General features: G+C 60.3%; 86 protein-coding genes and 19 pseudogenes (1 of these 105 running past the window's edge). 59 read left to right on the top strand and 46 right to left on the bottom strand.

The genetic code is table 11. From position 1 onward, the window contains the following. On the bottom strand, positions 1-365 hold the start of the coding sequence (locus ACFOJ9_RS00525; RefSeq protein ID WP_378924343.1) for a MurR/RpiR family transcriptional regulator. It extends 496 nt beyond the left edge of the window; the window shows 365 of its 861 coding nt (coding positions 1-365); the start codon lies at positions 363-365; its stop codon lies off the left edge, out of view. 670 nt (positions 366-1,035) lie between these two features. On the opposite strand from ACFOJ9_RS00525, the gene ACFOJ9_RS00520 reads away from it, so the two are divergent. The 4 genes from ACFOJ9_RS00520 (at position 1,036) to ACFOJ9_RS00505 (ending at position 6,012) form a co-directional block, all read left to right on the top strand. Further along, on the top strand, positions 1,036-1,536 hold the full coding sequence (locus ACFOJ9_RS00520) for a hypothetical protein (RefSeq protein ID WP_378918460.1): 501 nt from the start codon (positions 1,036-1,038) through the stop codon (positions 1,534-1,536). A 200-nt stretch (positions 1,537-1,736) separates the two neighbouring features. After that, entirely contained in the window at positions 1,737-2,060 is a 324-nt protein-coding gene (locus ACFOJ9_RS00515; protein ID WP_206073717.1) for a hypothetical protein, read from the top strand. A gap of 1,266 nt (positions 2,061-3,326) precedes the next feature. After that, positions 3,327-4,607, top strand: coding sequence for a M16 family metallopeptidase (locus ACFOJ9_RS00510; RefSeq protein ID WP_378976399.1), 1,281 nt, complete (start codon positions 3,327-3,329; stop codon positions 4,605-4,607). Between the two features lie 4 nt (positions 4,608-4,611). Next, positions 4,612-6,012: a M16 family metallopeptidase gene (locus tag ACFOJ9_RS00505; protein ID WP_378976397.1), complete on the top strand. Its 1,401-nt coding sequence runs from the start codon at positions 4,612-4,614 to the stop codon at positions 6,010-6,012. Positions 6,013-6,891: 879 nt separating this feature from the next. Here ACFOJ9_RS00505 and ACFOJ9_RS00500 read toward each other — a convergent pair. Both ACFOJ9_RS00500 and ACFOJ9_RS00495 read right to left on the bottom strand, forming a co-directional pair. Next, complete coding sequence (locus ACFOJ9_RS00500; RefSeq protein WP_378976395.1) at positions 6,892-8,160, bottom strand: CaiB/BaiF CoA transferase family protein; 1,269 nt, start codon at positions 8,158-8,160, stop codon at positions 6,892-6,894. A gap of 260 nt (positions 8,161-8,420) precedes the next feature. Then, on the bottom strand, positions 8,421-9,551 hold the full coding sequence (locus tag ACFOJ9_RS00495) for a CaiB/BaiF CoA transferase family protein (RefSeq protein WP_378976393.1): 1,131 nt from the start codon (positions 9,549-9,551) through the stop codon (positions 8,421-8,423). Positions 9,552-9,944: 393 nt separating this feature from the next. On the opposite strand from ACFOJ9_RS00495, the gene ACFOJ9_RS00490 reads away from it, so the two are divergent. From ACFOJ9_RS00490 to ACFOJ9_RS00480, 3 genes are all read left to right on the top strand, one after another. Beyond that, complete coding sequence (locus tag ACFOJ9_RS00490; protein ID WP_378918467.1) at positions 9,945-10,586, top strand: DUF4143 domain-containing protein; 642 nt, start codon at positions 9,945-9,947, stop codon at positions 10,584-10,586. Between the two features lie 569 nt (positions 10,587-11,155). Beyond that, positions 11,156-11,470, top strand: a complete 315-nt coding sequence (locus ACFOJ9_RS00485; protein ID WP_378918469.1) for a helix-turn-helix domain-containing protein — start codon at positions 11,156-11,158, stop codon at positions 11,468-11,470. A 1-nt stretch (position 11,471) separates the two neighbouring features. After that, on the top strand, positions 11,472-12,743 hold the full coding sequence (locus tag ACFOJ9_RS00480) for a type II toxin-antitoxin system HipA family toxin (RefSeq protein WP_378918471.1): 1,272 nt from the start codon (positions 11,472-11,474) through the stop codon (positions 12,741-12,743). A 657-nt stretch (positions 12,744-13,400) separates the two neighbouring features. Here ACFOJ9_RS00480 and tnpC (ACFOJ9_RS00475) read toward each other — a convergent pair. The 5 genes and pseudogenes from tnpC (ACFOJ9_RS00475) to ACFOJ9_RS00455 form a co-directional block, all read right to left on the bottom strand. Next, positions 13,401-15,037, bottom strand: a pseudogene (gene tnpC / locus ACFOJ9_RS00475) (IS66 family transposase). 75 nt (positions 15,038-15,112) lie between these two features. Then, positions 15,113-15,457 (bottom strand): IS66 family insertion sequence element accessory protein TnpB, encoded by a 345-nt coding sequence (gene tnpB / locus ACFOJ9_RS00470; protein WP_378976391.1) that lies wholly within the window; start codon positions 15,455-15,457, stop codon positions 15,113-15,115. Then, positions 15,454-15,837, bottom strand: a complete 384-nt coding sequence (locus ACFOJ9_RS00465; protein WP_378976389.1) for a transposase — start codon at positions 15,835-15,837, stop codon at positions 15,454-15,456. Before ACFOJ9_RS00465 ends, tnpB begins: the two co-directional genes overlap by 4 nt. Positions 15,838-16,140: 303 nt before the next feature. Next, positions 16,141-16,277: pseudogene (locus ACFOJ9_RS00460) on the bottom strand (IS630 family transposase); the annotation flags it as partial. 302 nt (positions 16,278-16,579) lie between these two features. Further along, the gene (locus tag ACFOJ9_RS00455; RefSeq protein ID WP_378987478.1) at positions 16,580-17,926 is read right to left on the bottom strand and encodes a lysine N(6)-hydroxylase/L-ornithine N(5)-oxygenase family protein; all 1,347 of its coding nucleotides are present in this window, start codon (positions 17,924-17,926) and stop codon (positions 16,580-16,582) included. A gap of 1,649 nt (positions 17,927-19,575) precedes the next feature. On the opposite strand from ACFOJ9_RS00455, the gene ACFOJ9_RS00450 reads away from it, so the two are divergent. Together ACFOJ9_RS00450 and ACFOJ9_RS00445 are read left to right on the top strand one after the other, a co-directional pair. Further along, a complete protein-coding gene (locus ACFOJ9_RS00450) occupies positions 19,576-21,660 on the top strand; it encodes a prolyl oligopeptidase family serine peptidase (RefSeq protein ID WP_378976387.1) in 2,085 nt (694 codons plus the stop codon). 180 nt (positions 21,661-21,840) lie between these two features. After that, positions 21,841-22,536 (top strand): OmpW/AlkL family protein, encoded by a 696-nt coding sequence (locus ACFOJ9_RS00445; protein ID WP_095085157.1) that lies wholly within the window; start codon positions 21,841-21,843, stop codon positions 22,534-22,536. 811 nt (positions 22,537-23,347) lie between these two features. Here ACFOJ9_RS00445 and ACFOJ9_RS00440 read toward each other — a convergent pair. Beyond that, a complete protein-coding gene (locus ACFOJ9_RS00440) occupies positions 23,348-23,575 on the bottom strand; it encodes a hypothetical protein (protein WP_378976385.1) in 228 nt (75 codons plus the stop codon). Positions 23,576-24,442: 867 nt separating this feature from the next. Here ACFOJ9_RS00440 and ACFOJ9_RS00435 point away from each other — a divergent pair. Continuing rightward, positions 24,443-24,661: a hypothetical protein gene (locus ACFOJ9_RS00435; protein ID WP_378976383.1), complete on the top strand. Its 219-nt coding sequence runs from the start codon at positions 24,443-24,445 to the stop codon at positions 24,659-24,661. 281 nt (positions 24,662-24,942) lie between these two features. Here ACFOJ9_RS00435 and ACFOJ9_RS00430 read toward each other — a convergent pair whose 3' ends face one another. Then, a complete protein-coding gene (locus tag ACFOJ9_RS00430; RefSeq protein ID WP_378976381.1) occupies positions 24,943-25,113 on the bottom strand; it encodes a hypothetical protein in 171 nt (56 codons plus the stop codon). Positions 25,114-25,308: 195 nt separating this feature from the next. Between ACFOJ9_RS00430 and ACFOJ9_RS00425 the strand changes: the two are divergent. Beyond that, positions 25,309-25,446 (top strand): annotated as a pseudogene (locus tag ACFOJ9_RS00425) (IS21 family transposase); the annotation flags it as partial. A 204-nt stretch (positions 25,447-25,650) separates the two neighbouring features. Further along, positions 25,651-25,881 carry a hypothetical protein gene (locus ACFOJ9_RS00420; protein WP_378976379.1) on the top strand — a complete coding sequence of 77 codons (231 nt, stop codon included), beginning with the start codon at positions 25,651-25,653 and terminating at the stop codon, positions 25,879-25,881. A 367-nt stretch (positions 25,882-26,248) separates the two neighbouring features. Here the strand turns inward: ACFOJ9_RS00420 and ACFOJ9_RS00415 are convergent. Together ACFOJ9_RS00415 and ACFOJ9_RS00410 are read right to left on the bottom strand one after the other, a co-directional pair. Further along, positions 26,249-27,261 (bottom strand): annotated as a pseudogene (locus ACFOJ9_RS00415) (IS110 family transposase). Positions 27,262-27,848: 587 nt separating this feature from the next. Continuing rightward, the gene (locus ACFOJ9_RS00410) at positions 27,849-28,679 is read right to left on the bottom strand and encodes an Effector protein NopP (RefSeq protein ID WP_095082018.1); all 831 of its coding nucleotides are present in this window, start codon (positions 28,677-28,679) and stop codon (positions 27,849-27,851) included. An 873-nt stretch (positions 28,680-29,552) separates the two neighbouring features. Here ACFOJ9_RS00410 and ACFOJ9_RS00405 point away from each other — a divergent pair. Together ACFOJ9_RS00405 and ACFOJ9_RS00400 are read left to right on the top strand one after the other, a co-directional pair. Next, complete coding sequence (locus tag ACFOJ9_RS00405) at positions 29,553-29,891, top strand: hypothetical protein (RefSeq protein ID WP_378976377.1); 339 nt, start codon at positions 29,553-29,555, stop codon at positions 29,889-29,891. A gap of 346 nt (positions 29,892-30,237) precedes the next feature. Next, a pseudogene (locus ACFOJ9_RS00400) lies at positions 30,238-30,420 on the top strand (IS66 family transposase); the annotation flags it as partial. A gap of 274 nt (positions 30,421-30,694) precedes the next feature. On the opposite strand, the pseudogene ACFOJ9_RS00395 reads toward ACFOJ9_RS00400, so the two are convergent. Then, positions 30,695-31,718: pseudogene (locus ACFOJ9_RS00395) on the bottom strand (IS110 family transposase). Between the two features lie 74 nt (positions 31,719-31,792). On the opposite strand from ACFOJ9_RS00395, the pseudogene tnpC (ACFOJ9_RS00390) reads away from it, so the two are divergent. Continuing rightward, positions 31,793-32,353, top strand: a pseudogene (tnpC, locus tag ACFOJ9_RS00390) (IS66 family transposase); the annotation flags it as partial. A gap of 287 nt (positions 32,354-32,640) precedes the next feature. On the opposite strand, the gene ACFOJ9_RS00385 reads toward tnpC (ACFOJ9_RS00390), so the two are convergent. Beyond that, positions 32,641-33,756 carry an IS110 family transposase gene (locus ACFOJ9_RS00385; RefSeq protein WP_449288640.1) on the bottom strand — a complete coding sequence of 372 codons (1,116 nt, stop codon included), beginning with the start codon at positions 33,754-33,756 and terminating at the stop codon, positions 32,641-32,643. Positions 33,757-34,316: 560 nt separating this feature from the next. Between ACFOJ9_RS00385 and ACFOJ9_RS00380 the strand changes: the two genes are divergently transcribed. The 9 genes and pseudogenes from ACFOJ9_RS00380 to ACFOJ9_RS00340 form a co-directional block, all read left to right on the top strand. Then, on the top strand, positions 34,317-35,480 hold the full coding sequence (locus ACFOJ9_RS00380; protein ID WP_378976373.1) for an efflux RND transporter periplasmic adaptor subunit: 1,164 nt from the start codon (positions 34,317-34,319) through the stop codon (positions 35,478-35,480). A gap of 3 nt (positions 35,481-35,483) precedes the next feature. Then, positions 35,484-36,302: an ABC transporter ATP-binding protein gene (locus tag ACFOJ9_RS00375; RefSeq protein ID WP_378976371.1), complete on the top strand. Its 819-nt coding sequence runs from the start codon at positions 35,484-35,486 to the stop codon at positions 36,300-36,302. Between the two features lie 34 nt (positions 36,303-36,336). Then, entirely contained in the window at positions 36,337-37,413 is a 1,077-nt protein-coding gene (locus tag ACFOJ9_RS00370) for an ABC transporter permease (protein WP_378976369.1), read from the top strand. A gap of 70 nt (positions 37,414-37,483) precedes the next feature. Then, a pseudogene (locus ACFOJ9_RS00365) lies at positions 37,484-37,632 on the top strand (IS3 family transposase); the annotation flags it as partial. A 654-nt stretch (positions 37,633-38,286) separates the two neighbouring features. Beyond that, positions 38,287-39,870 (top strand): TIGR02677 family protein, encoded by a 1,584-nt coding sequence (locus ACFOJ9_RS00360; protein ID WP_378976367.1) that lies wholly within the window; start codon positions 38,287-38,289, stop codon positions 39,868-39,870. Next, positions 39,867-41,150 (top strand): TIGR02678 family protein, encoded by a 1,284-nt coding sequence (locus tag ACFOJ9_RS00355; RefSeq protein ID WP_378976365.1) that lies wholly within the window; start codon positions 39,867-39,869, stop codon positions 41,148-41,150. Before ACFOJ9_RS00360 ends, ACFOJ9_RS00355 begins: the two co-directional genes overlap by 4 nt. Then, positions 41,147-45,313 carry a TIGR02680 family protein gene (locus ACFOJ9_RS00350; protein ID WP_378976363.1) on the top strand — a complete coding sequence of 1,389 codons (4,167 nt, stop codon included), beginning with the start codon at positions 41,147-41,149 and terminating at the stop codon, positions 45,311-45,313. The genes ACFOJ9_RS00355 and ACFOJ9_RS00350 overlap by 4 nt, the downstream gene beginning before the upstream one ends. Further along, complete coding sequence (locus ACFOJ9_RS00345; RefSeq protein ID WP_378976361.1) at positions 45,310-46,611, top strand: TIGR02679 family protein; 1,302 nt, start codon at positions 45,310-45,312, stop codon at positions 46,609-46,611. The genes ACFOJ9_RS00350 and ACFOJ9_RS00345 overlap by 4 nt, the downstream gene beginning before the upstream one ends. A 151-nt stretch (positions 46,612-46,762) precedes the next feature. After that, a pseudogene (locus ACFOJ9_RS00340) lies at positions 46,763-47,130 on the top strand (IS481 family transposase); the annotation flags it as partial. Between the two features lie 52 nt (positions 47,131-47,182). On the opposite strand, the gene ACFOJ9_RS00335 reads toward ACFOJ9_RS00340, so the two are convergent. The 7 genes from ACFOJ9_RS00335 to ACFOJ9_RS00305 form a co-directional block, all read right to left on the bottom strand. Next, entirely contained in the window at positions 47,183-49,336 is a 2,154-nt protein-coding gene (locus ACFOJ9_RS00335) for a xanthine dehydrogenase family protein molybdopterin-binding subunit (protein WP_378976359.1), read from the bottom strand. 12 nt (positions 49,337-49,348) lie between these two features. Beyond that, positions 49,349-49,801, bottom strand: a complete 453-nt coding sequence (locus tag ACFOJ9_RS00330) for a (2Fe-2S)-binding protein (protein ID WP_095082034.1) — start codon at positions 49,799-49,801, stop codon at positions 49,349-49,351. A gap of 301 nt (positions 49,802-50,102) precedes the next feature. Then, positions 50,103-51,185 carry an LLM class flavin-dependent oxidoreductase gene (locus ACFOJ9_RS00325; protein ID WP_095082036.1) on the bottom strand — a complete coding sequence of 361 codons (1,083 nt, stop codon included), beginning with the start codon at positions 51,183-51,185 and terminating at the stop codon, positions 50,103-50,105. A 301-nt stretch (positions 51,186-51,486) separates the two neighbouring features. Then, the gene (locus ACFOJ9_RS00320; RefSeq protein ID WP_378987474.1) at positions 51,487-53,088 is read right to left on the bottom strand and encodes an SDR family oxidoreductase; all 1,602 of its coding nucleotides are present in this window, start codon (positions 53,086-53,088) and stop codon (positions 51,487-51,489) included. A gap of 211 nt (positions 53,089-53,299) precedes the next feature. After that, a complete protein-coding gene (locus tag ACFOJ9_RS00315; RefSeq protein WP_095082042.1) occupies positions 53,300-53,839 on the bottom strand; it encodes a nuclear transport factor 2 family protein in 540 nt (179 codons plus the stop codon). A 171-nt stretch (positions 53,840-54,010) separates the two neighbouring features. Beyond that, positions 54,011-54,256, bottom strand: coding sequence for a ferredoxin (locus tag ACFOJ9_RS00310; RefSeq protein ID WP_378921966.1), 246 nt, complete (start codon positions 54,254-54,256; stop codon positions 54,011-54,013). Positions 54,257-54,300: 44 nt separating this feature from the next. After that, a complete protein-coding gene (locus tag ACFOJ9_RS00305) occupies positions 54,301-55,518 on the bottom strand; it encodes a cytochrome P450 (protein ID WP_378921968.1) in 1,218 nt (405 codons plus the stop codon). A gap of 1,239 nt (positions 55,519-56,757) precedes the next feature. On the opposite strand from ACFOJ9_RS00305, the gene ACFOJ9_RS00300 reads away from it, so the two are divergent. Together ACFOJ9_RS00300 and rpoN are read left to right on the top strand one after the other, a co-directional pair. Continuing rightward, on the top strand, positions 56,758-57,291 hold the full coding sequence (locus ACFOJ9_RS00300) for a peroxiredoxin (protein ID WP_095082048.1): 534 nt from the start codon (positions 56,758-56,760) through the stop codon (positions 57,289-57,291). Between the two features lie 149 nt (positions 57,292-57,440). After that, positions 57,441-58,928, top strand: a complete 1,488-nt coding sequence (gene rpoN, locus ACFOJ9_RS00295; RefSeq protein WP_095082050.1) for an RNA polymerase factor sigma-54 — start codon at positions 57,441-57,443, stop codon at positions 58,926-58,928. A 20-nt stretch (positions 58,929-58,948) separates the two neighbouring features. On the opposite strand, the gene ACFOJ9_RS00290 is transcribed toward rpoN, so the two are convergent. From ACFOJ9_RS00290 to ACFOJ9_RS00275, 4 genes are all read right to left on the bottom strand, one after another. Beyond that, entirely contained in the window at positions 58,949-59,539 is a 591-nt protein-coding gene (locus tag ACFOJ9_RS00290; protein WP_378921972.1) for a nitrogen fixation protein NifQ, read from the bottom strand. A 30-nt stretch (positions 59,540-59,569) separates the two neighbouring features. Further along, positions 59,570-59,884 carry a ferredoxin III, nif-specific gene (gene fdxB / locus ACFOJ9_RS00285; protein WP_095082054.1) on the bottom strand — a complete coding sequence of 105 codons (315 nt, stop codon included), beginning with the start codon at positions 59,882-59,884 and terminating at the stop codon, positions 59,570-59,572. Between the two features lie 421 nt (positions 59,885-60,305). Next, positions 60,306-60,761, bottom strand: coding sequence for a hypothetical protein (locus tag ACFOJ9_RS00280; protein WP_143748678.1), 456 nt, complete (start codon positions 60,759-60,761; stop codon positions 60,306-60,308). Between the two features lie 5 nt (positions 60,762-60,766). Continuing rightward, entirely contained in the window at positions 60,767-61,831 is a 1,065-nt protein-coding gene (locus tag ACFOJ9_RS00275) for a hemin-degrading factor (RefSeq protein ID WP_095082058.1), read from the bottom strand. A 709-nt stretch (positions 61,832-62,540) separates the two neighbouring features. On the opposite strand from ACFOJ9_RS00275, the gene ACFOJ9_RS00270 reads away from it, so the two are divergent. From ACFOJ9_RS00270 to ACFOJ9_RS00180, 19 genes and pseudogenes are all read left to right on the top strand, one after another. Further along, positions 62,541-62,861 (top strand): iron-sulfur cluster assembly accessory protein, encoded by a 321-nt coding sequence (locus tag ACFOJ9_RS00270; protein WP_095082060.1) that lies wholly within the window; start codon positions 62,541-62,543, stop codon positions 62,859-62,861. Between the two features lie 24 nt (positions 62,862-62,885). Further along, complete coding sequence (locus ACFOJ9_RS00265; RefSeq protein WP_378976356.1) at positions 62,886-63,107, top strand: hypothetical protein; 222 nt, start codon at positions 62,886-62,888, stop codon at positions 63,105-63,107. Next, positions 63,104-64,303: a cysteine desulfurase NifS gene (nifS, locus tag ACFOJ9_RS00260; protein ID WP_095082066.1), complete on the top strand. Its 1,200-nt coding sequence runs from the start codon at positions 63,104-63,106 to the stop codon at positions 64,301-64,303. The genes ACFOJ9_RS00265 and nifS overlap by 4 nt, the downstream gene beginning before the upstream one ends. Continuing rightward, positions 64,300-65,451, top strand: a pseudogene (locus ACFOJ9_RS00255) (homocitrate synthase/isopropylmalate synthase family protein). The gene nifS and the pseudogene ACFOJ9_RS00255 overlap by 4 nt, the downstream one beginning before the upstream one ends. 112 nt (positions 65,452-65,563) lie before the next feature. Then, positions 65,564-65,944 (top strand): nitrogenase stabilizing/protective protein NifW, encoded by a 381-nt coding sequence (nifW, locus tag ACFOJ9_RS00250; protein WP_095082068.1) that lies wholly within the window; start codon positions 65,564-65,566, stop codon positions 65,942-65,944. A gap of 183 nt (positions 65,945-66,127) precedes the next feature. Then, positions 66,128-66,979, top strand: coding sequence for an electron transfer flavoprotein subunit beta/FixA family protein (locus ACFOJ9_RS00245; protein WP_095082070.1), 852 nt, complete (start codon positions 66,128-66,130; stop codon positions 66,977-66,979). 16 nt (positions 66,980-66,995) lie between these two features. Beyond that, positions 66,996-68,105 carry an electron transfer flavoprotein subunit alpha/FixB family protein gene (locus tag ACFOJ9_RS00240; RefSeq protein WP_095082072.1) on the top strand — a complete coding sequence of 370 codons (1,110 nt, stop codon included), beginning with the start codon at positions 66,996-66,998 and terminating at the stop codon, positions 68,103-68,105. 11 nt (positions 68,106-68,116) lie between these two features. Beyond that, positions 68,117-69,424 (top strand): FAD-binding protein, encoded by a 1,308-nt coding sequence (locus ACFOJ9_RS00235; protein WP_095084245.1) that lies wholly within the window; start codon positions 68,117-68,119, stop codon positions 69,422-69,424. A 7-nt stretch (positions 69,425-69,431) separates the two neighbouring features. After that, a complete protein-coding gene (locus ACFOJ9_RS00230) occupies positions 69,432-69,731 on the top strand; it encodes a ferredoxin family protein (protein WP_095082074.1) in 300 nt (99 codons plus the stop codon). 324 nt (positions 69,732-70,055) lie between these two features. Further along, positions 70,056-70,456, top strand: a pseudogene (locus ACFOJ9_RS00225) (helix-turn-helix domain-containing protein); the annotation flags it as partial. A gap of 238 nt (positions 70,457-70,694) precedes the next feature. Beyond that, positions 70,695-72,176 (top strand): nitrogenase cofactor biosynthesis protein NifB, encoded by a 1,482-nt coding sequence (gene nifB / locus ACFOJ9_RS00220; RefSeq protein WP_095082076.1) that lies wholly within the window; start codon positions 70,695-70,697, stop codon positions 72,174-72,176. Between the two features lie 33 nt (positions 72,177-72,209). Beyond that, positions 72,210-72,404 carry a 4Fe-4S dicluster domain-containing protein gene (locus tag ACFOJ9_RS00215; RefSeq protein WP_095082078.1) on the top strand — a complete coding sequence of 65 codons (195 nt, stop codon included), beginning with the start codon at positions 72,210-72,212 and terminating at the stop codon, positions 72,402-72,404. A 61-nt stretch (positions 72,405-72,465) separates the two neighbouring features. After that, the gene (locus ACFOJ9_RS00210) at positions 72,466-72,786 is read left to right on the top strand and encodes a nitrogen fixation protein NifZ (RefSeq protein WP_378976354.1); all 321 of its coding nucleotides are present in this window, start codon (positions 72,466-72,468) and stop codon (positions 72,784-72,786) included. Next, entirely contained in the window at positions 72,783-72,995 is a 213-nt protein-coding gene (gene nifT / locus ACFOJ9_RS00205) for a putative nitrogen fixation protein NifT (RefSeq protein ID WP_378976352.1), read from the top strand. Before ACFOJ9_RS00210 ends, nifT begins: the two co-directional genes overlap by 4 nt. 40 nt (positions 72,996-73,035) lie before the next feature. Beyond that, positions 73,036-73,956 carry an SIR2 family NAD-dependent protein deacylase gene (locus ACFOJ9_RS00200; protein ID WP_378976350.1) on the top strand — a complete coding sequence of 307 codons (921 nt, stop codon included), beginning with the start codon at positions 73,036-73,038 and terminating at the stop codon, positions 73,954-73,956. 69 nt (positions 73,957-74,025) lie between these two features. Beyond that, positions 74,026-75,879, top strand: a complete 1,854-nt coding sequence (locus ACFOJ9_RS00195) for an ABC transporter ATP-binding protein (RefSeq protein WP_245331070.1) — start codon at positions 74,026-74,028, stop codon at positions 75,877-75,879. Then, complete coding sequence (locus tag ACFOJ9_RS00190; protein WP_378976348.1) at positions 75,879-77,780, top strand: ABC transporter ATP-binding protein; 1,902 nt, start codon at positions 75,879-75,881, stop codon at positions 77,778-77,780. The genes ACFOJ9_RS00195 and ACFOJ9_RS00190 overlap by 1 nt, the downstream gene beginning before the upstream one ends. Positions 77,781-78,278: 498 nt before the next feature. Further along, entirely contained in the window at positions 78,279-78,455 is a 177-nt protein-coding gene (locus ACFOJ9_RS00185; protein ID WP_245331018.1) for a DUF2087 domain-containing protein, read from the top strand. A gap of 74 nt (positions 78,456-78,529) precedes the next feature. Next, positions 78,530-78,760, top strand: a complete 231-nt coding sequence (locus ACFOJ9_RS00180) for a helix-turn-helix domain-containing protein (RefSeq protein ID WP_378976346.1) — start codon at positions 78,530-78,532, stop codon at positions 78,758-78,760. Positions 78,761-78,909: 149 nt separating this feature from the next. On the opposite strand, the gene ACFOJ9_RS00175 is transcribed toward ACFOJ9_RS00180, so the two are convergent. The 5 genes from ACFOJ9_RS00175 to nifA form a co-directional block, all read right to left on the bottom strand. Next, positions 78,910-79,119: a hypothetical protein gene (locus tag ACFOJ9_RS00175; protein WP_206073676.1), complete on the bottom strand. Its 210-nt coding sequence runs from the start codon at positions 79,117-79,119 to the stop codon at positions 78,910-78,912. Between the two features lie 18 nt (positions 79,120-79,137). Then, the gene (locus ACFOJ9_RS00170; RefSeq protein WP_206073677.1) at positions 79,138-80,013 is read right to left on the bottom strand and encodes a tyrosine-type recombinase/integrase; all 876 of its coding nucleotides are present in this window, start codon (positions 80,011-80,013) and stop codon (positions 79,138-79,140) included. Beyond that, a complete protein-coding gene (locus ACFOJ9_RS00165) occupies positions 80,003-81,091 on the bottom strand; it encodes a hypothetical protein (protein ID WP_245331019.1) in 1,089 nt (362 codons plus the stop codon). Before ACFOJ9_RS00165 ends, ACFOJ9_RS00170 begins: the two co-directional genes overlap by 11 nt. Positions 81,092-81,206: 115 nt before the next feature. Continuing rightward, positions 81,207-81,368, bottom strand: coding sequence for a hypothetical protein (locus ACFOJ9_RS00160; protein ID WP_378987471.1), 162 nt, complete (start codon positions 81,366-81,368; stop codon positions 81,207-81,209). Between the two features lie 159 nt (positions 81,369-81,527). Continuing rightward, a complete protein-coding gene (gene nifA / locus ACFOJ9_RS00155) occupies positions 81,528-83,303 on the bottom strand; it encodes a nif-specific transcriptional activator NifA (RefSeq protein ID WP_095084246.1) in 1,776 nt (591 codons plus the stop codon). A gap of 241 nt (positions 83,304-83,544) precedes the next feature. Here nifA and ACFOJ9_RS00150 point away from each other — a divergent pair, with 241 nt between their 5' ends. Continuing rightward, on the top strand, positions 83,545-84,366 hold the full coding sequence (locus ACFOJ9_RS00150; protein WP_378976343.1) for an IS5 family transposase: 822 nt from the start codon (positions 83,545-83,547) through the stop codon (positions 84,364-84,366). 441 nt (positions 84,367-84,807) lie between these two features. On the opposite strand, the gene ACFOJ9_RS00145 is transcribed toward ACFOJ9_RS00150, so the two are convergent. Together ACFOJ9_RS00145 and ACFOJ9_RS00140 are read right to left on the bottom strand one after the other, a co-directional pair. Then, positions 84,808-85,887, bottom strand: a complete 1,080-nt coding sequence (locus tag ACFOJ9_RS00145; RefSeq protein WP_378976341.1) for an IS5 family transposase — start codon at positions 85,885-85,887, stop codon at positions 84,808-84,810. A gap of 380 nt (positions 85,888-86,267) precedes the next feature. Then, positions 86,268-87,185: a LysR family transcriptional regulator gene (locus ACFOJ9_RS00140; protein ID WP_095082092.1), complete on the bottom strand. Its 918-nt coding sequence runs from the start codon at positions 87,183-87,185 to the stop codon at positions 86,268-86,270. Between the two features lie 252 nt (positions 87,186-87,437). Here ACFOJ9_RS00140 and ACFOJ9_RS00135 point away from each other — a divergent pair, with 252 nt between their 5' ends. From ACFOJ9_RS00135 to ACFOJ9_RS00105, 7 genes are all read left to right on the top strand, one after another. Further along, positions 87,438-88,028 (top strand): NodA family N-acyltransferase, encoded by a 591-nt coding sequence (locus ACFOJ9_RS00135; protein WP_378976339.1) that lies wholly within the window; start codon positions 87,438-87,440, stop codon positions 88,026-88,028. Beyond that, a complete protein-coding gene (gene nodB / locus ACFOJ9_RS00130; protein WP_378976337.1) occupies positions 88,025-88,681 on the top strand; it encodes a chitooligosaccharide deacetylase NodB in 657 nt (218 codons plus the stop codon). Before ACFOJ9_RS00135 ends, nodB begins: the two co-directional genes overlap by 4 nt. A gap of 13 nt (positions 88,682-88,694) precedes the next feature. Further along, positions 88,695-90,050: a chitooligosaccharide synthase NodC gene (gene nodC, locus ACFOJ9_RS00125; RefSeq protein WP_378976335.1), complete on the top strand. Its 1,356-nt coding sequence runs from the start codon at positions 88,695-88,697 to the stop codon at positions 90,048-90,050. 92 nt (positions 90,051-90,142) lie between these two features. Then, on the top strand, positions 90,143-91,057 hold the full coding sequence (nodI, locus tag ACFOJ9_RS00120; RefSeq protein WP_378976333.1) for a nodulation factor ABC transporter ATP-binding protein NodI: 915 nt from the start codon (positions 90,143-90,145) through the stop codon (positions 91,055-91,057). 3 nt (positions 91,058-91,060) lie between these two features. Further along, on the top strand, positions 91,061-91,849 hold the full coding sequence (locus ACFOJ9_RS00115; RefSeq protein ID WP_378987468.1) for an ABC transporter permease: 789 nt from the start codon (positions 91,061-91,063) through the stop codon (positions 91,847-91,849). 286 nt (positions 91,850-92,135) lie between these two features. After that, entirely contained in the window at positions 92,136-92,882 is a 747-nt protein-coding gene (locus tag ACFOJ9_RS00110) for a sulfotransferase (RefSeq protein WP_095082100.1), read from the top strand. 236 nt (positions 92,883-93,118) lie between these two features. Continuing rightward, positions 93,119-93,250 carry a hypothetical protein gene (locus tag ACFOJ9_RS00105; RefSeq protein WP_378921994.1) on the top strand — a complete coding sequence of 44 codons (132 nt, stop codon included), beginning with the start codon at positions 93,119-93,121 and terminating at the stop codon, positions 93,248-93,250. 70 nt (positions 93,251-93,320) lie between these two features. On the opposite strand, the gene hemN (ACFOJ9_RS00100) is transcribed toward ACFOJ9_RS00105, so the two are convergent. From hemN (ACFOJ9_RS00100) to ACFOJ9_RS00090, 3 genes and pseudogenes are all read right to left on the bottom strand, one after another. Then, a complete protein-coding gene (gene hemN / locus ACFOJ9_RS00100; RefSeq protein ID WP_095082102.1) occupies positions 93,321-94,655 on the bottom strand; it encodes an oxygen-independent coproporphyrinogen III oxidase in 1,335 nt (444 codons plus the stop codon). Between the two features lie 179 nt (positions 94,656-94,834). Continuing rightward, positions 94,835-95,168: pseudogene (locus tag ACFOJ9_RS00095) on the bottom strand (LLM class flavin-dependent oxidoreductase); the annotation flags it as partial. Between the two features lie 16 nt (positions 95,169-95,184). Then, positions 95,185-95,591, bottom strand: a pseudogene (locus ACFOJ9_RS00090) (histidinol-phosphate aminotransferase); the annotation flags it as partial. A 1,091-nt stretch (positions 95,592-96,682) separates the two neighbouring features. On the opposite strand from ACFOJ9_RS00090, the gene ACFOJ9_RS00085 reads away from it, so the two are divergent. The 3 genes and pseudogenes from ACFOJ9_RS00085 to ACFOJ9_RS00075 form a co-directional block, all read left to right on the top strand. Continuing rightward, complete coding sequence (locus tag ACFOJ9_RS00085; protein ID WP_245331020.1) at positions 96,683-98,050, top strand: dicarboxylate/amino acid:cation symporter; 1,368 nt, start codon at positions 96,683-96,685, stop codon at positions 98,048-98,050. A gap of 246 nt (positions 98,051-98,296) precedes the next feature. Then, positions 98,297-99,328 (top strand): LacI family DNA-binding transcriptional regulator, encoded by a 1,032-nt coding sequence (locus ACFOJ9_RS00080; protein WP_095084249.1) that lies wholly within the window; start codon positions 98,297-98,299, stop codon positions 99,326-99,328. A gap of 486 nt (positions 99,329-99,814) precedes the next feature. Continuing rightward, positions 99,815-100,556: pseudogene (locus tag ACFOJ9_RS00075) on the top strand (carbonic anhydrase); the annotation flags it as partial. Positions 100,557-100,807: 251 nt separating this feature from the next. Here ACFOJ9_RS00075 and ccoS read toward each other — a convergent pair. From ccoS to ACFOJ9_RS00025, 10 genes and pseudogenes are all read right to left on the bottom strand, one after another. After that, positions 100,808-100,963, bottom strand: a complete 156-nt coding sequence (gene ccoS, locus ACFOJ9_RS00070; protein ID WP_095082106.1) for a cbb3-type cytochrome oxidase assembly protein CcoS — start codon at positions 100,961-100,963, stop codon at positions 100,808-100,810. After that, positions 100,960-103,252, bottom strand: a pseudogene (locus ACFOJ9_RS00065) (cation-translocating P-type ATPase). The gene ccoS and the pseudogene ACFOJ9_RS00065 overlap by 4 nt, the downstream one beginning before the upstream one ends. Then, positions 103,249-103,746 carry a FixH family protein gene (locus ACFOJ9_RS00060; RefSeq protein WP_378976331.1) on the bottom strand — a complete coding sequence of 166 codons (498 nt, stop codon included), beginning with the start codon at positions 103,744-103,746 and terminating at the stop codon, positions 103,249-103,251. Before ACFOJ9_RS00060 ends, ACFOJ9_RS00065 begins: the two are co-directional and overlap by 4 nt. Then, complete coding sequence (gene ccoG, locus ACFOJ9_RS00055; protein ID WP_378976329.1) at positions 103,743-105,308, bottom strand: cytochrome c oxidase accessory protein CcoG; 1,566 nt, start codon at positions 105,306-105,308, stop codon at positions 103,743-103,745. The genes ACFOJ9_RS00060 and ccoG overlap by 4 nt, the downstream gene beginning before the upstream one ends. A gap of 205 nt (positions 105,309-105,513) precedes the next feature. Then, positions 105,514-106,377, bottom strand: a complete 864-nt coding sequence (ccoP, locus tag ACFOJ9_RS00050; RefSeq protein ID WP_095082114.1) for a cytochrome-c oxidase, cbb3-type subunit III — start codon at positions 106,375-106,377, stop codon at positions 105,514-105,516. A gap of 2 nt (positions 106,378-106,379) precedes the next feature. After that, the gene (locus ACFOJ9_RS00045) at positions 106,380-106,529 is read right to left on the bottom strand and encodes a cbb3-type cytochrome c oxidase subunit 3 (protein WP_095082116.1); all 150 of its coding nucleotides are present in this window, start codon (positions 106,527-106,529) and stop codon (positions 106,380-106,382) included. An 11-nt stretch (positions 106,530-106,540) separates the two neighbouring features. Then, the gene (ccoO, locus tag ACFOJ9_RS00040; protein WP_095082120.1) at positions 106,541-107,272 is read right to left on the bottom strand and encodes a cytochrome-c oxidase, cbb3-type subunit II; all 732 of its coding nucleotides are present in this window, start codon (positions 107,270-107,272) and stop codon (positions 106,541-106,543) included. A 10-nt stretch (positions 107,273-107,282) separates the two neighbouring features. After that, a pseudogene (gene ccoN, locus ACFOJ9_RS00035) lies at positions 107,283-108,897 on the bottom strand (cytochrome-c oxidase, cbb3-type subunit I). 312 nt (positions 108,898-109,209) lie between these two features. Continuing rightward, positions 109,210-109,452: a hypothetical protein gene (locus tag ACFOJ9_RS00030; RefSeq protein ID WP_378976327.1), complete on the bottom strand. Its 243-nt coding sequence runs from the start codon at positions 109,450-109,452 to the stop codon at positions 109,210-109,212. A 131-nt stretch (positions 109,453-109,583) separates the two neighbouring features. Then, positions 109,584-110,316 (bottom strand): annotated as a pseudogene (locus ACFOJ9_RS00025) (Crp/Fnr family transcriptional regulator). Positions 110,317-110,472: 156 nt separating this feature from the next. On the opposite strand from ACFOJ9_RS00025, the gene hemN (ACFOJ9_RS00020) reads away from it, so the two are divergent. Next, on the top strand, positions 110,473-111,822 hold the full coding sequence (gene hemN / locus ACFOJ9_RS00020) for an oxygen-independent coproporphyrinogen III oxidase (protein ID WP_095084250.1): 1,350 nt from the start codon (positions 110,473-110,475) through the stop codon (positions 111,820-111,822). Positions 111,823-112,115: 293 nt separating this feature from the next. Here hemN (ACFOJ9_RS00020) and ACFOJ9_RS00015 read toward each other — a convergent pair. Continuing rightward, a pseudogene (locus tag ACFOJ9_RS00015) lies at positions 112,116-113,422 on the bottom strand (IS5 family transposase); the annotation flags it as partial. Positions 113,423-113,887: 465 nt separating this feature from the next. On the opposite strand from ACFOJ9_RS00015, the gene ACFOJ9_RS00010 reads away from it, so the two are divergent. Both ACFOJ9_RS00010 and ACFOJ9_RS00005 read left to right on the top strand, forming a co-directional pair. Next, entirely contained in the window at positions 113,888-114,274 is a 387-nt protein-coding gene (locus ACFOJ9_RS00010; protein WP_378976325.1) for a calcium-binding protein, read from the top strand. Positions 114,275-114,487: 213 nt separating this feature from the next. After that, positions 114,488-115,343, top strand: a pseudogene (locus ACFOJ9_RS00005) (IS701 family transposase); the annotation flags it as partial.

Genomic DNA, 115,343 nt, shown 5'->3' with positions numbered 1-115,343 from the left:
GCGGCGATGAACTGCATGGCATTGCCGTATTCACCGAGGCTTGAAATCTGGGCCGCGAGCGTGTCGGCAATGACCCCGACAGTCGAACATCCCAGAGCGCCATCGTTTTCGACGCCCTGTCGCGCCGGCTGACCGGCGATTGTCTCACGCAGCGCCCGCGCGTAAAGGCTGCGCATATCCTCGTAGCCGTCAAGGCCAAGCCATCGCGCCAGCCGCATCATGGTGATATGCGAAACGCCGGCCTGGTTCGCCTGCTCGCGCATCGACATCAGCGCGACATCCTTAGGATGGTCGAGCACGAAACGCGCAGCGACCCGCAGCTGCGGCGGCATATTCTCGAACTGTTCGACCAACAGCTCGGCCAAAGGACCCTTTTCCAATCTGAAATACCTCATTCGCCCAATTGCATATCTCTAGAAACAATTGGAACTTGTAGTGCCCTTAAGTATCGCAGCGTTCCGGCACTTTGCCGACGCAGGGGTCGATTCCGCTAATGCGCACGGTAATACCTTGCTGACAGCCGCGCACCGAACTCGAGAGCACGATCCCGGCTGCGAACGCAATCTGCGGCGTTGCCGCTACGCCGGCCTCGCCATGACCGGAATGTCGCCCGTCCACATATCGCCCTAGCACGGCTGGCGCGAGATTTGGATCGAATGGATCGAGCTTGCGAACTCGTGATTACCCCTTCAAATAGCGGTAGGTTGGTTAGCTAGCGGTAGGTTGGCTAGCCTTTCGCGTTCGCATGCTATTCGGCTCAGCTTTCGAGAAGCTGACGAGTCCTCTTGAGGAATTCCAAAAGCAAATTGCCTCGCCATATGTCTTCAACAGCGCGTTGCGGCACGTTTTGGCGCTCTATAACTGGACCATCCGAATGCAGCTGGTCGACATGCGCAACTCCTGCAGTCCAATCCGCGCGCGGAAGATGGGTGCGCCGCCGCCGGGATTACTCCACGGAGCAGATCCGGCAAATTGCGGCCCACATCTTCTATCCCGTGTTTGAGGCGCCGCCTGAAATAGATCACCTAGAGGCGCTTGCAAGCCGAACATGGCTCCAGTCAAGAGGCAGGTGTTAACCGCCAACGACCAGATGCAGGAGCTCTGCAATTTCATGGGCATCCGGTTTCTGACCATGCCCGCCCCAGCGATCTGGCCAAGGCGGAATTCGGCCATTTCGATCTGGAGAAGCTTGTCTGGCCCAAGCACAACGTCAAAGGCATCAAGCTGCCCGTTCGCTCTACGAGTACACCTACCGTGCGGTGCCGATCCATCTCAGGGTTGCTGGGATGGTGCAGGCCCAACGTCTGCGCTGGCCTAAAATCAAAATCCTGTTCCCGCGTCCCCGACCACCAGCTCTACGACCTCAAGCGGATCGCGATCTCTCTGATGTTGACGGGCCAGGGAGTATCGCATGAGGCCATATCGCACTACGTCGACCACAAGGGGGATCTCGAAACGACGATGATCTACGATCTTGGCTTGATCGACCCCTTGCTTCCGGCCACCGAAAGGCTCGGCGCCCTTTTCGGCATTTAGGCTCTGATCACAGTAGGAAGCTCGAACAGCATTCTTACCTCGGGCCGCCGTCTCCTGATCGGAGAGGCAGCACGAGAGCGCTGAGGGCTTGGATTGCGACCAAATCAACTTTGATCTGGATCACAATCGAACGATCCGTCAGATTCGGGTCAGGCTCGTACACTACGAGTGCGATGATTGCACACTAGGAGTACGTTGATATGGGCTACCAGAAGAAATCAGAAAAGCGAGTTGGCCGCTCACATTTGCAGTTGGCCACCATCGACGGCGCATTCCTGCCTACTCTACAATTGTCCCTCTACCAGCGGGAGGGTCCTACGCCGACGAAGAAGTCCTTTTTCCAACAATTGCTCCTGGATTTTGCTTTCGCTTGCGAACTATATTATCCGGTTCAGCAATATGAACGTTTCGCAATGGAGGAGGAAGATAGCCGCGATGCACAGCCTCAATTCGAATCAATCCACGCACCCAATTCCCGCACGTCCCGCCTCACCCCGAAGATTCAGGAACCTCGGAATCCGTGAGCTATGATGATGCCTTCCACAATGCCAATGCTCGCCAGTCCCGCAGCCAGTACCTTTGCACAGAGGATTTGACGGTTTCGGCGGGTTGTAACCTGGGTAGGCTGTCGGGTTCGACGAGAGGTTTGACCTGCTGCCAGTTCAATACCGCGCGAGGCCAGGGTGGATCAATCGAGCGCGCTCGAGGGTGAGCCACCATCTGATGGACAGAGGGCGCGGTGACGCGGCAGAAGAGCTGCGTGTCGCGTTCGGCCGGCGAGCGACCGTTGAGCGCTGTAGGTCCAGATGAACGCGAGATACTGGCCTTGCTTTCGGTTAAGCAGGGTAGCGGCTGTCTGCCAAGGAATTGATTCATTTTCTGATTCTTCCAGAACCTCCGCAATTGAGAAGGAGGCCATTCCGATGAATGCACTCTATCGCGTCGATCTCGACCAACCCGGACCTGTCGACCCACACGCCCGCGCCTTATCAGGCTCTGCCGCCATTGGAGGCGGGAAGCATCCTGCGACGGCTGGAATACAATTACACGCCCACGCATGCCAGCAGGCTTAACAGGTCGAGATCGAGATCGGCGTCCTGCGCAGTCAATGCCCCGACCGCCGTATCGAAAGTTGTGACAGCCCATTGCCAATCGTCGCCGCTAGGGAAAACCAGCGAAATAACAGCGGCGCCGGCGTCAATTGGATATTCTAAAGCGAACAGGCCCGCCTCAAAATGGCCAAAGCCTATCCAATGGCCACCGGCAAAGTGTCATAATCCCTGTGCAGAGCCACGAGTGGCCGCACGCTCAATGCCCTTCCGCGCCAGCAAAGTATCGTCCCAAACCGCAAGCGCTCGCATCCAGCGCCGTCCGATATCCGACAATGTGGGATACGCGACATTCGCGTATCCATTGCTCAGAAACGGTTCTCATTTGGCACGGGACGTGCGTGCAACCAAACCGCGTGCCCGCCAAGGAGAAGCTGTCGCATGGTCACATCACCGAAAAAATCCGCCGCCGGTCTCCCGGCTCGGGAGAAGGACGCACGAGTAAGCCCTTGCAACATGGATCCGATTGCTCACCCGAGTGGGCGCTGCCCGCTGCTCCACCTTCTCCCACAAGGAAAGACGGACACCGAGCACCTTCAACATGAGGAACAAATCACCTTACCTGGAACCTTGCCGATCATCTCACCGCCACAATCGGAGCCGTGGACCAAAGTTCCGTTTCACCGGCTGCGCAGGGCATTTATTGCGACCGCGTTGATTCTCGCGACGACCGCTCCGGTTTTGGCTGCCAACGACGACGGCAGGGTGACGTTCCTGCTCTACAACGGAATGGAGGTGGTCGTCATCCCCGATCATCATGCGCCGATCGTCACTCATATGGTGTGGTACAAGATCGGCAGCGCCGACGAGTCGCCCGGCAAGTCCGGCATCGCGCATTTCTTCGAGCATCTGATGTTCAAGGCTACGGCCAATCACGCCGCTGGCGAGTTGACCCGCGCCGTAGCCGAGATCGGCGGATCAATTAACGCCTTCACCAATCGCGATTTTACCGCCTTCTTCGAGACAGTAACACCGTCGGCATTGGAGCAGATGATGGGCTTCGAGGCCGACCGTATGCGCAACCTCATCCTCACCGACGACGTCGTCAAGATCGAGCGCGACGTGGTCCTGGAGGAACGCCGTTGGCGCATCGAGACCAATCCGGGGGCTATACTTGACGAGGCGGTCGATGCCACACTTTGGCAGAACCAGCCCTACCGCATCCCGGTCATCGGCTGGATGCATGAGATTGCGCAGCTTAACCGAACCGACGCCGTCGCCTTCTACAACAAATATTATAGCCCCAACAACGCCGTGCTGGTGGTAGCCGGCGACGTCGAGCCGGAAACGGTGAAGGTGCTGGCCGAGAAGACCTATGGCAAGGTCCCGCGTGGACCGGAGCTGCTGCCGCGAGTCCGGCCGGTCGAGCCTCAGCAGAACACGAAGCGCACAGTGACGCTGACCGACGCGCGCGTTTCGGTGCCTCGCTTCTCAACACATTGGGTGGTTCCGTCCTATCGCACGGCCGAGCCCGGCGAGGCTGAGGCGCTCGATCTGCTGGCCGAGATCCTCGGCGGCGGCAGCCGCAGCCGGCTCTATCAAGCGCTTGTGGTGAAAGAGGGCGTCGCCAACGGGGCCAGCGCCCGATTCCAGGGGGCCTCGCTTGATGCCACGAAGTTCGCGATCTCCGTCTCGCCGCGCGGCGATGCAAAGCTCGCCGATCTGGAAGCCGCGGCGGGTGCCGAAGTCGCCCGGATCGCCAAGGATGGCGTTGGCAATGACGAGTTGGACATGGCTAAAGACCGCTTAAACCGCTCGGAGATCTTCGCCCAGGATCAGCAGTCCTACATCGCCAACATATATGGATCCACGCTTGCCACCGGCGGCACTCTGAAAGATGTCGAGGAATGGCCGGACCGCATCCGCAAGGTCACCGCCGATCAGGTCAAAGCCGTTGCAGCCCGCTATCTCGTGCCTGGCCATTCGACCACCGGCTATCTCGTTCCCAAGACGGAGAATTGATGTGATGACGAACCACCAACACCGCGGCACCTTTGCATCTGCCTCCCCTGCTCTCCTTGTGGGAGATGGGAGGACCGCACGCCACGCCACCCTGCTGGCCATCCTGCTCCTCGCCGTCGTCTTCCTCATCCTGCCAGGGCTCACCGCCCAAGCGGCTGCGATGAACCTCCAGGTGGTGAAATCTCAAAAAGGCATCAACGCCTGGCTGGTAGAGGACCATACGGCACCCATCATCACCATCGGCTTTGTCTTCGATGGCGGCACCGCGCAGGACCCGGTGGGCAAGCTAGGGCTTGCCAATCTAATGGCCGGCCTCTTCGACGAAGGCTCGGGCGAACTCGACAGCAATGCCTTCCAACTGAAGCTCGATGGCGCCGGCGCCGAGATGGGCTTCAACGCATGGCGCGACGGCATCTATGGCTCGATGCGCATGCTTTCCGAACGGAAGGATGCGGCCTTCGACCTGCTCAGGATCGCGATCAACAGGCCCCGCTTCGATCAGGAGCCGGTCGACCGCGTCCGCGCCCAGATTCTTTCCAGCATCATCGCCAAGGAGCGCGAACCTCATGCGATCGCTGAGCTTGTATGGCGCCGCAGAATCTACGGCACGCATCCTTATTCGAGGCCGAGTAAGGGCACCAAGGAAAGCCTCGCCGGTATAACGCCGGCGGATCTAAGCGCCTTCCACACGGCCATGTTCGCCCGTGACGGGCTACACGTTGCGGTCGTCGGCGACATTGATGCCAAGGCCCTGAGTGAAAAGCTCGACCAATTGTTCGCCAATTTGCCTCAGAAGCAGGCGCTCGCCCCGGTCCCCGACATCGCCCCGAAGCTCGGCCAGTGGACGTTGGTCGCATACGACCTGCCGCAGACTTCGCTTCAGCTGGCTTTTCCCGGCATCGGACCCAACGACCCGGAATTCTATGCTGCGCAGCTGATAAACGATATACTCGGAGGCTTGCCATTTACCTCACGTCTGTTCCAGGAGGTGCGCGAAAAGCGCGGCCTTGCCTACGATATCGGGTCCAACCTGGAAGGCTACCAGCATTCCGACGCGCTTGTCGTGACCACGTCGACGCGCGCCGACAGGGCCGCCGAGACGCTAGGCGCAATACGTCAAGTTATCAAGGAGTTGGCGGAAAAAGGGCCGACAGAGACCGAGCTCGAGGCGAGCAAGAAATATTCCATCGGCGCCTATGCTATCAATAATCTGGATTCCTCCAGCTCGATTGCAGCCACGCTCATCGGTTTGCAGCTCGACAAGCACGGCATCGACTACATCCAGCGCCGTCCCGCGCTAATCGAGCAAGTGAATCTCGACCAGGTCAAGGCGACGGCGAAGAAGCTGCTTTCGGCCGAGCCCGCCATCATGGGCGTTGGCCCGCGGCTGGACATCAAAGGATAAAGCCTGGATTCCAATTTCGCCGTCCTTCTCCCGCTGAGAGGCTTTCGGCAGAAGCGCAGTCCGGCCCCGTGGCTAACGGGATCTCATAAGATCGGCGAAAGGCAATTTCGCGGACCAAATGAGCCCTTACCAGCCAAGTCGCCAGATTGCGGCAAGCTCCTGCCCATACGAGCCTCTCTTCGCGCGGACTGGCCAATGAAAGTCGGCGCGGGGTCGCCAGCATCCACCGTCTGCCGCTGGCGAAAACATGTCGCATTGCTCAATTTTTTCAGCGACGAAACCCGAGCCGTCGACTAGCGACTTCAAACGTACTTCCTTCCCACTCGGGGACGGTAGTCTACCCGCTGTTTCGTCAAGGCCCTATTCGGACCTGGAAGTCGCGGAATACACACTGCCCATAATCGCTGCGTTAGGAAGGTGACCGGTATTGCCCCTGTGCCTTGCCATGATCCGCCACCTGAAATCGCCCGACCTGTTTGGCGCGATCGACCGTGTGCCTGCGCTTGGTATCCTCTTCCGACCAACGCTCATGTCGTCTGAGCAGAGCGCTGGGGTGCCCCCTGCGACCCGCCCTTTGGACGAGCAAAGGGACGCAAGATCGCACCCGAGCACGCGAGTAAAAGAAGCGCCCAAGGACCTCTTGGCCGCGGATCTTAATAATGTCGTGGTTCGTGTCTTAGCGGAAACGGCGGATCGCGATCGCAGGAATTGGAGCATGATGCCGCGACGTTCGACAGCGCGAACACATTTGTATCGGCGTAGCAGGCTTCGGCAGTGGTATGCCGACGGGCAATCCTGTGGCTTTCGTGATGGCGTCTTCGCTGGCATTCAAGATCAGCAGCGACGCAAATGTCCTATATTGCGTCTCGGTTCGAGTCGCTATGTCCGATTCTCCGGGCTGCCGGGCACACGAACTGCGCCGCTAGCAATCATCGCATCGATGCGGTCTTGATTGATCCCCGTCTCGCGCAGAACCTCCACTGAATGCTCGCCGAGATCGGGGGCAGGACGATTGAAAACGAGTGCAGAGCCTGAAAGCTTCAGCGGCTCCAGCGCGACGCGATAGCGGCCGCCGTAGCTGTGTTCGACGTCGCGGACCAGTTCGCTGGCCACATCAGGATCGGCCAGCGCCTGATCGATACTGCGTACAGGGGCCAGCAGGATACCCGTGGGTGCAAGGCGCGTAAGCGCATCATAGCTGGTCAGCTGACGCAGACGACCTGACAGGATACCGGCGATCTGGTCCCGGTTTGTCCAAGGGCCCTTCCCCGCCAGCAGCGGTATGATCTGCTTGCTGAGGCCCAACGCGGCGGCAAGATCGGGGAGGGATGCGGAGTAAGCCACCAGAGCAATCGCCCCGTCCAAGGTGGAATAGATGCCGTAAGGCGCTGGCTGGTGACTGTGGCTAATGCCATTTCGCCCTCGACTTGCCGGCTCCTGTGCGTTCAGCGCATAGCAAGACTCCGACGCCAGCAAGTGAAGCGCGCACGACATCATATCCACACGCACCCACTGACCAAGCCCTGTCTGATCGCGCTGGCGCAATGCCGCCTGAACGCCGATGACTGCTTGTGATGCTGTGTAGGTATCAACAACGTAGGCACCGGCAGGAACGGGCGGACCATCGGCTGCCCCACCCAGGCTGGCGATGCCCGACAGGGCTTGGATAATCAGATCCAGCGCCGGCTTGTTTCGGCTTGGGCCTGCAGGACCATAAGCAGCTATCGAGCAATAGATTATTCCAGGGTGCTCCGCGAGAACGGCGGAACTGCCTATACCCATCCGCTCCAAGACTCCGGGTCGGAAATTTTCCAGAATGACATCCGCCTGGGAGATCATCTCGCGAATGACCGCTTGTGCCTCAGGCGTTTTCAGATCAATGGACAGTGAACGCTGGTTGCGATTCATGCCCAAGAAATAGGGGCTGGGTGCGTCTGGGTCCGCCGTCGGCTCCTTGATCCATTTACGCTGATAATCGCCGGCCGGCGCCTCGATCTTGACGACTTCCGCCCCAAGCGAACCAAGATACTGCGCTGCGATTGGTCCTGCCGCGTAGTGCGTGAATGCCAAGACGCGAATACCCTTCAGTGGGGGCACGTGATCCTCCTCCTGCGGGCGGGCTTTCGTTCCTATAGAAGTATTTTGCATTTGAGTGCCTCCATTGGTCCCGGTTTCTTTGCCGATTCATAGCTGCGGTTGTTCGTCGAGATGTGCTCCCAGAACCCACCCACTCGCGCTCGTCCCCTGCTCACACGGCAAACGCGGCGCACGCGTCAAGCGCCGGCGCGGCGCCCCCATGATCGCCGCGATATGGACGACCGTGAATCAAATGCCTGTGGCCGAACTATCAGGAATTGCTCAAGTTGCGGGCACTCCCAGGGATAGTGAGAGAAGTGTCCCGCGACTGATCAATTCGGGTGGTCGCGTCCGGTCCTGCTGGATTCGCAGCGGGACAAAATTTCCTGAGTGTGCTCGCCGAGCTTTGGCGCGGGAAGCCGAATTCCGGTTTTGTAGCAGTCGAATTGTAGCGGTTGGTTCAGGTGCCATTCGTCGCCGTCCTCCGAGCTAAGCCGGACAAATAGGTCTCGTGTGCACAATTGCGGATCTCTCGCGACTTCATTCAGGTGAAGCACATCCCCCCAAGGAATCTCGATCGTATTAAAAAGATCTGCCCACGCCTTTCGCGTTTCCTTGGCGATCGCGGTAGCAAGTTGAGCGCGATAGTCAGAAGCGTATTGTAGGCGGTCCTGACGGCTTGCCGAGGCCAGTTGCGCCAGACCAGTCGCCCGGCACAAAGCCTGCCAGTAGTGATCTTCATGCACGATGCTGAGCGTAATGAGCTTGTTATCTGCGCAAGCGAACGTCCCATTGGCGGGTTCGTCCGTGTACACCTCTGCCATTGGTCTTCCGTTTAGGCTCGCGTAGAGATACGGCGTCATCCATGACACCAGACTATCGGTCATAGCCAGATCGATGTAGCAGCCGAGTCCGGTTCGCTCCCGCGCCAGTAGAGCCGAAACCACACCCAGTGCTGCCAGGGTGCCCGAGGCGAGATCGGCAAGGGGCAATTGAAACTGTGCTTGCGGGTGACCGGTTCGACCCTGCTGAATTAGAACCCCGGCCAACCCTTGGCAGGTGAGGTCGTGGGCTGGGCGCCTGCGGTAAGGGCCATTCTGACCGAAGCCAGTCAATGAGAGATATATCAAACGGCGATTTACAGAACTGAGTTCCTCGTAACTCAATCCGAGTTTTTTCATTACGTCCGGCCTATAGCCTTCGATAATAACGCCTGCAGTTTTACTCAACTCGAGTAAGGATTCCTGACCGGCTGCTGACTTAAGATCAAGGACGACACTTCGCTTGTTGCGGCTCAACGAGGAAAAAAGGCTTTTGTGCTTTCGGGCCGGATCACCTCCGTCGGGCCTTTCGATCAGAATGACATCTGCGCCTAGATCTGCAAGCAGCAAGGTAGCATACGGACCAGGATACTGTTCCGCCAGGCTGAGTATTTTCACTCCTTCGAGTGGTGATTCGGACACGAGAACCTCCACACAATCTTTTCCAAGTGTTGAGCGCGGCGCTTGTGGCGCCCCGTAAATTATGATGAGGGGAGCTTACCCAATTCAATGTTGCAATAGTGATAAGAGTTCGCGAATCATCGTAACTCACGGCCATTCCCGTATCGACGGTTGATGGGGCTTAATCGACCGCGGCCGCCGCGTTGGACGAAAAGCCGGCCGCTTCTTGCTCTTGGGATCGGCATGGATCGATCTCCTGAAGCAGTCGGGCGAAAGCCTCGCCGGCCGCATCGCCTATCTCGAGATGCGCCCGATCGACGGTCTGGAAGTCAGCGCCGCCGCTCTTGGGCCGCTATGGGTGCGCGGCGGCTTTCCAGACAGCTTTCTGGCCACTAACGACCGCACCAGTCAACGATGGCGGCAGGATTTCCTCCGCACCTATCTGGAGCGCGACATCCCCCTCCTCGGTCCGCGCATTCCGGCCGAGACGCTGCGCCGCTTCTGGACAATGCTGGCCACCACCAGGCCGGCCTACTCTACGCAGCCGAGTTCGCCCGCGCGCTCGGCGTCGACGGTAAGACCGTCGCGTCCTATCTTGATCTGCTCGTCGATCTCCTGCTGGTGCGCCGGTTGGAGCCGTGGCACGCCAATGTCGGCAAGCGTCTGGTCAAATCCCCCCGCGTTTATGTCCGCGACAGCGGCATCACCCATACGCTGCTCGGTCTCGCAACTCAGGAAGACGTGCGCGGACATCCAGTGGCCGGCGCCTCCTGGGAAGAGTTTGTAATCGAAGGCCTCACTGCCGCCGGCACCCTAAGCAACTTCTACCGAACAGCTGCGGGTGCGGAGATTGACTTGCTACTAACGCCGCCGGGCCAGCGCCTCTGGGGCATCGAAATCAAGGCGCAGCCTGACGCCAAGGGTGGAAAAAGGGCCTGCGAGGACCTTATTCCGGAGCAGCGCTTCGTTGTCTTTCCGGGATCGGAGCATTTTCCGCTCCAGCATGGCGTCGAAGCAGTGCCCTTGCAGGATCTGGGCCGGGCCGTACTTGACTAAGCATGATGCAGAAAAGTTCTGGCATTTCGGTCAGGGCGAAGCTCAAGCTCCCTCCACCCCACGATTGCGGCGGCTAGCCTTATTTGTGATCGGCCTCATCGGCCTTACGTTCGGCTTCACCAGCCTAACGGGGGATCCTCGCCTCAAGGCGGTCCATCGATGACACGAAAGAGAGGTGGATCGCACTTAATAACGTTTGAGGAGAGTGATTTCCAAAGCACGGTCCCAGGCCTTCGGGAATAATCAAACTTTTTTGTGGTGACGGGCGTATGCTTTCGATCGGTATAATATTTCTTTGGGCAGTTTTGAGTGTCTGTCACTTAGTGATTTACATTATTTCGGAATTAGGTAGCAAGTGCCACCAACCATCACCTCAACATTACTGGGTTCGTCTTCCAATCCGTGATGCTCAGGACGGGATCAACATGGCTTACAAGCCGCGTTGATGAATGCATGAGGCTGCGTCAGAATCTTTTCACATTCGTGGAGGTAGGTAGCCACCCCTTGAATTCGGCTTTGAAAAGAACATATATGTTCTTATACGACGGAGTATGAGGAACCTTACGTTTATGTCAAAGAGCTCCACATCGCTTGAAATCCTCACCGATGCAACGGTGGTTGCGCTGGAAACACTTGGCTCTCATCTGCGCATCGCCCGCGAGCGTAGAGGAGACAGCCTGAAGACCATGGCCGCGAGGATGGGCACTTCGATCCCTACGCTGCGCAGGATGGAGGCGGGCGATGCAAAGGTGTCAATAGGTGTTTATGCCGCGGCGCTTTGGATTTTTGGGAAGTCCGAAAAGCTTGCTGAGGTTCTCAAGCCTAGCGAGGACGAGTACGCCACGATGCTCGATGTGAACCGGGCGAGCCGAAAGAGAGGATAGTATGAACGACTTCCGAGAAAACTTTCTTGCGGTCTGGTATCTCGAAAATCCGATCGGGCCGCGCCTCGTCGGCCGGGTGAAGCTCGAGGCGGGCAATCGGAGATGCCTTCTTGAACTGGATGAGGAGTGGAAGCGTTCGGGATTCCCTCTCTCTCCGGATCTCACCCATGACAAGAAGGTGCATGCTCCCTTGAGGGACATGGTGACTCCTGGCGCAATCGAAGACGCTATGCCGGATCGCTGGGGGGAGCGTATGATCAGGGTCGTCTCTCGCCCCTCGCGCATGAGCCCACTCGACAAGCTCTGGTATGCGGGCGACCGCCGTTTCGGTGCGCTTGGGATGTCTTCCAGCTTCGATGAATATCGTCCCGTCGACGAACAGCCGCTCATGAGTGTGGATTCCCTTCAGGAAGCGGAGGCGCTGATTGCACGCGTCCTCGAGCGTGAACCTCTCAGCGAGCGAGAAAGACAGCTCATCGCCAGCGCCGGCAGCATGGGCGGCGCCCACCCCAAGATGCTGATCGAAGCTGATGGAGAAGAGTGGATCGCCAAGTTTCCTCGCGGCAGCAACGTGGATCAACTCCTTGTCGAGCATGCCTGCATGGAACTGGCGCGCAGAGCCGGATTACACGTCGCATCGTCACAGGTTATCCCCGGCGGTATCGATCATATTCTGACGGTCCGTCGTTTTGACCGTGTTGGAGGTCTCCGCGTCCACGCTGTTTCAGCACGCACGATGCTGGCCTCGGAGGCCGACGACAGCTATGCCACCATCGCGGCGATCATCCGGCGCCATGGAGTCGCCGACTGCATCCAATCGATGCAACGAGAACTATTCCGCAGAATGGCGTTCAACATCATGATAGACAACACTGACGATCACACGAAGAACCACGCCTTTCTCCATACCGAGGACGGATGGCTGCTGTCGCCGGCTTTCGACATTCCGACGCAAATGAACGGTCTCGGACAACAGGCGATCCAGATCTCTCCGAACCCCAGGTTTCTGAACGACTTCAGTATCACACACGCCATGGCGGCGGCGCCTCACTTCGGCATGTCAAAAGAGGATGCTCAGCACGAATGGAACCAAGTGGCCGGATGGATCGGAAGATGGCAGGACATTTTTTCAGAATTCGGCGTCGCCGGGGTCGACATCGACTACCTTGGAGACATCTTGGATTCGCCGGCGATGCTCGAGCATCGTCGAGAGGCCATAGAACCGTCTAATATCGGTTCACCTGATGCGCCGAACGACAGATGTCGCCCCTAGACTGGCACGTTTCGCGGGGGCTGAACTTGGTGCCAGTTGCTACCTAATTCTGCATTATTTCGTAATAATTTCTGGTATTATCCAGATTGTGTTTCTGATCAGATCACGTTTTTCATCAAAACCAGAAGAGTAGGCGCTCCCAAAATGGCGGCGTGACCCTCGCCTGGGTCTCTTCTTGATAAGGGATGAGCCGCTGATAGGCGCGCAAGGCCTTGCTCTTCCACTCCGCCGTCTTGTCCTCGCCGGCATCGAGGTCACCCGCGGGACGTGATCTCGGTGGTGAGTGGTCTCCTTTCCGGCGCTCTAACGCCGGATGATTCCAGGTTTGACATCCCCGGAGACTACGCCGACTCCCAATTCCAACCACTTCCAGACAGTACCATCGGATGCCCGGCAGGAGACTGAGCTCACTGCCGGGCCGGGTACGCCTTGGGAGGTGGCGTAAGTCAGCGGTTTTCGTGGCCGTGGGACGACTTCCTCAGCCCGAACGCGGTTTGCCTGTAGCCGTGCATGTACTGTGCCAAAGCAAAAAGGCGTTCAAATACATCCGATAGATCAGAGCCTGCTGCGTTGCGTATCCGACATTGTCAGGTATCGGACGACACTGAACGTGTCTGAACGTTTGAATGGCGGATGAACCAGCTTCTCCGTAAGCGGTTAGCTGACGGCGTCTGGTTTGAAGTTCCAGGGCATGAGCATTTCGATTTTGGCTGCGGGCCAGCGCTGAGCGATGCGGGTCAAGGTCTGGGAGAGCCAGGCGAGTGGGTCGACGCCATTCATTTTACAGGTTTGCAGAAGTGTCGCGACGGTGGCCCAGGTGCGTCCACCGCCCTCGCTTCCAGCGAAGAGACTATTTTTTCTCGTAATTGTCTGGGGCCTGATTGCACGCTCGACGATATTGGAGTCGATCTCGATACGACCGTCCATCAGAAAGCGTTCCAGCGCCTCCCGCCGGGTGAGCGCGTAGCGGATCGCCTCGGCAGTCTTGGATTTTCCGGAGACCTTGTGCAGTTCTTTTTCCCACAGGTCGAAGAGGCTCGCGACAATGGCCGCGGACTTTTCCTGACGCAGCGCGGCGCGGCTCCCAGCATCCTTGCCGCGAACCTCGTCCTCGACCTTCCACAATTCGGTCATGGCGGTGATCGTTGCCGTCGCGGCCGGTGAGATCCCGCTGATGTGCAGATCGTAAAACTTGCGCCGCAGATGCGCCCAGCACCCTGCGAGCCGGATTGTTTCATTGCCGCCGGCTTTGGCCCGTGCCTTGACCAGGTTAGTATAGGCCGAGTAGCCATCCACTTGCAGGATGCCCCCGAATCCAGCGAGGTGACGCGCCACGCAATCGGCGCCCCTGCTATCTTCAAAGCGATAAGCAACCATCGGTGGGCTGGTCCCGCCGAACGGTCGATCATCACGCGCGTAGGCCCACAACCAGGCTTTCGTGGTTTTCCCGGACCCAGGGGCAAGGGTGGGCAAGGTCGTCTCGTCGGCGAAGACCCTTTCGCCCTCCTTCACACGCTCCAGGATATAATCGGCGAGCATCTGCAATTCAAAGCCCAGATGTCCCATCCACTGCGCCATCAGCGACCGGCTGATCTCGACACCGTCGCGCAGATAGATCGCCTCCTGCCGGTAAAGCGGGAGGCCATCGGCGTATTTCGAGACAGCGATATAGGCGAGCAACCGCTCCGTCGGCAGGCCGCTTTCAACGATGTGCGCCGGCGCCAGAGCCTGGACCACGCCGTCACGGCCCCGGAAAGCGTATTTGGGACGGCGCGTCACGATGACTCGGAACTTCGGCGGCACGACGTCCAGCCGCTCGGATCGATCCTCGCCGATCATAACCTTTTCCAACCCCTCGCAGTCGGCCGGGATTTCCGGCTCGATAACTCGATGCGTTCGAGGTGGGCGGCAAAACCCTTGCGCGGGCGCGGGGCACGCTTCGGCTTTTCCCCGGCCGCGTGAGCAAGTTCGCTCCGGATCGCCGAAAGGCCGGTCTCGACCTCCTCGAAGACAAAGGAGGCCTGCTCGTCGTCGATGGCCAGGCGTAGCCGCTCGGAACGCGTGCCATGTTGCGTGCGCTGCAAAACTTTCAGGATCGACGTGAGGTTGGCAATACGCTCGTTGGCGCTTTTCTCGACGGCTTTCAGCCGGGTGACCTCCGTCTCAGATGCTGCGATCCGAGCTTCGGCGACTGCGATCCGGGCCTCGCTCGCAGCCTGCTCGCGAGCCATGGAAAGGATCATCGCCTTCAGCGCATCAACGTCGTCGGGAAGGGCAAGATCCGGTAGAACCATGGCAAGCAGCAGAGCACAAAAACAGCCGCTTTCCCAACCGTTACAGCCCCATGATTCATCTTGCCGCAGCCGGTTTCAGCCCGTCGATAACGGCCGCCTGACCCTGGCCGGACGGATCTTTTTCCAGTCTAGCCCGGCCAGAAGCGCCATCAACTGGGCGTGGTCGAGACGCATGCGCGCGGCCGATATCGCAGACCAGCAGAAGCTGTGCTCTTCCAACGTTTTCGAATAAAGGCAAACCCCGCTGCCGTCCCACCACACGATGCGAACCCGGTCCGCACGCTTCGAACGGAATACGTGAAGCGCCCCCGAGAACGGGTCCAGGCCGCCGTCCCTGACCAGCGCCATCAAAGATGCCGCGCCCTTGCGGAAGTCGACCGGCTGGCACGACACGTAAACAACCACACCGGAAGCGATCATGCCTTGCGAACCGCGCGGATGATCCTCGCCAGGCGATCGGGATCAACATCGCCGCCGGCGCGCACCACTGCATCGCCAATGACGATTTCCACCGTGTCGCTGCCCACCGCTTCAAAGCGCGTGAACTTCGCCGGCTTGCTCGCTGCCTCCGTCAGTGGCGCAACCATGCCCGAAAGCGCCTTGCGGCGCCACGCATAGAGCTGCGAGGGATCCAGCCCCTCGGAACGCGCAACCGCCGACACACTGCCCCCTGGCGAGAACGCTTCGGCGACAAGCCGTGCCTTCTCTTCGTCCGACCGATGGCGCGGCTTGCGTCGGGACGGCACAGGCTCCGCCGTCAAAATCTCGAATGTTCGATGATGGCTCATACTGTCGCTCACAGGATTCTCCGCATGATTCATGCTGAAAATGAGCGATCAACCGCCTGCACGCTACGTGGGGATGCCTACGCGCTTACGCTTCTCCGGGGAAATCTGTCCATAATTCCGGAGACGGCGCTGAGCAAGCGGTACCTGCTGCAGGCCCGGCACGCCATTATCGATCGATTGCGACGGCTCTCTCCTGCCCATTGACCCACAGGAAGGCGGCCATCCGCCGCGATCGCGGCCACGACCACCGATGGCTTCCTGCCGGCGGTGTTGAGGCGATGATTGCGACCGCAGAGCTACTAGAGCACGTCCTGTTTAATCTTGGTCATATCCGGCGGCCTGGAAGTAGTTGGCGTGAACTAATCAAGGAGCGAGCCGACCGCGTCCCACAGAGCCGTGATGGTTCTCTCGGCCTTGGCGCGCAGGAGTGCCTTGAGTTTTGAGAACGCGTCCAAGGGTTCTGTAAACAGGGCCGGATCAATCGCCTTATCTGGTCCGGAAGCGACACTCATCGCCAAAGGGCGGTACCATCCTTTGATGTCCGACCCAGCTTGGCCGCCAACGCCACTGTGATCTTTCGAGTGAGCGACCGAGTCCGGTCTTGACAACCGTAGGAAAATGCACGCCCCCAGAATATGCGATGCGCCGATGGATCCGAAGGCTTGTTCGGTCACGATGACAAGGCTCCGGCTTTGGCCGCAGGGGAGGCGGACACCATCCTTGTATGCCACCGCCGATGATCAAAGGCGAAGCTTCATATTTTTTGGCCCCGCTCTGGAGCCAGGGGACCAGGCCACCGCTCGATCGAGGTGGAACTGATAAAGTCAGGGGGCTCGGGTTTCGCACGTGGCGCGCGCCCCAGAAGGCTGTCGAGGATGCGACGCGCACGCCAAGCAAGCAGGCTTAGGCTCGGATCGACCAGCCCGCGCTGCCCGAGGCTCGCGTTCTGGACGAAGATGCGTCTGTCGCGCGGTCCGTCCCAGCGCACCGAAAAATCCTCGCAAATAGCCAACTCATTGTCGATCTGCTCCAACCGGTCCGCGATCGGTTCCAAGAAGTCTGGCAACGCGTTCTGGTAACCAGTAGCCAGGATAACGATGTCGGCCGTAACCTCTCCGACATCTTCCATGCCGCGCTGCAGGATCAGCCTGTGGCCCGCACCGACGTTGACGCAGCGTGAAACTTTGCAACCCGGCTGCAGTGTGATCTCACATTCGTTTGGCTCGAGAAATGTGTGGCGGTACAGCGCCTGATAGGTCGCGCGTAGCGTGCTTTCTGAAATGCCGTCCGAGGCAAGCACGAAACGACGCAGGAACAGCTTGCGCTGCGACTCGCTCATCCCCGCCAAACGATCCGAAAAGCAGGACATGAACAGCTCATTTGTGAATGGGCTGTTGTCGAGAGGCACGTAGATTTGGCACTGCGAGACCCAAGTGATCAATCGAGGCCGTAGTTCTTTCGGCAGGCCGACGAGGTGCAACAGCACCTCGGCCCCCGACTGGCCTCCGCCAACGACGGAGACATGCTTTTTCCCCACCTCAGGATGGATGTCTAGCAAAGCGGATGAGTGGAACAGGTTGCGTCCAGTCCAACCCTGAAACTGAGGCGGAATCTGCGCCTGCTTGCCAATGCCAACCACGACGTCTCTGGCGCCGAGAACCGCGTTATCCGTGCGCACCCGAAATTCGCCGTCATAGTAGATTTCGCGCACGGTCTCGCCGCCGCGGACAAGCGGGTTTCTGTGGAACGCCCATCTCAGGTATTGCTCGAACTCAGCTCTGAGCACGGCGTTGAATTGTGCGTTCAGAAAATGGTACAGACGGCCGTGCTCGTGCAAGTAGTTTACGAAAGTGTAGGCTGATCGCGGATTCACCAGCGTAACCAGATCCTCGAAGTGGCTGACTTGGAGTTGCGAGGACTCGAATGTGATGGCTGGATGCCAGCGCAAGTCGACCTGCCGATCCAAGAACTGCGCCTCTAGTCCTGTTTGCTCGTCGTGTATCTGACACGCAAGACTCAAATTCAACGGCCCAGCTCCGACCCCAATGCAAGAGAGCTCCACTTGCCTTGCTCCTACAGGTGTTTCCCGGCCAGGCGGCATGTTCGCGGCAAATATCGGCTTGCGCCCCTCGCGGGCGTTATCGAGCTCCGGTCCTGACCGGATTTGCGACAATTGTCCTGCGCGTTCGGGCTATCGAACATAGACGCCGAGCATTCCAACCGGTGGCAATCGACGGGTCATGGTGGCGACATGGGTTGGGGGGCATCAACGCATGTCCTTGCCGCCGGCCTCCACGACCACGTCGCCATCACTCGACACGGTTGCCAGGCCCATCACGTATTTGAAGCCGGCGCATGATGCGCCGGCCTTTCGGCGGCTTGGTGGCAGGCAAGGGCGCGGTTTTCACCGCGGCGTCGGGCATTTTCGGTGCGCATGAAATCATGGACGACGTTTCTCGCTGATACGTTCGCAGAATCCCGTGCATAGGCCGTGCCAAAGAAGGAAATCAGATCAAAGCAATTGGTTGGCGGATTTTCAAACCTGTCGGAAATCCGACATTGAGGGGTGCGCCTCACGGCGGCGCCCGATTCGCACGTCGATGTCGCCCTTTTTCGAAGAGCCAATCCGTCACCTTTTGAACCAGAAGATTCGGAACAAGGACGGTGTCTTTATCATCGGACGGTGCAGGCCCTTGTATCTCCAGCTGGACAGACCGCGACATGCCTTGTCATCAAAGTCGGCAGTCGCAAGAGCAACCAGATTCTTCACCAATCATGCCGTTGCACTGGGTCGATCACGACATCCTCGAAGGCAGCGATGATGGCGGGTGACGCCATCTCATTCCCGCCGCGAGGCCTCTCTCATGGGAAAGCAATTCGCTCGGACGATGCTCTTGGTCAGATGGTTGCGGATGGGCGCATGCCCAGACCTAAGCGCATCAACTATCGCACTAGCTGGGAACCTCACCAACTGCATTGTCGACCGTATAGAGATAGCCGGAAGAGCTTTGCGCTATAATCACATTGCCAACCACGCATCCAAGAGAACAAGCGCCATTTGGTCCCTGCGACCCAATCTAGGCGCGGAGGGATGAGGCCGCCAAGCAACCTTTTGCGCGCCCACAGGTAGGCCAGGATCACGGGCGCCGCGATGCGCTCGGCATTATCGAAGTGAATTGCGTTCTCCGTCGCCGCGAAATGAGAAAATTGCAGCAATGCCCTTGATGTCGCCGCGAACGATCCGGTGCCCTCAAATCCGACAACGCTGCTCGCCAAGAGCTCCATGTTGCCACGGTCGGCGCCATCAATGCGAAAACACCCCTGAAAAAGCTCGACCTACGGTTTGGCGATCTGCCTCAGAAGCAACCGATTGCCCCGTGGCCGAAGTCGATCCGAAGCTCGGTCAGTTCGCGTAGAGCTTCACTGCTCGAGTTTTCCGCGGTGCCCACGGAACCCGCACAGGAGACCGATCATGCGTCTACGGCTGCACGCGTTGTCGGGTCTTCGACAAAGTCGGACATGAGACACAGCGCCATCAGAGCCATCTCATTGTTGTGAAACGATTTTCTCATTTGGCACGACACGTGCTGCACTATCCACATACGCACTTCGGCGCGGATAGAGGAGAAATCATTCCATGATCACGCTGGCCGAACATGTGGTCGCCCCCGCGAAAGCCGAGCTTTCCCGAGCCGACGGAGAATCTTGCGCTTGTTTTCCAGTCCACATCATTCTTCAGGTTATCCGGACATGACGGCATTCGATTTGCGCCCAACGCTGAATGCTCCCGACGATGATCCCTATCTTTGGCTTGAAGATGTAGAAGGCGAACGGGCACTTGACTGGGCGGCCAGCCAGTCGGCCAGGACCTTGGAGCACTTCGATGGAACACAGTTCGAGCGCGATCACGATGCCCTGACAGCGATTTTCGACCGTCTCGACAACATTCCCCTTATCACTCGCCGCGGACAGCACCTCTACAATCTCTGGCGAGATGCCCGAAACCCGCGCGGACTGTGGCGGCGAACCACCCTTGCCGCCTATATGACGGCCGATCCCCAGTGGGAGCCCCTGCTCGATCTCGACGCGCTCGCCGCCCGCGACAGCGAGGACTGGATCTGGGGCGGCGCGTCGGTCGAGCCTGACAAACGGGAACGAGCCGTTCTGCGCCTGTCGCGTGGCGGCAGCGCCGCGGTCGCGCATCGCGAATTCGATCTGGGCACTCTGAGCTTAGTCGCCGACGGTTTCAATCTCCCGGAGGCGAAGGGCGGCATCAATTGGCTCGACCCCGACACGCTTCTGCTGTCCAGTGCCTTTGGTGATGGCATGGCCACCCGCTGCGGCTACGCGCGCACCGTGCGGCTGTGGAAGCGTGGCGCGGATCCGCTCACCGCGCCGGTAATCTTCGAAACCGGTTCCGAATCCCTCGGCGTGTCTGGCCATCTGGATCGCACCGCCGAGAGCGAGCGCCTTTGGTTCATCGAGAGGCCGGCCTTCTTCGAGAAGATAATCCGAATCGGCGACAGAAGCGGGCCGAAGATGCAGATCGACCTTCCTCGGGACGCCTGGTGGAATGGCTTCGGCGACTGGCTGGCGGTAAAGCCGCGCAAGCCCTGGACCGTGGGAGGGACGACCCATGCCGCCGACACGCTGATAGGCATCTCGCTCTCTTCCTTCATCGCCGGAAAGCGTGATTTTAGCACCCTCTTTGAACCAGGCGACAGGCGCTCCCTGCAGTCCTTCTTCTGGAATGACTGCAAGCTCATCATCTCCTATCTCGTCAATCTCGTTCCGCGTTTCGAGATGTTCACCCCCGGCCGTCAGGAATGGACACGCCTAGCGCTGGAGACAGTGCCTACCGAAGGAACTGTTTCTCTCTGGCCGCTCGATGCGGAACGGCACGTTTCCAATGGAGAGGTCCTCGTTTCGGCTCAGGACCCGATCACGCCGCCGCAGCTTTTCCTCTTCGACCTCAATGCCACGCCTCTCGGCGCTCCAGTGATCCTGAAGCGCCACCCGGAGAATTTCGACGCATCCGGTCTAGTGGTCACGCGACACGAGGCAGTCGCGACCGATGGTGAAATGATCCCCTATACGCAGGTCGGCCCGGCGAACAGCGACGGGGATGCTCCGCTTCACCTCACCGCCTATGGCGGGTTCGGCATATCGTGCCTACCCTCCTACAACTCCCCGCTCGGCAAGCTATGGCTCGAACGCGGCGGCACTTGTGTGGTGGCGAATATCCGAGGGGGCGGCGAGTTCGGCACCCGTTGGCACGAGGCGGGTCGTAGGGAGGGCAAGCGTCTTGCGCATGACGATTTCGCCGCCGTTGCCACCGATCTCGTGCGAAGGGGCATCACGCGGTCGAGGCGGATTGCCGCCGAGGGCTGCTCAAATGGCGGTCTGCTGATTGCCAATATGCTGACCCGCTATCCCGAGCTTTTCGGTGCGCTGTTCTGCGCAGTTCCGCTTATCGACATGCGCCGCTACACCAAGCTTTTTGGCGCAGGCGGGATTGGCGAATATGGCGATCCCGACAAGCCGGAGGATTGGACTTTCCTCCGGGAAATCTCCGCCTATCACGCCGCAACGCCGGGACAGCCCTATCCGCCGATCCTGCTTGCCACCACGAAGCGGGACGACCGCGTCCACCCGGGCCACGCGCGCAAGACGGCCGCAAAGTTGCAGGCTCTTGGCTATCCGGCTTACTTCTACGAGGCCAGCGCGGGCGGGCACGGCTACGGCAAGAACAATCGGGAGCGGGCCGCATTCGTCGCCCTGGGCCACAATTTCCTTCGCAGTGCGATCGGCTGGCGCGCCGATAGCGGTCGATAGGTGGCCGGGATCAACAAGAGCAACATTTCAACAAGTAGCACAGGTCGATTTTTGTGAGCACACGCAGAACGGGTGCTCGGTCTCACCAACATGAGCAGGAGGCTCATCCGGTCTCAGCAAGTTCGAGCAGGATCTTTCATAGTGCAGTGCGTCATCTCTGAAGAGCAAGGAAAGAACATCATGGCGAAAAAGCGAATGGGCGTGGCGCGGGAGGTAGCAGCGGCCCTCGTCCTCATTGTGGTGGGACAGCAGGCCGTCGCGGCGGACCTGGTGCAAGCCGCGAGCGTCCCGCAGGCAGGAGCCTCGGTCACGGAATGGCCAAGCCCTTGGCAGGTCCGCCTGCGCGCGTTGGGGGTCATCACTGAGGATTCAGGCCACGTCAACGCGGTGCCCGGCTCCGGTCTTTCCTATTCGGACTCCCTGACACCGGAACTCGATATCTCCTATTTCTTCACCGACAACATCGCCGCCGAACTCATACTCGGCACGACCTACGCCAACATCGACGGCCAAGGAACGATCGGTGGGCTGGGCAAGGTCGGCAAGGTTTGGCTGCTGCCGCCAACGCTCACACTGCAGTACCATTTTACCGATTTCGGCGCCTTCAAGCCCTATGTCGGTGCCGGCGTGAACTACACGATCTTCTATAACCAGGATGCCGGCAGCGCCGATGCTCTCAAGGTTAAGAACACGTTCGGCACCGCGCTACAGGTCGGATTCGACTACATGGTGGATCAGCACTGGGGTGTCAACTTCGACGTGAAGAAGCTTTTCCTGAAGCCAGACTTCGACGTCACGGTAGGCGGCGCGAAGCTGACAGGCAAGGCCGCGCTCGATCCCTGGTTGATAGGCGCAGGTGTCACCTACCGTTTCTGATACCCGCAGCGAAGGTCGGTTGCGACAGCCGATCTGAAAGGAGGGGCGCCTCGTGCGCCCTTTTGCCGTCCGCCCTGCATCTCGACGGGCAGCAGCCAATTGCGAGACTACACTTGAAGAAGCCGTTGTCGAAAGGGGGCCTCCCCGCTCCCACAGAACAAAGAAGGGTACGCTTGGTCAACGCGACCTGGACTAACGCCTGAAATGGAAGTGTTTAGACGCACCAGGGAGCAGGATGGCTTTGCCGTGTTGATGCGATGCTGCGGCCACACTCCTCGCCGACATAGTCTCCCGGAAGCATGTCTGAGCTCTATGCAGCACGATCGGCTATCCGACGATCATCCGGTTGGATCAGGGAGCGAGTTCGCCTTTCACGACTTCGACTATGCCTGCACCAAGGCGTCATCCTATGCCCGCCGGATCATCGGCTGGCGGGTGAAAAGAGCCCCCGGCTTGTGGTGGTGAAGGGCGTGCCCCTGAGCGCCCGTTCAGGCGGAGCCTGGTCGGGATTGCACAGCCGGAACGGGCGCGGCAGGTTGGCTTTTCGGCTTTAGTCTAGCTTTGAAAGCGGCTCTGAAGCACCAGGATTCGTTTCCACTTTCGACGATCTCGCAACGATGCGTAAGGCGTTCGAGCAGCGCGGTCATTTTTGGAAATTTGTCCCCGCCCGAGACGCGCTTGGTAGGCAAAACGCGGGTTTTGCAGCCTTTCGCTCTACAACTTGTGATTGCGAATAGGCGACGCGTCGGCCCCCAATCGAGGCCGACGCAGCTTTTACTTTCATCCTGTTTGTCGTGCGGCTATCGCTTGTTCAGTTTCGGCGGTAGAACACAATGATGTCGTTTTGCCTGCCTGATGGCCCCAACGCCGCTGTGTAGGGCACGCCACCGATGGTGAAATTTGTCTGCGGCTGCGACGGGCTCGGCAGCACGCCCATGTAGTGCATTCCGCGCATGAGGTCCTCAGGCGCGCGCTGATCGCCGTGTTGCCAGCCGGGGACGTAGATTGCTAGATCCGGCGCCGGAAGCGCGTTGGGCACGTGTGCTGCCCCAAAAATCCATGCCCCGGCGCCTTGATCCGATGGGCCTGGCTGGTTAACGGTGGGCGCTGGCGAAGGCGCATTCATTCCCTGCCAAATGGGCGGCGGAGAAGCGCCGCCCGGCGCCGCCTGGGCCGCATCATAATCGCCCCAAAGCTGGTCTTGATTGTAACTTGACACTCGCGACGGGGATGACTGCGGAGAAGCGCCACCCGGCGCCGCCTGGACCGCATCATAATCGCCCCAAAGCTGGTCTTGATTGTAACTTGACACTCGCGACGGGGATGACTCATGCTCTGGTGATGGCTGTTGCACTGGCTGGCGAGAGCTGCCCTCCGCAGCATGCGAGGTACCCTCTCCAAGGGTTTCCCGATACTTCCTCAGCATGGCCACCCCACTCTGGACCCTGGGGTCGTCCGCACACAGCTCCCTAGCATAAGCCTTCAGCGATTCGTCACTAAGTCCATTAAGAGACAAATTGTAATGCTGCTGGAGCCTTCCAGACAATCTGCGGAGACTCGTGCTACTGTTAGTTATAGACCGCGCCTCAAGCCTCCCGCGAGCCGCACTACCCGCATTATGGATTAACGCCGCATCTTCAGGAACGACAGTATACCGCCTTCCCTGTCCCTGACGCGAGGTACCCGCTCCAGAGGTACCCGCCCCAGAGGTACCCTCTCCATAGGTACCCTCGCGGTACGCCCTAAGCATGCCCAACCCCGTAATGACCCGGGCTTCACCCGGAAACAGTTGCTTAGCATAATCCTTCAGCGACTCGTCACTAAGTCCATTGAGAGACAAATTGTAACGCTGCTGTAGTGCTTCAGATAACTTGCGGAGACCCGAACTGTTCACGACTGCGGAGCGATGCGCAATCTTCTGGCAAGCCGCATTACTCGCATTCCGGATGAGGGCCGCGTCATCAGGGGCGATGCCGTACCGCCTCCCATGATCGGGAGCGTCCTGCTGGCCCGCCTCTTCCAGGTGCTCCTCAAAGTCGCGCTGCGCGGCCTCCTCCGGCTGACCCCCCTGTCCTGCCTGCTGCTGGGCCAGCATCGCGTAGTACGAGTTTTGCCAATCTGGTGAGAAGGGATTGAAGTTCTTCGGATCCATAATTCACCTCCGTGGTTTGAGAGATCCATCTAGCGAGGAACGATCCTACCCGCATCCGCTGACGAGAAGCTGACGAGGCCCGCAGTTCAAAGACTGACAGCGCAGGCCTGCCGTTAGAAGCAGCGCTGAAAGGAAAAAGGGTCAGGCGGTTTCAGGTGCATGGGAAGGATTATTCACAAGATGTGCGAACGGCCATTGCGTCCGCACTCGAAGGCGTCAGCGGAGCGTCAGCTAACGTGACATCCTCTCGGCTCTTACCGGTGCAAGAACAATGCAGGATCGATTTTTTTGTATTTACTGACGCTGGCGCCGAACAGCTCAATGCACGAGTATGTGATGGCGTGCAAAATTTTGCTCCGATTTTTATCTGTTGCCACCGTCGGCACTGCTGCTTGCGCATTGGCTCGGCCTTCCAGCTCCCACATCAGCCATCAATTCGAATTGAACGGTCGTCAGGTCTTCTGCTGCGCCACAATCGCACGCGTTCGAATGTCGGACCGACGACCAAGTTTCCGATCTTGATCGGCTCTGGGCCTCCTTCACGCTATGTGTCGTGCAGGTCTACAATACTGTTCAAAAGCTGGCGGCAGGGCACATAACCGCGCGGGACACAAAAGTTCGACAACCCGAAGGCGCTGGTCGAACATCACGGTGCGGCGACACGGGAGGTGCGGTTCAACGTGTGGCTGCCCGCCGTTGCCCGCTACTGGGGATTTACGCCACGGGCTTCGGCTACGTCAAGCGCTGCTATTGCCGGCGGCGGCTCGTGACCGGGGCGGCGGATTCTCTTCGAGGGCGTGGATGTAAGTCAGAACTTGCGGACTGTGGCACTTGTGCTTGCCCCCCGGCGCCAAGGTATTGATGGCGGCGAACTTCACTTGCAGCCAGGTCGTCTCGTCCTGATCGACCGTAATGCGATGACGTCCCGACCAAGGCGCCGCCGCAAGTTGGGCAGAGACGCGATGAGCTGGATCGTGTGGGGCAGAACCGGCAGGCCGCTCGGCCAGCCTGTTCGTCCGCACCCGCACGAGGAAGCTGGTATCAAGGGCCTGCGCGGTGCAATAGAGCTCGTAGAGGTCGCTCTCCTGGTCAGCCACATGCACGCAGCGCTCGGGCGTGCCAACGAGCGCGATGGACTGGCGCAGGTTCTCCAGCCATACGGGGCAATCGGCCCGCCGATGTGGGTCGTTTAAATCGCAGCTCCGTCAAGGCTAAATTCGATCTTTCTCCGACCTACGGTTGTTTGGTTGTTCCGTCGTAAGCTTGGCTGGTTTTAAAGCGCCTTCAACTTCTGCGTTCTGCGGTGCGGGTGATGCCGTTTGCCGGGTACAGGGTCGTTTACGCGGTCGAGACAGCCCGCCGCAGGATAGGTCTTCGTGGGACGGATCTTCCAATGTAATTGACGCACTTTGCTACCAGAATAGTGGCAAGTGCAGCCCACATCGCGGAATGATCCTGTCCGCGTCCCGACAGGGACGGATCGGCGCGTCCACAGCGTAGGCGCAAACGATAGAAAAGTCAGTTCAGAAGAGCGCTGCCTCTGGCGTCTTGTTGCGCATGTCAGGCTTCAGCAGCGATGCAGCGCTCGAAGAGTTCGCCCGTTCGGAGCATGGCATGCATGATCACGGCAAGCTTGCGCGCGACCGCGACGGCGGCTCGCTTGAACCCGATTTTCTCCTTGAAGCCCATATACGCAGCGCGCTATCGGCCTTGGTGCGCGTGAGGATCACGGTCGCCGCTTCATACAACAGTCCGCGTAGATGGTTGTCGCCCCGCCGGGATATATGACCGTCGTAATCGACTTCGCCCGATTGGTAACGTCTGGTGGTTAGGCCGATCCAGGCGCCGACCGAGCGCGACTTTCTGAAGTTTTCCGGATCCTCGATGGCCGCAACGAAGGAGGAAGCCGTCACCGCGCCGACGCCCGGGATCGACGCAAGCAGCTGGCATTGCTCACTCGAGCGGGCCGAAGCGACAAGCTGCTTGCTCAATTCGGCAGCGCGGGCGCGCACTCCAGGCATCGAGCAACGGCATGATAATCTGCTTGTAGCCCAGCATTGTTCGCTAGCAGGCTGCGCACATGGTCCTCGAACACGCGTCCCGCACCCTTGGGACGACCAGGCCGAACGTCTTCATCAGACCGCGGATCTGGTTGGACAGCTGGGTTGTCATCTTGAGCAGCTGATTGCGCGCTGCGACGAGCGTGCGAACCAGCATGCTGTCAAAGCTCTTCACTCGCACCTCGCGGTAAAAGCCGACCTCGGCAAGATGCGCGAGCCCGTCCGCGTCATTTGCATCGGTCTTGTTCGGCGCCATATCCAGCGCCGCCTTGGCATGGCGGGCATCAATGCAGATCGCCGGCAAGCCTTCCAGCGTCAGCGCATGATAGAACCAAACCGCCAGGGGTCCCGATTCGAACACGACACGTTCGGCGTTCGGAGCACGCTTGCGGATGACCTGTGCTATCAGTTTCGGATCGGACGGGCATTTTCCGCGCCAGATCCGCTTGCCTCCTTCGCGCACGAGACGAATGTATCTTTCAATGACACGTCGGGGCCGATAAACTGCTTCATGGTTGTCTCCCGTTTGATGCTGGGCTCGGCTATGTGGTCGTGAGCCCGTATTTCATCCTATAGGGGGCAACCATCCTTCCAACGCATCGCAACCGCGCCAGTGTTCCCAACCCCGCGATTACCCTATGTAATCGGAAGCCGGCGTGGGCCGCGGCAGACGTCGTTTTCAGCTGCTGGACTGCTTGCATGGCGATATATGCGCCTAGACAGAGGGTCGCCGATCGGGCTGTTGGGGTAGCCGGTGATGATCCTGGCGAACACGTCGGCCAGGTAGCCGAGCGGCTCGACGTCGTTTCAGCTTGGCGCGTTTCGATTGACTCGATCTGGGACTATGGCGTCGGAGAAGACGGCGCCAAGTCGTTCGCTGATGCCGTCATCACAAACCGTTCGGATCTACGAAGTTCATAAAGAAAACCTGTGGTGCGCAGGCGGTAATGGCTCCGCTAGCGAACCCACGCCAAATGGATACCGCTCGCTGCGCGCACTGCCATTGCCGACGAGCGGCTTCGCTTATGCGCATGACATGGGACAGCATATATAGTCAGATGCGGCGCCCGCCATCGCGACTAAATCCAACAAGAGTCCGGTCACATAAAGTCATCCTCGTACGAGCATCTGGGTGAACCTGATGCGCTCTCGGTATCACTGCTTTCGCTGTCCTCAGTTTTGCAGAGATAGAGCGGCGGTTTGTCTGCACGCTGCCATTCACCGGCACTGTTCATCGTCCACTTTTCGGGATGCTGGGTAGGGTCAAGGACCATGTCGCAATCATCTACTTCAACAAACCCCATCGTCGCTGCGCGGGCTTGTGCTTCTGGATTAGCCGCACGCCAATTCAGCAACGGTCGTTCGCCGTCCATCCGAAGTTGATGCTCCAGCAGAATATCGCCTGCATTCTCGGCCAGCGGATGAGCGACCTGTAGATCCACTATGGAGGTGACCTCGGTTCGGCCAGGAAATTGTTGCCGCCAACTGTCGGATTCGAAATCAGTCATTCTGAATCCGCCTTCCGTTCTCAGCAGTCCGGCACTCTGGTTTCCCAATTGGTAGCTGAAATATCGCGCGTGCTCCGTGTCTCGGCGAATGCCGTATTGCCTAGCAACGTCCGCAGCGCGTCTGGCTCGGGAGGATACGAATTCCGAATACTCTTGTGGATTGTCGGCGATGTGCATGATCTCATCGCCATGAAATTGCCTCACCTCCCTCGTGAAAGAAGACCTGTCGATCTCCACCACCGGAGGTCTGGGATGGAGGGAGTACGGTTGCGTAGCCGCCGACGATGAGTCGCCGCTGGAATCGGATCCGGCTAAGTGCATCCGGGCAAACATGTCCCCGAGCTCTTGATTTTCTGCATCTGCTTGCCCGCTGGCATTACGCGTGTAGCGGACGTCGGACGAGCCACCAATTCGACCATACATGACGATTCGCACTCCTATCCTTCGAAATTGAGTTCAGGCCGGTTAACCGCGCAGGTCTAGATAGACCGTTTAGTTGACGACTAGCTGACGAATGAGTTCTCCCGGATGCAGAAACGAAACTCCGAACTGTTTTAATTGTTAGCGATACTGAAAAGGCTGCGGCCTACCGCAGGTCAGGCCATCCGCACTTTCGGATCTTGCTTGCTGTTAATCCAAAGGGGAGCAGTCCAGCCTCGTCGTCGGCATGAGAGAGAGCGAGAACGTGGGCAAACCACGTTGCGGTCGAGCCGTTGAAGCTGGGAGTTCGTCCTTGCCTGCTCGATGACGCCCCGCGCAACACCTTCTGGCAGGTGTTGCCGGCGAAAAGAAACAGAGCGCCGTCGCCTTGCTCTTGCTTGAGGCGGCTATCGCCTGCTCGGCAGCTTAGGTTACAAGTCGAAAGACCCAGCAAGGTAGGCCGCAACCTTGGTTAAAGCCATCCGCGCCAAACCGCCAAGACCAACGTAAGTGGGCAGCTGAGGCCGTTCAGCGCTGGGTATGCGGGGGGCAGGATCGAAAGGCTTGGAGCTCAGGCAGGATTCCTTGGTGAGGAATAGACTTCCATCTCGTTTGTAACCGGTATGAGATTCTTGGTGCCGATGTCCGGCTACGCTTTTCTGATGCGCGGCGTATGGTGCGACCATCCGGGACGGAGGCACCGGGAGCACGAAGGTGGGGGCAGGCCGATGCACACGATGAGCTGCGAGCTCGTGTTAGTAGCTGGCCGCCTCCGCGACTCGCCCGGTTGAGCCGTGAGCGCGAATCCGGGCCAAGCGTGGCCCTCAGATTGCTGCCGTCGACGTGGCACGAAAATTGGCGGTTCTTTGCCGGCATATGCTGACGCAGCAAGAGGACTACCTCTGGGCGCGATCCAGTCTGGTCGCCCACAAGATGCGCAACATGGAGCTGCAGGCCGTCAAGCCGCATAAGAAAGGCAACCGCCGCGGTCCGACCTATGCTTACAATGTCAAGGAACTTTGGAATCAAGAGATGCGTGTCGCCGAGCGGGCCCAGGAGGGTTACGAACACTTCGTCGAGGCTTGGCGCCCGCGCCCGCCAAAGGAAAGGGCGCGGGCGCCTCAGTCCGGCAAGGCTCGAATAAGGCGGCCCGGCGGCGCTTTCAGCCGGTGCACCACGCTTCGCCACGAGGTCGCCCGCGCTGGACGACAATAGCTGACTGCGGCGGGTATTTCCAGTTGCGCCAGCCCTCGGGGCTTTGCACCCCCGATCCGATCGAGCATGCCGCCGTGCTCGGGCCGATCAAGGCCAAGCCTTGCGGTGGCCGCGTAAAACGCGGCCACCCTCGACTGCTCCTGCGCCCGGCGGCTGTGAAATGGGGCGATCGGGACGGAAGAACACCAGCGACGCGGTCGAACCAAAGAACATACTCGGGGAGGTTCCAGGGCTCGTCACAAAATAACGCTTGTCGATCTCATCCGTCGTGGGCAATCACTTGTTCAGTTTCGGTAGACCAGAATGATGTCGTTTTGCCTGCCTGATGGCCCCAACGCCGCTGTGTAGGGCATGGGACGGAGCCGATCCGCCCGGCGTCGCCTATGTCTACGCGCCCGACCGCAAGGCGGAGCGGCCGATCGCCCATCTCGCAGGCTTCACCGGCATCCTGCAGGTTGATGGCTATGGCGGCTATCGCGTGCTCGCCGACAAGAGCGGGGTAACGCTCGCATTCTGCTGGGCACATCTATGGACGCCCCCGACTTTGCAAGGACTTTATGCGCGGCTTCGGCAATGCCTGCGGCTGCAGTCATCTATTCGGCCTCTACGATGTGGAGCACCCTGCGCCACGGGCCTTGATGGAATATCCGCGAACCGGCCCCCAATCACGTTGCGCGAGCTCGAGGCTCGATGCGCCCAACGGGTTCACCCGGTCCCGGTACGCCCGGTCTTGCCATCACCTGCTTACTTACCCTCGCAACCGCATCAGCCCGAAGCCGGGCCGATTAGAATGGCGGCGAAGATCATGCCGCTTCACGCGCCAGTGCGCCGTAGGTTCCACCGTATCGCAGCAATGCCCACACAACTCGTGCCGTCTTGTTTGCGATCGCCACGACCGCAACATTGGCAGGCCGCCGGTCCCTCAATTTAGCGAGCCAAATCCAGGTGCGTCCTCGCCAGCGCATGATCGAACGGCTACCGTGAATCAGCAGCTTGCGCAGATAGCCGTTCCCTCGTTTGCTGATCGAGCCGAGATGCTCCTTGCCGCCCGTGGAATGGCTGCTTGGGCACCAGCCCGAGCCACGCGGAAAAATGACGGCCGGATTTGAAGTCGGCCGGATCCCGCATCGACGAGACCAGGGCACTCGCGGTGACAACGCCGACCCCGGGTATCGTCATCAATCGTCGGCAGGCGCTGGAACCTCTCGCGACGGCAACCAGGTCGCTGTCGATCCGGGCGAGTTTGGTCTTCACCTCTCTTAGCTGTTCGACGAGATAACGTAGCGCATGCCGCGCCACAGGCGGAATACGCGCTTCCGATTCATCTTCGATCAGAACGGTCAGAAGGCCGATGTTGTGTGCCCGGTTCGGACCGATCACGCCGAATTCCGCCAGGTGACCGCGGATCGCGTTGATCAACTGGGTCCGCTGACGAACCAACATCTCTCGAACTCGGTGGATGACCAGGATCTCCTGCTGCATCTCTTCCTTGATGGGAACGAAACGCATCGTCGGTCGCGTGACTGCTTCGCAGATCGCCTCCGCATCGGCGGCATCATTCTTATTGGTCTTTACGTAGGGCCGAACGTATTGCGCCGGGATCAAGCGGACCTCGTGCCCCATACTGCGCAGCAGCCGACCCCAGAAATGTGCACCCGGGCAAGCTTCCAGCCCAACCAAGCAGCTCGGAAGGACGCGAAAGAACTGCTCCACGTCATCGCGCCTGAGCTTCCGTCGGACAATTGCTCTCCCATGCTCGTCAGCCCCGTGAACCTGAAAGACTGATTTGGCTATGTCGAGACCGACCACGTGAACTTCATCTGGCATGGCAATATCCTTTGTTTGACCACGCCCCATACTCCTCGCCACAGGGCGGAAGCGGAAGGGGGCGTCCATGCCATCACGTGCGCCGCCGCTTCTATGAACTGGCCGCTGCCGGCCCCGCGCCGATCGCCAGCGAGGCGCTCAAACGGATCGCCGAACTCTACAAGATCGAGGACGGCATCCGCGGCCGACCAGCCGATGAACGTCGTGTCGTGCGCCAGGAAAAGACCGTTGCGATCATCGCCGATCTTGAACCTTGGTTGCGCGAAAAACTCGGCCTGATCAGTCAGAAAACGAAGCTCGCTGAAGCCATCCGCTATACACTCTCGCGCTGGGAAGGGCTCACCCGCTTCCTGAATGACGGCCGCATCGAGATAGACAGCAACACGGTCGAGCGTTCCATCCGTCCGATCGCGCTCAATCGCAAGAATGCGCTCTTCGCCGGCTCCGATGGCGGCGCCGAGCACTGGGCTGTCGTCGCCTCACTGATCGAAACCTGCAAGCTCAACGGCGTCGAGCCGCTCGGCTATCTCGCCGACGTCCTCACCAGGATCGTCAACGGACACCCCAACGGCCAAATCGACGAGTTGCTGCCCTGGGCCTACATCACCGCGCACGAACTCAAGGCCGTGGCCTGAGAACACCGCTCTGATGTCCGCTGTCAAGGTGTGGAACACAGGAGGTCGCCCGATCCGAGGACCGGCTGCTCATTCTGATGATCGCGCATGGGTGGAGGCGGAACTGAAGGACGTCGGTGATCAAGCTCTGATGCGCGGGTTGGCTACCGCATTCCCGATTGTGCGTCCGGGGCTGTTCCTATCTTACTGCGGGCGTCGGCTATGTTGCCGGCCACAAAGCGTCTGACGGGCATTTCCCCTGCCGGGTCCCGCCTCCGCCTATGCGCGAGATGAAAGCCGTCCCAGGTCTATGACCTGATCGCCTGGGCCTCCTTTGCAACGGCCCACATGAAGCCGGCCAGTTCACGGGCGATCGCTGTGCACACCACTGTTGTCCTCTTGCCTCGTCCGCTCAACATTCGATAGCGGGCGGTCAGCCGTGTTTGGGCCTTCCATGCGATCTCGCGCACCCTCGGTGGAGCTTGCTCCAGCCGGTACAGCTTCATCTTGCCTACCTTGGGAGGATGCCTGTACGTCCATGCGCTCTCGACCAGCATATGGCGAACCCGGCCGTTCCCCGCCTTGGTGATGCCGCCCCGTCTGACTGTCTCACCGGTCGATCGTTCGCCGGGAACGAGGCCAAGATAACCCATGAGCTGGCGCGGGCTTTCGAACCGCTGTACGTCGCCAACCTCGGTGGCGAATGTCGCGGCAACGATCAGGTCGACGCCCCTCAGGGTCTGCAGCGCCCGCACGATCGGCGCCAGGGACCAGGTCGGAATGAACTCCTCGATCACACCCTCAAGTCGCTCGACCCGCTCTTTCGAGACTCGAACTGCTTCGACCATTTCCTGAAGCGCAATCTGATGCGCCGGGTGATCGAACGGTTGCTCCTGCAGCCAGCGCAGATAGCGCATCGACCAGCCCTTCCTGCGAGGGTAGATCCGTCCGTGCTTGAGCATGAAGGCGCTCACATGCTGCCGGTGGACGCGAAGCGTCTCGACTGCGGCCGCCCGGGCGCGGACGAGATCCCGCATGGCTTCGTGACCTTCATCGGGGACCCACACTGCCGTCAGTTCGCCGGCGCGCAGCAGTCGAGCCAACGCAAGAGCATCCCGGCGGTTCGTCTTTACTCGATCGCCGGGCTTCCTTGGGATCAGCGACGGGGCGACTACCATGCATTCATGGCCGAGCGATCGGATCAGCCGATAGAGACCATAGCCGGTCGGGCCGGCCTCGTAGCAGAAATATACCCGATCAAACTTGGCGGTGATCCGCCGGACAACTCGGCGCATGCTCTCATCCGATGCGTCAACCTCGCCGAAGAAGCGAACCTCTCCCTCCCGGCCAGCGTCCGCAATCGCGATGGCGTTCCTCAGCTTTGCGACATCGATTCCGACAAAAACTTCCCTATAGTCTGCCACGGCTCGTCCTCCTGTGATGAGGATCGGCTCGGCCCGCCCGAGCAACCCTCGGACGCGCAGTGTAGGGCGAGCCACCTCACCGACAGAGGCGGACATACGGTCTTACCGAAGATCCCAGATTGTGGCGTTGCAGACATAGAAGGTTGGCACGCGCATTGCAGGACAGTCATGAAGGGCTAGTGATGGTGACAAGCATTGAAACCTTTGAGGTGCTTCGAAGAGATCCGTTTTCGAAAGGTGCCGGCCGATGCGTCCTTTTGAGCAGCGCAAGCTATCGGCGGAGCACTCCATAAGCGCATCACAGTTCCGCAATGTCCTAACTAGATCTTCTGCTAACTTGTTTGATTTTGACCAATTAATAATCTTCCTGGATTCTCATCACACGGCCATACATGCCATATACATCAGCTACAATTCATGTTTATAGTTATGTATATAGGCTATATTTTTGTTCATATTAATATCTGAACAAACTTTCCGATAAACCAGTCGCTTAATAGAAACCTCTAGGAATTTATCTGCTCTGTACGCATGTAAATAGCGAGTGTCATGGATCTCATATGGGAAAAAAATCGATATATGTCCTAGTGGCGGTCGCGGCTATAATTTTATGTGCAGCGTATCTGTCTTTTTTTTCGATGAACTCCGCGGAAAGCTCGCGAGGCGACGAAATGACGGGGATTGTTACGCGAGGTTCAGTTGAAGAAGTCGTATTAGCCCTGGGCACTCTCGAGCCGACTTCGATGGTCCGGGTTGGCACCCAGGTAACGGGCCAGATTAAGGCAATCCATGTTCGCGTCGGCCAGACCGTCATGCCTGGAGACCTTCTGGCAGAGGTCGACGCCGTGACAGAGCAAAACACCCTTAGAACTGCGAGGGCCAAGGTAGAGGACATGAAGGCCCAGAGGGACTTGAAGCAAATAGAAATACGGTTCGCGGAATTCGACTACCGCAGACAGCGTAGCCTCAGCAAGCATAATGCAGTCACTACCAAGGAGTTGGAAGAGGCTGAAAAAACATACCAGACGCTATTGGCCGATCTGGTCTCGCAGGAAGCCAAGATTCGGCAAAGCGAGGTCGAGGTTGAGTCCGCGCAAGCCGCTCTTGCACATACGCGGATCACAGCGCCCATGAACGGCAAGATCTTGGCGATCCCGATCGAGCCGGGACAGACGCTCAATTCTGCGCAGACTTCGCCAACGGTCGCCGTGCTCGCGAACCTTGACGAGATGACGGTAAAGATCCGGATTTCCGAGGTCGACGTCTGGCGTACAAGGCCTGGTCAAAACGCGTGGTTCACGATCATCGGAGATCCACAGACTCGCTACCAGACCACGCTTGAGGCGGTTGAATATGCACCGCCGTCCATCGCCGACGAGCCGGCGAACTATCGCTCCGCGGAGAAAGCGGAAGACAGCGCAATCTATTACCACGGCGTGCTTAGGGTGAAGAATCCTGAAGAAAAGCTGCGACCCAAGATGACCGCTCAAGTGCACATTTCTATGGGACGTGCGGATGATGTCTTACTTGTGCCGTGGGCCGCTCTTTCGCTGCGACAGGCGGACGGATCATACCTAGTCAACGTGAAGGACACAGGCGGCAAGGTAGCAGAGCGACCTGTTCGGATTGGCTATACGGACAGGATCCACGCTCAGGTGCTTGAAGGCCTTCGTCAAGGAGAGACCGTATTGCTCGGCGTATCCGAGCCAAACACAACGAGCTGAATGATGAACCATCTGATAGAGCTCCGCGATCTTGGCCGGTCGTTCAGCCTGGGCAGAGAAACCGTCGAGGCACTCGAAAGAATCAATCTCAATGTACAGCGCGGCGAATTCGTGGCGCTTGTGGGCGCGAGCGGGTCCGGCAAATCGACGCTCATGAATATCCTGGGGTGCTTGGATGCCCCGACAGCCGGCACTTACCGTTTGGCCGGGCAGGATGTCTCGGCCCTTGGTCAGGACGGGCTCGCAGAACTCAGGCGCAGGCATTTCGGCTTTGTGTTTCAGCGGTATCACCTCCTGAACTCGCTGAGCGCAATATCGAACGTCGAGGTGCCGGCTATCTATAGCGGCGTGTCGAAGCCGACGCGCCAAGCCCGAGCCAGGCGATTGCTGACCCAACTCGGTCTGGGAGATCGGCTCCATCATCGCCCAATGGAAATGTCGGGGGGGCAGCAGCAGCGCGTATCGATCGCCCGAGCATTGATGAACGGTGGAGAAATCATTCTTGCAGATGAGCCGACAGGGGCGCTCGATTCAAAGAACGGGGAGCTTGTTCTGGACCTCCTGAAGACCCTTCATGCGGAGGGACACACCATCATCATAGTTACACACGACATGTGCGTCGCTCGACACGCCGATCGGATCGTCGAGATCAATGACGGACAGATCGTCTCTGATCGACGCAGCGCCGCGAGTGGAGCGCCTCCCTTGCGCGACCTGGTTGATGTTGCGGAAAATGTCGGTTTCCTGACGAGCTTCCTCAGAAGAACGTCCGAGGCTGCCAGTATCGCATTGCGATCAGTTTGCCGCACATCGGCTGCGTAGCGCTCTTACACTGCTCGGAATCGTCGCCGGCATCATGTCGGTGATTGCCGTCGTTGGTCTCGGTGAGGGTGGCCAGACGATCGTTCTCGACCAGATCAACAGCCTTGGCGCAAACTCGATCCGCATCTTCCCTGGCACCGGCTGGGATGACCGAAACCGCCGACATGCCGACAGCCTCACTCGCGACGACGCGGCCGCCCTGACAGAGCAATCCTACGTAAATAGTGTCAGTCCGGTGACCATGGATTCAGGGCAGCTCATGTTCGAGAGCAGGACCGCTGACGGAGAAATCATGGGCGTGAGCAACGCCTATTTCGACGTCGCGCACCGTCCCATAACGCAAGGCAACCGATTCACCGACGGTGGGAATGCCACTCTGCCGGAGGCGATCATCGATAGCAACACCCGACGAACGTTCTTCGGCAATTCAAGGACCCCGATTGGTGAGATCCTGGTCATCAAGGGTGTGCCCTTCGTGATTGTCGGTGCCGTTGGAGAGCAGGATGGGCAGCCGCAAGTGTTCATTCCACACCTCAGCGTGTTTTCCCGCATTTCGGGCTCGCAACGGCTGCGCGAGATAGACGTCCGAATCAATGGGAGCGTTGATACAAACGTTGCCGAGAAAGCCATGATAGCGTTCTTGGAGAAGCGTCACGGAACGCGGGATTTCTTCACATACAATAGCGATCAGCTACGGCGGTTGCTCCAGAAGACGACGCGAACTTTCTCGATGCTCTTGGTTTCCATCGGAGCTGTCGCTCTGTTGGTCGGAGGTATCGGCGTGATGAATATTATGCTGGTTTCGATCACCGAACGCACCAACGAAATCGGCTTGCGGATGGCTGTAGGAGCCCGGGCGAGCGATATTATGTTGCAGTTTCTGATCGAGTCCCTTGCCATCACTATCATGGGGAGTTGCGCGGGCGTCGCCCTCGCCTTCGGCCTTGGCGCGCTCGCCGGCTCCATCGAAACAACCATTCCGATGGTGATCTCATTGCACGCAGTCAGCGTCGCTTGCGTCATGGCTGTTATGATCGGTGCGATCTTTGGCTTTTTCCCTGCGAAAAAGGCGGCGCATTTGAAGCCCGTCGAGGCGTTATCTCGCGATTGATTGATGCTGACCACACAGGGACGTTGCGAACAGAGCAACGGTGCTAACATTTATCGTCATGGGCTGATAGCGCTCATCCGAGGCCGTCGAGTTCGCGGCGTTGGAATGGTGGACTGGTTCAACAATCGCCAGTTGCTGGAGCCCATCGGCAACATCCCGCCGGCCGAAGCCGAGGAGCGCTATCATGCCATGCTGGAAGAACCAGCCATGGCCGCGTGACTCAAACGAAACGGCCTCCGGCAAACCCGGGGCGGCTCATAGGGTCTAGTCAGTTCGGCATCGGTGAACCGATTCGGGAAGAGCCTCTCGCGATAGTCCAGTGGTAAGGCTATACGGACAGTGGCTTTTTGGGCGTTTGGGACTTTAGGAGCCCTTGTCTAACCAGGGCGGACATCGTGTTCCGTGCCGTTCTTTCCGATGTCTTGAGCACAAGGTGAACATCACCGCGCTCGAGTGATTCGTGCTTGAGGACCGCCGCTAAGAGAGCGGGCGCGCGTTTGTCGTCGCTGATGTCCTTGACCAGGAAGCGGTACCGATCCTCCAGGCGATCAAGGTCGAAAATCGCTGTGGAGAAGCGTATTTGATCGAGTGCCCCGGTAAGGAACCACTCGCAGAACTCCTTGAGGGCTGCTTCCGAGAGATCGCCTCGGCCATTGAGGTCCCCGCGACGAGGGCTGTCTGCATGGTCCATCATCCGTTTGTATTCGCCTCGATCCTCAAGGCTGCGGGCAAGGCCTCTGGAGATCGACCATAAGCCAAGTCCCCGATGCCTGCTTTCAGCGCCATCGCATGCGACAGTGGTGACACACGGCCATTGCCGTCCGGGAATGGGTGGATGTGTGGGCGGAAGCGATGGCAATGATACGAGTGGTCTTGACTGAACGTGAGAACAAAGCAAAAACATTCAAAGTGGATTTGGGGAGGCAGCGATTGCCTGTGCACATTGCAAATGACCCGGCGGACCTATTTCGTCACGTTAGCGCCGAGAAGGCCGCATTCTACCGCTGCATCATGGACGTCTTCGCAGCGGCGAAGCGGCAATATCGTTTGCAGTTGCGGCCCGACGAAGTGCTTGCCGAAGCCCGATGGCCGGACGGGCCGCCGCGCATTGAGGACGTGAATACGGCGCTCACTCAGCTTACGGAATGGGGCAATCTTGAATCGCATCCCGACACCGCGCGGGTTGCCAGCCTTAGCGACTTCTACCGTGCACGCTTTCTCTATCGCCTTTCGCAGGGCGGCGAGGCCGTGGAATCCGCCTTGGCAGTGTTCGTACAGACCTTGCAGCGCCGCGCTGAGCTGCAAACGGTGGCGCTCGAGGATATAGCGAGCCGACTGCAGGCACTTCAGGCGCTGGCCGAAGCAACCGAACCTGACGCGGCCAAGATCCACGAAACGCTACGGGATCTCGTGCGTGTCTTCGAAAGTCTGGCCGAGAACGCCCAGGCGTTCATGGCCGGCGTCGCGCGCAGCATCGAGCTGCAGCAAGCCGAAGCAGGGGTGGTCGCAAACTACAAGAAGCGGCTGATCGACTATCTGGAGCGCTTCATGGGTGATCTGGTGCGCCGTTCCGACACCATCGCACGCCTCATCCTGGCTTTGGAGCCGGGCATCGATGCCCTGCTTGGACAGGTGGCCGAGCGCGAATCGCGTGACGCGGCTCCCGGCGGCGCACGGGATCAGGTCGAGGCGCGGAAAGATTACCTGCAAGCCTGGCGAGAACGCTGGAAGGGTCTGCGCGGTTGGTTTCTCAGCACCGGCCACGAGCCCCCGCAAGCCGAGCTGTTGCGGGCGCGGGCACGATCGGCCATCCCCCAGCTTCTGGCTGCTATCGCCGCGCTGAATGAGCGGCGCAGCGGCCGCAGCGATCGCTCTGCCGACTTCCGCATGCTCGCCGGCTGGTTTGCCGCCTGCGCAGACAACGGCGAGGCGCACCGCCTTGCGCGGGCCGCCTTCGCCCTCAATCCGGCGCGGCATTTCTCGCTCAACGCCAACGCGGACGCCGAGCTGCCGGCCAGCACCTCCTGGGCCGACGCCGCGCCGCTCAAGATTCACCCGCGTTTGCGCGAATACGGCGAAGCGGCCCCGCGCGGACCGCTGCCGCGCGTGCGAGACCGCGCCGAAGAGCGAGCGTTCCTGGCACTTCAGCTCGCGGAGGAATCGCTGCAGGTCGAAGCGGCGCGCAAGCGCCTCGCCACCAGCCGCCCGGCGCGGCTTTCGGATCTGGGGGAACTCGACATACATGCCTTTGGTCTGTTTCTGGGCCTGCTCGGGGAGGCGCTAAGCGAACAAGCCGGACCGGACACGCCGGTGGAACGCCAGACGGGCGATGGCTTACTGCACATCCACTTGAAGCCGCTTGCCCCCGACAGCCGCGCCACGATAAACACGCCGCATGGCGTCTTTGCAGGGCGCGACCATCTGATCACCATCACGCCCTTGCAGGACAGTCGATGACAGCGACGAACGGCTCCAACGACAGTCGCGGAATTGGCCTGCTGCAGCAGCGCTTCCGGCGCGAGGAGTTCCGCGCCTGCGTGCGCGCCCTGCTGATGACGCCGTTGATAGGCCCGGCACATGAGGATTTCGCCGTCATACGCCGCCAGGCCGAATCATTGCGCGAATGGTTTTCTCGCGAGACGGGCTGGATATTACAAGTCGAGCGCGAGGGCGCGCGCCTCTACAAGCGGCCAGGAGACGTGACCGACGCCATGCGCGGCCTCCCCGGCTACGATCGCCGGCGCTACGTGCTGCTTAGCCTCGCCTGCGCGGTGCTCGAACGTGCCGACCCGCAGATCACTTTGCGCCTGCTAGGAGAGAGGCTGCTGGAGCTCGCCGCCGAGCCGATGCTCGACTTCACCTTCGTTCTCGAGGCGCAACACGAGCGGCGCGAACTGGTTTCGGTGTGCCGCACCTTGCTGAGCCTCGGGGTGTTGCACCGCGTGGCCGGCGACGAAGAAACGTTCGTGCAGGCCGGAGGCGATCAGGCGGATGCGCTCTACGACGTGCAACGCCGCATGCTCGCCGGCATGCTGGCGGCTGTGCGTGGCCCGTCCACTTGGTCACCGGAAGAAGCGCCCAAAACGCTCGAAGAGCGGCTACGCGCCCTTGTCGGCGAACATGTAGCGGACAGCGAGGAAGGTCGGCGCACGGCGCTGCGCCACCAACTCGCGCGCCGGCTTCTCGATGATCCGGTGGTCTATGTCGAGACGCTGGACACGGAAGCCCGAGCCTACTTCTTCAATCAGCGCGGCGCAATGGCGGCTCGCCTGTGCGAGGCCGCCGGCCTGGTGGCCGAGCAGCGCGCCGAAGGGCTGGCGCTGGTCGATGAAGCCGGTGTGCTGACCGACGTCGCCATGCCGGCCGAGGGCACCGACGCCCACGTAACGCTGCTGGTTGCCGAACACCTAGCCACCGGCCAAAGGCAGCGCCGGGCGGATGGGGCCGGCACGGCACCGGCCACCGGCATGCGGGAGCACGACATTGCCGACTTCCTGCATGAGGCCAAGGGCCGGTATGGCCGCTACTGGCGCAAATCGGCGCGCGAGCCCGGCGCCGAGCGCGAGCTCGCCACCATTGCGATCGATCGATTGGAAAAGCTGCGACTTGCCGTGCGGATGGCGGGCTTCATACAGCCCCTGCCGGCGCTCGCGCGCTTCGCGCTGGGCGAGGCTGAGATTCGCGAAAGCCGCGGCGCCTCGACCAGGGCAGCCGGCCTTCGATTGGAATCGACATGAACCTGTTCGCCTTGCCTCCGGAAAAACCCGCCTTGCCGATGCCGACGCGGCAGCGCTGGCAGCCTCTGCGCCTGGGTCTGGTGGAGCTCTTCCACTACGACAGCGAGGAATTCTGGTTCCGCGACGGCCACCTGCTGCTGCGGGGCAACAACGGCACCGGCAAGTCCAAGGTGCTGTCGCTGACGCTGCCACTGCTGCTCGACGCGCAGCTCAAGTCTTCGCGCATCGAGCCCGACGGGGACGGCAGCAAGAAGATGGCCTGGAACCTGCTGATGAACAGCTATGACCGGCGCATCGGCTATACGTGGATCGAGTTTGGCCGCGTCGCGGAAGACGGCACGCCACGTTTTCTCTCGCTCGGCGCCGGCCTTTCGGCAACGGCGGCCCGTCCGCAGGTCGATAGCTGGTTCTTCCTGTTGGAAGACACCGACGGCGCGCCGCGCATCAACCAGGATCTGTGGTTGACGAGCGCGCAGCGTGTCGTACTGACCAAGGAGCGCCTGCGCGACGCGCTCGATGGTCGTGGCCAGGTGTTCGACACTGCAGCCGGCTACCGCCGCGCCGTCGACGAGCGCCTGTTCCATTTGGGCGCCAAGCGCTACGACGCGTTGATGGACACGCTGATCCAGCTTCGCCAGCCGCAGCTTTCCAGAAAGCCGGACGAGACCGCGCTTTCGAATGCCCTGACCGAGGCCCTGCCGCCGCTGGCGCCCGAATTACTCGGCGACGTTGCCGAAGCGCTTGGACAGTTGGAGGAAGACCGTCGTCAGCTCGACGAGTATCAGGCCCTGGTCAAGGCCGTCGGCCGTTTCGAAGAGCGTTATCGCATCTACGCCGGCACACAGACCCGCCGGCAGGCACGCTTGTTGCGCCAGGCCCAGACCGAGTTTGACAACGCCAGCCGGACACGAGGCGAAGCCCAGGTCCGGTTTGACGAAGCCCAAGCGCAAGAAACGCTGGCACGAACGACCCACGATGATGCGGAGATCGTGCTGACGCGAGGGCGCGCGCGTCTCGACACTTTGCGTTCCGACCCGACGATGCAGGACGCCAACCGCCTCGAAACCGCCGAAAGAGACAGGGCTGCACGACTGCAGGCGATGCAGAAGGCCACGGCGGCCGTCGAAGAGGCGGGCCGACGGCTGGGACTCAGCACGCAAGAAGCCGGACGCGCAATCCAGCGCGCGGACCAGGCCGAACGCGCATTGGCCCATCTGCGCCTGGAAAGTGCGACGCACGCCGATGCGGCGGGCATCGCTGGCCAGCATGCTGGAAATCCCCTCGCCACATCGCAAGCTTCCGCGCTGATCGAGCTGACGCAGCATGCTTTCGACGGGGCCTGCGGCGAGCTCCGCAACCTCGTTGTCGGCCGGCGTGAGCAGATTGCCCAGTTGCGTCGCCGCCACGACGAAGTCGCGCGGGCCGAGGCCGCCTATGCGCGGCGCTGCGAAGTCCAAGATGAAAGGCGCATCGCAGCTGAAGAGGCTGCCGAAAGTCGGACCCAAGCCGACACTAAGTTCGAACAGCAAGGCCGTGCTCTGGTGGAGAGCTGGGACCGCTATTTTATCGGCCTAAAACAATTGCTGGTCGATCCCGACGGCAGATCCGCGGCATTGACGGCCCTGGCGGAATGGACAATAACGCTCCAAGGTGACAACCCCACCCTCCGGCTTCTGCAAGCGGCATATCAAGGGGCCAGCCTTTCGCTGACTCAGCGTCGCGTAGCGCTCGACGGCCAAAGGCAGGCGCTGGAGATGGAATACGACACCCTGAAAGACGAACGCGGACGCCTGGAAGCCGGCGACGAAATGGCGCCGCCCCTGCCCTATACGCGCGATGCCTCTGTCCGCGATGCACGTCAGGGCGCGCCGCTCTGGCAAGTGGTCGATTTTCGCGGCACGGTGGCTGCCCCGCAACGCGGCGGCCTTGAAGCCGCGCTCGAAGCCGCCGGGTTGCTGGACGCCTGGATAGCGCCTGACGGACGCCTCCAAGCCGGCGATGGCGGCACCCTACCTTACGATACGCAGGCTGTGGAACGACAAAAGCACTCTCCATCGCTCGTTGACTGGCTGGAAGCCACCGTCTCGGCCGGCTGCGTCGTGCCAGCCAACATCATCGAGCGCGTGCTGTCGGGCATCGCCTGCGCGGACGACGATCCGATCGACAGCGAGGCCTGGATCGCCCCCGACGGCCGCTTCCGCCTCGGCGCATTGTCCGGTGCGTGGGGCAAGCCAGAGGCAGTCTACATCGGCCACGCGGCCCGCGCCGCAGCCCGCGGGCGGCGGTTGGCCGAGATTGCTGGCCGCCTCGCCCAACTCTCCGTTGAGTTGACGGATGTGCGAGCCAAGGTGGAGCAGCTCGCGCTGTATCGGGAACAGGCCGACGAAGAGTGGCGGCTTGCGCCCGCCGACGAGGCGTTGCGGGTCGCTCATTTGACCGCCACCGCTAGCGCCCAAGCCGCGCGTCTCGCCAGCGAAAAGCTGGCCGAAGCAGACACACGGTGTCGCGAGGCCGAACAGGCGCTCACGGCAGTGCGCGAGCAGCTTGCCGCGGATGCCGTTGACCAGCGCCTGCCCGAAATACCCGAAGCGCTGCCTGCCATCCAAGCAGCGCTCGATCATTATCGCGATGCGCACGTCCGGCTCGAACAAGTGGCCCATGAGGTCCGTCTGGCACTGCCGGAGCGGCAACGTCAGCGTGCCCGCGAGAGTGAGGCACGCCACGATGTGCGGCAGCGCGAAGAGGAACTCGCGACAGCCCGTGTTGAAGCGGAAGACGCCTCTGCTCGGCTCGACGTGCTGCGCGAAACGGTCGGCGCCAAGGTCGAGGAATTGCAGCGGCAACTGACCGATGCGCGCCGTGTGGTCGAAGCCGGTGAAGCCGCCCTGAAGCTCGCCGGCGAAGCCTGGCGCAAGGCAAGTGAGGCGCGTGCGGTTGCCGGCCAGCAGGCTGAGACGGCGAACCTCGTTCTTCAGCAGCGCGGCGAGGCCCGCGCCAAGGCGATCTCCACATTGCAGCAATTCTCGGGCACGGGCCTGCTGTCGGCCGCCCTGCCGCATGTTGAAATGCCCGACATGAGCGTTCAGTGGACGATCGACCCGGCGTTGACGCTGGCCCGCCGCGCCGAACAGGATCTGTCGAACCTCAAGGACGACGACGAGGCGTGGGCGCGCGTCCAGCGGCAGACAGCTGAAGAACTGACCGAGCTGCAGCGCGCGCTTGGCGCGCTCGGCCACCAGGCCCAGGCCGACCCCAGCGATTGGGGTTTCAGGGTGGATATCGTCTATCAGAACCGGCGCGAACGGCCCGACCGCCTTGCCACGCGCCTCGCCGAAGAGATCGCCCAGCGCAGCGAACTGCTCACCGCCAACGAACGGGCTGTTCTGGAGAACCATCTGCAGGCTGAAATCGCCGCGGAAATCCAGCGCCTGTTGCAGGGCGCCGAACGTCAAGTCGACGCCATCAACGGCGAGTTGCACAAACGCCCTACCTCCACCGGCGTACGCTATCGCCTGTTGTGGCAGCCACTGCTAGAAGAGGAAGGAGCGCCGGTGGGCCTCGACGTGGCGCGCAAGCGCCTGCTCAACACCAGCGCGGACCTTTGGTCGTCAGGCGACCGGAGCGTCGTCGGTGCGATGCTGCAACAGCGCATCTCCGCCGAGCGGGAGCGCGCTGATTCCAGCGGTGGAAAAGACAGCGGCGGGACCTTGCTCGACCAGCTGGCCCGCGCCCTGGATTATCGCCACTGGCACCGCTTCCGCGTCGAACGCTGGCAGGAGGGACATTGGCGCAAGCTTTCCGGACCCGCCTCGAGCGGCGAGCGGGCGCTCGGTCTGACGGTGCCGCTGTTTGCTGCGGTCGCCAGCTTCTACAGCCAGGGCAGCCACGTCCTAGCCCCGCGGTTGATGCTGCTCGACGAAGCCTTCGCCGGCATCGATGACACAGCACGCGCGCATTGCATGGGTCTGATCCGCGAGTTCGATCTGGACTTCGTCATCACCAGCGAGCGCGAGTGGGCGTGTTATGCTGAACTGCCGGGCGTCGCCATCTGCCAGTTGCAGCGGCGCGAAGGTATCGACGCCGTGTTCGTGTCGCGATGGAGCTGGGACGGCCGGGAAAAGACGTCCGAGGCCGATCCCGATCGCCGATTTGCGCCAGCATGAACGACCAGGCCGACCCGCGACTTCAACGCCTGCTCGGCGGTGAGCACCTCGCCTTGCTGCGCAAGCGGCTGCGCCAACGCTTCGAGCGCGCTCCGCTCGGCGGCACTGTCGATCCTATTCGCGTCGCCGGGCTTAGCGCCGAAGAACACGCAACACTGGCCTCGCTGCTCGGTCGCCCGCAGCGCCGCTCCAAGTCCCTACAAATCAACGTCCGCCAGGTCGATGCCGACCTGTTGCACTCCGGCATCGCCACGTCCCTGCGCGATGCGTTGGAAAAGCTCGACGGCCCCATCGTTCATCTCGCCGGGATGCGCCTCCATCTGCAAACAGTGTGGTCCGGTGTAATCGAGGGTTGCAGGCATTCCGGCTTGGCCAGCTTGCTGCTGACACCGGAGGGCATCGGCCTGCTCAAGCGGATCGCTCGGCGGGATGCGATCGCTGCAGCGGAGCTTTGCCGACGCGCCGAAGAGGTGCTGCGGTACCTGCCGGCGAAAGGCATCACGCGTTCGCAATTGGCTGCGGACGTTCTGGGCGATGCCCATGCGCTTGACAACGGCCGCGGGGTCGCGACACTCGTGTTGGCAGTCTGGCGCCAGACCGCCACGCCCGCTGATGACCCGGCCGCACCCGTTGCCAACGAAGATGGCAAGACGATACGGAAATCGAGCGAGGACATCGATCTGATCCCGGCCGGCGGTGCGGAGCGAGTCCGCGAGACGTGGGCCAGAGCAGGGGTTCTGGTCAATGAGCTGGCACGCCCTGCCCTGTCCCTGAACCTGCCGACAAGCGGGACAGAAAGCGATCGTTGGCGCTTGGGAGAGCCAGCCTATGCATCGCTGCGATCGCTGCTGCGCTCGCCGCCCCGATGGGATGCAACGGGCCGTAACGTCTACGTGTGCGAAAATCCCAACCTGCTCGCCATCGCCGCTGACCGATGGGGAGCTGGCTGCGCCCCGCTGGTCTGCACCGATGGTATGCCAGCGGCTGCCCAACGATGCCTTCTGGCCCAACTCGCGCAGGCGGGCGCGCGCCTCTACTATCACGGCGATTTTGACTGGCCCGGATTGCGCATCGGCAACCACATCATGCGCGAACATGGTGCCGAGCCATGGCGCTTTGGCGCCGTCGACTATATAGCCGCCGTGCGAACAGCTCCGTGCCTGGCCCACCCGCTTGGAGGAAAGGCGGTCGAAGCAGCATGGGACGGAGCGCTGACGCTGGCCATGCTTCAGCATCGCGTGGCCATCGCCGAGGAGGCCCTGGCTGCCTCGTTATTGCAGGATCTTGATGATCGATAAACCTGATTTCTATATCCTCATAGCCCATCGCAAAGGGCAAAAGTTTAGACTTAATCTGGCAGACGGTGTCATAAAGCTGAACCGAGAGCCGAGGCCGGGCGCGGAGTGGTCAGGGTTCGCAGCGCCCGGCCTCGGCGTGAAAGATTCCGAAATGACCAAGGACCAAAAGATCATCCGCGCCAAGGTGGGGCTGTTGTAGCTCGCCAAACAGCCCGGCAATGTCAGCCAAACCTGCAAGATGATGGGTTATTCGTACGACAGCGTAGGAGACGGGCGGGAGCTGACTCTGCAGGAGATGACGCGCAAGAAAGCCGCTGCTGCCCACCGACGCTCCGGAGGTGGAGACGATCATTCTCGAATTGTCGCTGGAGCTGCTGGCCTTAGGTCAGATCCGCATGCCATAAGGCTGGCGAGGAAACGCGGCCACTCGGTCTCGCCTCCGGGGTGCGCGGGGTGTGGCAGCGGCACAATCTCGAGACGATGAAGAAGCGGCAGAAGGCGCTGGAGGCCAAGGTTGCCTGGGATCTCGACCCGCAGAGCTTCTCCAATTAACCCTATACCCTGAAAGCGGTCAGATAGATTTGAGGACTTTGGTGTCTACGGGCAGCGTGCGGATGCGCTTGCCCGTCGCCGCGAAGATCGCATTCGTTAGGGCTGGAAATACCGCCGCGGTTCCAGCCTCGCCCATCCCCCCAGGCGCTTCGGCACTGTTGACGAAGTGTGTCTCCACTACGGGCACTTCATCCATTCGCATCGGAAGATAAGTGTCGAAATTGCCCTGCTCCACCCGCCCGTCCTTCAGCGTGATGGCGCCGTGCGAGGCAGCCGTCAGGCCGAAGATGCAACCGCCTTCCATTTGAGCCGCAATCGTGTCGGGATTGACCTGCAGCCCGCAATCGACCGCACAGACGAGCCGATGAACCTTGACCGTGCCGTCGGTGCCCACCTCGACCTCCGCCACGGTCGCCATGTATGTGCCGAAGGCGAATTGCACCGAAACGCCCCGACCCTGCCTCTGGGGCATCGGTGCTCCCCAACCCGCCTTCTGCGTGGCCAGCGTCAGCACGCCAAGCGCACGCGGATTGTGGCTGAGCAAGGCCTTGCGAAACTCGACAGGATCAGCCTTCGCCGCCGCTGCCAGCTCATCGATGAAGCTTTCGACCACGAAGATATTATGGGTCGCACCAACGCCACGCCACCAGGCGGTGGGAACGGCCGGCGGCTCGACCCTCTTGAATTCAACATGAATGGCAGGAAATGCATAAGGCGGTTGATCCGCTCCCTCGACGCCGTCCGGATCGACACCATTCTGCATGCCAGCAGGAAAATAACGCGCCGTCACCGACGATCCGCAAACGCGGTGAGTCCAGGCAACCAGCTTGCCAGATGCGTCAAGCCCGGCCGACAGCCGGTCATAATAGTAAGGCCGATACATGTCGTGCTGGATGTCTTCCTCGCGGCTCCAGATAACTTTGACTGGCCCGTCCACCTGCTGCGCCACCTTAACGGCATGCTCAATGCCGTCCACCTCCAACCGACGGCCGAAGCCGCCGCCGATCAGATGATTGTGGATGGTGACGGCTTCGACAGGCAAGCCGGTGAGCTGCGCTGCGGTCGTCTGCGCCATGGTGGGCACTTGCGTACCGACCCAGACGTCGCAAGCATCCTTCTTCACATGCACGGTGCAATTCATCGGCTCCATGGTCGCGTGCGCGAGGAACGGCAACTGATAGACAGCTTCCAAGCGCCGGGTCGCACCAGCCAGCGCTTTCTCGACGTCACCTTCACTGCGCGCTACAGCTCCGGGTGTCTTCGAAGCCTCCTTGAGCTGGCGGATGATGTCGGCACTGTTGACAGTGGCGTTCGGCCCCTCGTCCCACTGGATCGCAGCCGCATCGAGGCCTTTCTTGGCAGCGCCCATATGGTCGGCGACAACCGCCACAGCCTGATCGGTCAGGACGACCTGATGGACACCTCTGACAGCCAGAGCCGCTTTTTCGTCGACCGATTTCGGTTTGCCGCCAAATACCGGCGAGATGGCGATTGCGGCGATCTTCATCCCGGGAATTTTAGTGTCGATCCCGAAGACAGTTGTTCCATTGACCTTCCCGGGTGTGTCGAGCCGCCTGTGAGGCTTGCCGATGATTTTGAAGTCCTTCCGATCCTTGAGGGCTACGCTTTCGGGTGCGGGTGCCGGCAGGGTGCCTGCGGCATCGACAAGCTGGCCATAGGCGAGATGGCGGGATCCAGATGTTTCGAAAACCGAGCCGCTCTCGGCGCGACAGGTCTTGGGATCGACGCCCCATTTTTGAGCCGCGGCTTCTAGCAAGAGAGTGCGGGCAACCGCGCCTGCCTGGCGCAGCGGCATCCAGAAAGCGCGGATCGAAGTCGACCCGCCGGTGCTCTGAGGCCCAAACAGAGGATTGCCGTATAGCGCGTCGCTCGCGGGCGACAGTTCGAGGCGAACCTGATCAAGGCCGACGTCAAGCTCCTCTGCGAGCAGCATGGCGTGCGCGGTGTGGATCCCCTGCCCCATCTCGGCCATGGGCATCACCATCGTGACGATGCCCTGGCGATCGATACGAATGAAGGCATTCGGCGCGAAGCCTGGTGATGCTTGAGCCGCAGCCCTTCGAGGCGACGACGGCAGAGAAAGCGCGACTACGAGACCTCCCCCGGCTGCGAGAAAGTTGCGGCGGTTTAGACGGAGCGACCTGTCGAACATTAGCCTCTATCCTCAAGCGGTCGCACGATGGATGGCAGCACGAATGCGCTGATAGGTGCCGCAGCGGCAGACATTGCCGGACATCGCAGCGTCGATATCAGCGTCGGTGGGCTTCGGTGTGGCTGCAAGGAGAGCGGCAGCCGACATGATCTGGCCGGACTGGCAATAGCCGCATTGCGGCACGTCGAGATCGATCCAGGACTGCTGGAGCGCTTTACCCTGCGGCGTCTCGCCTATGGCCTCGATTGTTGTGATGGAACTCTCCCCGACGCTGTCGATCGGGGTCTGACAGGCGCGCACAGCCTGTCCGTCGAGATGCACCGTGCAAGCACCGCATAAACCGGCACCGCATCCGAACTTGGTACCGGTCATGCCGAGGACATCGCGCAAGACCCACAGCAATGGGGTATCACCATCGGCATCGACCGTGTGAACAGTACCGTTGATCTTGATGTTGGTCGTCATACGGGCCTCGTGTGGAGAGTAGGGTTTGAATTTTCAGTAAGCTGACGGGACAGCGGTGACCGCTCGATCGTGGTTGTCTTCTAATTGGTTTTGGAGCCTTGCAGCACGCTCTCGCTGCTGAATCGCACATGCGGATGGGTGTCCGCCAATTTGGGTTGTGGTGCATGATGGCTGTGAGGCGTTCCGATGGACCTTCGACGGTGCTGAAGATGCTCGTAATGTGCAAATGCATGGCGGCCAGCGGTGTCCGCCGTTGGGCAGTGCTGCCCGATGCCGGCCAGGGCAAGCCAATGGCAGCAATTCAATTCAAGTCGTTGCGAACTTGCAAGCTGCCAGCCTCCGAGGGGCCGAGCGACTTGTTGACCGCCGGGATGATCTTGTCTCCCCAGAGCTCGATCTGGCGTAGCATCGTCTTTTGATCGAAATCCCCCAACTGAGTCTGAATTGCGATCTGGTCCGGTTTCAAGACCTCCATCTCCTCCAACAGCCGATCAATCACGCGATTGACGCTGCCGATCGGCAGGTTCTCGCGCATGGTCTTGAACGACAGATCCTGCTGCGTCGGCGTTTCCTCCAGCAGATAGCCGTCCTGGCTCTGCTGGCGGCGCTGATGCAGTGCTTCAGACAAACGGCGCTGGAAGCGGGCATTGTCGAGGTAACAGTCGATCTCCGCTTCGTCGTCGCTGGCGTAGCAGCAGCGCAGCAACGATATCTTGGCGTCCGTGACATTCTTGCCCTCGGAAGCCGCCGCCTTCTCGATCGAATCGCGCAGAGTGCTCAAAGTCTCCAAGCCGTTGTGGAATGCTGTGACAAAAAAATTATGTCCCTCACGATAGGCCCGGGCCATCCTCTCGGACCCGCCAGCGATCCAGATCGGCGGAGTCGGCTTCTGGACGGTGCGCACCGAAATCGCCGTCGGCGGTATCTTCTCATACCGGCCGTCGTGCTCGAAGATTTTTTGGTTGAGGCCCTTCAGAAGGATGTCCAGATATTCCGAAAAGACCGCCGGCGCCTCATCGATATTCACGCCGAAACGCTCGAACTCGAACTGCTGGTATCCCAGGCCGACGCCGAGTTCGAGACGACCGCTCGCAACGATATCGGCGAAGCCGATCTCGGAAAGCAGGCGCTGGGGTTGATAGAGGGGGAGCACGCAGACGGCGGTGCCGAGGCGAATGGTGTCCGTCAAGCCGGCGCAGTGCGCCACCATCATCAAGGGCGAGGGGATCAGGCTGTAATTGTTGAAGTGGTGTTCGGCGAACCAGGTGGTGTCGAAGCCAGCCTGTTCCGAAAGGACGACCTGTTCGATTGAGTTGCGGATGACGCTGTCGGATGATTGATGATAGCCGCGCTGGGCGGCCAGGATGAAGGTCGCGAATTCCATGGTGTTTCCTTTGTCTGCAGAGGGGGGGTTTGGCCGATAACGGTCGCTCGAAATGTGCAAACAAGGCGTTGGCCGCGGTTGATCCAAGCCCTTGTCGGCGGCGTAGTCTTGCGCCAACCCGCTTGCCAGTGGGCGGCGGCAGGCGCGCCTGGAGCGGTTGGGACTGCATCGACCGGTTCGGCGGCGATGACATCTTCGATCGCAGACAGCGTCGCGGGCCCGACGCGCTGAATGGGCGTGAAGGCTTGGACGCCCTCGGCTTCGATGAGCCGCAGCGCGTTGCCTGGCGAATGATCGACAATCAATGCCCGACCTCCGCAAAACATTCGTCATAGAGTTCGCTGGCGTTTCCCGCATCACCGAACGAGGTCCAGCCGCCGTCCACATAGAGGACCGAGCCGTTGATGTATGAGGCGTCGGACGAAGCAAGGAAAAACGCCGCGTGTGCGATGTCTTCCGGCCGCCCCATCCTGCCCATCGGTATGCGTCGTCCGATCGCTTTGGAGTCGATGCGGCCAGCCTTGGCCAACTGGGCAACGCCAGGCGTGCGGATGTAGCCAGGAGCGACGGTTACTGTCCGAATGCCGACCGGCCCGAGTTCGGCCGCCATGCATCGGGTCAGCATGTCCATCCCGGCCTTCGAAGCGCCGTAAGCATGGCGCGGCGCGACAGGGAGAAAGCTGTAGATCGATCCGAGGTTGAGGATCACGCCGCCAGCGCCCATCGCCTTGATCGCCTCGCGCGCGCAGGTGAAGGCGCCGGTAAGGTTTACACCAAGGACGTGTTCAATATCTGCCGGGATTTGTTCGATACCCGCCGCAAAAGTGTCGGCGACGGCAGCACCGTTTACAAGGACATCGACGCGCCCGAAGCGTGCCCGCAGCTCCTCGAACAGCGCCACCACTTCGCTTTCGACGGCCACATCCACGGATTTCGCCAGGTTCTTGCTGTCGAGCGATGCAGCGAGCACCGTCGCCGCATCGCGATCTCTATCGGCAATCACGACGGTGTCACCGTTCGAGGCAAAGCGGCGAACGACGGCCGCGCCTATGCCATTGGCGCCCCCGGTGACGAGCACGATTCGCGCGTCGGTGCGTTCGGCCGGACAGGAGAGTTCGGCTGGAGGCGTCCCATCCACCGGTGCATACGCATCCCCTGGCTGGTTGAATGACATCCAACCGCCGTCGACCGCCAGCACCGATCCCGTGATGTAGCGCGCCTCCCTGCTGATCAGAAAACGCACGGCGAGGGCGATCTCGACCGGGCGCGCCAAGCGTCCCATAGGCACGCGGCGACGCACCGCCGCGAGGTCGATCTTGCCTGCGCGTTCCAGTTCCGCGACCATCGGCGTGCGCACGTAGCCCGGCGCGACAGCCGTCACGCGGATGCCGCGAGGAGCCCATTCGCATGCAAGCGACTTCGTCAACGAGATCAAGCCCGCTTTCGAGGCTGCGTAGGCGTTGCGCTTGGGGTTGCCGACCACGCCCGCCATGGAAGCTAAGTTGACGATGACACCGCCCGGCCTCATGCGCCTTGCCGCTTCGCGAGCCATGACGAACGGCCCTATCAAGTTTACTGCCAGGTCGCGCCGGAAGGCATCGACACCGGTGTCGACAGTCGCAGCCATGGCGGGTCCAACCGCGGCGTTATTGATGAGAACGCCGATCTGCCCGAACTGTGCTTCGATCCGGCCATAAAGGGCGAGGACATCCCCCTCTCGCGAGACATCGCATTCGAGGCCGAGATGCGGGCAGCCGAGGCTACGGGCAAGTTCAACCACGCCGCTGCCCGGAAGGTCCACCGCAACAACAGTCTCTCCCTCGCGCGCAAGAAGATCGACCAAGGCACGACCGATGCCGCCGGCGGCGCCTGTAATGATGACGATGCGTCCTGCCTGCTTCATGCGCACTTCTCCGCGACAGCCCTCAGTGATCTCAGCCCATCAACGTTGGGTGGTACAACCGGCCGGGTCACGTCCCGATGACGGCCAGTTGCGGCCCAGATAGACGTCGTGCTTTCCGGCAGCGGTATTTTCACGGGGCGGGCTTTCGCCGGGATGGCTATGGCATTGCAAGGTTGTCCCCACTGCTGATGCGGATCTCCGGTTCGAAATCTCAGACGGCAACATGGACGCCACGCTTTCCGAGCGCATAGACCGGATCGTGCGGATACGGTGCTCCAATCGGCCGCCGCGGGCCGAACCGTTCTGCCTCGGCAACCGCTGGTGGGGTCTGCTCCTCGCACCAATCGTAGACGACCGTCCGTTCCGCAATCCGCCACTGACCTTCCCTCTTCTGAAACAGATCGCAGTAACGGCCGCACAGCAGCGTCTGGCGTATTTCTCCGTCGTTGTCCGGTCCCCGTTGCAGGGCAGTAAAATAGCTCTCGACCGTGGCCTCTGCCCGACTAGTGAATTCGATCAGGATGTTCGCGATCTGATGGATGTTGCGCGGTCCGGTCTCGAACACCGCGAGCGCAAACCGAATGAAGCCGTCGGCCGAGCCGCAATAGGCCCCGTGATTGTCTTGCGCATCGGGCCAGTACGAACTGCGCAGCGCCGCCTCATCGGCGCGGTCTATCCCGCGGCAGTACCGGTAGAGGCAGTCGCGGATTGCCTCACGGTCGGTGAGTTCGATTATTTTTTCCTGGTCCATCGGCTCTGTTGCGAATCCTGAGATTGGAAGAGGCGTTTCGCCACCCTGCTGGCGTTTGGGCAGTGGAGCACCTCGATGTCGCAGATATGCCCCTTGCGCGGTTGCACGCGGACAGCGGTGGGACAGGCCGCGCCAGCCTTTTCCAGTGTGCGGTCCCATCGCTCCGCGCATCTAAACTTGCCGGGCTGTCGGTTGGACGGCGTCCAGTTCGACCTGCGCAGCCGGAGCGTGGTCGACTTCCAGCGCACGTTCTGGGCAGGACCTCGCGGCTCGTAACGCAAGCAGTTGCTCCGCCTCCGCAACCTCGATGTCACCGGGCAGGATGGAGCCTTCATCGTCAAGCTTAAAGATGCCGGGCGCTTGCGCCCAGCAGCGCGCGTGACCCTGGCATTTGGCAGTATGGACGATGATGCGCATGGTGCTGTCTCCATTGTCTGCGCCGCGTCTCGGAGCGGCTTTGCTCAGGACCAGTCCAGGATCAGATTTTCGATTCCGAACAAATGGCCGCCATGGGCGATGGGCGCCGTACTTTCCTTGATCCGAAAGGCCGGGATGCGCGACAGCCACTCCTCCAGACCAATGACAATCTCCCGCCGGGCAAGGTGTGAGCCGAGGCAGCGGTGGGGACCGTAGCCGAACGCGGCGTGACGATTTTCCTGTCTCGCCAGATCGATCGTGTTGGGGCGTTCGAATTCCGTCGGGTCACGATTGGCGATCATCGTGGCACAGGAAACATAATCCCCCTTGCGGATGGGCGCGCCCTCGAAGTCGATATCTTTCTTCGCCACGCGGATGATCTGCACCGTTGGATAGGCGCGCAGCAATTCTTCGGCCGCGGGCGCGATCCGGTCCGGTTCGCTGCGCAGCCATTCCTGCTCTTTGAGGTTGCGCGCCAGATAGGCGAGGTCAAAGCCTAAGGCTGCTGCAACTGTGTCAGCCCCCGCGACGAACAGAAGCACGCCCACGCCACGGACTTGCTCATGGGTCAGCGGTCGGCCCTCGACCTTGGCCTGAACGACAAAGGTCATGAAATCGTCGGCCGGTTCCTTACGGCGAACGGCTGCAAGTTCGTCGATGAACGCCACAATTGTGCGGGCTGCCACCTGTCTTTTCTCATCGTCGCCGTGCAGCAGATCTTTGCCCCAGGCCACGAATGTATCGAGTCGGTGATCGGGTAGCCCAAGAAAGCTAAGAAAGATGCTGACCGTGAAAGGAACGGCAAAATCCTTCATGACGTCGCAGCTTGTGCCGGATGCGACGATCCTCTGGATCAGCGCGATCGCTCGTTCGCGAACAGCCGGTTCCAGCACCAGCACCCGCTTGGGCGAAAGCAGCGGACTAAGTAGTGAGCGGAACACGCCATGGGCCGGCGGATCGAGTTCAAGTGGGATCATCGGCCAGTTTTCGCCCAGCGCGGAGGCGAAGATGCTGCGATGGCTGGAAAAGGTTTCGGCATCCTGCAGCACCCGGCGCTGATCTTTGGCGCGAGTGATGACCCAGGTGCCCTGGCCATCGCGCGTATTGTAGGGAGAATAAAAGATCGGCGGTCCTTCGTGAACGCAAGCGACCGCTGCGTGCGGATCCCCATTGGGCGTCGGCAGCATGCCAGGCGACGTGAACAGACTGAAGTCCCTCACCATTTCGGGCGGGACATGATCTGGAACTGGGTTGGGGGCCATTTTGACTTCTCCTGAAACGTCAGGCGTTCTTCCGCTCGGTCGAGATCGCACGGCTGGTCATAAGGTCGATCAGCAGCATGTTGCACGTCCCGGCTCAGTGCCTCGAGATTTCCGTTTCGCGATGCAGCGCCTGCGCGCAAGCGCGGATGAGATTGGTTGCGAACTCATGCAGGCAGGGTGTCCACGTCGTCCTTGGTCCATAAAGCACCTCAGCCGCCTACTAGCGTTTAGCTGACAGACTGGTCAAACCCCGCTGAGCTGCGAAGCCCTGCTGATGACCACTCTGACAAGATCATCGGAGCAAGTTGCGTGCCGATTAGCGTACCGTTTGCGTTGCACCGCTTGCACCGCGTTGCGGGCTTGGCGACCCTTGGTCGCCTTGCTACATTCTTGTCCGACTTCGGACACAAGAACATGTGCGGTCAGACACGCACGGCAGCGCAAATGAAGATATCTCGATCACCGCGACGCGAGCCCCCGCGTCCCGGCCCTTGGGCACTAGCTAGAGCTGGAGGGCGGCAAAGACCTCTTCGATGCGGGTAGGGAATAGCAACAGCGCGCGATCTTAGATGCTGACAGGTGTCTTCGCAGAACGCCGCGCATGCAGGAACACAATAGAGAAATAGACTCGCGCGGTCGCTGCAGTCCCCGCCGGTGTACGGTAAGGCATCGGTCCGGCTGTCCGGAAACGGTTGGTCTTTCCCGAACCGGCGCAGAACTGCCGATTCTCCAACGATACTGCAGTCTTGCCCGATCCGGGTGACCAGTCGATTGTTCCGCGCCTGTCGGCTACGCACGGCGCTCCTGCACAAGCCCAAAAAGGTCTTCGCAAAACTCGTCAGATTCACTGCCTTCGAGGGGTTGGCATGGCGCTTGCTCTTCGTCGTTAGAGCCCATCAAGGCACCAAGAAGGCAACAACGAACCATGGCTGAGACGCGAAGCTCCATACAAGCGCCCCAGGAGATCGTACCGATTCCGGGCCCACATCGGGACGCCGTCCCCTCCAGACATCGATGGTCGGTGGCTACTTTGCACATGAGTGCTTCGAGGTCGACAGGCCAAGGCATGGCGCTCGCCCAATCGCGGTTTGCCAGCCCTGCTCGGCGTGTGAGCGCCGGCGAGACGAATAGCCAACACGCAACTGATAGACCGAATGATCGGCGAGCCAGCCCCAGCCCGGTGTCGCGTCAGCCAACCGAGAAACAATGCGCCACCCTTCAATTAGAGGAGAAACATAGATGACCGTTAAAAAGAAGGTTCCCTTCGTCACCTTTCGCACGCGTGTTCGCGACAAGTCGATCGAGGGGCCAAATCCATACCGCTGGGAAGACAAGACATCCGACGACTATTTCAGCGGCAAGCGCGTCATCCTGTTCTCGCTTCCTGGCGCCTTCACCCCGACCTGCTCGACCTACCAACTGCCCAATTTCGAAGAGCTCTATGACGAGTTTCAGAAGGAGGGGATTAACGCCGTCTACTGCGTCTCCGTCAACGACGCCTTCGTCATGAATGCGTGGGCGAAGTCCTTGGGACTGGAGAAGGTCGAGCTTATCCCGGACGGCAAAGGCGAGTTCACGCGCAAGATGGGTATGCTGGTCGCCAAGGACAATCTGGGCTTCGGCATGCGCTCCTGGCGCTACGCGGCCCTGATCGAGAATGGCGTGGTGGAGAAGTGGTTCGAGGAGGAAGGCTTCTCGGACAACTGCGAGACCGACCCCTATGGCGTCTCGTCCCCGCAGAACGTTCTTGAAACGCTGAAGGCCGCCGCATGAACCTTGTGCATGTCGCCCAAAGTGCGCAGCGGGGACATGCAAAGATACAAGACTCTAAAGCGCCTCGCCTGAGGCCCTCCAGCCGCGATGCGCTTTAGAGGGGTCGACGTTTCAATGCCCAAGGGTTCCCTCGAGAGGATCCGCTAACCATGCAACCCACAGCAAGCCTGCTTCAGCGCCAGCAGCAATCCATGGTGGCATCGCCTCAACTCATTGAGTCGATACGCTTGCTGCAACTGGCGCATGCCGAACTGCATCAGTACGTGGAGCGGGAACTCGAGAAGAACCCGCTGTTGGAAACAGCGTCGGACGACGAGGGGCCTGTCGGCGACGCTTCCTCGAATTCGGAGAGGGATCCGCAGGTCGGCGCAGGCGGCAACAACGTCGACGGTCCGATCAGGGCCGGTTCCCCGGATCGGGTCGGGCAACGGAAATCACAGCGCAACACGACGAACGATGCGACGGGAAGTCGCCCTGCCCCCGAGGAATTTGTCGCCCTCACCGAAACCTTGCATGACCATGTCGCTCGTCAGATCGCCCTCACCGCATTTACACCGCAGGAGCGGCTGATTGCTGGCCTGCTTGCAGCTGATCTGGAAGACACTGGCTACCTCCGGGTAGACCTCTCGGATCTGGCCGGCAGCCTAAACATCCGGGAGGCTGATGTGGAACGGGTTCTCGGAACCTTGCAACAGTTTGATCCACCCGGGATTTTTGCGAGAACTCTCAGCGAATGCCTGGAAATACAGTTGCGCCAGCGAGACCGGTTCGACCCCGCGATGGCAGCTTTGGTTGCCAATCTTGACAAGCTTGCGCGACGTGATTTTCAGACCTTGAAGCAGCGTTGCGGCGTTGATGAGGACGACCTGCTCGAGATGTTGCATGAAATCCGTGCGCTCGACCCCAAGCCTGGAAACCGATTCCAATCCGGAGAGCCCCAATCCATCATACCCGACGTCTGGGTCATGCCCTCGCCCGGAGGTGGATGGCATATAGAACTTGATCCAGAGACGCTGCCCAAAGTGTTGATTAATCAGACCTATTTCGCCGAAGTCTCACGCCTGACCGCCAAAGGTTCGAAAGATCAAGCATTTCTCAACGAGTGCCTCGAAAGCGCGAACTGGCTAATCAGAAGCCTCGATCAGCGCGCCAAGACGATCCTGAAGGTTGCGGCTGAAATCGTCCGCCAGCAGGATGGCTTCTTGGAACATGGCGTCGATCACCTGCGGCCTCTCACTCTGAAGACTGTCGCTGACGCGATCAAACTGCATGAGTCGACGGTAAGTCGAGTGACGTCGAACAAATACATGCTTACGCCGCGCGGCGTGTTCGAACTGAAGTATTTTTTTACTGTCCCGATCGCCTCCTCGCAAGGCGGCGACGCGCACTCCGCCGAGGCGGTTCGTCACCGGATCAAGGCGATCATCGCACTGGAATCGCCCAAAGACGTACTTTCTGACGAGGACATCGTTCTCCGGCTCAAGGAAACCGGTGTCGACGTCGCGCGACGCACAGTCACAAAATATCGCGAAGCGATGAACATCCCCTCCTCCGTGCAGCGGCGGCGGGAAAAGCGCTTATCGCTTAATGGCGATAAACCCTTGCCGCCTCGTACCCATGACGGTAGCGCTCCCTAAACGGAAATCGATCCCGGGCCTTATCCGCGGCTTTCGCCTTCCTCAGCGCCGAAACAATTTTCGAAATCATTGCATTGTCCGCAACTGGGCGCGGTGCACAGCGAAAAGCCTTCGGCCTCGCAGAGCTTGCGGTAAAAGTACTTTTTCCATTTCATGTTTTGGGTGTTTCCGGCCGCCAGCCGCGGAAAATGCGTGGCAAGCAAGCGGCTGAGCTCGGCACGATTGAAAAGGCCAAGGTCTTGCCAGAGATGGTCGTTGCGCATGGCACGCCGTGCGATGATCTTGGCGAAACGGGCGCCCGACGGGTCTCCTGGCCGGGCATGCGCGAGCAAGAGATCGCGCAGAAGTTCTTCCTCCAGGCTCGGCTCGGGGTCGCTCGCCTCTTCCAAGGCGAAAGTGTTGATAGCAGTTGCGGGGAAATCGCGGGCCAGGACATCCTGCAACTCGGCGCGCGAAAGGCCGGTTGCCTCGGTGGCCGTCGTGCCGCCGGCCTCAACCTCCTTGAGCGCCCGCGCGAAGATGCAGGCAAGCACATGCTGGTCAAACCCCGTGCCTATCTCAGCCCACGGCCATTGGCCAGTGCCGCGGCAACCGTGGTGATGGGCAAACATGGTGCCGTTCTCCCAGTCTGTTGCGTCAGATTATGGGGCGACCTGGTCGGCCGCGACATGCGTCTGACAGTTCTTCGGGCAGACGCGAGCGCAGGCGCCGCATCCGATACAGCGGCCGGCATGGTCGACCACCATGATCATGCGATTGAGCTCGCCGTCGAAGTCATCGTCCTCGCCGTCACAGATGCCAAGGATCTCACCCTCGTCATCGACGCCGTAAAGGTGCATGACCTCGCGCGAGCAGACTTTGAAACAGCGGCCGCACCCGATGCAGGTCGTGCCGTCGATAGCGGTCAGATATTGCGGCATCCATCCGGAACCGTCGCGGGTGACGAAAGCGTTCATGGTGAATTCTCCGGCCCAGCGAGTTCTCTTGCAGCTACCGAGCACCCTTCGTGCCAGCGCGGCCGAGTAGTAAGATGAGCGCTGCGTTCCCGCCATATCAACAGCGATGAAGGCCAGGGACGTTTTATGTCGGAATCCCGAACTGGTCTCAATCGGGCTCTGATCCGGTTCAGATATTGCATCGTCTGCAGGCCATCAATCACGCGATCCAGCCGGCCGATGCGCAGGTTGTCATGCACAGACTGGACGATAGGTCCTGCTGCTTCGGGGTTTTGCGCAATAGATTGCCGTGCTGGCTCTGTCGCGGCGCTGATGCAGCGCTTCAGGCTGCTAGCGCTGGACGCAGGCATCGTCGAGATAGCTGCTGATTTCCGCCTCGTCGTCGCCGGACGACAGCTGCATGATGCCGCCGCAGGCGGTGTCATGCAGCTGTCGGAGGCGGGCAGTTTCCCGGCCTTTCCTTGCCGACGACGTATATCATTCGAGGATACCTTTGTTGCGACCGTCCTCTGGCAGCTTGATCAAAGGGTGTACGCCACTTTGCATCGATCGCGTCCTCTCGGCGGCTGCCGTGGACGGCCAGAACGCCGGACCGACTGACGGACGGAGCACCCTCCGCCAACAGCCGTTGCACGTTGCCGACAATGTGCCGCTTCAGTGAAGCGTTCGGGTCGTAGCTGGTCGAATCGCGAGCCACGAGGGGGCGCTCCTCGCCAAGCGCATAGATGATCTCGGTGACAGACCCGCCGATCGAGGTGATCCGCAGCGGATCGGAAAAGACAGCTGCGCCCTGACTGCGCTCAGCAGGCAACGCGGCGGCCAGCAGGAGGCCGAGCATCAGCGCGAGCAGGGAGCGTAAAGGGAAGGCAACACACATGGTCGTTATCTCACGCTGCTGACGGGGGTTGGGATACGTGGCAGGTTCTCGGCCAGAAACCGCCAGTCACCGCGTTCGCGGTCGCCTTCATAGCGCTGCCCGAAGAACTGGATGATCATTCTGCCGTCGGCGCCATAGGCTTCGAGCGACGTGATATGACCGTCCCTGGTCGGCTTGCGCACGGCCCAGACTTCGCGGATGTGATGGGTTCTCAGATGCAGGTGGAAGGTCGCGTCGAGCACATTGATCCACGGGCCGATCGGCTTGACCGACTTGACCGGACCGGAATGAATCTGAATGCAACCACGATTTCCGACGAAGCACATGATCGGCATCTCGTCTTCGGCCGCGCACTGGAACATGGCGCCAATGGCAGCATTGTCGAGCAGCCAGGCGTATTCCTGGCCGACCATCCGCATCGCCTCGCAGCGGCTGAGCTTCAGCGTCTTCAGCATATCGAAGAACTGATGCACGTCGGTCAGCCGACTCCAGTGGTCGCGTAGATCCTCGACCGTGGCGGCTTGGTCCGGAATCTCAGCATCGTCAGCTTCGCTCGCCTTAGCCGACACGATCGGCTCCTGGTTTGAGGATTCGAGCTGCGCCACCAGCTTCTGATAGGCATAGAGGTTGGAGGCCGGCCTGACGTGCACCTTGTGCACCGCCTTGCCGTCGGCATCGAAGAATTGCAGGCTGCGGTGGATGTCGCCGCCATCGCGCTTTTCGACGGCAAAACCGTGCTCCCACACCTTCGGGAAGATGCGCAGGTTGATCTCATCGCCAAGCACCATGGCATGGTGGTTGCCGGTTACCACCTTGTCGTAGATGCCGATCTTCTCGTGCACGGCGCTTTCATTGCGGGTCTGCGCCATCACCTCGCCAACCGCTTCGAGGCCGGTCAACAGGTCGTTGACGCGCGGCTCGATGCGAACCGCGTCGAAACCACAATCGGCGGCAACCAGTTCGGCTTCCGAAATCCCCAATTGGGCGGCGAGATCGGGCTCGCGGATTTTCGGACTGTCTTTGCGTGCACGCCGGATTTGCTCGGGCGAGGGCTTCTCGCGCTGCTCCATGTCCTATCCCCTGCTTCCACATACGTTTTGATCATCGATGCCATGCCGGCTGATCTGCAGCCGACGGGGCGCGCCTTGATGCTCGACCCGGTCTTGTGCTCGCCGAGAACAGAGTGTTGCTGGAGAGCCGTCCGGCACCCCTCGAAACGCGCGCGCGTACCAACTGAACTGCGGACGATGGCCGACAGGCACATGCCGGTCCCATCTCACTTCAGTCGACGGCCACTAGCCGGTGGTGAGCGATTGTGGATGCCGACGCCAATTGGCCGATCAGGGGTTCGGATTCTACGGACGGTGCTTAATTCCCATTGAAGGCGGAGCTGGTTCGGACCTGACATGTTGCTTTCCTTCCTGGCATCGATCACGAGGCTACCCAAGAGATGAATATCCGTCGACCAGTCTTGGGCCTCGCCGAAAGGGCAGGTTCAAAAGTCGTGCCAATTGCGCGGAAGCAGGCGCAGGACGGATCTTCGGCATGCTCGTCAATGGCTTACGTGCAAGCGCAGCCGGATCTGAAGCCGAACATCGCTGTGTGCCTTACTCGACACACCTGACGGGGACCTGTCGGTTACCCGACGTCGTCCCAACGATGGCACGCGAGATTCACGGCAGAGTCAGGGATATCGCACTGTTTGAAGCGGTTTTTTCCTTTGGCACGGTCCATGCATGATGATCCGCAGTACGTCACGGACTGAGGAGAGATCGAACCATGATTACGCTCACCGACAACGCCGTTGCCGCCGTCAAGGCCGCACTTTCCCGCGCCAGCGAGCCGGTTGAAGGCTTTCGCATCATGGTCCAGGCCGGCGGTTGCGCCGGCTTCCAATACCTGATGGGCCTGGAGAGCGTCGAGCGCGAAGGCGATGCCATTATAACGGCGGATGGGGTCAAGGTGTTCGTGGACGTAGGCTCCCAACCCCACGTCGCCGGTATGACCGTCGACTTCGTTACGGAGATCGAATCCTCCGGTTTTGTCTTCGATAATCCCAACGCGCGGGACAAGTGTGGCTGCGGCAAGTCCTTCGGCTGATCGCCCCAGAGAAGGAAAAGAGGCATGTTGGACTATAGCGACAAGGTCAAGGGATGCTTTTTCGTCCCGAAGAATGCCGGCATTCTGGAAACAGCCACTGCACTGTGTAAGGTCAAAGCCATTTACAAACTGACGGGCACCGGCAGCGGCGGCCGGTTCGCCGTCAGCATCAACCACGTGTGCCAGAAGCTCAATGCGACGTGGCTCGCGCTTCGCATCATTCCGATCGACTGTTCGTGCGCATGAGGACTGTCTATCTCGACAACAACGCAACGACGCGGGTCGACCCTGATGTCGTTCGAACGATGCTGCCGTTCTTTTCGGAGCAATTTGGCAACCCTTCGTCGATGCACAGTCTTGGCGCCTCGGTCGGTGCAGCGGTTGGAAAGGCGCGTCGGCAGGTACAAGCGCTGATCGGCGCGGAGTTCGACGATGAGGTCATCTTCACCTCTGGCGGGACGGAAAGCGACAATGCCGCGATTCTTTCGGCGCTCGAAGTGATGCCCAATCGAGCAGAGATCGTGACTTCTGCCGTCGAGCATCCGGCCGTGCTGACGCTGTGTGCACACCTTGAGAGGACGCGCGGCGTCAAGGTGCACACAATCCCCGTGGATCGCCGTGGCCGGCTCGACCTGGACGCCTACAGGGTCGCCCTCACGCCAAAAGTCGCAATCGTCTCGATCATGTGGGCGAACAATGAGACTGGTACGATCTTTCCAGTGGCCGAGCTTGCCGACTTGGCCAAGGAAGTCGGCGCCCTTTTCCATACCGATGCCGTGCAGACGGTGGGCAGACTCCCGATAGAGCTGAAATCGACGGCAGTCGACATGCTGTCGCTCTCCGGCCACAAGCTGTATGGGCCGAAAGGGATCGGCGCGCTTTATGTAAGGCGCGGCGTGGCCTTCTGCTCATTGATCAAGGGGGGGCACCAAGAGCGCGACCGGCGCGCGGGCACCGAGAACACGCCGGGCATCGTCGGGCTGGGGATGGCGGCCGAACTTGCCTTGAAATTCATGGAGGACGAGGCTACGCGGGTAAAGTCGCTCCGCGACCGCCTCGAGGACGGGATCCTCCAGCATATCCCAAACAGCTTCGTCGCTGGCGATTCGCTTGAGCGGTTGCCGAACACCGCTAACATTGCCTTCCAAGATATCGAAGGCGATGCAATCCCACTTCTTCTCGGCCGCCTCGGCATCGCCTGTTCCTCCGGCTCTGCCTGCACCTCTGGATCGCTGGAGCCGAGCCATGTCTTGCGGGCGATGAAAATGCCATACGCAACAGTCCGCTTCTCCTTCGGGCGCCAGAATGGCGAAGCGGACGTCGATCGGGTGCTCGAGGTCGTGCCCGCAATCGTGGAAAGGCTGCGTGGGCCCGGCAGGCGAAGCGCTGAAGACCGTCAATCCGGTCTATGCCTGGGCAGCACGAGAACCGGCAGCTCATGAACCGTCGGATCTTTCTCAGCGATACGACATTGCGCGATGGTGAGCAGGCACCCGGCGTCGCCTTCACGACAGGCGGAAAAGCTGGAGCTTGCCGATTCTCTCGCCGCAGCCGGCGTCCCAGAAATCGAGATCGGCACGCCCGTCATGGGCGCCGACGAGATCGAAGCAATTCGCGCCGCGGTTGCGCGGAGTCTCCCGGTTCGGCTAACGGCATGGTGCCGGATAACGTCGCAGGATCTCGATGCAGCGATCGAGAGCGGCGTCTCCGCCATCGATCTGTCGCTGCCTGCATCGGACATCCAACTCGCCACAAAGCTAGGTCTCGATCATGCAGGAGCGCTTCAGGTCATCGAGTATATGGTCGGACGCGCAGCCGCCGGCGGTTTCTTCGTCGCCGTGGGCTGCGAGGATGCCTCGCGGGCCGATCGGGATCATCTCGCTCGCGTTGTCGAAACAGCCGCGCGCGCCGGCGCCAGCCGTGTCAGGCTGGCCGACACAGTTGGCGTTCTCGATCCGTTTTCGATTTTCGAACTGTCGCCCAGGTCGCGGCGCAGTCTCCTATCGATATAGAATTTCATGGGCACAACGATCTCGGCCTCGCTGCCGCCAACACGCTGGCCGCGATACGCGCCGGCGCGCGCCATGCCTCCGTCACCGTTCTCGGGCTCGGCGAGCGCGTCGGCAATGCCGCGCTGGAAGAGGTGGCTACCGCGATGGCGGTCCTCGGCGGCCCAGACACGGGCCTAGAGCTGGCCGCATTGCCCGCCTTGGCGGCCCAGGTGACGCAGGTCGCCCGGCGGACGACAGCAGCCATCAAGCCGGTTGTCGGCGCCGATGTTTTCACTCACGAATCCGGCATTCACGTCGCCGGGATGCTGAAGGACCCGCGTACCTATCAGGGACTGGATCCGGCTCTCGTGGGCCGCTGCCGGCGTATCGTCATCGGTAAGCATTCCGGCGCCACCGCGATTGCTCATGTGCTGGGCGAAAGCGGCCGCGATCTCGACCCGGATCTGGCAGCCGCGATGGTTGCCCGTGTCCGCCGCATGGCAGCCGAGATCAAATCGACCGTCACCGCAGCTCAACTGGTCGAGCCCTACGATAGACTGCGCAGCGAGACGGCTGGCCGAAGCCTTGCATTCCACTGAGGCGGACGATGTCGTTTTTCCTCGCCATCCGTTCCGCCAGGATAGCAGCCGCGGCTTGCGGCGCAAAAAGCCGCTCCGCCATCGCACACAATTTCCGACCTTGGAGAATGCAATGAGTTGTTCCGCTGACGGCCGTCCCTTCGATCTCACGGATATCCTCGCGCGGCTGAAAGGCCTGTCGGCTGCGGAGGAGTTCTTCGCCATCCTTGGCGTTTCCTATGACCCCAAGGTGCTCAATGTCTCGCGGCTCCATATCATGAGGCGGATGGGCCAATACCTTGCGAGCGAAGATCTCTCCGAACTGCCCGACTCGGTGATCGCTGCGCGGGTCCGCGGCACGCTGGAGCGCGCCTACCAGGACTTCGCGATTTCCTCGCCGCTCACGCACAGGGTGTTCAAGGTGCTCAAAGACCACGATCCGGACAAACCTGCTACGCCGGGCCGCACCTTCGTCCCGTTCGAGTCCATGCTGAAACGGTTCGGGAAGGAATGAGCGCGACACGGATGCGACGCAACAATGTCGCCAAGTCGACAAATGGGGGTCATCACGACGAAGCCTTCAGAAGCAACCAACCGAATTTCCGGCAAGAGCGGCGCGCAAATGATTGGCATGAATGATGCGCGAAGGAGACGACCGCAAAGCCCGCATCCGGACAGGAGCCTAGAGAAACCGCCAATGCACATCGTAATCTGCATCAAGCAGGTGCCGGACTCGGCACAGATACGCGTCCATCCGGTGACGAATACGATCATGCGTCAGGGTGTGCCGACCATCATCAACCCATACGACCTGTTCGCCCTCGAAGAAGCGCTCAGGCTACGCGACGCTTATGGCGGCGAGGTCACAGTGCTCAGTATGGGTCCGCCAATGGCAGAGAACGCGCTGCGCAAGGCGCTCAGTTATGGGGCCGACCGCGCGGTGCTCTTGACCGACCGCTATTTTGCCGGCTCCGACACGTTGGCGACCTCCTTCGCTCTTTCCCAAGCAATCGCCAAGGTTGGCGAGACGTTCGGCACGCCAGACATCGTCTTCACCGGCAAGCAGACGATCGATGGTGACACCGCCCAGGTCGGACCCGGCATCGCCAAGCGCCTCGGTCTCTTGCAACTCACCTATGTCGCGAAGATCGCCTCCATTGATCTCGCTGCGCGCGAGATCAATGTCGAGCGCCGCTGCGAAGGCGGCATGCAGTTGCTTAAGAGCAGACTTCCTTGCCTTGTCGCCATGCTGGAAGGCACCAACGAGATCCGCCGGGGTTCGCTTCAGGACGCCCTGTGCGCAGCGCGCAGCCAAGTCGTGAAGTGGAGTGCGGCCGAGGCCGGCATTGAGGACCTCACCAGATGCGGCCTGCGCGGCTCGCCGACGGTCGTCAAGCGTGTTTTCGCCCCGACCCCACGGGCGGAAAAGGCGGAGCGTATCGAAACCGCGGAGAAGACGCCGCGCGATCTTGCTGACGAACTCGTCGCCGCACTCTTCACCCGGCAGCCGGAATTGGCACACGAACTCGCCTTCAACAACGACGCGTGAGGGCAAGGAGCAGACGATGTCGACCCCGAACCGAGAAACCCCTCGCCCTGCCGCCGGCCGTGCCGGCATAAAGAAGGAACTGCCTGACCGTTTCAAGGACCATCGGCATGTCTGGGTTTTCATTGAGCTCGAACGCGGCCAGGTTCATCCCGTATCCGTGGAACTGCTCGGCGAAGGCCGCAAGCTGGCAGACAAGCTTGGCGTCCAGCTTGCGGGCGTCGTGCTCGGACCGCCTGAAGAAGCCACCCGCAACGCCGTTGCCGAGGCCTTCGCTTATGGAGCCGACATGGTCTACCTCGTCGAGGCACCGTTGCTGGCCGACTATCGGAACGAGCCTTTCGCCAAGGCGATGACGGATCTGGTCGATACCCACAAACCGGAGATCCTTCTGCTGGGCGCGACCACGCTCGGCAGGGATCTTGCCGGCTCCGTGGCGACGACTTTACATACGGGGCTCACGGCCGACTGCACCGAACTGGACGTGGATACAGACGGATCGCTCGCCGCAACCCGTCCGACTTTCGGCGGTTCCTTGCTATGCACGATCTATACGCTCAATTGCCGGCCGCAGATGGCGACAGTGCGTCCCAGGGTCATGCCCATGCCGCAGCGCGCCGACAGGCCAGTAGGTCGTGTCATCGAGCACAAGCTGTGGTTAGCCGAGGATGAGATCGTCACCAAGGTCCTCGGGTTCCTGCCGGATAGCCAGTCGGCAAAGGCAAATCTCGCCTATGCCGATGTCGTGGTTGCGGGAGGCCTTGGTCTCGGCGGCGCGGAGAATCTGCAGCTTGTGAAGAATCTCGCGCGCGCGATCGGCGCCGAACATGGCTGTTCGCGCCCGCTGGTCCAGAAGGGCTGGATGCCGGCTGATCGGCAGATCGGCCAAACCGGCAAGACCATCCGGCCGAAGCTTTACATCGCGGCCGGGATTTCCGGCGCCATCCAGCATCGCGTTGGCGTCGAGGGCGCCGATCTCATTGTCGCCATCAACACCGATCCGAACGCGCCGATTTTCGATTTTGCCCACCTTGGAATCGTCACTGATGCGATCCGCTTCCTGCCCGCACTGACGGAAGCCTTCACCCGGCGGCTGTCGCCGCATAGTCGCGACAAGCTAGCGAGTTAAGGAAGATGGACATGATCGAGGAAGAATTCGACGCCATTGTCATCGGGGCCGGCATGTCCGGTAACGCGGCTGCTTACACCATGGCAAGCCACGGCCTGAAGGTGCTGCAGTTGGAGCGCGGCGAATATCCGGGTTCCAAGAATGTCCAGGGTGCCATCATGTACGCGAACATGCTGGAGAAGATCATCCCGGACTTCCGGGACGATGCGCCTCTCGAGCGGCATCTGGTCGAACAGCGGCTTTGGGTGATGGACGACACCTCCCACACCGGGATTCACCACCGGTCGGACCACTTCAATGAGGCGAAGCCGAACCGCTATACGATCATCCGCGCACAGTTCGATAAATGGTTTTCGCGCAAGGTGCGCGAGGCTGGCGCGACGGTTCTTTGTGAGACGACCGTGACGGAGCTCGTCCGAGATGGCAGGGATAGGGTGATCGGCGTCCGCACAGATCGGAGCGGCGGAATAATAGGCGCGGACGTGGTCGTTCTCGCAGAAGGTGTGTGCGGGCTGCTTGGCACCCGGGCCGGCCTGCGATCGATGCCCAAACCAGAAACCGTGGCGCTCGCCGTCAAGGAGATGCATTTCCTGCCCGAAGAGGTCATCGAGCAGCGGTTCGGCCTCAACGGCGATGAAGGCTGTGTGATCGAGGCGGTGGGCACGATCTCCCACGGCATGGCCGGGCTCGGCTTCCTCTATACCAACAAGGAGTCAATCTCATTGGGCGTCGGCTGCCTCGTTTCCGATTTCGCCGCAGCGATGGAGAGCCCTTACGCTCTCCTTGACGCCTTCAAAAACCATCCTTCGATCCGGCCGCTGATCGCCGGCTCCGAGGTCAAAGAATATGCCGCGCATCTCATTCCCGAAGGTGGCTACAAGGCGATTCCGCAGCTCTTTGGCGACGGCTGGGTGGTGGTCGGCGATGCCGCGCAGTTGAACAACGCCATCCATCGCGAGGGTTCGAACCTCGCCATGACCTCCGGCCGTATCGCGGCTGAGGCAATCGTTCAGCTCAAGAGGCGCAGTCATCCAATGACTAAACGGAACCTATCTCTTTACAAGATCATGCTTGACAATTCATTCGTGGTCAAAGATCTGCGCAAATACAAGGACATGCCAGCCTTGCTTCATACCAATTCGTGCAATTTCTTCACCACATATCCGCAATTGCTGTCCAAGGCCGCGCAGAACTTCCTGCGCGTCGACGGCACCCCTAAGATCGACAAGGAAAAAGCGACCACGGCCGCCTTCGTCAAGGCTCGTTCGCGCTGGGGGCTGGTCAGCGACGCGGTCCGCCTAGCATGCGCGTGGCGCTGAGGGAGAGATGACGATGGCAGTGACCAAGTTACGCGTCGAGGACAAGCTTTACCACAACCGCTACTTGGTCGATCCTGGCCGCCCGCATATCAAAGTGCGACCGCACGAGAAGCCGAGCCCGAACCTTCTCGCCCTGACCCGCGTGTGCCCGGCCAAATGCTATGAGTTGAACGACGCAGGCCAAGTGGAGATCACCCCCGATGGCTGCATGGAGTGCGGCACCTGCCGGATTTTGTGCGAGGCCAGCGGTGAGATCGAGTGGAACTATCCGCGCGGCGGCTTCGGTGTCCTCTTCAAGTTCGGATGATCGGCGGCGCCCGCACTGTTCAAATGAATACTGGAGTTCAAACGACCAAGGCGCGCTTGGGAGGAGTATCCTGGATAACCGCTGAGGTGTTTCGATGGCCCATATGCTGCGGGATCGGTTCGATGAAGGAGGTCCTCCGGACATCGGGCCGGAACCGGCCCTCAAAACCATGCACAAAGCCGATCTCTCACTCAGGGAATTTATGAGATATCGAAGGTTCTGACTGCGCCAGCTCCGCTGGAGATTACGCTCGCCAACGTTGTGAAGGTCCTCCCGTCCTTTCTGCAAATGCGCCACGCAGCAGTGGTTGTCCTGGACACTGCTGTGCGCGAGCTGGAAAACTGCGTGCAATGGACGGCTACACTTGCTCGGTCATGGACAATCACTTCGTCGGACTTCGCCTGCACGAATAGTCAATGCCTTTCTTCGCTCCTGTGGAAAGCAGCCGAGAGTTCGCATGGCGCCAATGCAATCGACGGGCTGTCACGCAGCAACATTTTGCCGGCTGGATCAGGGCTGCTGGCCAGCCGCATCGGCACTCCACACGACAAGGTATCGTCCCTGCTTGCCCAGCGACAGCCCTGCGTCTGACAGAGCGCGACCGGCTGATCGACACTATGGAGAAGGTGGGCTGGGTTCAGGCAAAGGCCGCCCGTATCCTCGACCTCACGCCGCGGCAAATCGGCTACGCTCTGCGCCGGTATGGCATCAAGGTGAAGAAATTCCAGAGATCAGATGACCTGCAATGGCGGGCTGCATCAGCGCTGCTGAACTGTGGCTCAGACACGCTTGCCTTCGCGGCCCCGATCCGCTTGTCCGCCTGTCGGAATGCCGACAAAACGCTGTCCGAACAAAACGACAGAATTCGACACGGAAAGCCAATCCGTGAATTAAAACCGCTCTTTGAGCTGGCATGGCTCTTGCGCTTCCAGCTGCGACGTCCACCAGCAACGGAGCCGTTCGATGCCCGCACCGATCGTTTCGCTTGAGGCCCTGACCAGCACGACGACTTTCGACCAATTGCTGGCGACGGCGAAATCGGCTGGCTGCACATCGCCATCCTGCGGCTCGTCGGAGAAGCCAGACGACTTGGATCCGGTTGTCTGGGAGAGAATCAAGGATCATCCCTGCTTTTCAGAAGAAGCCCACCATTATTTTGCGCGCATGCACGTTGCGGTCGCGCCGGCTTGCAATGTCCAGTGCAACTATTGCAATCGCAAATATGACTGCGCCAACGAAAGCCGGCCCGGAGTCGTCTCGGAAAAGCTCACTCCCGACCAGGCGCTACGCAAGGTGATCGCGGTTGCCAACGAAGTGCCGCAGCTTTCGGTACTCGGCATCGCCGGACCGGGCGACGCCTGTTACGACTGGAAGAAGACAAAGGCAACGTTCGAGCGAGTCGCCAGAGAGATCCCCGACGTCAAGCTGTGCATATCGACCAATGGACTCGCGCTACCGGATCGCGTCGCCGAGCTTGCCGACATGAATGTCGATCACGTGACGATCACCATCAACATGGTCGATCCGGAAGTCGGTGCAAAGATCTATCCTTGGATCTTTCACGGCCACCGCCGATACACCGGCATCGAAGCCGCCCGGATCCTGCACGAGCGGCAGATGCTGGGTCTGGAAATGCTGAGCGCGCGCGGCATCCTGACCAAGATCAACTCGGTGGTGATCCCCGCCGTCAACGACGAGCATCTGATCGAGGTAAATAAATGGGTCAAGGAGCGCGGGGCGTTCCTGCACAATGTCATGCCCCTGATTTCCGACCCCGCGCACGGTACGCATTACGGCCTGACCGGGCAACGCGGCCCCAATGCAACGGAGCTCAAGGCCCTCCAGGATCGTCTCGAAGGCGGCGCCAAGTTGATGCGCCATTGCCGGCAATGCCGGGCCGATGCCGTCGGCCTGATCGGCGAGGATGATGGCCAGGAATTCACACTCGACCGAATTCCCACCGAGGTCACCTACGACGCCAGCAAGCGCGAGGCCTATCGCGAGGTGGTCGCGCACGAGCGCCGCGATCACATGGCGGCCAGAAGCAAGGCGATCGGAATGCTCAAGGCAGCAGGTTCCGGCAAGTCCCTTCTTGTGGCAGTTGCGACCAAGGGCGGCGGCCGTGTCAACGATCATTTCGGCCATGCGAAGGAATTCCAGATTTATGAAGCCTCGCCGCGCGGGATCACCTTCGTCGGGCATCGCAAGGTCGAGCAGTATTGCCTCGGCGGCTGGGGCGAAAAAGGCACCCTCGCAGCAATCATCGCTGCTCTGGGGGGCATAGACATCGTGCTGTGCGCCAAGATCGGAGATTGTCCAAAGGATCAACTCGCGGAAGCTGGAATCCGAGCGAGCGACGCTTACGGGCATGACTACATCGAGACGGCAATCAGCGCGCTTTACGCCGCCGAGCTTAGCGTCCAACCGCTGGCGGCGACGGCCTGAGCCGTCTCATTCCCAACCGAACCAGGAGTTACAATGAGTTTTAAGATCATCGCATCCCAATGCACTCAATGCGGCGCTTGCGAGTTCGAATGTCCCTCAGGCGCGATCGAATTCAAGGGCGAGAGCTACGTGATCGAGCGGGACAAGTGCACCGAATGCGAGGGGGCCTTCGATACGCAGCAATGCGCCTCGGTGTGCCCTATGCCGAAGACCTGCGTTCCTGCTTGATATCCGGTGGCCTGAAACGCCTTTATCAACAAACTGACACCTCAAGAAGGAAGGAACGGCCATGGGGCTCGGACGCGAACAGGAGGTCGAAATCCACCAACTTCCACGATTTGAGCCGGGTGAGCGGGTCCGTGCCACGCGCCACATAAAGAATGACGGCACCTTTCCTGGCAGGCAGATCGGCGAAAACCTCGTGCGGAAGGGCGACGAGGGCTATGTGCGCGATGTTGGCACCTTTCTCCAGCAGTTCTTCATCTACGCGGTCGAGTGGATCGATCGTGGCACGGTGGTCGGCATGCGAGCGCGTGAACTGATGAGCCTCGACAAGGTCGAGGCTCCGAGCAGGACCGACAGCACTGTGAATGAAGGAACGGCCAGATGAAAGTAATGATCCGCAGGACCGGCGCTGGCTTGTCGGCGTATATCCCCAAGAAGGATCTCGAAGAGCCGATCGTCAAACTCGAGAAGGAAGCGTTGTGGGGCGGGGCCGTGACGCTCAAAAACGGCTGGCGACTCGTTTTACCCGACCTTCCACGCGATACGCCTTTGCCGATCACCGTCGAGGCAAGGAAGATCTCCGACGAGGACTAATGCCGCGGATTGATAGAGAGCGCGACCAGAGGAAGCGAGCATGAACACGATCCCACCCTCGAGGCACCTCGTCATTGTCCGGGACAGCTTTGCCGAAAAGCTGCTTGAGCTTGCGAAGCAAGCGCTAGCCGCCGATCAGGTGATCCCGTATCTCGGTCCGGGCCTTCTCCGGCTGAGCTCCGCGGAGCCGACTGTACCGTTTACCTCGGAAGCCGTCGCCGCGGCGCTCAACACGAGGATGCCAGCACCTTCCAAGATCCGCACCAATATGTGGTCGGTCGCGCAGTTTATTGAACAGCGCCGGCACCGCCGCACACTTCAAACATGGATGGCCGAGATCTTCGCAGCGCCGGCGGCGCCGACTGTCCTCCACGCCTGGCTCGCAACGCTGCCGCTCTCCCTCATCATCGACAGCTGGTACGACGGCGCCATGCGGGCGGCCCTCGCAGATGCCGGCCGAACGGACGTCGTCGAGATACAAGGCGTAACTCGGTCGAACGAATTCGGTGACATTTGGACGAAAACGTATGATTTGTCCGGCAACGAACTCGAATCCGGATCGGTGGCAAAGACGGTCCTCTATACACCTCACGGCAGCATTAGGCCGGCGGCAAATTTCCTAGTGGCGGATTCCGACTATGTCGAAGTCCTTACCGAAATCGATATTCAGACCCCGATCCCAGACGCGGTGAAGGAACGGCGCAACGATCGGGGTCTTTTCTTTTTCGGCTGCCGCTTCAATGATCAGATGCTGCGCACCTATGCCAGGCAGATCTTGAAGCGCTCCATAGGCCCACATTGCACGGTAATGGATGCGCAAACGCTGACCAGAAACGAAGCCCGTTTTCTGGCGGCAAGCGGAATCACGGTGATCGATATGTCAGCAAGCGAAGCGGTGGCTCGGCTTGTCGGAGCGCGCACTGCAGCAGATGGCCAGGATCAACTTCGCGGACGCCTTTGATATGGAAAGCCGTCCGGCTTGCCGTCAAGGGGGCAAAATTCAGTCGGGAACACACCCGTGAGCAATGCCATTGGCACAGCAACGAACGCTCTGAATTCGGCCACCCATGCGGAGGCGACCCGCCGGGGGCGAGGCTTGAATACGCTGCTGCGCATTACGCGTATGAACTTGCGGCACCCTCGGCAGGTCACCTTCGCTTTCGGTTCCACGATCGGAGCAGTAATCCTCCAGTTGCTCATTCCCCAGCTTCTCGGGCGGGCTGTCGACCAGACCCAGATAGCGATCGGGGACGGTGTCACGGGGACCACGGCAGAACAAGCGCTCTGGACCCCGGCTCTGCTGCTGCTCGGTGTCAGCGCGCTACGCGGCCTCTTCACGATGGCGCAGAACTATTTTGCCGAAGCCGTCGGGCATCAAGTCGCGTACGAACTGCGGCTCGCTTGTTACGACAAGATCCAGCGTCTCAGCTTTTCCTATCACGATCGCGTGCATTCAGGTGATCTGATCATGCTCGGTATTCTCGATCTTGACGGCGTGCGGACGTATTTTTCCAACGCACTGGTTCGCGTGCTCTTGCTCAGCATGCTGATCGGGATCGGCGCCTACACTATGATCTCAACCGACCCGGTGCTCGGCCTGGTCGCGCTGAGCTTCGTACCTTTCGTCGCCTGGCGCTCGTCGGTCACACACCTTAGGCTGCGCGCCACCTGGCTAGACCTGCAGGAGCGGCTTTCGGTCCTGAGCCGCGTGATGGAGGAAAATCTCGCAGGCATCCGGGTCGTCCGCGCCTTTTCGGCACAGGCTTATGAGATGCTGAAGTTCGACCGCGCCTCGAAGAACGCGCTCGACCGCGCACACCACCAGGTTGACGTCTCCGTGCCCAACACATCGGCAATGACCCTCTCCTTTTTTTTCGCCATGGGGTTGGTGCTCTGGATCGGTTGCAACAAGCTCATCGCCGGCGATATCACGGTCGGGACGCTGGCGACGTTCCTGACCTTCATGACGATCCTGCAAATGCCCGTCCGCCAGATCGGTCTGATGGTCAATGCCTTCGCCCGCGCTTCGACTTGCGGTTCGCGTCTCTTCGCTCTCCTCGACCAGGATATCACGATCAGGGATGCTCCCGGCGCCAGACCGCTCGAGATCAGTGAAGGCATTCTGCGGTTCGACAATGTCTCGTTTGCATATCCCGGTACCGAAAACCGCGCCATTTTGAAGAATATCAGCTTTGAAGCCCGCAGGGGCGAGACGATCGCGATCGTCGGTCCGCCGGGTTCCGGCAAATCGACAATGGCTCATCTGATTGCCCGCTTTTACGACGTGAGCGGGGGCGCCATCACGCTTGACGGGCATGACATCCGCGGGGTCACCCTCGCGACGCTTCGCAAGATGGTCGCCGTCGCACAGCAGGATGCATTCCTTTTCACCACGACGATCGAGAACAACATCGCTTACGGCGATCCCTGGGCGAGGGAACAGCGGATCGAGCGCGCCAGCGAATCCGCCCAGCTGCACAGCTACATCCTTAGCCTGCCATCAGGCTACGAGACGGTCGTCGGCGAACGCGGCGCCTCTCTCTCGGGCGGCCAGCGCCAGCGTCTCACGATAGCTCGCACGATGATGCTGCGCCCATCAATCGTCGTTTTCGACGACTCAACGGCCGCGATCGATGGGGCCACCGAGCAGCGCATCCGCGCGGCGATACGACGTTTCGCCAAGGATAGGGTTACGATCATCATCGCCCACCGGCTGAGTTTGCTCACGCACGCCGACCAGATCCTTTTTGTCGACAACGGCGAGATCGTCGAGCGCGGTACCCATCAAGAGCTCTTGGTCAAGCGAGGACGCTATAGCGCCTTGCACGATTTCCAGTTGCGCGCCAGTGATGACATCGCGATCGCGAATGGAGGCGTGACCTGATGGCCAAGGGGCATGTCAGCGAACCCGAAACCGAAACCAATGACGGCAGGCGCCCCCCGCGCGCTGTCGTCGGCTCCCATCACATCGAGGAGGAGATCTTCGGCCGGGCTTTCGACAACAACATCGTTCGGCGCATCTGGGCCTTCGTCCGCCCCTACCGCGCTATGGTAATCATCTCCGTCGCCGCATTGATGATCTTCACCGGTACGCAGCTTCTCATGCCGCTTATCATCCGTTACGCGATCGACCACGCCATGACTTCGGCTGGCGCTGATCGCTCCGCCCTGCTTGCGGCCGCCGAGGCGTTCGGCCTCACCATTGTGGTTAATTTCGGCGCCGCCTACACACAGGAAACCGCGGTGGGGAAAATGACCGAGAACGTCCTCTTCGATATCCGCCGCGCCATGTTTGGTCATCTGCAGAAGGTTTCGCTCTCCTTCATGGACAAGACCGAGGTCGGACGCCTGATGTCCCGCCTTCAAGGCGACGTCTACGCCATCCACGAATTCCTCGAAACCTCAATCTATTCCGTAGCCGATTTTGCGCTTCTCTTCGGCATTGTTTTCGTGATGTTGTACCTCGACTTCCGCCTCGGCCTCCTGACGCTCTCTGTCCTGCCGGCCTTGTTGATCATCCGCATCGTCTGGTTGCCGCGTGCCCGCCATGCCTTCATGGCCGCACATGAGACCAATTCGGTCGTCAATGGCGCGCTAGCCGAAGCCATTCACGGCGTGCGTACCATACAGTCCATGCACCGTCAGCAGGTAAATTTCATGCTCTATGACGATAAGGCACATGCCAACCTCAGGGCTCACCTGATCGCTGCTAGGTGTGCACAGGTCATGGTCCCGATCGTCGATGGCCTCACCGGCCTGGCCATGGCCGTCATGATCGCGGTCGGCGGCTCCATGGTCATGAATGGTAGAATCGATGTGGGCGTATTGGTCGCCTACCTGTTCTACATCCAGCGCTTTTTTGACCCAATTCGCTCACTTACCCTGCAATATTCGGTCATGCAGCGTGCCATGGCCTCCGGCAAGCGCCTGACCGATGTGCTCGACGTCAAGATCGAGGTACAGGACAAACCGGGTGCCAGGGTGCTTTCGCCGGAAATGGGCGGCTCGGTCGAATTCAGGAACGTCACCTTCGGCTACGAACCCAACCATCCGGTGCTGAAAAATGTCTCCTTCCGGGTCGATCCCGGCGAGACGGTCGCCTTGGTCGGGCCAACCGGTTCTGGCAAATCGAGTGCGATGGCCCTCGTCCGCCGCCTCTATGATGTTCAGCAGGGCCAGGTGCTGGTCGGCGGACATGATGTGCGCGATCTCACCCAAGAATCGCTCGGCGGCCAAATCGCCATGGTGCTGCAGGAGCCGTTCTTATTCACGGGGACGGTCTTCGATAACATTCGTTACCATAAGACCGACGCCACGCGCGACAAGGTCATCGAGGCCGCCAAGGCGGTCTGCGCCCACGACTTCATCATGAGCCTTGCCAACGGCTATGAAGCCGAAATCGGAGAACGCGGTGGCAACCTTTCTCTCGGCCAGCGCCAGCTCATCAGTTTCGCCCGCGCTCTCGTTGCCGACGCCAAGATCCTGGTTCTTGATGAGGCCACCGCCAACATCGACAGCTACACGGAAATCCTGATCCAGAAGGCTCTGAGAAAACTTCTTGAAGACCGCACTGGCCTCGTCATCGCCCACCGCCTTGCAACAATCCGTGGTGCCGACCGCATCATTGTACTTCAGAATGGCCAGGTCATTGAGACCGGCAACCACGACCAACTGATGGCCATGGGTGGGTTCTATTCCAAACTCTACAATCTTAACTACGCATCCTTCGACGACATTCCCGAAGAAAAACTCGATACCACCGCACTAGGGGGGTCCCGGACCTGATGTAAAGTCGGCCGCTGTCGGCCTCAACCGTTCCATCTGGTTGAGGCCGACGAGATCGTTGGACCTGGCGTGCTCGTCGGCGATAGTGTCGGCGGCCGCGCTACATGATCGGGTTCGGCGGCCAGGCTGCGTCGCATCTATCTCGCAGATTCGCGATGGCGTCTCCGGGCTGATCAGTCTCGACAGCAGTCCATCCCGAAGCTGGACCATGCGCGATGTGTCCCCGCGGGTCACTTCAATATTCCCCCGGTTAAGGTCAGTCAAACTCCTCCACCCGCAAGGCAGGACAGATGTGGATTTGTTAGTTTGACTTTGTTTCCCGGGCAAAGGCTTCAGCGGCTTCTTTGAGGCGATAGCAGTCATGAAAACAGCGCGTATCCAGGTCCGCAGCGATGCCGATGCCGTTCTGGTAGAGTCCATCGAGCGCGCAAAGAAGGCCATGCGAACGGGTATCCCTTCGGAACCTTCACATTCAGTTCGCCCTCGCAGCTGTTCACGGTGATCAGCCCCAAGCGGTGGGAGCTGATCGAGCACCTGAAGCGCGTGCATGACGATCTGTCCGGGCTGATCGATTGGGGCATCATCGAGCGCACCGACGACGGAAAGGTTTACGTGCAGATTCCGACATATCCGGCCGGGCATTCTAGCTTGAAGCCGGCCGCCGTTCCGACGTGAAGCTGGCCACCATTCCGATTAATATCCGGCCACTTTGAAGCCTGAGAAGGAGCACCTGGGTCAGCAACTTTGGCATGACGGTCCTTTGGAACAAGAGACGCGTAATGCCGGCAAAGAGAAGGCTGACCATGAGACATTTACGACAGATGCTGCGGCTTGCGGGTGACGGAACGAGCGCCCGAGAGATCGCCCAGAGGCTGGGCACAGCGCGCAGCACCGTGCAGGATAATAATCTGAAGCGTGCAGCTCCGGCAGGCGGGGTTGAACTGGCCGCTGCCGGGCGAGCTGACCGACGACGCGCTTGAGCGCCGGCTGTTCGCCAGGGCGGGCTCAAGCAGGGCCTGCGGCGGCTTCCGGAGCCGAATGGGCGGGGCTGGCGCTGGAACTGAAGAGCCGGGGCACGCTAATGCTCGCCGTATCGCGCCGTCCATCCCGGCGGCTATGGCTGCAGTCGTTATGTTGCGGCCAGATTTATGTTGCGGCTGCAGGGGTGAGCCAAGGCTCTCGGTGATTTCCTCGGCCCAAGCCGCCACATAAAGAAGAACGGCGATGGCAATTGCACTACAATGCTTTCAGGAATGCCATCAATGACGGCAGGGAATCGTTGACGTGGGGGCTTTTTCAGGCTGCTGATATCAACCTTGGCCAACGCCTTGGCCTTCATTTGCAGATCCACCTCGGCTTAGATGTGCGTGGTGTCCAACGACACATGGCCCAGCCAAACGCGGATCGTGTTGATATCGACACCTACACGCAGGAGGTGGACGGCTGTCGTGTGCCGAATCGTATGGGGGCTGACGCGCTTCTTGGTCAGGGTCGGAACGGCTTTGCTTGCCATGGCAGCATATTGCGTCACGACGCGGTGTATTCCGAACCGCGTCAGAGGCTCCTTCATCCGCCCAAGAAAGACTGCATCGCTTTTATCCCGATCGATCACCAGGCGGGCCAGCGATGTTGCCGTCGCTGGCCACAATGGGCAGATCCGGATCTTGTTCCCCTTGCCATGAAGACGCACTGAAGGAAACGCGCCCAGTTGAAGATTGCCGACCGTCAATTTTGCTACCTCATCCGCGCGAGCACCGCTGTTGTACAGGAATAGCAGCAGAGCATGGTCGCGCGCCCCCAGAGTCGTACGCCTGTCGGGTTGACCGAGAAGCGCATCCATCTCGGCCTCTTCGAGATATCCGATCGCGGCCTTTGCGGTCTTCTTGAATGGGATTGCCCTTATCTCGGAACACCAGGCCAGGTGGACCGGCGACCGCGTGCCGATGAAGCGAGCCAGTGAATGAATGGTCACAAGCCGTTGGTTGCGGGTTGCATCGCTGCATCGGCGATCACGTTCCAGATGGTCCAGGAACTTACGGGCGACTTCCGGCGTCAGCTCTTCGACGGTCATGCAATCGATGGCACAGCCTTCCTGTTTGCTAGCGAACGGCAGCAACAGAGCCAGCGTGTCGCGGTAGCTGGCTTGGGTGTTGCGGGAAAGATTGCGCTCGGCGACAAGATGTTCCAGTAGAAACCGACGAATCCACGGACCAAGGAGGTTTTTATCCGTCATGGTTGGCCTCCATCGCGTACGGTGCAAAGCGCTCGCTGGCCGCCTCGAGGAGATCCGGCGTCATCTGCAAATAGCGCTGGGTTGAATGTTTCATAATGAGTCCTGTCCGGTTGATGGAGCGGTAATTAAGGCACGGCGGGCGGGAACGGCGTTCGGACCCGGGCGGCCTTTGATAATCGTGAGGCCGGAAGGAGTATCCCGCAGACCACGGTTGAGATTGTCGCTGCAGACTTTGGTGATGAGCCCTGGCGCCCCCATTGATGCACCGTGGTCTCGGCGATCGCGAAGTGTTCGGCCACTTCCTGGGTGATGAGCAGACCACAATCCCGCAGGCGCTGGCGACGGCCGGGCAGGTTGTAGGCCCCACGGATGAAGGCGATCTTCTTGAGTTGAACGGCTTGCCTTCCCAGCTTCGCAGACCGCGTTCATTGAAGATATCGGCGATCTCGCGATCGCAATGACGGTCGAGCAAGCGGTCTACATCGGCGACGAGCTCAGGCTTGAACTTGCGGATCTGGGCGATCGGCAAGGGCCGGTCCAGCGTCAAGGTGCGGGTCGCCCCGCCGGATAGTCGCACGTTTGCGATAATCCTCTCGGCCTTGACCAGGGTGACGTCGGCCACCAGCAGACGCGGGATGCGCTTGCGCTCACTCATGTCGATGCGGGGATCGCTCCAGATCCGCGGGAGCTGCTCGGCAAGATCGCGGACGCGTTGCTGCGTCTCGGCATCGAGGGCAGCGGCTTGCTCGGGCGCGCGTTGTTCATAGTCTTCGACGACGTCGGTGTGGGGCCGCAGCTTCTCGTTCCACTCGGCCTCGATAGTGTCGGCAACGAGGCGATTGGCGGGATCGACCTTCATGTAGCGGCGCCGGGCGAGCTCGGCGTCATGACGCGTCCGCTCCAGGGTGACGTCAAGGGTCATCGGCGTCATCAGCTCGACAAGCAATGCACCCACCGCGGGGTCGACGACTTTGCCGGGCACGGACTGGCATACCTTGCCGCCACGACGGGTGGCGGTCTCCTGGCAGATATAGGTCGGGACGGGTTTGCCGTGCTCTTGGCTATAATGAACTCCCATGCGCTCGCCGCACAGGGCCGCAGAGAACGCGGCCCTGGAGCAAGGCGCTGCCTTCGCGCACCGGTCCGGCGCGGCGCTGCATTCCATAGGCTTGTGCATTGGTGGTGAGACGCTCCTAGTTGGCCCTAAAGCACTCCCAGGCGATATAACCTGGATGCATGTCGGGGATGACGAACCGAGCCATATCCACCTTGATCTGCGAAACGCCACCGCCCGCCCGGGGCCGTCCACGCGTTCGACCGTAGACGAAGGCGCCGGCATATCTCGGATTATGCAGGACCTGAAGGATGCGGGTGTGCCGTGGCGGCGCCCTCGATCATGACGCGCACCCCTCAATTGGTTCAGCATGCAGACCTTTTCAAATGCACGCGATGGAGCGGCTCGGGCTTCCCCAAACCACCAACGCTTGATTTGTCGATTTCGCTTAAAAGTCCTTTCACAGACGCTTGATCTCGATGCCATATTTCCTCAGCACGTACCCAATCTGGCGCGGCGTCAGCCCGAGCAGGCGCGCCGCCTTTGCCTGGACCCAGCCACATTTTTCCATAGCCGCAATGACACGATCGGCATCAGTCACCCTCGCGCCATTTAAGTAGGCTGGGCCGGCAGGCGCTAACGGCGCAAGCTCGCCTATGGGAGGCGGGACCCCAAGGGCGGCCGAACCGGTGGCGTCGGCCGGCGGCGTGCTCGACTTCACTGGCACCGGGACGATCGGCCCAGCTTGCAGCGAGGCCTTCCACAGCGCCGCGGCAAAGCACTGACCGTCGCAGCAGGCAAGGTCCTTTCTGAAGATAGATGGGCCCGCCGCCAAGACCGCTGCCCGGTGCACGCAATTTTGGAGCTCACGGATGTTGCCGGGAAATTCACAGTTCTTCAGTACCTCAATCGCACTCGGATCGAAGGTCAGCGTACGGCCGTTCTCATCACTAAAATTCTTGAGAAACTCAGCCGCGAGGAGCGGAATATCACTGCGCCTTTCCCGTAACGCCGGCACCTGCAGGTGAACCACGTTGATGCGATAGTAGAGGTCGCGGCGGAACTCGTTCCTTGCAACCGCCTCTTCCAGGTTCTTGTTCGTGGCGGCAATCACGCGAACATCGACCTTAACGGTCTGGTTGCTGCCGACGCGCTCAAACTCCTCCTCCTGGAGAACGCGCAGGAGCTTTGCCTGAAACGACCCCGAGATCTCGCCGATTTCGTCGAGGAACAACGTCCCCTTGTCAGCGAGCTCAAACCGTCCCTTGCGCGAATTGAACGCGCTGGTGAAGGCACCCTTTTCATGGCCGAACAATTCGGATTCCAGGACTGTTTCAGGCAATGCCGCGCAATTAAGTTTGACGAAGGGTCGCTTGGCGCGCGGCGACAACTCGTGAAGGGCCCTGGCAACCAATTCCTTCCCGGTACCGGATTCGCCTCGTATCAGAACCGTGCTCTTTGCCTTGGCAACCACCGCTATCTTCTCAAGCAGCGCGTTTAGCGCTGGACTGTCGCCAATCATCCCCTTGACGTAAACCTTCTTACGCTCCCGCGCAGGCTGCTTTTGCAACCGTTCCCCCTCCGCCATCGGTCGCGCGCGGTCGCCGGGGGACAAACGATGCAACTTAATGGTCTGTCCCACCAGGGTGGCGACAACGGTGAGCAGCTGGACATCACAATCGGGCGGATACCTTGGCCCATTGTCCAGGGCGCGGTCGATGGTCAGGGTGCCCACGACGTTCGCATCCACGCGAATGGGAACGCCGATGAACGACACTGCTACGGTGTCTGAGGCCCCGAGCATTTCAATATCGGCGGCACTGAAGGCCAAATGCAGCGCTATGTTCTCGGCGACGAGCGGCGTATCGGTCGTCATAATCTGATCGATTGCCTTGCGCGGCAGGCGCCTGCGGTAGCGCTCATCGCTGCTCTCGTCCCACTCGGTGCTTACGGCAATGTCCAGTACGCCGTCACCGTTGAACGAAGAGATGATGCCGTGTTGCATCCGCACAAACGAGCGCAGCAGCTTGAGAGTTTTGGCCAAAGCCACTTCGAGTCGGGAGGGAGCGGCGAGTACTTTCGATATTTCGGAGATCCCGGTAAACGCGCTTTCGTACGGCTGCACACCAGGGATCACGTCGTTCTTCTCGGGCTTTGCGTTAGCCCCTTGCGCGTCCTTGTCGCACGACGGCGTCTTCCTGGCCCTTTGTTCGGGTTTGCCGATGTTGTGATGCATGTCGTCCTCGATCTCGCGCTTTGAAAACAATGCCCATTGCAGGGTGCAGCTGCGACGTTTCGGACAAGCGCGAAAATGGCCCTGACATGAAGTTGGGGCGCCACCATCCGATTGCCCGCCAAGCGGGGCATTGCCTGACGCATGTCTTGGTTTTCCTCTTAGTGTCTGACCCGAAAAGAAGTTGGGTGATATCAGCGGCTTGTGATTCAGTCGGTGTTGCGAAGCATCGACGGAGAATCCCATGTGGACCGATATCACCCGAGCCAAGCATGCCCGCAAAGGGCTGCGGTATTCAAGCGATTTGACGGATATGGAGTGGGCGGTTCTTGATCCGGTGATTCCGCCCCGGTCCCGACTTGGGCGCCCGCCGAAATGGTCGCGGCGCGAGATCATGAATGGACTGTTCTACGTGCTGCGCAGTGGCTTGCCATGGCGGATGCTGCCCAGGGACTTGCCGCCGGTGTCGACGCTGCAGCGCTACTTCTACGCTTGGCGCGACTGCGGCCTTTGGAGCACCATCAATCATCTGCTGCTGATGAGCGTGCGTCTGGCCACCGGTCGCCAAGCCTCACCCAGCGCCGGCGTGATCGACAGTCAAAGCGTGAAAACCACGGAGAGCGGCGGGCCTTGCGGTTACGATGCCGGCAAGAAGATCAAAGGCCGCAAGCGCCATATCCTCACCGACACCCTGGGTTTGCTCGTCGGCGCGGTCATCCATACCGCCGATATCCAGGACCGCGACGGCGCTCCCGACGTTCTGGCCTCCATTCGAGCCAGCTTTCCTTGGCTGCGCCACGTCTTCGCCGACGGCGCTTACGCCGGTGAGAAGCTTGAGACCGCCCTTCATGGGAAAGGCGACTGGACGCTCGAAATCATCAAACGATCCGACACCGCCAAGGGCTTCGAAGTGCTTCCACGTCGATGGGTCGTCGAGCGCACCTTTGCATGGTTCGGACGAAACCGACGCCTGGCCAAGGACTTCGAGGCCACGATCGAAAGTTCCACCGCATGGCTCTTGCTGGCCTCCGCTCAGCTCATGACGCGCAGGCTGGCAAACCATTGATCCGCTTCAAAAACATTATGAGTCAGACTCTTAAGGCGGGGCCGCCATCTCGGCTTCTGTCAGGCGCAACCGCACGTTGACGAAGTGACCGGATCGAGGGAGGATAGTCAATCGAGCTATCCTTTCATTTGTGAAAGGATACTCGGCGCTCTGATAGAATTCTATCAGGTCAATACATTTCTCTTGTCGGTCTCAAAATCTTGCTGCTTATGCAGTTCCGGCACGTCAAGCCGCCGGCGCAACGCTGAGGAGTCTCTCCCCAGATAAAATACGATATTCTTGGCAGTTGGGCACCTCGAACTACGGCATTTCCGAGACCTGTGGGGCGGCAAAGCGGTTCGGCCCGGGCTGATGGCGGGAAGTGGCTTCGGTTTTGGTCGTTGAGGTTGATGCTGGGTGCCGAGTTTGGCGTCGCGGCGGCGTTTTCCGCCGCTTTTGGCGTCATGCAGGCGCAGTTCGCCCCTGGTGCCAGACGTAGCGCATCAGATTGTAGGCGAGGTTCGTCATGCCGATCTTGGTCCTGGCGCGGGCGATGCCGATCGTGCGGATGAAGAGTTTCATCTGCGCCTTCTGACGGGCGAAGACGTGCTCGACGAAGGCTCGGGTCTTTGAGCGCCGGCCGTTGGCCCGCGACGTCGCTTCGCTCATAGGCCGGCCCTTCGGCTTCTTGTGGTGGATTTCGGAGACATATCCGTTCCGGTCGAGCCACTCCTCGTTCTTCTTCGAGCGATAGGCGGTGTCGGCCCAGACCGTAGACCCGGTATTGGCGCGGTTGAGCACGTTGCGAAGCTGCGCGCCGTCATAGGCGGATACGCTCGTGACGTTCCAGCCGCGGATGAAGCCGTGCCGGCGGTCGATGGCGGCATGGTTCTTGTAGCCGAAAGCGGGAATGGCGATGTCGCGCTGCTGCGCCTTTCCCTCCTCGGCGACCTTGGCCTTGGAGAACTTCACCGTCCAGCGGGCATCGCGATCCTTCTGGCGCAGCTTGGCCGGCTTCTCCTTCCATGCGTCCGGCACCTTGCCCGCCTTGATGTCGGCCTTCTCGGCGTCGGTGTTGCGTTGCTTCGGCGCCGCCACGATGGTGGCGTCGACGATCTGCCCGCCCATCGCCAGATAGCCGGCCTTGGCGAGGTGCTTGTCGAAGCGGGCAAACAGGTTCTCCACCGCGCAGGCCTGCGTCAGATGCTCGCGAAACAGCCAAATCGTCTTGGCGTCTGGCACTCTGTCGCCGAGCCCCAGTCCGAGGAAGCGCATGAAGGACAGCCGGTCCTGGATCTGGAACTCGGCCTGGTCGTCGGACAGCCCGTAGAGCGCCTGCAGCACCATGATCTTGAACATCATCACCGGGTCGTAGGCAGGACGACCGCCCCTGGCGCCGTCCGAGCGCTTCAGCACCTTGGCCAAAGGCTTGCGGAAAACCTCCCACGGCACAACGGCGTTCAACTTCTCCAGGGGATCGCCGGCTTCGCTTAGCCGAGCATAGCGCTCATCGATATCCCAGAACCCGGCCTGTCCCCGCATCCAATCCCTCCTTCCAAATCGCAACGGCAGTGAATCACAAACCGGTCAAAATGGGGAGGTTTTTCGAGACCTCCAGTTTGCCCATTTTGCGCCATAACGGCATCCGCTCCAGGACTCGAAAAAGGGGCGTACGCACTCGGAACGAAGGCCCGGGTCTCGCTGGAGTGGCTCTGGTTAAAGGAAGGCCTTGGCCTGGCGCTCTGACAGGCCAAGGCAGAGACGACCGTGGTGGAGATGATTGGCTTCCTGAGGAAACTCGGCGCTAGACGACCTCGCGGGCGCACTTGCCGCTAGCATCGGTTTCATCCGACATGGGCTATGACCCGGGAGTCGGTGGGAGACGCTCAGTAGACCCAGGAACTCTGCGACCTCCCGTGATCTCACGTTGGAGTAGCCATCCGGGACGCCTGCTGCACCATCATCTCCCGCATCCAGATGCTTGCCGGATCACTGTTGTGAAAGGCGGGCCATTGGACGGTCTCGGTGAATGTGGGAAGCGGCAGCGGGAGTTCAATGATCTTCAGGGGGAACGTTTTTTCGAAATGCTTAACCAGCCGTAACGGCATGGTCGCTACACGATCTGTGCCTGACACCATGGGCGGAATCATGCTGAAGCCCTGCACGGCGACCTCGACACGTCTCTTAAGACCATGCTCAAGGAAAAACCATTCGTCGATAGAGGGCCTCAGCGCGCGCCCGAACCTGACCGCAACGTGCCTCATCGACAAATATCTCTCGAGTGTAACCTGCCGTGGTAGCTGTTTGTTCGTAGGGCAGCCCACGCACACGAGCCTCTCGTCGAACAACGCCACTCTTGAATGCGCGCTCGACGTGTACAAATCCGGAAGAATTACAAAATCGATGTCACTGCGCCGGAGAAGCTCATCCGGCTCGTCGTCGACATGCAGCAATTCGAAGCTGACGGAGGGTGCTTCCCGGGCAACACGCTCCACGACCTTCCCAAAAAATACTAGTGTGATGAAATCGGAAAGAATGATCCTGAAGCGCCGATCGGATTGAGCTGGGATAAACGGGTCCTGGGAAATAATCGAGCGCTGGATTTGCAGGAGTGCGTCACGGACTGCGGGGGCGAGCGCTTGCGCACGCGGTGTCAAAATACGTACGCGGCCGCTCAGGATAAATAGGTCATCATGGAAATAATCGCGCAGCCGGGCGACGGCCGCACTCATCGCCGGCTGACTTAGGTTGATGCGGCGTGCCGCCTCCGTGAGCTTGCGTTCGGTCAGCAGCGCGTCAAGCACCACGAGCAGATTCAGATCAAGACCCTTGAAACGCATGTCTTAAGCCATCCAAAGCGTGTATGCGCTTCATCTAAACAAACGATTGTACCGATTTTGCAGAACCTTGCATAGGGTATCCAAGGATGGAAGCCCTAAACCTTCTGATGTGGGTGGAACATCAAGCGCGTCGCATGTCCATTGCGACCAGATTTGTCGGTGATCTGCGCAAGCTACGTCGCGGCGGCTCGGCGCGACAAGCTAATTGCGTGGGCGCTTAGCTCGAGAAACCGTAACCAAGATGAGGCTTCCATGCGCTCACAGCTACGATGGAGGTTGTGCTGGGAAAATGAGTTGCAACTGGCCGACCACATCGAACTCGCCGACTTCTTCCGAAAGACTTATGGACCGACTGGGGTCTTCAATGCGAAGCCATTTGCAGGCAATCGGAGTTGGGCCGGAGCAAGACCCGAGTTGCGTGCAATCGGCTATGACTCGCGCGGTGTAGCGGCTCATATGGGCTTACTACGCCGCTTCATTAAGGTTGGCGAAGTCGATCAACTGGTGGGCGAACTCGGATTGTACGGGGTGCGTCCGGATCTTGAAGGACTCGGAATCAGCCTTTCGTTCCGAGTCGTCTATCCAGTGCTGCAGGAGCTTGGCGTTCCATTCGCTTTCGGCACGGTTCGGCACGCGCTGCGAAACCATATTGTAAGATTCTTCAGAGACGACTTGGCGACCATTGTGTCGGGCGTTCGCGTACGGTCGACCCAAGCAGAGGTATATCCCGACCTCCCGCCGACGCGCCTTGAGGACGTGCTCGTTGTGGTCTTACCGGTTACGCGGCCGATGAGCGATTGGCCGACGGGTGCAATAATTGACAGGAACGGGCCAGAGCTATGAACCCCAACTATCTGTCCGAAGTGCCGTTTGAGTTCGCCGACCGCGTTAGCGATCGCAGCGTTTATTTGACGTTTGATGACGGTGCTAACCTACTTTTCACACCGCAGATCCTCGACGTGCTGGCGCAACATCGGGTGCCGGCGACTTTCTTCGTCATCGGTGCCTACGCCGCAGAGCAGCCGGAACTGATCCAACGAATGATCGCAGAGGGGCATGAGGTAGGCAATCACACGATGACCCATACGGATCTGTCCCGATGCGGATTCGAGGAAGTACAACGTGAGATATTTGACGCGAACCTGGCCATCATGATGGCGTGCCCGCAGGCCTCGGTGCGCTACTTTCGCGCGCCATACGGGGCCTGGAGCCAAGAGGTGATCACAGCCTCGGAGATCGCTGGGCTGACCCCCCTTCATTGGTCGGTTGACCCACGAGACTGGTCTCGCCCCGGCGTCGATGCAATCGTCGATGCAGTGCTCACCTCAGTCCGGCCTGGCGCAATAGTGCTCTTGCACGACGGGTGCCCTCCCGACGAGCTGACTCTTGGCGCTTACGCCCATCTGCGTGACCAGACCACAACGGCGCTGTCCCGTTTGATTCCGGCGTTACACGACCGCGGATATGAAATTCGCTCCCTTCCACAACATCACTGATCAATGAGATCCTATGGACCTGCTAGCTCCAGTCAGTACCTTCGTCGTGTCTTTTTATGCGCTGTTCTCGGCCGCATATGAAGGCTTGCAGGCGGTTTATGCCCTGCGGACAAACGGTTCGTCAGCATCGGACGAACTGGTCGGCCCCGACCCTTGGCCGAGCGTAGATGTCATCGTACCCTGCTACAACGAGGACCCGCGCACGCTCTCGGCATGCCTAGCTTCCATCGCAAGCCAACAATACGCCGGAAAACTGCAAGTTTATGTGGTTGATGATGGTTCTACAAATTGCGACGCCGTCGTACCTGTACACGATACCTATGCGCGCGACCCGAGATTCAACTTCATTCTTCTTCCCAAAAATGTCGGAAAGCGCAAGGCCCAGATTGCGGCGATACGCCGCTCATCAGGAGACTTGGTGCTCAACATCGACTCGGACACGACAATCGCATCCGACGTCATCACCAAGCTTGCACGAAAGATGCGAAATCCAGTGATCGGGGCGGCCATGGGGCAGTTGACGGCCAGCAACCGGATGGACACTTGGTTGACCCGATTGATCGATATGGAGTATTGGCTGGCTTGCAACACGGAACGCGCCGCACAGGCTCGCTTCGGTGCGGTTATGTGTTGCTGCGGCCCATGTGCTATGTACCGCCGCTCCGCGCTCGTTTCCCTGTTGGATCAGTACGAGACGCAACTGTTTCGAGGGAAGCCGAGCGACTTCGGTGAGGATCGTCATCTAACGATCCTCATGTTGAAAGCAGGCTTTCAAACCGAATACGTTTCGGACGCCATCGCCGCAACAGTCGTTCCGGACAGGCTGGTGCCGTATTTGCGCCAACAACTCCGCTGGGCGCGGAGCACTTTTCGAGACACGCTGCTAGGGCTGCCCCTCCTGCCCAGCCTCAATGGCTACCTCACGTTAGACGTGGTCGGACAGAATCTAGGTCCGCTATTGCTCGCCGTTTCAGTACTAACAGGGATCGCGCAGCTCGCACTCACGGGCCAAATGCCGTGGTGGACGGTCCTGGTGATCGCATCGATGACATTGATTCGCTGCAGCGTGGCAGCGTTACGTGCACGTGAATTGCGATTTTTCGGCTTTGCTCTTCACACATTCATCCAAATCTTTCTGATAATTCCGGTGAAAATCTACGCGCTGTGTACGTTGAGCAATAGTGATTGGTTGTCACGCAAAATTGGCACTGTGCAAAACAGGAGAAACAGGCAATTCATCGTGCAAATCACGATTGCTGTATCAAAGACTACAGCACGTCTCGCAATTACTGGGTCAACTGACAGGGAAGATCCTTCGCAATGCTCTGCGGGGCTGGCGACGTGTGGCGGCATTTGCCGCGACGAGTAAGACTAGAAGCTCTGACCCCAGACGAGCCGAGCTTCTCATCGAGCATGCGGAGCTCACAGGCCGAATAGCTTTTCGAAGGCTGACGTAAGCGCATGTCTAAATTTGCAATGGAACTCACCGGGGTAAAGAAGTCGTACGGCGACAAAATCGTTGTCGACGGGCTGTCGTTCACCGTTGCACCGGGAGAGTGCTTCGGCCTTCTGGGACCGAATGGCGCGGGCAAAAGCACGATCGCGCGTATGGTCCTCGGCATGATACCGCCAGACGCGGGCAAGATCACGGTTCTTGGTGAACCTGTGCCGTCACGCGCTCGCTGGGCCCGCATGCGCGTCGGCGTGGTCCCTCAATTCGACAACCTTGATCTCGAGTTTACAGCGCGCGAGAACCTGCTGGTCTTCGGACGCTATTTTGGCAAGAGCGCTCGCGAGCTTGAAGCGGTGATCCCATCGCTCCTCGAGTTTGCCCGCCTTGAGAGCAAGGCGAATGCACGTGTGGCCGAGCTATCCGGCGGTATGAAGCGGCGCCTAACGCTGGCACGTGCGTTGATCAACGACCCGCAGCTGCTCGTATTGGATGAGCCGACCACCGGCTTGGACCCGCACGCGCGCCACCTGATCTGGGAGCGCCTGCGTATCCTGCTGGCGCGCGGCAAGACGATTATTTTAACGACCCACTTCATGGAGGAGGCTGAGCGGCTTTGCGATCGGTTGTGCGTACTCGAGCATGGACGCAATATCGCCGAGGGCAGCCCTCACGCCCTGATCGATAAGCATATCGGGTGCCATGTGATCGAGATCTTCGGTGGCAATCCGCGGGAGTTGAGTTCGCTGATCAGGCCTTACGTTCAGCACATCGAGATGAGCGGCGAAACACTCTATTGCTATGCGCCCGATCCGGAACAGGTGCGGGTGCAGCTACGCGAGCGCGCTGGTCTGCGGCTTCTGCAGCGTCCCCCTAATCTGGAGGACGTTTTCTTGCGGCTGACCGGGCGCGAGATGGAGAAGTGAATGATGGACGAAGGTTTTGCGGCGGCTCTACCCGCCAACGCGTGGAATTGGCTTGCCGTGTGGCGCCGCAATTATCTGGCATGGAAGAAGGTGGCACTTGCGTCAATTCTCGGCAACCTAGCCGATCCGATGATCTACTTTTTCGGACTAGGCTCTGGCCTCGGAATAATGGTCGGTCGCGTTGAAGGTACCTCGTACAGTGCTTTCCTGGCAGCCGGGATGATCGCGGCAAGCGCGATGACCGCTTCGACCTTCGAAACAATTTACGCGGCTTTCGCTCGCATGCGCGACCGGCGCATTTGGGAAGCGATCTTGTACACCCAGCTCACCCTCGGCGACATCATTCTCGGTGAGTTGGCGTGGGCAGCCACCAGGGCCTTCCTGGCCGGTACGGCAATTACAATTATTGCCGCCATGCTGGGCTATGCGGCTTGGCCGTCCGTGCTCTATACGCTGCCGGTCATCGCCCTCACTGGCCTAACCTTTGCGAGTTTGGCGATGGTCGTCACCGCCCTTGCGCCGAGCTACGACTATTTCGTGTTTTACCAGACGCTCGTGATCACGCCCATGCTGTTCCTGTCCGGCGCTGTCTTCCCAATCAACCAACTGCCTGGCGCCTTTCAGCAGGTAACACGCTTCTTGCCGCTGGCACATTCGATCGACCTCATTCGTCCGGCAATGCTCGGTCGCCCGGTTGTTGATGTCGGCGTGCATATCGGCGCTCTTTGCATTTACGCAGTAGTAGCATTCTTCTTGTCGTCTGCATTGCTTCGCCGACGTCTGCTGCGTTGATACTGCTTGCGACTTAAAGAAGGAGACACGGGTGCAGCATCGCTACAGCCTGGAGGTAAGCGTGCTCGGATTGGAAGAAGTGGCGCGAGCGGATATCGAAGGCCGAGGCGCCGGCGCAACTGACGCACAACACCACCAGCGAAGATGTCACCTGTTATAGAAGGTCCGGATGGAATCGGAGCAGGTGCTGAGCGCTACGGAGCAAAGCCACCCCCCAGTTTGAAGAGCCGGCGGTGCCAGGATTCTTTGCTGGATCCTTCGCAAATGTTAATCGGAAACGCACTCAATGACCCATCTCCGCACTTCTCCTGAGCCATTTGCAATCCTGGCGATGCCAAGGAGTGGCACGCACTACCTGGAAGAATTGCTAAACGAGCATCCGAATGTGTTAAGCAACGGTGAGTTGCTCAATACATATGATACGAATTGGCCCGATAAGGATCGCCTGCTACGCAGCGATCGCGAACTCCTGGAGCAGGCCTTCTTGCACTACCCGACGAGAAGCGACAAGAAGGTGACGCATGTTGGCTGCAAGATCAACGAACCTCAGTTTTACGAGCGTCCGGGCTTTTTTGGACAACTGGCCCGTTGGGAGGGCCTCAAGGTCATCCTTTTAATTCGCAGAAACACATTGGAATCGCTGAGATCGCTAGTGCAGGCAAGACAAACTCGCCAGTGGCTTAAGTTCAGTTCGGACAAGAATACCGCTCCACCGTCACCCGTGACATTGTCACTCGCCGCCTGTGAGGCCTACTTCAAAGCTGCCGATGATTTCCACGCTCGGGTCGTGAGCGCCTTCGGGTTAACTAACATGCTCGGAATCGAGTATGAGTGGCTTCTTCGCGATCCCGGCGCTTGCGTGGCAACTGTCTTGGATTTCCTTGGCGTTCCAGCGCTTCAGCTCCCTGGTAGCGGCGTCCTTGAGCGCCAAGAAACGCGCCCGTTGCACGAAACGGTATGGAATTTTGATGAGTTGCGGGCACACTTCGCACATGGTCCTTATGCGAAATTCTTTGAGCTCGGTGCCGCCTGACTGGCTCCTCGCAGCCACTGGCGCGCTTACTCCCAGCGTCACATTGCATGCTTGTTGACGTAGCATTCCTTTTGCGGGAAGAGGCGCTCCGCTCTATTGTGTCAGCGCTTCAAGGCATTTGTCGGCCCGGTCCCAGTCTGCTTGTAGTCACCTCGAGGTCCATGTCAGCGCGGTCGAAACAGTTGACCAAGACGACGCCGGCATCGATGTGACGGGTAAAGGCGTGGGCGTTCCCGATGTCGCGCATCCAGATGGATGCCGAGCGCGACGGTTTTGTCGCGAAGCAAGGCTTTCGTCCTGATCTTGACGCCGAATTCGGTCACTCCACCAGGACCGGCGTCGCCATGTTGCCCAAGGCTTTGTTGTGATTTACCGGAGCATTGCCGTTTAGCGGCGAGCGGTCATCCCTTTGGCCTCCCTCACGCTGCCTGGCTGGGCTTACGGGGCAACCCGGTCGAGAAAGACATCGAATGCGGCAGCAACAGCGCGAATCACAAAGCGATGCTCCTGCCGCACGCGGATGAAACCCTTTTCGATGTCCACTATCCCGTCCTCGGCCAGCATCGCCAAGCGTTCAGCTGAATCGAGAAAGCGGCTCGGATCAGATCTATGGGCGGCGCAGATTGCCGGCACATCGGCCTCGAGATCGCTCATCAGCCGCTCGATGATTGCGGCTCGCACGCGGTCTTCGTCGGTGAGGCGGTAGCCCTTTGACGTCGCCAGATGCCCAGCTGCGATGTGCCTGGTGTAGGAATCCCGTGTAACCTCGTTCTGGACGTACCCCTCGCCGACACGGCCGATAGCCGACGCGCCGAACCCGATCAGGGTTTTGCAGGTGTCGGCCGAATAGCCCAGCGAGTTACGCCGCAGGCGACCGGTTTTTTGTGCCAGCGCGAGTTCGTCGTCCGGCAAGGCGAAATGATCGAGCCCGATCTCTCGGTAGCCTGCGGCAACCAGCGTCTCGGCTACGGCCGCAGCATGTTCGGCGCGAGCAGCGCTGTCCGGCAGCGCTGCCTCGTCGATCAGGCGCTGATTCTTTATAAGGGACGGAATGTGCGCGTAGCCGAACACCGCAAGCCGGCTGGGGCGCATGGCGATCGCCGCCGTCGCGGTTTCGATGCAGGACCGCACCGTCTGATGCGGGAGGCCCAAGATGAGGTCGAAATTGATGCGGCTTACTCCATGTCGACGCAGCATTTCGACGGCAGCGGCCGTTTGCGCCTCACTCTGGACCCGGTTGATCTCTTTTTGAACAATGGGGTCGAAGGTCTGCACGCCGAGGCTCGCCCGGTTCACGCCGGCTGCTCCTAAGGCTTCGGCCATCTCGGCCGTGAACGTTCGTGGGTCGATCTCGACGGCGACCATAGCCGTTTTCCTCAACGCGAAACCGCGGCCCAGGAGTTCCATCATGGCCAAGAACTCCGCTGGCCCAATGAGGGTCGGCGTTCCACCGCCGAAATGCACGTCGCTCACGGGCAGCGGTTGCGGCACTTGCTCCAAGACCAACCGGATCTCGTCACGCAGCACCGCGAGATACTTGATGATCGGGGCATCCTGCCGGGTGATGGTGGTAGGGAAGCCGCAATACCAGCACAACGATCGGCAGAACGGAATGTGGAGATAGAGTGACACCGATTCCTCGGCCGGCAGGTCCCTCAGCCATTCCTTGTATGACTCGGCACCGACCGCCTCGGAGAACTCCGGCACAGTCGGATAGATGGTGTACCAAGGCAGGCGGGCCTTGTGATATTTTGTCAGGATCGAGGTCCGCAACGGTTTACCGTCCTATGCCGATAACTGTCATTCTTACCGCTGCGGCTCTCCTGTGTCTTTGCGCTAAGTCAAATCCGTTCCGCTTTCGCCGCGAAACCGGCGTTTCGGCAACCTGCAAGCTCGCGCAACCCAGGTAGAAGCTAATACCGGGAGCGACCAATCGGACAGCGAATTCATGGTCAGCCAACTCGTGTCGTAATTTCGGATTGAATCGTCATTGCGGTGTATAGGGAAGCATCTAGCGGCAGATTCCCAAATGCCCGTTGACAAAGAAGCTAGTTGGAACCTGCCTCTTCCAACTGATCAAGCAGAGTCTTTCGCATAGACGGCCGATCCTACTACGCACAATTCACTCCCGATTGCTGCATCGAAGGTCAGCGGCAAGTTTGGCGGAGTCGCGATGGCATTAAGGTCGTGAACGAATCTAAAACTCCTGAGCCATCATTCGTAAGCAGGTGCGGCGAGCGAATACGCATCTGCTTCAGAACGCCCAATGACGACCATTCGGAGTAACAAGAAATGGCGCTTTAGCTTCGCTCGATCCAATTTCGAGAAATTGAGCACCTTGCATCATGTCAAGTTTGCAGTTGAACGAAAAAACTGGCGACATCCTCGCCACCCTATCGCCCGGGGGCAAGGAAAGCTCTGTAAATGAGCCCGAGGAGTTCAGACGATCCGTTACCTGCGATCACCTGATCCTTGGAGACGCCGTAGGCATTGGAGGCCGCCTCCCTCAAGCTGATGTTGCCGTCTTCTGGATACAGTTATTGGCGTTCGATGGCTGCAACCGCACTTTCCATTATGCGTGCCGGCAATGGAAATGGGTTCTCATTTGTGTTTTAGTTTGACGCAACCTAAATCCGGTGCTGGTCCGTTGGACGGCAGAGCTTCTAATTGTCTCGTCACTTGCAAAAGGGACGGAAGAACACTTTGCAGTTTTGCATCGCCTTAACACCTTGGTCAGGGCCCGACCGCCGTGAGGTCGGTCGGGCTGTCCTCGATCGGATGGACTGTACGTCGCGGCCGATCGGGCCCTGGTCACGGTCAAGCGCGAGAAACGGCCTGACGTATCACGTCGCAGACATTGCCGTTCCAATTCCATCTGCCGGGAAATTTCTGATGGAATGCTATCATAGACGGCTGGTTTCCTTTCACAAATGAAAGAGAGTTCGATTGACTCTCCTCCCTCATTCCGGTCTCCTAAATCAACGGGTGGTTGTTGGGCGGCAGAAGCCAGACAGCCAAGAACGACGGCCGCGCGTCATGGAAGGAAGGTCTGCCCAGCGCCTCCGCGGTCCCCGGCACGCGCTGACGGCCGAGCGCATACGCCTATTGAAGTAATGGCGGAACAGGTTATCGCTGCCGACGAGACTGGTGGGCTCACTGGCGTTGCTTGCGGCAACCGCCATTCCCCTCGTCATTGATGACGGAGAAGATACAGCAGGCGGTTTCGCGTGCGACGGCACGAAGTCGTCGAGCGCGGCGTCCTTGGGAGCGCGACGACTGCGAAGCCTCTTTTGAACCGCACCATCGCGGGTCGGGAACCAGCGGTCTCTGCTTCTAGACGTCCTATTTCAAAGTGTCGATTGCAGCGCGAGCGCGGCAAGGACACGGTCGCGTAAGGAATACGCCCTTTGCTGGTGCCAACGATGCGGCTCGTCGCAAAGACGACAAAAGCGAGGGGCGAGCAAAACCGCAAGCCCAAGAGGTCGACCGACGGCCGATCTGCCAGGGAACAAAAAGACCTGCTTGAAGGCGCGCCCTTATCAATCTTATGCATTCTTCAGACCGACCGTTGGCGAATCTTCGTGCGAGATTCCGCTAGGGGTGAAGGCAGACTGTGCGATTATCCGCACAAGGCCGCTTGCGCGGCGTGACAAAAGCTCGGGAGAGGACGTTGTGACACAGGTCTTCCATTTGGCACGGCACTTGCGGCGAGATGGCAGCAGCGTTCGACCGGCGCCGCGATGGGAGAAGCCTGTGAAGGGCATGAACAGCCCGCCCCAATCCGGTCAGGGAGAGAAACAGTGTCAGCCCCACAAGTCCCCAGCGCGAGTCCCGCGCCCCGCAAACCCTTCTATGCCAGGCTTTACGCGCAGGTGCTTGCTGCCATCATCCTCGGCGTCGCAATTGGCCATTTCTATCCGGAACTCGGCGAGAGCCTGAAGCCGCTCGGCGATGCCTTCATCAAGCTCGTCAAGATGATCATCGCCCCTGTCATCTTCCTGACAATTGCGACCGGCATCGCCGGCATGAACGATCTCCAGCAGGTCGGCCGCGTTGTCGGCAAGGCGATGGTCTATTTCCTCACCTTTTCGACGCTCGCATTGATCGTCGGCCTTATCGTCGCCAATGTCGTTCAGCCTGGCGCCGGCCTCAACATCGATCCGGCCTCGCTCGATGTCCAGGCCGTGAATACCTATACCGCAAAAGCCCACGAGCAGTCCGTGACCGACTTCCTGATGAATATCATCCCGTCAACGATCGTCGGTGCCTTCACGGACGGCGACATCCTGCAGGTCCTGTTCTTCTCGGTTCTGTTCGGCATTGCTCTGGCGATGGCCGGAGAGACGGCCACGCCGGTCACTTGCTTTTTCCAGGCGCTGATCGCGCCCGTCTTCAAGCTGGTCGGCATTCTGATGAAGGCTGCGCCGATCGGCGCTTTCGGCGCCATGGCCTTCACGGTCGGCAAATATGGCGTCGGTTCGGTCGTGAACCTGGCGATGCTGGTCGGGACGTTCTATTTCACCGCCTTCCTCTTCGTGTTCGGGGTTCTCGGCGCGGTCTGCCGTTACAACGGCTTTTCGATCTTTTCTCTCATCCGCTACATCAAGGAAGAGCTGCTGCTTGTCCTGGGAACATCCTCCTCGGAGGCCGCGCTGCCCTCGCTCATTGAAAAGATGGAAAAGGCTGGCGCCAAGCGCTCCGTGGTTGGTCTGGTCATCCCGGCCGGATATTCCTTCAATCTGGACGGCACCAACATCTACATGACGCTTGCGGCCCTTTTCATCGCGCAGGCGACGAATACGGATCTCTCGATCGGCGATCAGGTCCTCCTGCTGCTCGTCGCGATGCTCTCCTCGAAGGGTGCTGCAGGTGTCACCGGCGCGGGCTTCATCACGCTAGCCGCTACGCTCTCCGTAGTACCGAGTGTTCCCGTTGCCGGCATGGCTCTGATCCTTGGCGTCGACCGCTTCATGTCCGAATGCCGGGCGCTCACGAATTTCGTCGGTAACGCAGTGGCATCGCTCGTCGTGGCCCGCTGGGAAGGCGAATTGGACCAAGTGCAGTTGCAAGCCGCCTTCCGCGGTCACCAGATTGTCGAGACATTAAACCGGCCAACCGATCAAACGCCCATCGACCTGTTAGGTCGTCGCACTCGTCACAAGAAATAAACATCGAACCGCAGGCTCCAAACGGCGCTTCGCGAGCTCATGGAATCAGAGCGCTAATGCGGTGAGCGCAAAATTATGAGTGCCACAAGCAAACGAATCGTATGTTGATAGGCGCCCGGCTACGCTTGCAGTCCTGTTTGTCGATCACGGAGCATGCGCACGCCTTCATTTTTGCCGCCCGTGATCGTGGCCGAGGCGCGCTGGTCGATAGAGAGCCAACGGCATAAAACAAATCAGAATTGGAACATGGCCAAGCGTCCCACAATTGCCGATCTTGCCCGCGAAGCCGGGGTCAGCGTCGCAACAGTCGATCGGGTGCTGAACGCCCGCCATCCCGTGCGAGAGGAAACCGCGCGGCGGGTCCACGAGGCCGCCCGCGCCATCGGCTATCATGCTGCCGGTCTCATCAAGCAACGCCTGCAGCGGGACTTGCCGCACTATCGGCTGGGCTTCATCTTGAGAAAACCCGCCCAGAAATTCTACCAAGACCTCGCGCGCGAGCTCGAAGCCTCGGTCAGCACGGCCCAGTCCTTCCATGGTATTCCGCTCATCGAATTCGCGCCGTCACATGTGCCGGGCGACCTGGTCGCGCTCCTCAAGGATTTGGGCGCACGCTGCCACGCCATCGCCATGGTGGCGCCGGACCACCCGAAGATTACGGCTGCGGTCGAGGAGCTCAAGGCAAAAGGCATTCCGGTTTTCTCACTGCTTTCCGATTTCGCCACCGGCGTGCGCCAGGGCTATATCGGCCTCAACAACCGTAAGGTGGGGCGGACGGCCGCTTGGATGTTTTCCAGGGTCGCAAAACGGCCCGGTAAGGTGGCGGTGTTTGTCGGCAGCCATCGTTTCCAGGGGCACGAGCTCCGCGATGTTGGCTTTCGCTCCTATTTCCGTGAGAACGCGCCGACATTCGAGGTGCTCGATACGTTCATGAACCTCGAGAAACGGCAGATCACCTACGAAGCAACGCTGGATCTCATGCAGAGGGAACCTGAACTCGCCGGCTTCTATCTGGCCGGCGGGGGCATGGAGGGCGCCATCTCCGCGCTTCGTGAAGAGGGCCAAGGTCAGGATCTCGTGGCGATCGTGAATGAAATCACGCCGGAGTCACGGGCGGCGCTCGCAGATAACATCATCACGATGGCGGTCGCCACGCCACTTAGCCGGCTTTGCCAGGAGCTGATGACATTGGTAGTCCGGGCCATCGAGACCGGCACCGCGGAGACACCGGGGCAGACATTTCTGCCGTTCGACATCTATCTGCGGGAAAATATATGACCTGATGGAATTCTATCATCTGAGCTTCCTTTCACAAATGAAAGAAAGGTCGATTGACTATCCTCATTGCGGTCTCGTGAACCAACGGGCGGTTGGGGCGCGGCACAAGCCCAGACAGCCGACAACGGCGGCCGCGCGTTATGGAAAGGAAGGCCGAGCCATGCGCCAGGCATCGCCCTGCCCTGCACCCGATCACATGGCGGCGCATTTTTCACACAGCAGATTCTCGAAATCTCGCGGATGTGGTCTGGACAAAGTGTGCCGCTGCGTAAAGTCCGTTGCAAGTTCGATATCACGCCGGATCGCGTGATCGCCGAGGTGAACGCCTTAATGGATCATTGTAAAAAGGTCCGGGACAAACTTATCGTCGCCAGCGCTCACGACAATCACGATAGCCCAGTTCTGGGTCGCTGATGCATGTGTCAAACTCGCAACCTCGCAGCCTCAATTAGAAAAACACCAGTTCGCACCAAGGAGCGAAAGCATATGGACCGTCGTAGTCTGATCAAAGGGTTCGGCGCATGCCCGATTTGCGCTCAGGCCGCGGATGCGGCGAGCACCCATTGGGGATATGCTGGCCCGGTCGGACCCGAGTACTGGGCCGATCTGGATATGAAAAATTTCGTCTGCTCGGCGGGCACGCAGCAATCACCGATCGATATCAACAGCGCAGTCAAGGCGGATATTCCGCACATCTCTATTGGTTGGCACAAGGGCGGCGGCAAGATGGTGAACAACGGCCACGCCATTCAAATCAACATGCCGGAAGGCAGCACGCTAACCCGCGGGGGGGATCGGATCTACGAACTGATACCGTTCCATTTCCATGCACCGAGCGAACACCACGTGGCGGGCAAAAGTTTCCCGATGGAAGTGCATTTCGTCCATAAAGACACAGAACCGCGATACTCTGGGTGTGCTGGGCGTCTTTCTGACACCAGGCGCGACAAATGCCGGCTTTGCCGGCCTTGCCGAAGCTTTTCCCATGCGGCTAGGCGAGGAGATGGCGGTCGACGAGGTCGATCCCAACGGTCTTCTGCCGGCCTCGCTTGGCTACTGGACCTATGAGGGATCATTGACGACGACGCCCTGCACCGAAAACGTCGAGTGGATGGTGGCGATGGAACCGGTCCAGGTCGGCGCTGCAGATATCAAGCGATTTACCTCACTCTACCCGTCGAATGCGCGGCCGATCCATTCACCCAATCGGCGCTTTATCCTGGGCCTCTACCCCATGACTCTTGGTATAAGGTGGCCCGCGACGGTTCCGAACCGTCCGGCGGCAAGCCCGCAGCGTCCGCGGCGACGCTGGTCGGCAGAAGCTACGGCACGGTTTGAAGTAGCCGGGTGCGGACGTGTTGGCGAGCGCGCGAGAGGCTGGTCTGGCGGCCTCACTGTTGGACTGGCGGCCCAAGATGATCAAGCGCGATGCGTCACGACATCCGAGCGGGCGATGATGCCGATAGCTGTTGCCATCAATCAGCGTTCCGGCTTGTCGTCCCGTTCGATGAGAATCCGCTCGGCAGCTCCATCAAGATCCTCGTATTGGCCACTCCTCAGAGCCCAAAGAAAGCCAGAGAGCCCAAGCGCTCCGAGGAACAGAGCCACGGGTATGAGGTAGACGAGCGTCGTCATGACATTCGTGCCCATTCGCCGATGCGGGAGCGTCTGTTGTGCGGAGCAATTCTGGCCGGAGCGTTCGACGCAAATCCTTGCAAGCGCAACGCATTTCCGATGACCAGGAGCGACGAGGCGGACATCGCGACCGCCGCGATCAGCGGCGTGACATGTCCCAGAATGGCGATCGGCACCGCGACGGTGTTGTAGACGATCGCTATGGCGATGTTCTGGCGGATCAGCTGACCTGCCTTCCTGGAAATATCCAGCGCGAGGGGTACTGCCAGAAGGCTATCGCGCAAGAAGACAAAATCCGCCGCGTTGCGGCCAATGTCGGCGGCGGTCGCCGGAGCAATCGAGACATGCGCCGCGCCCAGCGCAGGCGTATCGTTAAGCCCGTCGCCGACCATCAGAACCTTATGTCCGCCTTTCGCCAGCGTCTCGATCCGTTCGACCTTGCCGGAGGGAAGCATCGCGGGAACGAAACGATCGACACCCAATGTTTCGGCCACCTCGCCGCAGGCCCTTGCCGTATCGCCCGACAGCATTTCCACCGACAGGCCGGTATCTTTCAGTTGCTTAACGGCTGCGCTGGCATCGGGGCGCAGCGCATCCTCGAAAGCAAAGGATGCGGTGATGATCCCATTCTTCGAGAGGACTGTCGCACCGAACCCGCCTAATTTGCCTTCGCCGCCGGTTCGGGCTTTCCATCCAGCCCATCCGCGCCGGCCAAGACGCCAAGTGTTTCCGGCGGCGCTGGCTTCGATCCCGAAGCCCGGATATTCGCTGACGGATTCGAGCTTGGGCTGGCCGGAAAACCCCGCAAAGCCGGCCATCGCCCTTGAAAACGGATGGCGGGAATGCGCGGCCATGTCGGCTGCGATCGCCAGCATCGTTGGATCGATGGACGATGCATTGACGAGCCGCGGCTGGCCGAGCGTGAGTGTCCCCGTCTTGTCGAATACCGCTGCGTCGATCGTCGCCAGGCGCTCCATGGCCGAACCGTCCTTGACCATGATGCCGTTCTCGAACAGGCGCCGCGCGGCGACCACCTGAACGATCGGCACGGCGAGGCCGAGCGCGCACGGGCATGTGATGATGAGAACAGCAATGGCGATGGTGATCGCCCTATGCCAGTCGCCGGTTGCCGCCATCCAGCCAAGGAACGTCACGAAGGCGGTCAGGTGAACCACAGGGGCATAGAGCGCCGAAACGCGATCGGCGATCCGGCGATAATGCGCCCGGCCGCCCTCGGCGGCCTCCATCAGGCGAACCATTTCCGCCAGGAATGAATCCTTCGCGGCGGCTGTCGCCTCGATCGTCAGCGAGCCGGTGAGATTGAGCGTACCGGCCTGAACCCGTTCCCCCGACGCCACGGTTTTCGGCGTGCTCTCGCCGGAAACCAGCGAGCAGTCGAGATCCGACGCCCCCTGAATGATCTTGCCGTCGACGGGTATCCTTTCGCCGGCTGCGATCAGCAGCAACATGCCTGGTTCGATCTCGCCAACCGGCAAGTAATCGCGTGCACCATCGCTGCGCAGGACCATTGCGCCACGCGCCGCCAGCTGCGACAGGCTTTTCACGGCGGTCCGGGCACGTTCCCGCATGACATGATCCAGCGTGCGGCCGATCAACAAGAAGAACAGCAGCGACACCGACGCATCGAAATAGGCGTGATCGCCATGGTTGATCGTCTCATAGAGGCTCATGGCGTAGGCGAGCGACACCCCGACCGCGATAGGCACGTCCATGTTCATGCGGCCGTGGCGCAACGCATTCCAGGCCGAGCGGAAGAAGATGCCGCCGGCGAAGGCGAGGGCAGGGATGGCGAGAAGCGCCGAGACCCAGTGGAACAGGTCACGGGTTGCACCTTCAGCACCTGACCAGACAGAGACCGAAAGCAGCATGATGTTGCCCGCCGCGAACCCGGCGACCGCTACGGCGCGGATCAACTCCGAAAGCGTCCTGTCCTTCGCGTCGGCCTCGGGAGCGAAGAGATGCGCCTGGTAGCCGACCCGCCCAATCGCGGACGACGAACGGTGGAACCTCGTCCCCACGCCACCGGACCGCGACGCGCTTCGTCGACAGGTTGACGCGCGCACCCTCGACGCGATCGAGCTTTCCCAACGCCGTCTCGATCGTCTGGATGCAGGCTGCGCAATGAACTGTCGGCACGGAAAGATCGGTCTGGCGAAGGTCATCGCCAAGCGATCGGCTCGCCAGCCTGATCTCCTCGCTAGACGGCAGGGCCGATGTGGTGCTCGAGACATCCAGCGCCATTTCAGCGCCCGGCGCACAACAGCTCATTGCAGCGCTCCATGGGAAATCATGATCCTGCGGACGTCGCGATAGGGTTTCGCCAGACCGGCATCGGCGTCGATCTCGACGATCCAGACGCCGTCCTTCGGCATGTGCTGCGCGGCAAACTCCTGGCCGGAGGCGAGCGTGAGCGTGACGGCCTTGTCCTCTTTTTCGTAGGCGGGATGGCGAAACAGCACCTTGACGCCACGCAAGGGAACAGGCTTGCCGGCGGAGTCGGTGAGCCCGTAGCGAACTTCGCCCCAAGCGATGGTCAGCTTGCCGGTCCAGCCGAGCGCTGCCTGCGCGCGACCCTCCTCGGCCTGCTTGTTGAATTGCTGGCTCGCCACATAGGTGTTTTCGACGACAAGGCCGGTCCAGCTCGTGTTGGCGAGCGTCGCCATGGTCAGATTGACCGCGATCACCACTCCGAAAAAGGCAAGGATGATGGCCAACATGTGCCTGCCGGTGAATTCGCGGGATTTCTGCGTATTCGCACTCATCTGGCGGTCTCCGGCGCGTTGAAAATGGCGGTGTATTCGTCCGCCTCGAAACTCGCCTTGTCCTCGACACGGAACTTGAAGGTCTGCGCTATGCCGCGGATCTGATCGACCGGCTGGCGCACGAAGACCTTCAGCATCTTCAGGCGGTCGGGCTCGACCGGAATGGCGAAGGAACGGCCTGCCGGGATGTCGTCGCCGACCACGTTCATTTCAGCCCCTGGCAAGCCTTGCATGGTGACGACGATCGTCCGTGGCTCGGGGATCATGTTCAGCAGCTTGACGGTGTAGCCGTTGCGGATAGAGCCGTCGGAGAGCGAGACGAATTGCGGGTTGCGATCATGCAAGACATTCAACTCGAGCCTCTCGCGTGTGAGCAGCGAAATGAGCAGCGCCAGTCCGACCGCCGACCATGCGCCGAGGTAGATGAAGGTGCGCAGACGGAAGATGTTGCGAAGTTGGAAGTGTGCCAGGCCGTCGGAAAATGCGCCTGTGACAGTCCGGACGAGTGCCGGGTTCACCGGGACGGTGCCGCCGGCAGTCGCAAGCGCCATGTTGGCATTGTAGTCCGAAAGCCTCGCATAGGAGATCAGCCCGCGTTCCCTGCCAAGCTTGTCCATGATGCCGTCGCAGGCGTCGATGCAAAGCGCACAGGTTATGCATTCGAGCTGCTGGCCGTCGCGAATGTCGACGCCCATCGGGCAAACGGCGACGCAGGCATTGCAGTCGACGCAATCGCCGACCGGCTGCCCGGCGGCAATAGCCTTCTTGGCATGACGCGAGCGCGGTTCGCCGCGCCAGTCATTGTAGGTGACGGTTAGCGAATTCTCATCCAGCATCGCCGCCTGAATGCGCGGCCACGGGCACATATAGGTGCAGACCTGCTCGCGCATCAGTCCGCCGAACGTGTAGGTGGTCGCCATTAGTACGGCGATGGTCACATAGGCCACAGGAGCGGCGGTGCCTTCTACGACGTCCAAAGCCAGCGTCGGGGCATCGGCGAAATAGAAAATCCAGGCGCCACCCGTTGCAACCGCGATGACCAGCCAGATAGCGTGCTTGGAGACCCGCAACACCAGCTTGCGCATTGTCCATGGCCCTGCATCGAGCTTCATGCGGGCGTTGCGATCGCCTTCGATCGCTCGCTCCACCACCAGGAACAGGTCGACCCAAACGGTCTGCGGGCAGGTATAGCCGCACCAGGCCCGGCCAACCGTCGATGTGATCAGGAAGAGAACGATTCCGGCCATCATCAGAAGGCCGGCGACATAATAGAATTCCTGCGGCCATATCTCGACGAAGAAGAAGTAGAATCGCCGATGGGCGAGATCGAGCAGCACGGCCTGATCCGGGGCGTATGACCCGCGGTCCCATCGAAGCCAGGGTGTCAGGTAGTAGATGCCCAGCGTAATCGCCATCACCAGCCACTTGAAGCGGCGAAAGTTGCCGGAGGCGCGTTTCGGGAAGATCTTCTTGCGCGCGGCATAGAGCGGCTGCCGCGTCTTGGCGGAATTGACCGCCTCGGCTGCGTGGGGCGCTACCTGCGTTTTCTTTAGCACGGGCATCTCCTCGCGCGCCGCCGATGGTATTGGCGTGCAACCGCACTCGTCTGCTTTGGGTAACGTCCAAGATGCTGAGCTAAGCATGTTTTGCCGCATCGACACGGAGCGCCCCATTAATCAGAACAATCGCCGCACGCCCGAATGTGTCGAGGCCCGGCGCGCCGGGCCTCGTCGCTTGGCGGGGAGGGCCGAGAATAGGCTTCCGATCCTATTCTCCGCCGCCAAGCGAATGGACATAGACTGTGAGTTCCTTGACTGCGGTCTGGCCGAGGCGCCCGGCCCATGCCGGCATGATGCCATGCTTCGGCTCGCGGACCTGGGCGGCGATGGCGGTCTCGCCGGATCTGTAGAGCCAAATCGCATCGGTCAGATTGGGCGCGCCGAGCTCCCTGTTGCCTTGTGCCTTGTCGCCATGACAGGCCACGCAGTTCTCGGCGAAGACCTTGGCGCCGGGCTCGACCAGGCTCGCGTCTTTGACAGCCCCCGATAGGCTGGCGACATAGGCGCTGACCTGAGTGATCTGCTCGGGCGTTATGATGTCGCCAAAAGCGGGCATTTCCGAAACGCGTGTATCCAGGTCGGACGCAAAGCGAATGCCATGCATAATCGTTTGCTGAATCTGCTCCGCCTTGCCGCCCCACAGCCAGTCGTCGTCGTTGAGGTTGGGAAAGCCCGCGGAACCTTGCCCGCCGGAGCCGTGGCACTGCACACAATTGACCTTGAAGGCGGCGCCACCGGCTGCGACGGCGAATTCGCGCAGTGCATCGTCGGCAACAATTTCGGATACGCTTTTCTGCTCGATGGCTGCGACGTAAGTGCCTTTGGCTGCTTCGGCAGCCGCAAGTTCGTTCTTGACGTCGTTTCGGCTGGAAAAGCCCAGAACGCCCTTGGTGGCGGAGCTGAGCATCGGCCAGGCGGGGTAGGCAATCGTATAGGCGGCTGCCCAGGCGATGGTGACGTAGAAGGTGATCACCCACCAGCGCGGAAGTGGGTTGTTAAGTTCCTTGATCCCGTCCCACTCATGGCCGGTCGTCGCGATCCCTGAGATTTCGTCGACTTGCTCGTTGCTCATCATCAATCCTCCTCGAGAGGAATCCGGGCGGCTTCATCGGCCAGCCCGCGGCTGCCGGGTCGGAGCGCAAATGCAATGCAGCCAATGAAGAACAGAGCCATGGCGAGCAGGCCCCAACTGTCGGCAAACTCCCGCATCAAATTGTAATCCATCGACATTCTCCTCAGCGGTAGCCGGCGGCTTCGTCGTAGTTTTTGAAATCAACAAGCGTGCCGAGCATCTGCAGGTAAGCGACAAGGGCATCCATTTCGGTGACCTGTTGGGGGTTGCCGTCGAAGTCGCCAAGCTTGGCCTTGGGGTAGCGGCCTTCCAGACCGGACGTGTCGGCATTGGGATCAGCCTGTGCCATCAGATCGGCATTTGCCTGGGCGATCATCTCGTCTGTGTAGGGGACGCCGACTCGCCTGTTCGCGATCAGATGCGTCGAGAAATCCTTCACCTCGATCGGTGTGCCCTTCAGGAAGGCGTAGCTCGGCATGATCGATTCCGGTACCACCGAGCGTGGCGCGTTGAGATGCTGGACGTGCCATTCGTTGGAGTAGCGGTCGCCAACGCGCGCGAGGTCCGGGCCGGTTCGCTTCGATCCCCACTGGAACGGATGATCGTACATCGACTCGGCCGCCAAGCTGTAGTGGCCGTAGCGCTCGACTTCGTCGCGGAACGGCCTGATCATCTGGCTGTGACAGAGGTAGCAGCCCTCGCGCACATAGATGTTGCGTCCGGCGAGCTCGAGCGGCGAGTAAGGCCGCATGCCTTCGACCTTCTCGATCGTGTTGTCGAGATAGAAGAGCGGTGCGATCTCAACGATGCCGCCGACCGTCACGACCAGCAAGGACCCGACGAGAAGGAGCGTGGCGTTCTTCTCGATGACTGCGTGTTTGTCCATCAAGCCCATTTCTGGCTCCTTATTCGCCGGGCTGGAGGGCGGGCACGGAACCCGGCAATGGCTGTTCTTTGCGCTGGTAACCGCGAATGGTCATGGCGACATTCCATGCCATGATCAGGGCACCGGACAGATACATCGCACCGCCGATGGCTCGCATGACATAGTAGGGATGCATGGCGGCGACGGTTTCGGCGAAAGAGTAGACCAGGAAGCCCTGCTCGTCGTATTCGCGCCACATCAGGCCCTGCATGATGCCGGACACCCACATCACCGCCGCGTAGACCACGATCCCGAGCGTCGCCAGCCAGAAATGCCAGGTAACGAGCCGCAGCGAATACAGTCGATCGCGGTTCCACAGCTTCGGCACCATGTAATAGATCGCACCGAACGAGATCATGCCCACCCAACCGAGCGCAGCGTCCGGAATGGACATGGCCGATCGTCCAGTCGGTATAGTGTGATAGCGAGTTGACGGTCTTGATCGACATCATCGGGCCTTCGAAGGTCGACATGCCGTAGAAGGCGACGGCCATCAGCATCATGCGGATGATCGGATCGGTGCGGAGCTTGTCCCAGGCGCCGGAGAGCGTCATCACGCCGTTGATCATGCCGCCCCACGACGGCATCCACAGCATGATCGAAAACGCCATGCCGAGCGTCTGCGCCCAGTCGGGCAAGGCGGTGTAGTGCAGGTGATGCGGGCCGGCCCAGATATAGAGAAAGATGATCGCCCAGAAATGGATAACCGACAGCCGGTACGAATAGACCGGACGGTTCGCCTGCTTCGGCACGAAGTAATACATCATGCCAAGAAAGCCGGCCGTGAGGAAGAAGCCGACGGCGTTGTGGCCGTACCACCATTGCGTCAGCGCGTCCTGGACACCGGAAAACGCGGAATAGCTCTTGGAGCCCAGGAAGGAGGCCGGCATCGACAGGTTGTTGACCACATGCAGCATCGCGATGGTCACGATGAAGGACAGGTAAAACCAGTTGGCGACGTAGATATGCGGTTCCTTGCGCTTCAGGATCGTGCCGAGGAACAGGACGAGATAGGCGACCCAGACGATGGTCAGCCAGATGTCCACATACCATTCGGGTTCGGCGTATTCGCGGCTCTCGGTGATGCCGAGCAGATAGCCGGTCGCCGCCATGACGATGAAGAGCTGGTAACCCCAGAACACGAACCAGGCGAGATCGCCGCCGAACAGCCGCGCGCGGCAGGTGCGCTGTACGACATATAGAGACGTGCAAAGCAGCGCGTTGCCGCCGAAAGCGAAGACCACGCCCGACGTATGCAGCGGCCGCAAACGGCCGAAATTGAACCAGGGCTGGATGTTGAGATCGGGGTAGGCGAGCTGCAGCGCGATGACCACGCCGACCAGCATGCCGACAACACCCCAAAACATGGTGGCGATGGCGCCATAGCGGACCGGACCGTCCATGTAGGCCGTGGGGTCGATCGGAGCGGCGGGCTTGAACTCCGTGTTGCGCATCAGGATCACGGTGAAGCCAGCCACGGTGAAGAACAAAACCCACATGTGCTGGCGAAAAGTTTCATCCACGCCGAAGCCGGCGGCCACAAGGGCGGCAAAAGCAAACAGGCTCAAAAGGGCGATCTCTGTGCCGAATTTCATCGCAAGTCCCGATCTCGAATTCCCGCGGACGCCAAATCCGCGGTGCATTACTTGCCGAGCCGCCGCGTGCCCGCCATGATCCAGGTCAAAGCCGCACGAATTTACTGGGCAGCATTGAGCTCGGTGCAATCAGAAGGTGGCGATTGACTGAGAAAACGCAGCACGAGCCGCCTGTTCGTGAGAGAGTCCGACGTCCCCGGCCCGGCCCGGCTTGGAGGCGATTCCGTACGATGTGATGAGAGGCGGCGTATCGGGAAAACTGAGGCTCTGCGACGCGCGCTGGAAAGCGTCAACAATGCCTTTCCGAACGTCTCAAATGTCTTGGCATAGGCAACGCGGGTCGTTCACTTCTCCGTGACGTTTATAGGTTCGAAGAGACGGTTCATTTTCCCGGCGTATGAGGCGTGCTTGACCTCGGCCGGAGTCGATCTTGCCTCCACCACCCGGTTGCTCGTCGAGTATGTCGAGGATCAATGCTTCGCCGACGAAGTGGTCGAAACACTCCTGGCGATCGGCCATGGACCCAATAGACAATGCGGAAGCTGTCGGGTTCATGCTACGCGGCTCCTTCAAAGGCTTGCGGCGGGAGATCGCGATCGAAGAAGAGGCATGTCCCGCCGCGGCTCGGAGTATCGGACGTAGGTTCCGTCACTTAGGTCTTATTGAAAGAGCGGTTGTCGCGCGCCTCAGCCGCCGCAGCGCTGTTCCAGCCGGCTCATGTTGTCCACCGTCACATGGCGATTGTTCTCGATCCGGATTATGCCGTCAGCCCGCAATCGCGTCAGCTGTCGGCTCACGGTCTCGAACCTCAGTGCCAGGAAGTCAGCAATGTCGACACGCGTCAGCGGCAGATCGAAGCGCGCCGACCTGGCCGCCGGATCAACAGTCCGATCGATATTCCGGGCGATCGTGAGCAGAAAGCTCGCCACCTTTTCTGGTGCCGTCCTGCGCCCCACAGTCACCATCCATTCGCGGGCTGCGTCGAGTTCGATCAACGTCTGCTTGAATAGGCGATGCTCGAGTTCCGGTGCTTCCTTCATAATCCGCTCGACCGCCGCCTTCGGAAACGAGCACAAGGAGACAACTGTAGCCGCTTCCGCGTTGATCGGGCTTTCCACCTTGAAGGGCCGTCCCAGAAAATCCGGTGCGAACTGGAGGCCGACGATCTGCTGCCGACCGTCCGAAAGGCTTTTCGTCAGCTTGACCACACCTGAAAGCACGTTCGAATAGCTGTCGACGGCCTCGGCGTCGCCGATCAGTTTGACCCCGGGCTCGATTTTGTGACGCCACGAGGTCTTGGCGAGCCCGACCAAATGGTCTGGGTCGAGCGCACCGCAGGCACCGCGATGCCGTGCGTGCCTCGCAAGACAGGCAAAGGACGGGAATACCGGAACTGTGAATGTCCTGCTGTACCGTCATTACGCTCGCTTTTATTGATCCCAAATGCCGGCAGGATAACAATCGGTGCGAGAGAAATCCTGCGGCAGTTTGTCCATGCCGAGGGTTGACCGAAATCAATGCTTTGGCTCAGCGATGCATCTAGGGTCCCGCGATGCAAACACGGTGGACCGCGATATGCGACCGGAATTAGCTGCCAGACTTGGCGAGAACGTCCCGCGCTATACCAGTTATCCGACCGCGCCGCATTTCCATGCGGGCGTCGATGCTGCCGTTTACCGCGTCTGGTCGCAGGCGCTCGGAAGCGGTGACGAGATATCGCTCTATCTTCATATCCCCTATTGCGACAAGCTGTGCTGGTTCTGTGCGTGCCATACCAAGCAGACGCGTCATTACGAGCCGGTGGCCGCTTATCTGCGATCGCTGCATGGGGAGATCACCACGGTTGCCGGTCTTGTCAGCGGCAAGGGTCGTGTCCGAGCGGTCCATTTCGGTGGCGGTTCGCCGACGATGGTGAAGCCCGAAGATCTAGTCGCATTGGGGGTTCGCCTACGGGACAGCTTCGATTTTCTCCCGGACGCGAAAATCAGCGTCGAAATCGAACCCAATGACATGGATGAAGCACACCTGGATGCACTCGCCGAAATTGGCATGACGCGGGCGAGCCTCGGCGTGCAGGATTTCGATTCGAAAGTGCAAAAGGTGATCAACCGCGAGCAAAGCTTTTTGCAGACCAAGGCAGTCGTCGACGGAGTTCGTTCACGTGGCGTCGAATCGGTCAATCTCGATCTGCTCTACGGCTTGCCGCACCAGACCAGGGGGAGCGTCTGTTCCACCGTAGCGCAGGCGCTGACCCTGGAACCGGACAGGATGGCGCTTTTCGGCTACGCTCACGTGCCCTGGTTCAAGAAGCATCAAACGATGATCGAAGAGGCATGGCTCCCCGGTCCCACGGAGCGGTTCGCACAATCGCAACTTGCCGCACGAGCGATTGTGGACAAGGGATACGAAGCAATCGGGCTCGACCATTTCGCCAAACCGGGCGATGCGCTGGCGGTGGCTGCCCGCACAGGGGCCCTGCATCGTAACTTCCAAGGCTATACAGAGGATCGCTGCGAGACATTGATCGGTCTCGGTCCTTCGTCCATCGGCCGTTTTCGTCAGGGCTACGTCCAGAACATGGCCTCGCCCGCCGAGTACGGACGCATGGTCGCGGATGGCGGGCTGGCCGCCGTCCGCGGCATCGCGCTTTCCGACGACGATCGCGTCCGTGGCTGGATCATCGAGCGGCTGATGTGCGACTTCGCCTTCTCGGCGATCGATCTGGTAGAACGCTTCGGCGAAGCCGGCCAGAGGCTCCTTCAGCAGTCGAGTTCCATGGCCCTCCACGGTCCGGTTCGATTGCTTGAACTTGATGGCGACAAATTCGTTGTGCCGGCCGCAAGTCGCCCTTTCGTGCGAAGCATCGCGGCCAAGTTCGACAAATATTTCGAAAGTAGTACAGCCAGGCACTCGGTGGCAGTCTGAGCACCGCAGACGAACGGTCATCGTTTTCAGTCGATCGCGAACCGATTGCCCTACGTTTGTGACCCTCCATCGGCGACCGTCGCATCAAGATAGGGTTTTGAGAACGGACTAGATGCGAGGGTCTTTGGCATAGGGCGACGATATCGCCGGGTCGTGTCTTCCTTTCGAAGCTCCTCAGTCGCCCGTGAAGAAAGCCATTCGGCACCGGCGTTGTAGGCGAGCCCCGTTTCAGAGGCTATTCCGGTTGAGCTGCGGAGGTCAGGCTGATCGTGGCTGGACCGGTGACGCCGCAGCGGTTGCAGCAGCGCCAAGAGGTAGGCAAACAAAAGCCTCAGCCAGTTGAGCAAGAGGCTGAAGTTGTAGCCGACGCCGGCGAGCATGGCGTTGTTGGCGTCGCTTCGGTGAAGGCCAGGAAGTTGCGGCCCATGCGGTGGTCCTGCTTGAGATGGCCGATGACCGGTTCGACAGCGGCCCGGCGTCGCAGTGCCCGCTTGATGGCCTTGGTGATGCCGCCCCTGGTAGCCGGCGACATGGACCTTGAACATCTTGTCCTTCGGCGCGTTGTGGCCGCGATAGCCGGCATCGGCGACGATCTTGCCGAGATTGGCACCGATAGCGGTTTCGATGGCGGGAATGACGGTGGCCAGTGTGTGGCCGTCATAGCGATTGCCGGGCAGCGCCTTGACATGGGCCGACGAACTGGCCGCCGCGGTTGCGCTGCAGCGTGGTGGCGACCGAGACCTCGACGCCGAACTCATAGGCTTGTGGGCCTACCCTTGCCGATGCATTCCACCTCGGGAGCGTGCAGGGAATAGACCTTGCGGCCGCGCTCGCGCTGCCGCTGGTCCCTGACGCGCCGGGCAAGCCAGCGGCAGGGCGAAGACCTGGGCAGTTCGGGCTGCCCGGCGAGCTTGCGGGTAATGTCGCGGATCACCGCGCCGAGCATGGTGCGCAGCCGCTTAAGCGCCCGGTTTGCGCTTGGACTGCTTGGCATGGGCATAACGCTGATGCTTGATCAGCGCGAACTTGCCGACCCGCGCATAGGACTGGCGCAGGCCGATGCCGCTTTTTTGGCCAACTTCACCAGCCACTCGCGGGCCCGATGCATCAGCTTGGCGTCGGTCGGAAAGGTGATGGCCTTCTCCTGCACTGTGGTGTCAACGATCACCGCACGGACGTCGGCCGGTTTGGCCGCCCCCCAGCCGCGTCGCTGCCGCAAGGCTCTCCTGGAGCAAGGCCATCAGCCGCTCCTCGCCCATGCGCAGACGTCAGCGAGCTGCGGTCGAAGGGGCAGGCGGTGCTGGAAGAACTCCTCGCCGCAGAACAGCTGGTAATAGGGGTTCTCAAGCCAGCGCTCGCACAGCGCCTAGTCGGATAGGTTGTGCATCGACTTGAGGATGGCCAGGCCCGCCATCAACCCGGTTGGCAGCGGCGGCCGGCCGGGGTCGTCGTCATAGACCGCGCCGAGCCGTTCTTCGAGGAAACGCCAGTCGATCGACCGGGCCAGTTTCACCAGCGCATGATCCATGTTGAGGATCTGGTCGAGCCGGGATCGCAACAGGTCGGTCTGTCCGCTTTCGCGTCGTTCCTTCGGCCGCATCGCTCGCTCCCTCGCAGCTTCGCATCAACCGTCGAATCACGCGTACGGGTACGCTTTCAATTTGCCGGAAATCGCAGCTCAAAGCCACGATTTTCGGCAAAATCAAACGCAAAGCTGTAGCAGAATCCTAATTGAATCAAAGCCTTCCGAGTTCGACAATGCGGCGCTTTCCGGACAGGTCGCCTAGTTGGGCCGATTGCGGACAGGCCGCTAAAGGCTTGGATACACGAGAAAGCGGGCAAACATCGTTATTGCAGCCTGCCCATCCTTGACGTTAAGCCTGAGGCACCTTGATGGCGCGCTTGGTCGAAGTTGAGAACTCGACGCGGATACGAGTTCTCAAACTGCTGGCCAACCAGCCGACCTAAAGGCATTCCTCCAAAAGGCGTATTTCCGTTCTCCCTGTCGATTCGACAACAACCACCCAATATCCCATAGTCAAGGACCGGTGTCGGGGATGCCTTAATGCGTTGGGGTTTAGTGTCGATCGCGGTTGCCGCCTCTGTTATTTCGGGCTGTGCTGCCGACTATTTGAACAACTACGAGACGGTGACGCTGGCAGCGGGCGACTCGCTCAATCAGAACGAGTTGCTGCAAACGGTCGATCCGTTCAATCCGAACAGCAACAACACCAAGATCGAAGGCGATGGCCAGCGCATGACGACGGTTGTCCAGCGGTATCACGGCGTGGCGCCGCCTGCGGCCGCGCTCGGCCAGGTTCCAAACAGCAGCGTCGATCTGGACTGCGCTGGCGGCAAGGGCAACCCGGTTGTGCAAGGCCCGGTCGCGGTAGGCCCATCCGACCCAAATGGTCTCGATCGAGATCATGACGGCGTTGGGTGCGAGCGATAAGAATGCGCTCGAAACCGAATAGGTCGAAACATCCCCATAGGGGCAGAGTCCACCAATTAGCAGATAACCGGTACAATCGGCGAAGGTATGACCGTGGGCGCGGCGGTGACCGCGTGTCGTGGTGGGGAGTTGTTTTGTTTTTGATGATGCTAGCACTACTTTGGCAGATTTTTAGCAGCGGCGCGTTTTTGGAATTCCCAAGAGAGAGTTTGCGTGATTCATGGGAGGTCGGCTTGTGGAGGGCCGATCAATGGATGTGGACTGGCAAGCCGATCTCGAGCACTGGCTTCAACCGTTTTTGGCAGGTCTTTCGCATCCAGCTCGGCGCCGGATGTGTCCGCTGTACATTGCTGGTCTGATCGGGCCGGGCGACCGTAAGAGCGTACAACCGATGGCCGCTCGAGCGGGCGATGTCGGCTACGATCAGCTTCATCATTTTGTCGCGGCAGGGGTTTGGGACAGCGCTCCGCTCGAGGCCGCCCTGCTGAAGGAGGCAGATCGCCTGGTCGGCGATGAGGCGGGTTTTCTCGTCATTGACGACACAGCGTTACCGAAGAAGGGACAACATTCGGTTGGTGTCGCGCCTCAATACGCTTCGTCGCTTGGCAAGACGTCCAACTGCCAGTCGCTGGTGTCGGTGACCCTGGCCTCACGCGAAGTGCCGGTGATGGTGGGCCTTCGGCTCTTCTTGCCCGACACCTGGACGAATGATCCCGAGCGGATGATGCGGGCGCGCGTCCCGAAGGATCGACAGGTCGCTCTGACAAAGCCGGAGATCGCCATCGAAGAGATCGATCGTGTCATCGCCTCCGGCGTGCGTTTCGGCTGCGTGCTTGCCGACGCGGGCTACGGGTCGAGCAGCTCTTTTCGTCAGGCTTTGAGTGAGCGCGGTCTGCTGTGGGCGGTAGGACTATCGCGACGCCAAAACGTCTATCCGGCCGATGTTGATCTGATCTTCCCGGTCGCGACCACCGGCAGGCCCGCCAATATCACATCCCGGACAGCCGCCGGTCTCTGCCGAGGTGATGCTGTCTGGTGAGAGATGGCACAAGATAAGCTGGCGGCGCGG

It is taken from the genome of Mesorhizobium cantuariense, from assembly GCF_042647205.1.
In the GTDB taxonomy this organism is placed as follows: domain Bacteria; phylum Pseudomonadota; class Alphaproteobacteria; order Rhizobiales; family Rhizobiaceae; genus Mesorhizobium; species Mesorhizobium cantuariense.
This window is presented reverse-complemented; position numbering and strand designations above follow the sequence as displayed.

Coding starts and splice junctions, on each gene's coding strand:
- ACFOJ9_RS00355 (WP_378976365.1), top strand. CDS start 39,867: ATGACAGCGACGAACGGCTCCAACGACAGTCGCGGAATTGGCCTGCTG.
- ACFOJ9_RS00140 (WP_095082092.1), bottom strand. CDS start 87,185: ATGCGTTTCAAGGGTCTTGATCTGAATCTGCTCGTGGTGCTTGACGCG.
- ACFOJ9_RS00175 (WP_206073676.1), bottom strand. CDS start 79,119: ATGAAGGCCAAGGCGTTGGCCAAGGTTGATATCAGCAGCCTGAAAAAG.
- ACFOJ9_RS00310 (WP_378921966.1), bottom strand. CDS start 54,256: ATGCGCATCATCGTCCATACTGCCAAATGCCAGGGTCACGCGCGCTGC.
- nodI (WP_378976333.1), top strand. CDS start 90,143: ATGTCTAAATTTGCAATGGAACTCACCGGGGTAAAGAAGTCGTACGGC.
- ACFOJ9_RS00165 (WP_245331019.1), bottom strand. CDS start 81,091: ATGGGAGTTCATTATAGCCAAGAGCACGGCAAACCCGTCCCGACCTAT.
- ACFOJ9_RS00240 (WP_095082072.1), top strand. CDS start 66,996: ATGTCGACCCCGAACCGAGAAACCCCTCGCCCTGCCGCCGGCCGTGCC.
- ACFOJ9_RS00110 (WP_095082100.1), top strand. CDS start 92,136: ATGACCCATCTCCGCACTTCTCCTGAGCCATTTGCAATCCTGGCGATG.
- ACFOJ9_RS00420 (WP_378976379.1), top strand. CDS start 25,651: ATGAGCTGGATCGTGTGGGGCAGAACCGGCAGGCCGCTCGGCCAGCCT.
- ccoS (WP_095082106.1), bottom strand. CDS start 100,963: ATGACGACGCTCGTCTACCTCATACCCGTGGCTCTGTTCCTCGGAGCG.
- nifB (WP_095082076.1), top strand. CDS start 70,695: ATGCCCGCACCGATCGTTTCGCTTGAGGCCCTGACCAGCACGACGACT.
- ACFOJ9_RS00410 (WP_095082018.1), bottom strand. CDS start 28,679: ATGTATGGTCGAATTGGTGGCTCGTCCGACGTCCGCTACACGCGTAAT.
- ACFOJ9_RS00450 (WP_378976387.1), top strand. CDS start 19,576: ATGACGGCATTCGATTTGCGCCCAACGCTGAATGCTCCCGACGATGAT.
- ACFOJ9_RS00300 (WP_095082048.1), top strand. CDS start 56,758: ATGACCGTTAAAAAGAAGGTTCCCTTCGTCACCTTTCGCACGCGTGTT.
- nodC (WP_378976335.1), top strand. CDS start 88,695: ATGGACCTGCTAGCTCCAGTCAGTACCTTCGTCGTGTCTTTTTATGCG.
- tnpB (WP_378976391.1), bottom strand. CDS start 15,457: ATGATCGCTTCCGGTGTGGTTGTTTACGTGTCGTGCCAGCCGGTCGAC.
- nodB (WP_378976337.1), top strand. CDS start 88,025: ATGAACCCCAACTATCTGTCCGAAGTGCCGTTTGAGTTCGCCGACCGC.
- ACFOJ9_RS00335 (WP_378976359.1), bottom strand. CDS start 49,336: ATGTTCGACAGGTCGCTCCGTCTAAACCGCCGCAACTTTCTCGCAGCC.
- ACFOJ9_RS00275 (WP_095082058.1), bottom strand. CDS start 61,831: ATGGAGCAGCGCGAGAAGCCCTCGCCCGAGCAAATCCGGCGTGCACGC.
- ACFOJ9_RS00490 (WP_378918467.1), top strand. CDS start 9,945: ATGGCGGCAGGATTTCCTCCGCACCTATCTGGAGCGCGACATCCCCCT.
- ACFOJ9_RS00430 (WP_378976381.1), bottom strand. CDS start 25,113: ATGTGGGAGCTGGAAGGCCGAGCCAATGCGCAAGCAGCAGTGCCGACG.
- ACFOJ9_RS00080 (WP_095084249.1), top strand. CDS start 98,297: ATGGCCAAGCGTCCCACAATTGCCGATCTTGCCCGCGAAGCCGGGGTC.
- ACFOJ9_RS00325 (WP_095082036.1), bottom strand. CDS start 51,185: ATGGAATTCGCGACCTTCATCCTGGCCGCCCAGCGCGGCTATCATCAA.
- ACFOJ9_RS00345 (WP_378976361.1), top strand. CDS start 45,310: ATGAACGACCAGGCCGACCCGCGACTTCAACGCCTGCTCGGCGGTGAG.
- ACFOJ9_RS00200 (WP_378976350.1), top strand. CDS start 73,036: ATGAACACGATCCCACCCTCGAGGCACCTCGTCATTGTCCGGGACAGC.
- ACFOJ9_RS00180 (WP_378976346.1), top strand. CDS start 78,530: ATGACGGTCCTTTGGAACAAGAGACGCGTAATGCCGGCAAAGAGAAGG.
- ACFOJ9_RS00230 (WP_095082074.1), top strand. CDS start 69,432: ATGACGATGGCAGTGACCAAGTTACGCGTCGAGGACAAGCTTTACCAC.
- ACFOJ9_RS00350 (WP_378976363.1), top strand. CDS start 41,147: ATGAACCTGTTCGCCTTGCCTCCGGAAAAACCCGCCTTGCCGATGCCG.
- ACFOJ9_RS00315 (WP_095082042.1), bottom strand. CDS start 53,839: ATGGACCAGGAAAAAATAATCGAACTCACCGACCGTGAGGCAATCCGC.
- ACFOJ9_RS00485 (WP_378918469.1), top strand. CDS start 11,156: ATGTCAAAGAGCTCCACATCGCTTGAAATCCTCACCGATGCAACGGTG.
- nifA (WP_095084246.1), bottom strand. CDS start 83,303: ATGCATCACAACATCGGCAAACCCGAACAAAGGGCCAGGAAGACGCCG.
- ACFOJ9_RS00455 (WP_378987478.1), bottom strand. CDS start 17,926: ATGCCGCCTGGCCGGGAAACACCTGTAGGAGCAAGGCAAGTGGAGCTC.
- ACFOJ9_RS00190 (WP_378976348.1), top strand. CDS start 75,879: ATGGCCAAGGGGCATGTCAGCGAACCCGAAACCGAAACCAATGACGGC.
- rpoN (WP_095082050.1), top strand. CDS start 57,441: ATGCAACCCACAGCAAGCCTGCTTCAGCGCCAGCAGCAATCCATGGTG.
- ACFOJ9_RS00280 (WP_143748678.1), bottom strand. CDS start 60,761: ATGTGTGTTGCCTTCCCTTTACGCTCCCTGCTCGCGCTGATGCTCGGC.
- ACFOJ9_RS00515 (WP_206073717.1), top strand. CDS start 1,737: ATGGGCTACCAGAAGAAATCAGAAAAGCGAGTTGGCCGCTCACATTTG.
- ACFOJ9_RS00480 (WP_378918471.1), top strand. CDS start 11,472: ATGAACGACTTCCGAGAAAACTTTCTTGCGGTCTGGTATCTCGAAAAT.
- ACFOJ9_RS00045 (WP_095082116.1), bottom strand. CDS start 106,529: ATGGATTACAATTTGATGCGGGAGTTTGCCGACAGTTGGGGCCTGCTC.
- nifS (WP_095082066.1), top strand. CDS start 63,104: ATGAGGACTGTCTATCTCGACAACAACGCAACGACGCGGGTCGACCCT.
- ACFOJ9_RS00305 (WP_378921968.1), bottom strand. CDS start 55,518: ATGGCCCCCAACCCAGTTCCAGATCATGTCCCGCCCGAAATGGTGAGG.
- ACFOJ9_RS00405 (WP_378976377.1), top strand. CDS start 29,553: ATGCTGACGCAGCAAGAGGACTACCTCTGGGCGCGATCCAGTCTGGTC.
- ACFOJ9_RS00265 (WP_378976356.1), top strand. CDS start 62,886: ATGTTGGACTATAGCGACAAGGTCAAGGGATGCTTTTTCGTCCCGAAG.
- ACFOJ9_RS00150 (WP_378976343.1), top strand. CDS start 83,545: ATGTGGACCGATATCACCCGAGCCAAGCATGCCCGCAAAGGGCTGCGG.
- hemN (WP_095084250.1), top strand. CDS start 110,473: ATGCGACCGGAATTAGCTGCCAGACTTGGCGAGAACGTCCCGCGCTAT.
- nifT (WP_378976352.1), top strand. CDS start 72,783: ATGAAAGTAATGATCCGCAGGACCGGCGCTGGCTTGTCGGCGTATATC.
- ACFOJ9_RS00445 (WP_095085157.1), top strand. CDS start 21,841: ATGGCGAAAAAGCGAATGGGCGTGGCGCGGGAGGTAGCAGCGGCCCTC.
- ACFOJ9_RS00375 (WP_378976371.1), top strand. CDS start 35,484: ATGAACCATCTGATAGAGCTCCGCGATCTTGGCCGGTCGTTCAGCCTG.
- ACFOJ9_RS00030 (WP_378976327.1), bottom strand. CDS start 109,452: ATGAACCCGACAGCTTCCGCATTGTCTATTGGGTCCATGGCCGATCGC.
- fdxB (WP_095082054.1), bottom strand. CDS start 59,884: ATGAACGCTTTCGTCACCCGCGACGGTTCCGGATGGATGCCGCAATAT.
- ACFOJ9_RS00235 (WP_095084245.1), top strand. CDS start 68,117: ATGATCGAGGAAGAATTCGACGCCATTGTCATCGGGGCCGGCATGTCC.
- ACFOJ9_RS00210 (WP_378976354.1), top strand. CDS start 72,466: ATGGGGCTCGGACGCGAACAGGAGGTCGAAATCCACCAACTTCCACGA.
- ACFOJ9_RS00290 (WP_378921972.1), bottom strand. CDS start 59,539: ATGTTTGCCCATCACCACGGTTGCCGCGGCACTGGCCAATGGCCGTGG.
- ccoG (WP_378976329.1), bottom strand. CDS start 105,308: ATGCCCGTGCTAAAGAAAACGCAGGTAGCGCCCCACGCAGCCGAGGCG.
- ACFOJ9_RS00145 (WP_378976341.1), bottom strand. CDS start 85,887: ATGCGGGGACAGGCCGGGTTCTGGGATATCGATGAGCGCTATGCTCGG.
- ACFOJ9_RS00060 (WP_378976331.1), bottom strand. CDS start 103,746: ATGAGTGCGAATACGCAGAAATCCCGCGAATTCACCGGCAGGCACATG.
- ACFOJ9_RS00010 (WP_378976325.1), top strand. CDS start 113,888: ATGCGTTGGGGTTTAGTGTCGATCGCGGTTGCCGCCTCTGTTATTTCG.
- ACFOJ9_RS00135 (WP_378976339.1), top strand. CDS start 87,438: ATGCGCTCACAGCTACGATGGAGGTTGTGCTGGGAAAATGAGTTGCAA.
- ACFOJ9_RS00500 (WP_378976395.1), bottom strand. CDS start 8,160: ATGCAAAATACTTCTATAGGAACGAAAGCCCGCCCGCAGGAGGAGGAT.
- ACFOJ9_RS00505 (WP_378976397.1), top strand. CDS start 4,612: ATGACGAACCACCAACACCGCGGCACCTTTGCATCTGCCTCCCCTGCT.
- nifW (WP_095082068.1), top strand. CDS start 65,564: ATGAGTTGTTCCGCTGACGGCCGTCCCTTCGATCTCACGGATATCCTC.
- ccoP (WP_095082114.1), bottom strand. CDS start 106,377: ATGAGCAACGAGCAAGTCGACGAAATCTCAGGGATCGCGACGACCGGC.
- ACFOJ9_RS00330 (WP_095082034.1), bottom strand. CDS start 49,801: ATGACGACCAACATCAAGATCAACGGTACTGTTCACACGGTCGATGCC.
- ACFOJ9_RS00115 (WP_378987468.1), top strand. CDS start 91,061: ATGGACGAAGGTTTTGCGGCGGCTCTACCCGCCAACGCGTGGAATTGG.
- ccoO (WP_095082120.1), bottom strand. CDS start 107,272: ATGGGCTTGATGGACAAACACGCAGTCATCGAGAAGAACGCCACGCTC.
- ACFOJ9_RS00270 (WP_095082060.1), top strand. CDS start 62,541: ATGATTACGCTCACCGACAACGCCGTTGCCGCCGTCAAGGCCGCACTT.
- ACFOJ9_RS00170 (WP_206073677.1), bottom strand. CDS start 80,013: ATGACGGATAAAAACCTCCTTGGTCCGTGGATTCGTCGGTTTCTACTG.
- ACFOJ9_RS00370 (WP_378976369.1), top strand. CDS start 36,337: ATGTCGGTGATTGCCGTCGTTGGTCTCGGTGAGGGTGGCCAGACGATC.
- ACFOJ9_RS00380 (WP_378976373.1), top strand. CDS start 34,317: ATGGGAAAAAAATCGATATATGTCCTAGTGGCGGTCGCGGCTATAATT.
- ACFOJ9_RS00105 (WP_378921994.1), top strand. CDS start 93,119: ATGTCGCGCATCCAGATGGATGCCGAGCGCGACGGTTTTGTCGCGAAG.
- ACFOJ9_RS00435 (WP_378976383.1), top strand. CDS start 24,443: ATGCGCAATCTTCTGGCAAGCCGCATTACTCGCATTCCGGATGAGGGC.
- ACFOJ9_RS00215 (WP_095082078.1), top strand. CDS start 72,210: ATGAGTTTTAAGATCATCGCATCCCAATGCACTCAATGCGGCGCTTGC.
- ACFOJ9_RS00320 (WP_378987474.1), bottom strand. CDS start 53,088: ATGAAGCAGGCAGGACGCATCGTCATCATTACAGGCGCCGCCGGCGGC.
- ACFOJ9_RS00245 (WP_095082070.1), top strand. CDS start 66,128: ATGCACATCGTAATCTGCATCAAGCAGGTGCCGGACTCGGCACAGATA.